Consider the following 111770-nt stretch of genomic DNA (forward strand, 5'->3'; position numbering starts at 1 on the left):
CGATGGTCACGGTGACCGAGAGCCGGTCGCCGGCCCGCACCGGGCGGGTGTAGGCGAACTTCTGGTCGCCGTGCACGACCCGGCTGTAGTCGAGGCCGAGTTCGGGGTCGTTGACCACCTGCGCCGCGGCCCGGAAGGTCAGCATGAAGGGGAAGGTCGGCGGGGCGATCACGTCCGGGTGGCCGAGCGACTTGGCGGCCTCCGCGTCGGTGTACGCCGGGTTGGCGTCACCGATCGCGACGGCGAACTCGCGGATCTTCTCGCGGCCCACCTCGTACGGTTCGGTGGGCGGGTAGGTCCGCCCGATGAACGAGGGGTCGAGCGGCATGGGCAACTCCTCCGGTCGTACGGCCGGCCCGACGTCCGGCCCGTTCATGCGGGGCATGCGGGGCATGCAGAAATGACTCCAGGCCGCTCCCCGTGGTGGGGTGCGGCCTGGAGTCGAGGCAAAGTCAGCGGGTTTCGCGGTGCGCCGTGTGAGAGTTGCAACGCGGGCAGTGCTTCTTCATCTCAAGACGGTCCGGGTCGTTGCGTCGGTTCTTCTTGGTGATGTAGTTCCGCTCCTTGCACTCCACGCAGGCCAGCGTGATCTTCGGGCGGACGTCGGTGGCAGCCACGGGAGTGCCTTCCTGGGACAACGAATAAGAACACAGACAAGAGTAGCCGATCGGGAGTGACCCCCCGATCGACTACGCGGAGTAGCGGTGACCGGACTTGAACCGGTGACACAGCGATTATGAGCCGCTTGCTCTACCAACTGAGCTACACCGCTTTGATGATCGGAACCCCGCCGGGGCGGGGAGCTTCTCACCAGAGCCCCCATGCGGAATCGAACCGCAGACCTTCTCCTTACCATGGAGACGCTCTACCGACTGAGCTATAGGGGCGAACGAGGAAGAGATTACACGGTTCCGGGCCAGAGGTGAAATCCGTATCCGCGGTGGATCTCCGCAGGTCGGCGGGCCCGCACTGACGGGCCGTCACCCGACACCCGTTCGGCCTCCGCCGCAACCGGAGCCCGCCCGGCCCGCCCCGACACGTCCCGACACGGCAGGGCGGCCCGCATCCACCGGTCCCCGCCGGGTCCGGCCTAGGCTCGACCGTCAGTGATCTCTCACGTGGCCCCTCGCGGCCGCACGGGTGCGCCGCGGGTCGGCCGCCCCGCACCGGGCCCCCGAGGCCGCCGAGCGGTCAACGGGACTGGAGGAGCGGGCCGATGAGCGAACAGGGCGAGGAACCCCAGCCGCCCCCGTCCGCCAACCCGCTCGGGCACGGGCCGGTCCTGCTGCTCGCCGGGGCCCGGCTGCTGGACGGGCGGGTGGTCGACGTCCGGATCAGCGGGGACCGGATCCAGGAGGTCGGCGCGACCGGCAGCCTCGGGCCGCTGCCCGCGATGCCCGGGCAGCCGACGGTCACCACCGGCGCCCGGATCGACCTGTCCGGCTACCTGCTGCTGCCCGCCCCCGCCGAGCCGCACGGACACTACGACAGCGCGCTTCACGCCGGGCCGCCCGAACCGGCCGGGGACGGCCCGGCCGAACTGGTCCGCCGGACCACCGAGTCCGCGCTGACCTCGCTCGGCTACGGGGCCACCGCCCAGCGCACCCACGTCCGGATCGGCGGCGGGCACGGGCTGCGCCGGCTGGAGGCCGTACTGACCGCGCGCCAGTCGCTGCGCGGGCTGGCCGAGCTCCAGGCGGTGGCGATGCCCCGGCTGCTCACCGGCCGGGCCGGGGCGGACGGGCGGGCCCTGCTGCGGGACGCCCTCAAGCTCGGCGCGGACGCGGCGGGCGGCTGCCCCGACCTCGACCCGGACCCGGTCGGCTACGCCCGGGTCCTGCTGGACGCCGCGGCCGAGGCGGACTGCCCGGTCGACCTGCACACCGCCGCCGCCGACCCGACCCGACTCGCCCGCCTGGTCGCCGCGCTGGCCCCGCACCTGCCCCGGGTCACGCTCGGCCCGTGCAGCGCGCTGCCGCCCGGCGGCGCGGGCCTGCTGGCCGGCGCCGGCGTCCGGGTGGTCTGCCTGCCGCAGAACGGCGGCTGCACCGGCCTCGACGATCCGCCGACCGGCCTGCGCCCGTCCCTGGTCCGGGAGTTGTCCCAGGCCCGGGTCGCCCTCGCGGCCGGCGCCGGAGCCCTGCGCGACACCTCCAATCCGGTCGGCCGGGCCGACCCGCTGGACGCCGCCCGCCTCCTCGCCGCGAGCGGCGCCCTCTCCCCCGAAGCCGCCTACGACGCCGTCTCCGCCCAGGCCCGCACCACCCTCGGCCTCCCCCCCGTCCGGGTCGACGCCGGCTTCCCCGCCGAACTCCTCGCCGTCCGCGGCGACAACCTGACCAGTGCCCTCACCGCCGGCCACTCCCGCCTGGTCGTCCACTGCGGCCGCATCGTCTCCCGCACCAGCGCCGTCCGCGAGTTCGCCGACACCGTCACCCTCGCCCTCCCCCGCCAGAACCACCCGGGCTGACCCGCCGGGCCTCCCGCCCGGACCCCGGACAGCGAGCGCCGGGCCCCCTGGACAACGAAGAAGCCCCCGGGCTGCGTCTCCGCAGCCCGGGGGCTTCTCCACTATCCGGTGGCTGGTGCAGGGTTCGAACCTGCGTAGCTTGCGCGACAGATTTACAGTCTGCTCCCTTTGGCCGCTCGGGCAACCAGCCAGGGACGGTGTCTTGCGGGGTGGTGCCCCGTTCGACGTCGTAAACGATACCCGATGGTGGGGGGTGGTCCGCCACTCGGTTCCGTCACGTCGCGATCAAGGTCGGCGCGCGGCTGGTGCGGGCGGGGGCGCGGGGCGCTGGATAGGCTGGGGCGTCGCCCGCCGGTGGCGGGTGGCGTGACCGTGCAGCCTGTAGTGCAAGGAGACCAACACCCATGGCCGACTCCAGTTTCGACATCGTCTCGAAGGTCGAGTGGCAGGAGGTCGACAACGCGATCAACCAGACCTCCCGCGAGATCGCCACCCGGTTCGACTTCAAGAACGTGGGCGCCGAGATCAAGCGGTCCGGCGAGAAGATCGAGATGAAGGCCAACGGCGAGGAGCGGGTCCGGGCGATCCTGGACGTGCTGCAGACCAAGTTCGTCAAGCGCGGGCTGTCGCTGAAGGCGCTGGACGCGGCGGAGCCGCAGCTGTCCGGCAAGGAGTACAAGATTTTCGCCGACGTGAAGGAAGGCATCACCACCGAGGACGCCAAGAAGGTGGCGAAGATCATCCGCGACGAGGGCCCGAAGGGCGTCAAGGCGCAGGTCCAGGGCGACGAGCTGCGGGTCAGCTCGAAGTCGCGGGACGACCTGCAGACCGTGCAGACGCTGCTCAAGGGCAAGGACCTGGAGTTCGCGATCCAGTTCGTCAACTATCGCTAGCAGACCCCACTCACCTGCGGAAACATTAGCTTCTCGGCCGGGAGGGCGCATCGAGGGCACAAGCTGAATCAACTCCGATCGGCGCGCCTTGATGCGCCCTCCCCATCATGGGAGGTTTTGGTCTGCCGATGAGGTGGCCCCGCGGCTCTATGCTGCCCGACGAGTCGCTTGTTGGGCAGCACCCTGTTGGACTACAGCCTCACTGGCCAGGTCATGAGGGGGCTCAACCGCAGCATCCACTTCAACCGGGTAGCAGATGGGGCAGCGAGCGCTCGCGGCAGCGGTCGATTGAGAGTGAGTTCACGACCACAAGCTCAGTCCTTCATCGTTGTGCGGCAGTCCGCACCCAAGTACTACGATGAGCGCCGTGCAGCAGTTGCGACCGAGTACCACACCACAGGGCGAAGCTTGGCTGTCGAACTTCCGGCCATCGGATGCTGCGCACGCGCAACTCCTCATCGACAGCCTCCACTTCGTGTCATCCACTTCGTTTCGTCAGCGCCTCTCGGAGCATCTGCACGCCTTACTTGGTGACCCGTCGCGCGTGCCTGGCCCTGCCGCCCTATACAGCATCCACTCCTGTGGGCAGAGCGAAACGATGTTCATCGATGAGGTGGCACCCGTGGTACCGGTCACGGGGGGCAGCGAACTTATCGTCCAGAACATCCTACGCTCGACGGAGCAAGCGTTCGATACGCGGGTGGTGTCGCGTCAGAGCTGGGAGCTGGAGCTCCTGCGGGCTAGGCGCGTGCGCAGTTTGGTGTTCGTGTCTGACTACGCCGGCTCGGGCAATGAGGCCATCAGCTACGCAAAGGCATGGCTCCGGAATCCCACGATCCGCAGTTGGCGCTCACTCAAACTCATCAGGCTCCACCTAGTGCTGTTCGCCGCGTCGACCACTGCACTCAGGCGGCTTACCTCGAGCCGACTGTACGACGCTCTACATGTTCTCCACAGCGGCATGGACTTCGAGTCCTCCTCGTGGGAACCAGCACAGCGCGAAGCGGTCAGATCCATCTGCAAAAAGTATGCGGCTGCCAGCGAGGGCGGACTGGGATGGGACGACAGCGAGGGCCTTCTCGTGTTCGATCACACCACTCCCAATAATCTGCCAGACATCGTACGCCAGACGAAGGGCCGCGCCCAGTCTGGAAAGAAATGGGTCCCTTTCTTCAAGCATCGTTCACCAGCGCTCGACCTAATGGGTGCCCTGGCGGACTACCGGCCGGTCCAAAATCGACAATTGCAGCTCCAGTCCGTCCGACAGCACCGCTTGGCGGCGGCGAGCAGCCTGCGGAGTATGAACCGGCCCGAACTCGAGTTGCTCGTTGATCTGCTAGCTCATGCCGCCGGAAGACGACGCCACCCCGAACAGCTGGCACCTGCACTGCGCGTTCCCATCCCGACAGCTGTGGTGCTCACCCAACTGGCTCAGCGTCTAGGCCTGCTGGACGAGGAGCGGCGGCTCACCGACTTGGGCTGGCAGGAACTGCGCAAAGCGAAGACGAAGCCTCGACAAGTCACTGGCGGTTTGCGAAGCAACAACGAGCCCTACTATCCTCAGGCGCTCAGGGGGAGTCGGTAACGCCTAGAGCATCGGCGAGTTCATCGCCGAGTCAGCGGCCCGCTCAATACGCGGGTCAGGCTGTGGCCCTGGCCGCAGCTGTGATCAAGCTGTCGATCGCCTGGAACTTGGAACGCGGCGTGCCCTACGTGGGACTGGCGCCGCGTCCCAAGGCCCTCGCGGGATACACCGAAGGTAGGCCGTCATCGACTCCCCCGCCACCTATCGAAGGCAGGGCTTGGCCGCCGGCATCGAGCCGGCGGTGCTGGATGAAGCACTGCGGCAGATCAAACGAGCCGAAAGCTACTCGGTCACGCCCGTCCTGACCTTGCGTCACCTCGCACACCTGACGGGCACGGAGTTCCCTTATCTGCGCGGGATCATTCAGCGGCAGTTAGACCCTTATTCCGAGTTCTCGCGACCCAAGCGGGAGCCTGGCAGGGTCCGAATCATCGCCTCACCGAACCCAGTCCTGATGGACATCCAGCGATGGCTCCTCGCTCACATCTTCGAGAACATCCACCCCCACCGGGCCAGCTTCGCCTACCAGCGAGGTCGATCCGCTGTGCAGTGCGCCGAAGCGCACCTCGGTGCCACCTGGCTGTTGAAGTTCGACCTGCACGATTTCTTCCATTCCATCAGCGAGCGGGAGGTATACGGAGTCCTGCGGGCGGTCGGCTACAACAGGCTCGTCGCCTTCGAAATCTCGCGCATCTGTACCCGGCTCCCGCAGCAGTGGGCCCGCGACGCCTGGTGGCGGTACCCGACTATTCGCTCCTACAACGGGAACCGTCCCGGGTTCCTTCCCCAGGGCGCACCGACCAGCGGAGCGGTGGCAAACCTCGTAGCCCGGCCCCTAGATGACCGGCTGTGGGAGGTCGCCGAAAACCACGGCCTGACCTATACCCGATACGCCGACGACCTGACCTTCTCGGCGCTTCACAGCCTCGACCGCACCACGGTGACCCGCTGCGTATCGGACATCACCCAAGCGGTCTACCAGTCTCATTTCCAGGTGCACCGTAAGAAGACCCGCATCGTGCCGCCCGGCCAGCGAAAGCTTGTCTTGGGCCTGCTCGTGGACGGCGACCGGCTGCGGATCCCGATTCCGACCCGGAAGCGAATTGAGGGCCACATCCGCGGTGTCGCCACCTTCGGTCTCGTCGCTCACGTCGAACACGCAGCCTTCAGCTCGCTCGGGGGCTTCGTCAGACACGTCGACGGTCTGCTCCGCTATGCGCGGGGCGTCGACCGAGATTGGTCGGAACCACTGGCCAGGCGCTGGGAGGAGATCCTGTCGGCGGAGGGCATCACCGCTCTCGACCGGCAGCAGTGGTAGTCCCCCACACCCCATCCGGCTAGGGCGCATATTCTGTTGTGATCATTCTGGAAATTTACCCTCTCGGCGCGGCCTGATCCGGTGGACCGTGTTCCGTGACGCGAGTGGAACTTTCCGATGCAGAGCGGGAGTTCATCGAGCCGTACCTGCCGATCGGTGAGTACGGCCCATATCCCGAGCGACTGCGCCGGCAGTTCGAGGGCGTGATCTGGCACTTCAAGACCGGTAGCCAGTGGCGTGAGATGCCCAGGGAGTTCGGTGCCTGGTCGACCGTCCACAACCGGTTCCGGCAGTGGAGGGACGCCGGCGTCTTCGAGTCTCTGCTGGAGGGCGCGATCGCGGAAGCCGCCGAGCGCGGCGAGGTGGACTTGTCCCTGGTCAGTGTGGACTCCACCACCGTCCGGGCCCATCACGACGCTGCCGGGATGCACCTGGAGCCTGACGCCCTGGCCGCCTTGGAGAAAGCCGCCGAGGAGGCGGACAAGGCCCGGCAAAAGGGGGCGGCCTGCAGAAACAGGACGGGCACGACGACCCGGAACGGGAAGAGCGGCGGCGCGTCCGACGCCGGCGCAGGCTCCGCTTGAAGGCAGCCCTACTCGGACGTTCCAGGGGCGGGCAGAGCAGCAAGGTCCACATCGCCGGGGAGCGAAAGTGCCGCCCGCCGGCCTTCGTCCTGACCGGGGGCCAGGCCGCCGACAGCCCGCAGTTCATCACCATGCTGAAGAGGATTCGTGTCCGCTGGCCCGTCGGCCGTCCCCGCACCCGGCCCGAAGCGGTCGCCGGGGACAAGGCCTACTCGTCCCGCGGCAACTGCTCTCACCTGCGTAAACGCCATATCAAGGCCGTCATCCCGGAGAAGGTCGACCAAGCCGCCAACCACAAGAAGAAGGGCCGCAAGGGCGGTCGGCCCGTCAGCCACGACGCCGAGCTCTACAAGGACCGGAACACCGTCGAGCGCCTGATCAACAAGATGAAGGCCTGGCGAGGCATAGCTACGCGCTACGACAAGACCCCGACGAGCTATCTCGCCGGCCTCCACCTTCGAGGCGTGATGATCTGGATCAAGGACCTCACCAGAACCACCACTTGATCACGACCAAATACGCGCCCTAGCCACAATACCGGTGATTTAGGTTGTTTTCCGGCTGGTTGAGGTCGCTCGGGTCGGCCCGACCAGCCGGACCATCGGGATGTCGGGTCGCGGTGAGCTGCGGTGCTCGGTGCGTTTGAGTGCCCAGTTGGACATCTTGCGTTTGATCACGCGGGGGTTGGAGCGCAACCGCCGTGCGGGCAGCAGTCGTTCGGCGATCTCACTCAGGCTCTGGGCGATGGCCCGGGCGAGTCGGGAGGGGGGAAAGCGCCGCCTGCCCGGTGACGTGGCGGCGGACGATGCGAAGGGTACGGGTGAACGAGATCCGGTCCGGGTCGTGTCCGCCCTTGAGGGCGGCCTGGTGCATCAGGTCCCGCAACGCATGGTGGACCAGCAGGAACGCGAAGATCTCCTGCTCGATGCCGGACGGGTGCTGTGAACGGAGCACGAGGCGTGGCCCACCCTGGTGGTTCTTGATCTCGTCCAGGACGTTCTCGATCTCCCATCGCTGGGCATACAGGGCGGCGAGCTCGTCGGCCGGTGCCTGAACAGGGTCGAGGACGGTGGTGATCAGCCGGTAGACGGTGCCGTTGCGGCCGAGACCGTACTCGATCACACGGACCCGTTCGGGGTCCGTGCGGCGGTAGTTGTCCCGTGCGGCGACGATCTCCGACAGGTAGGAACCGTCCGCGAGAGTCTCGATCACGGGCAGCACGACGAAGCTGCGGACCCGCCACAACAGGTCGGCACCGGTCGCCTTCGCGGTCCGCCACAGGTCGAAGCCGCAAAATCCCCGGTCCGCCAGGACGAGCATGCCCTCGGTCAGGGCGGGGAACAGCCGCGTGGCCAAAGCGGTCTCGTGAAGCGCCAGAGGGCCGACCTCGGCCGCGAACACGGCGTGGGTGCCGCACTCGGCCAGGGCCGCCACCCTCACCTGCGGATACGCACTGCGGCCCTGCCCGCGGCTGGTTCCCGGACGCCCGAAGAACTCCGCATTCGCCACCGTGTCCGGCACATCGAAGACGGTGCCGTCCACCGCGATCAGCCGCCAGCGCCGATACCAGGCGCCCTGCGTCCCGGCGACCGCGACCGGCCGGCAGACCCGCCCGAACAGGACCCGCAACGGCTCAGGGCCCAACCGCAGCCGGGCCCGGCCGATCGCCGCCGTCGTCGGTACCCGCCAAGCGGTCGCCCATCGGCCCTCCCGCTCGAGGCCCTGAACGAGGAGCCGGGCCACCTCCTCATAGCCCTGACCGAAGAACAGGCACATCGCCAGGACGAAATAGACCACAACCCGCGCGGGAAGCAGCCGCGTACGCTGCTCGACCCGACCGCACTCGGCGACGACCTCATCGACCAACTCGGGCGGGAAGGCCCGCGTCAGCACCCCCAACGCGATCCGATCCGAGAGCCGGTCACTCGTCGGCGACTTCAACTGTCCAGGCCTTGGCACAACCCACTCAACGACCGAACCACACCAAAGTCACCGGTATTGGCCCTAGCCAGCATCCCTGTCGGACCAGCTTGAGGAGCGCCTCCATGAACAACCGTCACCTCGCCCGTCCTGTCGTGCGCACCCTTCGGGCCATCACCCGTCCTCCGGCCACCGCCACGGTGGTGCATCTGCTATTCACCATCGCCATTCGGGTCATAACGGATGGCCTGACGCGCCGCTGACTTCTCCCGTTCTGCTGCGGCGGGCATGAGGCCACGCGTTCATGGGTGTCATAGCTCGGTTTGTAGCCCGGCACGACAGGACCTGCTGGGGCACATCCAGGGCACATGCGGGCGGAAAACGGCGCTGACCAGTGAAAACTCGTGACATAAGTTTTCCCAGGTCAGCGCGGCGCTCGTGCAGTTCGTCAACTACCGCTGAACCTGCCGAGCGGCGGGACGGGCCACCAGGGAGGGCGTACCGGGGACGGTGCGCCCTCCTGGCGTTCGCGGTGCGCGCAGGAGGCGTCGGGCGGGGCCGGGTCAGTCCTCGGCGGGGCGGCGGCGGTGGGTGTCGAGGGCCGCGGTGATCGCCGGGGCGGTGGTGTCGGTGGCGCCGAGGGCGCGCAGGACGCGGTCGAGCGGGGCGCCGTCGGCGGGGGCGAGCGGGCCGAGGGTGATCCGGCCGTCGTACCAGAGCGCGGCGCGGCGTCCGGCGGGGTGCTCCTCGTCGATCTCGGCGTAGGCGATCGGGGCGGACTTGGACCAGCCGGCGATCCGCAGGGCGAATCCGGAGGGGAACCGCTTGAAGCCGAAGTCCGGTGCGTTGGACGGGTGTTGGAGGGCGTCGTGGAGTTCGTCGGTCATCGGCACCAGCGCGAGGCCGTGCGGCAGGGGCGCGCTGCGCGCGAGCGGGACTTCGGCCGCGACCACCGCGATCAGTTCCGCGGTGGCGACCAACGCGTTCAGTTCGTATGACACCGCCCCATTCTCCGCCAGAGAAGTCATCAGGTCAGGAAAACAATCGAACTGACTATCCATCCGATATGCCGAACCTCGGCCGCACCGGCCCCGACCTGCCGGAACGCCCGTCCCGGAGGTCGGTTCCGAAAACCGTTCGCGGGCGCTCGGCGACGTGCGCGCGCCCGTCGGTACGGCAGAGTGGGTGGGGTGACCCGTACTCCGCCGCAGCGCCCGGCCAACGGCGCCAAGCCCACGCCCGAACAGCTCGCCGCCGCCCAGGACACCAGCATCGAGGACGTGGCCGCGCCCGGCCTGCGGGTGCTGTTCTGCGGGATCAACCCCGGCCTGTGGTCGGGCGCCACCGGCCGGCACTTCGCCCGGCCGGGCAACCGGTTCTGGCCCGCCCTGCACCGCTCCGGCTTCACGCCCCGGCAGCTGCGGCCGGACGAGCAGCAGGAGCTGCTCGGGCTCGGGCTGGGGATCACCAACGTGGTGGCCCGGACCACCGCGAAGGCGGCCGAGCTGACCGCCGAGGAGTACCTGGCGGGCGGACGGGCGCTGGAGGCCCGGGTGCGGCGGCTGCGCCCGCGCGCGCTGGCGGTGCTCGGGATCGGGGCGTACCGGGCGGCGTTCGGCCGGCCGCGGGCGGCGGTCGGGCCGCAGCCGGAGCCGATCGGCGACACCGAGGTGTGGCTGCTGCCGAACCCGAGCGGGCTGAACGCGCACTACACGCTGGACGGGATCGCGGCCGAGTTCCGGGCCCTGCGCGAGCACCTGGAGCGGACCGACGGGCGAACGGACGGGCGAACGGGCGGGTGAACGGACGGGTGATCGGGCGGGTGATCGAGCGGGCCGGCCGCCGGGCCGGACCCCGTCACTCCGCCAGGAGCAGGTCCTCGAAGCGGGCGCGCTCGCGCACCACGTACGCGGCGTCGGAGAGGTACATCAGGTGGTGCCCGTCGGCCAGGTGCGCGGCGAACGCGGCGCTCCCGGCGGCGGCTTCGGCCCGCATGTGCGCCACCAGGGCGTGCAGCCGGGCCTCGATCGCGTCCACCAGGCCCTCCCGGTCGGCCCGGCCGAGGCCGTACGCGTCGCAGAACTCCCGTACCCGGCGGGCCTGTTCGTCCGGGGTTCCGAAGCCGTCGGCGTTGCCGGGCGCGGTGGTGGGCGCCCAGCGGTAGACCGCGTGGGCGACGTCCCACAGCCGGGGGCCGGGGTGGGCGGTGTCGAAGTCGATGACGCCGACCACCCGTTCGCCGTCCAGCACGCAGTTGTGCGGGGCGTAGTCGCCGTGGCAGACCACCTCGACCGGCTCCCGGGCGGGCAGCATCCAGCCCTCGGCGCGGTAGCCCGCCGTGGCGTCGTGGTACCGCCGCAGCAGCCGGGCGGCGTCGAGCAGCGCGGTGCGGGAGGCGGAGGCCGGGGTGGCCGGGTAGTTCGGCACCTCGCCGGGCAGGAAGTCCAGGACCTCCCGCCCGTCCTCGGCGATCCCGTGGAACTCCGGCCCCGCCGTGAACCCGGCCGCCCGCAGGTGCGCCAGCAGCCCGTGCACGGCCGGTGACCACGGCCCGGTCGGCCGCAGCACCCGGTCGCCCCGGCGCTCGACCCGGTTGACCCCGCCCGCCATGATCTCGCCCGGCGCGTTCTCGCCGTCCGCCACGTGCCGCTCCTCGTCCGCCGCCCTGCCCCGACCGGACGGTTCTACCCCGCCGGGCGCCGGGACGCGAACCCTTTCCGACCGGCCGGGGCCGAGCCGCCGCAGCGCAGTCGGCGGAGCACCGGTCAGCGGGCGCCGAAGCCCTGGTCGGTGGAGACGATGTCGCGGCCGAGCGGGGTCAGCGAGACCGGGACCATCTTGAGGTTGGCCCAGCCGAACGGGATGCCGATGATCGACAGGAACAGCGGGATGCTGGTGACGATGTGCCCGAGCGCCAGCCACCAGCCCGCGAGCACCAGCCAGATCACGTTGCCCACGCAGGAGGGGGCCCCGGCGTCGGCGCGGACCACGGTGGTGCGGCCGAAGGGCCAGAGCATGAAGCCCGCGAGGCGGAAGGACGCGATGCCGAACGGGATCGTGACGATCAGGACGAAGCAGACGATCCCGGCGACCGCGTAGCCGATCGCCATCCACAGGCCGCAGAACAACAGCCAGATCACGTTGAGCAGGAAGTTGATCAGCTTCATGCCTCCAGGCTCGCACACCGGGGCCGGAAGGGGCAGGTGGCGGATCGGCCTTGTGGCAGGGGTGTGACGGACGGGGCCCGGGGCGGACCACGAGGCGGGTCGCGGGGCGGCGCGCGGAGCGGCCGGGAACGGCGTGCGGCCCGCCCCGGGGTCGGGACGGGCCGCACGCCGCTGCGCCGAACGGGGGTCAGGTGAGCAGCTTGTCCTTGGCCCGCTGGTACTCCTCTTCGGTCAGCGCGCCGCTGTTCTTGAGGTCGGCCAGCCGCGCCAGGTCCGCCACGTGCCCGCCCGGGGAGCCCGCGGAGGGGGCCGGGCCGCCGCCGGTGCCGGCCGCCTTGCGGACGTACTCCTGGAAGGCGGCGTCGGCCTGCTTGGCCTGGGCGAGGTCGCGTTCGTGCATGGAGCCGCCGCGGACGATCAGGTAGAGCAGCACGCCCAGGAAGGGCAGCAGGATCACCAGGATCGTCCAGGCCGCCTTGGCGCCGCCGCCCATGTCGTGGCTGCGGAAGATGTCCGTGATGATCTTGAACAGCAGGAAGAACCAGAGGATCCAGAGGAACAGCTCCAGCATCGTCCAGAAGATGTTGAGCAGCGGATAGTTGTCCATGACGCTCCGATCCCGCGCGCGGTCAGACCGAACGCCCCCGCCCGTCGGACGGCACGGGGACGAAACGATTCGTACCACCGCGAAACGGACGCCGCACCCGGGGCGGACCGCCGGTGCGACGCCGTGACGACGCCGACGCGGCCCCGACGCGGCCCCGGCGCGGCCCTCGCGGCCCTCGCGGCCCTCGCCGCGGGAGATCAGTGCGGTTCGTTCTGCAGCCGGTCGAACTCGGTGATCTCCGGGTGGTGCAGGTCGAACGCCGGGGACTCGGAGCGGACCCGCGGCAGGGTGGTGAAGTTGTGCCGCGGCGGCGGGCAGGAGGTCGCCCACTCCAGCGAGCGGCCGTAGCCCCACGGGTCGTCGACCTCGACCCTGGGCGCGTACTTGGCGGTCCGCCAGACGTTGTAGAGGAACGGCAGCGTGGAGAGCCCGAGCAGGAAGGCCCCGACGCTGGAGACGGTGTTCAGCGTGGTGAAGCCGTCCGAGGCCAGGTAGTCGGCGTAGCGGCGCGGCATGCCCTCGGCGCCCAGCCAGTGCTGGACCAGGAAGGTGGTGTGGAAGCCGACGAACAGCGTCCAGAAGTGGATCCGCCCGAGGCGCTCGTCCAGCATCCGGCCGGTCATCTTCGGCCACCAGAAGTAGAAGCCCGCGAACATCGCGAAGACCACCGTCCCGAACACCACGTAGTGGAAGTGCGCGACCACGAAGTACGAGTCGGAGACGTGGAAGTCGATCGGCGGGGAGGCCAGCAGCACGCCGGTCAGGCCGCCGAACAGGAAGGTCACCAGGAAGCCGATCGACCAGAGCATCGGGGTCTCGAAGCTGAGCGAACCGCGCCACATGGTGCCGACCCAGTTGAAGAACTTCACGCCGGTCGGCACCGCGATCAGGAAGGTCATGAAGGAGAAGAACGGCAGCAGCACCTGCCCGGTGACGAACATGTGGTGCGCCCAGACGGTGATCGACAGGCCCGCGATGGCGATGGTGGCGGCGATCAGGCCGGAGTAGCCGAAGACCGGCTTGCGGGAGAAGACCGGGAGGATCTCGGTCACGATGCCGAAGAACGGCAGCGCGATGATGTACACCTCCGGGTGCCCGAAGAACCAGAACAGGTGCTGCCAGAGCAGCGGCCCGCCGTTGGCCGGGTCGAAGACGTGCGCGCCGAACTTGCGGTCCGCTTCCAGGCAGAGCAGCGCGCCGGCCAGCACCGGGAAGGCCATCAGCACCAGGATCGAGGTCAGCAGGATGTTCCAGGTGAAGATCGACATCCGGAACAGCGTCATGCCGGGGGCGCGCAGGCAGACGATCGTGGTGACGAAGTTGACCGAGCCGAGGATGGTGCCGAAGCCGGAGAAGCCCAGGCCCATGATCCACAGGTCGGCGCCGACCCCGGGCGAGTGCACCTCGCTGTTCAGCGGCGCGTACGCGAACCAGCCGAAGTCGGCCGCGCCCTGCGGGGTCAGGAAACCGGCCACCGCGATCAGCGAGCCGAACAGGTACATCCAGTAGGCGAAGGCGTTCAGCCGGGGGAAGGCCACGTCGGGGGCACCGATGTGCAGCGGCATGAACCAGTTCGCGAAGCCCGCGAACAGCGGGGTGGCGAACATCAGCAGCATGATCGTGCCGTGCATGGTGAACGCCTGGTTGAACTGCTCGTTCGACAGGATCTGCGTCCCCGGACGGGCCAGCTCGGCCCGCATCACCAGCGCCAGCACCCCGCCGAGCAGGAAGAAGGCGAACGAGGTGGCCAGGTAGAGGGTGCCGATCTGCTTGTGGTCGGTGGTGGTCAGCCACACCACCAGCGCCCGGCCGCGGCGCGGGCGGGAGGCCCGGCCGAAGCGGCGGTGCGGGGGCGGGGGCGGCGGTGGACCGCTCCGGCCCAGTTCTGCATCGCTCGGCAGCATGGTCACCGCACCGCACCTCCGGCCTCGGGTCTGGCAGTGCGTCCAGCCCTACCAGCGGGGCGGCGGCGGCACCGGGACGCTCGCCGGGCGGTCGCCCGAAGGGGTCAGCGCGCGTGAGCAGACAGCGGGAGGAGCGGCCCGGGGAGGAACGGCGGGGCGCGGCGGGTCGGTCAGCGCCCGGCCATCCGCTCCAGGCGGGCGATCCGCTCGCGCATCGGCGGGTGGGTGGAGAACAGCTTCGCGCCGCGCTCGCCGGGGCGGAACGGGTTGGCGATCATCATGTGGCTGGCTGTCTGGAGCTGCGGCTCGGGCGGCAGCGGCAGCCGCTGGGTGCCGGCGTCCAGCTTGCGCAGGGCGTCGGCCAGGGCGAGCGGGTCGCCGGTGATCCGGGCGCCGTCGGCGTCCGCCTGGTACTCGCGGGAGCGGCTGACGGCCAGTTGGATCAGGCCGGCCGCGACCGGGCCCAGGATCATGATCGCCAGCATACCGACCAGGCCCGGGCCGTCGTCGTCGTCCGAGCGGCCGACCGGGATCAGCCAGGCGAAGTTGACCAGGAACATCACCACCGAGGCGAGCGCCCCGGCCACCGAGGAGATCAGGATGTCCCGGTTGTAGACGTGGCTCAGCTCGTGGCCGAGGACGCCGCGCAGCTCGCGCTCGTCGAGCAGTTGCAGGATGCCGTCGGTGCAGCAGACCGCCGCGTTGCGCGGGTTGCGGCCGGTGGCGAAGGCGTTCGGCGCGGGCGTCGGCGAGATGTACAGCCGGGGCATCGGCTGGCGGGCCGAGGTGGAGAGCTCGCGGACGATCCGGTACAGCTGCGGGGCCTCGATCTCGCTGACCGGCCGGGCCCGCATCGCGCGCAGCGCCAGCCGGTCGCTGTTCCAGTACGCGTACGCGTTGGTGCCGACCGCGACCAGCAGGGCCACCAGCAGACCGGTGCGGCCGAAGAAGCTGCCGATCACCAGGATCAGCGCGGACAGGCCGCCCAACAGGACGGCCGTCCGCAATCCGTTGTGGTGGCTGTGCACTGCGGACCCTCCTGTGGTGCCGGTGGAAGCCGTGGAACCGCTTCCCTCTGCCGGGATCAACGCCCCGAACTGGCCGGTTCGTTCCCCTCGGCATTCGACCACAGGTCAGAACAGGCTGCCCGACACCACCTGGAGGACCAGCTGCGGGGCCACCGAGAGCACCGCCGCGCCGCCGGCCGCCAGGCCCAGCGCGGCCCGGAGCGGGGCCGGGGAACGGCGCGGCTCGACCGCCTCGGCGGACGGCGCGAACAGCAGGGCGGTCCACTTCAGGTAGTAGGCGAGCGCGATCACCACGTTCACCGCCATCACCACGGCCAGCCAGCCCAGGCCCGCGTCCACGGCCGCGCGGAACACCACGACCTTGCCGAACAGGCCGACCACGCCGGGCGGCAGGCCGGCCAGGCAGAGCAGGAAGAAGGCCAGGGCGAGCGCCGCCCAGCGGTTGCGCCCGGCCAGGCCGCGGAAGCCGTCCAGCCGGCCGGAGCCGCCGACCAGCGCGACCGCGCCGAACGCGCCCAGGTTCACCAGGCCGTAGATCAGCGCGTACGCCACGGTCGCGCCCAGCGGCTCGGCCGAGTCGGCGTACCCGGCGGCGGCCAGCGGCACCAGCAGGTACCCGGCCTGGCCGACCGAGGACCAGGCCAGCAGCCGGACCGCCCCGTGCGGGGTGTCGGGGCGCTGGCGCAGCGCGGCCGCGTTGCCGGCCGTCATGGTGAGCGCGGCGAGCACCGCCAGCACCAGGCCCCAGGTGTGGCCGTACGGGCGGAAGGCCAGCGTGGTGACCAGGGCGAGGCCGGACAGGCCGGCCGCCTTGCCGACCACCGAGAGGTAGCCGGCCACCGGGAGCGGGGCGCCGACGTAGGTGTCGGGCACCCAGAAGTGGAACGGGACGGCGGCGGTCTTGAAGGCGAAGCCGACCAGGGTGAGCACCGCGCCCGCCTCCGCGAGCGGCTTCAACCGGCCGGGGACGTGCGCCAGTCCGTCGGCGACGCCCTGGAGCTGGAGCGTCCCGGCGGCGGCGTAGACGAAGCTGACGCCGAGCAGCATCACGGCGGTCGCGGTGACCGAGGAGAGGAAGAACTTGAGCGCGCTCTCCGCGCCCCGGCCGTCCCGGCGCAGGGCGACCAGGGCGAACGCGGGCAGGGTGGCCACCTCCAGGGCGATCACCAGGGTGGCGAGGTCCCGGGCGGCGGGCAGCAGGGCGGCGCCGCAGGCCGAGCAGAGCAGCAGGAACCAGTACTCGCCGCCCGGCAGTTTCTCGTCCTCGACGGTGTGCAGCGAGAGCAGCACGGTGAGCAGCGCGCCGCCGAGGGCGAGCAGTTGGAAGGCGAGCGCGAAGTGGTCGGCGGTATAGGAGCAGCCGCCGCTCTTGAAGCAGAACGTCGAGCGGGTGTCGCCGACCAGCGGGATCAGCGCGGCCAGCGCGGCCAGCAGGCCGACGGCGCTCAGCCAGCCCAGCAGGCGCTTGCGGGCCGCGGGCAGGAACAGGTCGGTGACCAGCACGGCGAGGGCGGTGAGCGCGGCGATCAGCGGCGGGGCGACGGCCACCCAGTCGACGGACTGGATCAGGCCGCCCGGGTCGGCGACGGCGAGCGGAGTCATGAGGGGCTGCCCCAGGTCGTGAGCGGTGGTCATCAGCCGCCTCCGAGGAGGTGCTTGACGGCCGGGTCGGAGAGGCCGAGGAGCAGGGCCGGCCACAGGCCCGCGAGCAGGGTGAGCGCGGCGAGCGGCGTCCAGCTGGCGGCTTCGTGGCCCTGGAGGTCGGGCAGGGCGGCGACCGGGGCGGGCTGCTTCGGGTCGCCCATGCAGACCCGCTTGACCACGACCAGCAGGTAGCCGGCGGTGAGCAGGGTGCCGAGGCCGGCCAGCACCATGTAGGTGAGGAAGGCGGGCCGGGAGAGCCCGGCGGCCGGGTCGAACGCGCCGTACATGGCGAGCAGTTCGCCCCAGAACCCGGCCAGTCCGGGCAGGCCGAGGCTGGCCACGGCGGCGAACGCGAGCAGCGCGCCGATCCGGGGGGCGCGGCCGTACAGGGCGGCGCCGGTGGCCCCGGCGAGGGTGTCGAGGTCGGCGGTGCCGTAGCGGTCCTTGAGCGCGCCGACCACGAAGAACAGCAAGCCGGTGATCAGGCCGTGCGCGATGTTGGCGAACAGCGCGCCGTTCAGGCCGGCCGGGGTGAGCGAGGCGATGCCGAGCAGCACGAAGCCCATGTGGCCGACCGAGGAGTAGGCGATCAGCCGCTTGAGGTCGCCCTTGGCGCCCGAATCAAAGGGCGCGGAGCGCTTCCTCAGAAGGGTGGTGGTGGGCGACGGGAGGGCCAGCGCCAGGCAGGCGAGCGAGCCGTAGACGATGCCGACGGCGGCGAACGCGCCCAGGTAGGGGGCGAAGGTCGCGGTGCCGTCCGGGACGATCGGCAGCAGGACGCGGACCAGGCCGTAGGTGCCCATCTTGAGCATCACGCCGGCCAGCAGCACCGAGCCGGCGGTGGGGGCGGCGGTGTGCGCGTCGGGCAGCCAGGAGTGCAGCGGCCAGGCCGGGGCCTTCACGGCGAGGCCGACCAGGACGGCGAGCGCGGCGATCAGCTGGGTGGTGTGCGAGAGCCCGCCGCCGTGCGCGGCGGCGAGCCGCACCATGTCGAACGTCCCGGCCTGGACGCCGATCAGCAGGAAGCCGAGCAGCATCACGGCGGAGCCGAGCAGGGTGTACAGGATGAACCGGTTCGCGGCCGCGACCTTCTGCCCGCTGCCCCAGCGCGCGATCAGGAAGTACATCGGGATCAGCACGATCTCGAAGGCCAGGAAGAACAGCACCAGGTCGAGCACCGCGAAGGTGGCCAGCATGCCGGTCTCCAGCAGGAGCAGCAGGCCGGTGAAGGCCCGGCCGCCGGGGCCCGCGGGGAGCTTCTTCAGCGAGTACAGCGCGCACAGGAAGGTGAGCAGCGCGGTGAGCACCAGCAGCGGCAGCGAGATGCCGTCGGTGCCCAGGTGCAGGCGCACGTCCAGGGCGGGAATCCAGGACACGTCGGTGACGGCCTGCATCCGGCCCGGGTCGCCGTGGTCGAAGCCGGCCGCGAGGGCGATCGCCAGCAGCAGGGTGCCGCCGGTGACGGCGGTGCCGAGGCGCAGGGCCCGCCGGTCGCCGATCGGGGCGAGCGTCAGGGCGGCGCCGAGCAGCGGCAGGGCCAGGAGGGCGATGAGGACCGCGTTCATCGGGGGCTCCAAGGGCGTGCCGGGACGGGGAGGTGAGGACGGGTCATGAGCCGACCGCCACCAGGACGGCGAGCAGCACGGCCCCGGCCAGCAGCGCGTTCAGGTAGCCCTGGGCGTTGCCGGTCTGGGCGAGGCGGACGGCGCGGCCGAGCCAGCCGGGGGCGGCGCCCGCGCCGCGCACGTACGTCTCCACCACGGCCCGGTCCAGGAAGCGGACCAGCCGGGCGGCGGCCCGGGTGGGCCGGACGAACAGGGCGCTGTACAGCCGGTCGACGCCGAAGCCGTGCTGGGCGGGCCCGTACAGCGGGCCGAGCAGCAGGCGTCCGGGGTCGGCGGCGGCCGGGGGTGCGGCGGGGACGGTGAGCGTCTCGGCGGCGGGCGGACCGGCCTGCGGGGGGACCCGGACGGGCGGGGCGGCGGCGGCCCGGGCGGCGGCGGTGCGCCAGGCGGCGTAGCCGATCAGCAGGCCGGCCACCGCGGCGCCGGTGCCGAGCACCATGGTCGCGGTGGCGGGGCGCAGCGGTTCGCCGTCGAGCAGGGCGGGCAGCCAGTCGGTGCGCAGCCCGAGCAGGCCGAAGCCCATGGTGGGGAGGGCCAGCACCCACAGCGGCCAGCGCATCGCGGCCGGTTCGGCGTGCGCCGGGTCGGCCTCGTCGATCTCCGGGGAGTACGGGGCGTCGGCGGGGGCGGCCACCGGCCGGGCGTGGAAGGCGACCAGCCAGAGCCGGGCGGCGTAGGCGGCGGTGAGCAGCGCGGTGAGCAGGCCGGCCACCAGGACCGTCCAGCCGGCGGCGGCGGGGACGGCCGAGGCGGGGCCGAGGGTGCCGGTGAGCGCCTCGCCGTGGGCGGCGTGCTCGGCGGCGGTGAGCACCGATTCCTTGGTGAAGAAGCCGGTGAACGGCGGCAGGCCGACCAGGGCGACCAGCGCGATGCCCATCGTCCAGTAGGCGTCGGGGACGCGGTGGCGCAGGCCCTCGATCCGGGACATGGCGCTGATCGAGTTGGTGTGCGCGGCGTGGATGACCACGCCGGCGGTGAGGAACAGCAGCGCCTTGAACGCGCCGTGGCCGACCAGGTGGAACACCGCGGCCTGCCGGTCGCCGGCGGCCAGCGCGCCGGTCATGTAGCCGAGTTGGCCGACCGTCGAGTAGGCGAGCACCCGCTTGAGGTCGTCCTGGGCGAGCGCGCACAGCGCGGAGCCGACCATGGTGACGGCCGCCATCACGGCGAGCACCAGCAGCGCGGCGGAGGACAGCAGGAACACCGGGAGCAGCCGGGCGACCAGGTAGACGCCGGCCGCGACCATGGTGGCGGCGTGGATCAGCGCGGAGACCGGGGTGGGGCCGGCCATCGCGTCCGGCAGCCAGGTGTGCAGCGGGAACTGGGCGCTCTTGCCGGCCACGCCGCCGAGCAGCAGCAGGGCGATCAGGGTGGGGTGCTGGAGGCCGCCGGTGGCGGCGGTGTGCAGCACGTCGGTGATCCGGAACGTCCCGGCGTCGGCGCCGAGCAGGAACAGGCCGAACAGGAACGGCACGTCGCCGAGCTTGGTGACCAGGAACGCCTTGAGCGAGGCGGTGCGGGCGTCGGCGGTCTCCCAGTGGTGGCCGATCAGGAAGTACGAGCAGATGCCCATCACCTCCCAGCCGACCAGCAGCACGATCAGGTCGCCGGAGTAGACGACCAGGAACATCGCGGCGGTGAACAGCGAGACCAGGGCCGCGTACGAGGGGTAGCGCGGGTCGTCCTTGAGGTAGGCCGTGGAGTAGACCTGCACGCAGGTGGCGACCAGGCCGACCAGCACCGAGATCAGCGAGGAGAAGCCGTCCAGGTGCAGGGCGAGCGAGATGTCGGGGCCGCCGGTGGGGGCGAGCCGGGTGCCGGCGTCCAGGGTGCCCCCGGTGCCCAGTTGCAGGGCGGTGACCAGGGCGAGCACGGCGGACACCGCGACCGGCAGCACCGCCAGCGGGCGGGCCAGTCCGGGGTACCGGCGGCCGGTGGCGAGGCCGGCGGCGGCGCCGAGCGCGGGCAGCACGGGGACGAGGATCGGCAGCGCGAGGTTCATGCGGCGGCCCGCTCCTTCTCTCCGTCGGAGAGTTCGTCCGCCTCGTGGCGGTCGCCGAGCGCGGTGACCCCGTCGACGGCGGCGGTGCGGCGGGTGCGGTAGACCAGCAGCACGATCGCCAGGCCGAGGCCGATCTCGGCGGCGGCGATGGTGATGGTGAACAGGGTGAGCGCCTGGCCGGCGTGCAGGGTGTCGCGCAGCCAGACGTCGAAGGCGACCAGGTTGAGGTTGACGGCGTTGAGCATCAGCTCGACGGACATCAGCACCAGGACGACGTTGCGCCGGGCGAGCACGCCGTACACGCCGACGCTGAACAGCAGCACGGCGAGGACGGCGGGGTAGACGAGGTGCACGTCAGCGCTCCTTCGGCTGGGTCGGGGCGGTGCGCGGCTTCCCGGTGCGCAGCTTCCCGGCCCGGGGCCGGGCCCGGCCGTCCCCGGTGCGGGACAGCACGATCGCGCCGACCAGTGCGGCGAGCAGCAGCACCGACAGCGCCTCGAACGGCAGCACCCAGTGCGAGAACAGGTACTCGCCGGTCAGCCGGGTGGTGCCGACCGCGCCGGACAGGTCGATCCAGGACGAGCGGAACGCGTCCACCACCAGGGTGACCAGGGTCGCGGCGGAGGCCAGGCCGACGGCGAGCGCGGCCGGGCGGTTGCCGGAGTCGGCGTCCGGGGAGCGGCCGATCGGGGCGCGGGTCAGCATCAGGCCGAACAGCACCAGCACGATCACCGAGCCCAGGTACACCAGCACCTGCACCCAGGCCACGAACTCGGCCGTCAGCAGCAGGAACTCGACCGCCAGCCCGCCCAGCGCGACCACCAGCCAGAGCGCGGCGTGCACCAGCCGGCGGGTGGTCACCGAGACCACGGCGGCGCCGAGCACGAGCACACCGACCAGCAGGAAGACGATCTCCTGCCCGGTCGGCGAGAGGTACGAGCGCGCGGCGGGCTCCAGCGGGCCCGCCGCGGCCAGCAGGGTGCTCAACTCTCCCCACCCTCCTCGGCGGAGGCCGCCGCCGCTGCGGCGGCGGCCAGCTTGTCGGCGGCCTTGCGGGCCATGGCGATCTCCTTGGGCTCCTCCGCCGCGGCGTCGTGCGCGGGCGGCGGCGGGACGGTCCACATCCACTCGCGCAGCCGCTCACGCTCGTGGGTGAGCTCGCGGATGTCGGTCTCCGCGTACTCGAACTCCGGGGACCAGAACAGCGCGTCGAACGGGCAGACCTCGACGCAGATCCCGCAGTACATGCAGAGCGAGAAGTCGATCGCGAAGCGGTCCAGCACGTTGCGGGTGCGGGCGCGGGCGTTCGGGTCGGCGGCGGGCAGCGTCTCCTTGTGGGAGTCGATGTAGATGCACCAGTCCGGGCACTCGCGGGCGCACAGCATGCAGACCGTGCAGTTCTCCTCCAGCAGCGCGATCACGCCGCGCGAGCGCGGCGGCAGGTCGGGCTGCACGTCGGGGTACTGCGCGGTGACGGTCTTCCGCACCATCGTGCGCAGGGTGACGGCCAGGCCCTTGGCCAGGCCGGAGCCGGGAATTCCCATTACGAGATCGCCACCTTGATGATGCCGGTCAGGGCGAGCTGGGCCAGCGCCAGCGGGATCAGCACCGTCCACGCGAAGCGCATCAGCTGGTCCTCGCGCAGCCGCGGGTAGGTGACCCGCAGCCAGAGCACCACGAAGGCCAGCGCGAAGGTCTTCACCAGCGTCCACAGCCAGCCGAGGCCGTCCGAGAACGGGCCGTGCCAGCCGCCCAGGAACAGCACCGAGGTCAGGCCGCAGAGCACCACGATGCCCGCGTACTCGGCGAGCAGGAACAGCGCGAAGCGCAGGCCGGTGTACTCGGTGTACGCGCCGAAGATGATCTCCGAGTCGGCCACCGGCATGTCGAACGGCGGACGCTGCAACTCGGCCAACCCGGCCGTGAAGAACACGAACGCGCCGATCAACTGCCACGGCACCCACCACCAGTGGAAGGCGTCCACGATGCCCGGCAGCGAGACGGTGCCCGCCGCCATCGCCACCGAGGCGGCGGCCAGCAGCATCGGCAGCTCGTACGACATCAACTGCGCGGCCGTGCGCAGCGCGCCCAGCAGCGAGAACTTGTTGGCCGACGCCCAACCCGCCATCAGCGAGCCCAGCACGCCGACGCCCATCACGGCCAGCACGAAGAAGATGCCCGCGTCGACCACCTGGCCGACCATCCCGTCCGGCCCGACCGGGATCACCAGCAGCACCAGCAGGTACGGCAGCAGCGCGACGGCCGGAGCCAGTTGGAAGATCCGCCGGTCGGCCCCGGACGGGACGACGTTCTCCTTCTGGACGAACTTCACCCCGTCCGCGACCAGTTGTGCCCACCCGTGGAACCCGCCCGCGTACATCGGCCCGAGCCGGCCCTGCATGTGCGCCATCACCTTGTGCTCGGCCTGACCGACCACCAGCGGCAGCACCAGGAACGCCACCAGCGTGCCGACACAGCGCAGCAGCGTGTCGAGGAGGTTCACGCGCTGTCTCCGTCCTGCTCGATGGGGTGCTCGGGCTGCGACTGTTCCGACTGCGGCTGTTCCGACCGCTCGGGCTGCTCGGACCGCTCCGACTGCGCCGGCCCGGACTCCGGCTGCGCCGACTCGGGCTGCGGCTGTTCGGGCCGCGACTGCTCCGGCTCCGCCGATTGGGCCTGCTCAACCTGCCCCGACTTCGCCCGCCCGGGCTCCGGCTGCGCCGACTCGGGTTGCGACTGCTGCGGCTCCGCCCGCCCGGACCCTGCCGACCTGAGCTGCCCGCTCTCCACCGACCCGGGCTGCTCAGCCTGCGGCTGTTCCGGCTGCGCCGAACCGGGCTGCTCGGCCTGCTCCGGCACGGATTCCGGCTCCGGCCCCGGCCGTTCCGGCTTCGCCGACTCACGCTGCTCGGCCTGCTCGGGCTTCACCGACCCAGCCTGCTCGGCCTGTTCAGGCTTTGCCGACCCGGCCTGCTCAGCCTGCCCGGCCTGCTCGGCCTGCTCGCTTTTCACCGATCCGGCCTGCCCAGCCTGCGGCCGTTCCGGCTTCGCCGACCCGCGCTGCTCAGCCTGCTCGACCTGCTCGGACTTTGCCGACCCGGCCTGCTCAGCCCGCCCGGCCTGCGGCTGTCCCGGCTTCACCGGCCCAGCCTGCTCGGCCTGTTCAGGCTCCGCCCGCCCAGGCTCGGGCTTCTCGTCGTGGGCCGGGACGGGCGCGTGCCACGGGGCGTCGGACGACTGGGTGCGGGCGGCGCGGCGCGGGGGCTCGGGCTGTTCGGCCGGGGTCTCGGGGGTCGCCTGGCTGACGGAGCCCTCGCCGACGCTGCGGGTGCGGCGCGGTCGGTCGGCGCGGACCGGCGGGGTCTCGGGGGCGGCGCCGGCGGCCGGGGCGGCCTGGCTCGCGGAGCCCGTCTCGACGCTGCGGGTGCGGCGCGGTCGGTCGACGCCGGCGGCCGCGCCGGCCCGTGCGCCGCGGGCGGGGCGTTCGGCGACCGGCGGCAGGGTGCCCTTGAGCGGGCCCCACTCGTTCGGGTCGGGGACGCCGGCGGGCTGCATCTTGCGCCGGGCCGGGCCGCCGTGCTCGGCGGACTCGCCGGGCTCCTTGGCGCCGGGCCAGTCCTTGGCGACCCGGGCGGCCAGCACGAAGTCCTTGCGCAGCGGGTGGCCCTCGAAGCCGTCCGGCAGCAGCAGGGTGACGGGGTGCGGGTGGCCCGGGAACTCGATGCCGAACATCTCCAGGGTCTCCCGCTCGTGCCAGGCGGCACCGGCGTACACCCCGACGGCGGTGGGCAGCGCGGCCTTCTCGCGCGGCACCCGGGTGCGCAGCAGCAGCCGGCGCACGCCGCCGGGCTCGCCGACGGCGGCCAGGTGCGCGCAGACCGCGAAGCCCCGGTCGAGGTCGTCGACGGCGCTCAGCCAGTCCAGGAAGGTCAGGCCGAGGGTGTCGCGGGCGGCGGTGAGCGCCTCGATCCAGTGCTCGGCGGGCACGTCGACGGTGAGCAGGTCGTACGCCTCGGCGGCGGTCGCCCAGGGGCCGACGGCCGCGGCGGTGCGCTCGGCGGGGGTCGGCTCCGGTGCCCGCTCGGGCGTCCCGGAGGTGTCCGGGGTGTCCGGGGTGTCGGTCACTGCCCCTCCTCCCCGGGCGCGGTGCGCAGCGGGCGGCCCAGCGCGGCGGCGGGCGCGGTGTAGCGCTGCGGCACGTCCTCGGCGGCGATCTTCTCCTGGAGCTTGAGGATGCCCTGGAGCAGCGCCTCGGGCCGGGGCGGGCAGCCGGGCACGTAGACGTCGACCGGGATGATCTGGTCGACGCCCTTGGTGACGGAGTACGAGTCCCAGTACGGGCCGCCGGAGTTGGCGCAGGCGCCGAAGGAGATGACGTACTTCGGTTCGGGCATCTGCTCGTACAGGCGCTTGACGGCGGGGGCCATCTTGTCGGTGACGGTGCCCGAGACGATCATCAGGTCGGCCTGCCGGGGGCCGGGCGCGAACGGGATGACACCCATCCGGATGAAGTCGTGCTTGGCCATCGACGCGGCGATGAACTCGATCGCGCAGCAGGCCAGTCCGAAGTTGAAGCACCAGAGGCTGTAGCGGCGGCCCCAGTTGAGCACCACCTTGACCGGGTCCGGGGCGAGCCGGGCCAGCGGGCCGAGGCGGCGTTGCTCGACGGCGGCGCCCGGGCGGGCCGGGTCGGGGATGCCGAGCGGGACGGGGCCGGAGCCGGGCGTCCCGTGCGAGTGCGTCACGTCCATTCCAGAACGCCCTTCTTCCAGGCGTAGAGCAGTCCGACCGCGAGGAACCCGATGAAGACGAACATCTCCACCAGCGTGGCCGCCCCGAAGCCGGCGGCGGCGAACACCGTGGCCCACGGGAACAGGTAGATCGCGTCGACCGCGAAGATCACGTAGAGGAAGGCGTAGACGTAGTACCGGATCTGGGTGTGCGCCCAGCCCTCGCCGACCGGGTCGACCCCGCACTCGTAGGCGAGCAGCTTCTCGGGGGTGTCGACCACCGGTCGCAGCAGGCGGTTCGCGGTGAAGGCCACCACGACGAAGAGGACGCCGATGACCGCCAGCAGACCGATCGCCGCGTAGGCGTCGAAGTAGCCGCTGCCGGCGGCGGGGTCGGCAGCGAGCGGCTGCCACTCCATGGGTCACGCCCTTCTTCTTTGCCCGTCCATAACCATCGCTATCGCGGGAGTCTATGTGTACCGCTCGTTTACTCCGCCACCTGCCCGTCCTGCAAGACGGCCGGTGGACACCCCGCGGACACCGGCGGAATTCCGTCCACGACCGTTCCAGAGCCCGTTCCGGGGCCGGTCCGGGGCCGGTCCGGGCCCTGGGTGCAGGTCGGGGGGTGGGGATAACCCCCGGAAGAAGACGGTGTGCAGCACCATGGCGGGGGGCGGTCGCCGAACGGGATGCTGGTGATCGACGAAACACGGCGAGACCACCAGGAGAGGGCGCCGACCATGGAGGACGAGGCGAAGCGCCCGTCGTTGTACGGGGCACGGCTGTGGCGGGAGGTGCGGAACTCGCTGCTGAACCTGCCGATCGGGGTGGTCGGGTTCGCCGTGACGGCGGTGCTGCTGACGGCCGGGCTGGGCCTGGCGGTGACGGTGATCGGGCTGCCGCTGCTGGCCTTCGGGCTGGGCTGTTGCCGCCAGCTCGGGCGGCTGGCCCGGGTCCGGGCGCGGGCCGAGCTGGGCAGTGCGGTCGCCGAGCCGGAGCCGCTGCGCCCGAGCCGGGCCGGGCCGGCCGGCCGAGTGACGGCCTCGCTGGCCGACGGGCTGGGCTGGCGCTCGGCGCTGTACTGCGTGGTGCTGCTGATCTGGGGGATTCTCAGCTTCACGCTGACGCTGGTGCTGCTGGTGGTCGGCTGGCCGGTGCTGCCCTGGGCGATGCGGGCGATCGGCGCGGTCTCCCGGTGGCTGGTGGAGGTGCTGCTGGCGCCGGGCGCGCTGGCCGAGCGGGTCCGCGAGCTGGAGGACGACCGGGGCGTGGTGGTCGACACCGCCGCGGCCGACCTGCGCCGGATCGAACGGGACCTGCACGACGGCGCGCAGGCCCGGCTGGTCGCGCTGGCAATGGACCTGGGCCTGGCCAAGGAGAAGCTGACGGAGGACCCGGCGGCGGCCCGGCAGATGGTCGACGCGGCGCACGGCGAGGTCAAGCTGGCCCTGCGGGAGCTGCGCGACCTGGCCCGCGGCATCCACCCCGCGGTGCTCACCGACCGCGGGCTGGACGCGGCGCTCTCCTCGGTCGCGGCCCGCTGCACGCTGCCCGGCGGCGTCCGGGTGCACGTCGAGCTGGGCGGCGAGCGGCCGGACTCCGCGGTCGAGGGCATCGCCTACTTCACCGTCAGCGAGCTGCTGACCAACGCCTCCAAGCACTCCGGCGCCCGCACCGCCTCGGTGGACGTCTGGCGCCAGGACGACCGGCTGATGCTGACGGTGCGGGACGACGGCCGCGGCGGGGCCCGGGTGCACCCCGGCGGCGGGCTGGCCGGCCTGGTCGAGCGCGCCGAGTCGGTGGACGGCGTGTTCGTGGTGGAGAGCCCGGCGGAGGGCCCGACCTCGGTGACGGTCGAGCTGCCGTGGCACACCCGGGCCGGCCACCGGGGCTGAGCGACGCCGCCCCCGGCCGCGCGGGCCGGGGGCGGACGTGGACGGGCCCGGAGTGCCGCCTCCCTTGCGCGGTACGGCACTCCGGGCCCGGGTCTGTCGGGCGGGCTACAGCGTCCCGAGGGTGACCTCCGCGCTCTTGTCCTGCCCGTCCCGCTGGTAGCCGACGGTGACCTTGGCACCGGGGCTCTGCGAGGCCAGCGCGGTGGTCAGCGCGGAGGGGCTGGTGATCGCGGTGTCGCCGACCTTGGTGATCACGTCGCCCGCCTGGAGGCCGGCCGAGGCGGCCGGGCCGCCGTCGACCACCGAGACCACCGCGGCGCCGGCCGGCTGGAAGTTCGCGTCGAAGTACGGGCGGACGGTCACCCCGAGCGCGGCCCGGCCGGAGTTGCTGACCTTGCCGTCCTTGATCAGCTGGCCGGCGATGCTCGTCACGGTGGCGGCGGGGATGGCGAAGCCGATGCCGGGCGCGGCCGAGCCGTTCAGCTCCGGGTCGACGGCGGTGAGCGTGTTGATCCCGATCACCTGGCTGGAGAGGTTGACCAGCGCGCCGCCGCTGTTGCCGGGGTTGATCGCGGCCGAGGTCTGCACCATGTTGCCGATGGTGGCGCCCGGCGAGTCGGTGGTCTTGGGCTCGCTGACCGTCCGCCCGACCGCCGAGACGATGCCCTGGGTGACGCTGCTGGACAGGCCGAGCGGGCTGCCCATCGCCAGCGTGATCTGCCCGACCGCGACCTTGGCGCTGTCCGCGAAGGCGGCGGGCTTGAGGCCGCCGGGCGGGTTGTTGAGCCTGATCACCGCGAGGTCGGAGTCCGGGTAGCTGCCGACCAGCGCGGCGTCCAGCGGCTTGGTGCTGTTGGCCAGCGTCACGGTGAAGGTGGTGGCGGTGCCGACCACGTGCGCGTTGGTGACGATGTCGCCCTTGTCGTCGAAGACGATCCCGGAGCCGAGGCTGTCCCCGGCGGTGATCTGCACCACCGAGGGCAGCACCTGGGAGATCACCTGCTGGTAGTCCTGCTCCAGCTGGTTGCTGCTGGAGGGGGCGGGCGCGGACGAGGAACTGCTGGCCGCCGCGGTGGAGCTGGAGCCGGAGCCGGAGCTGGAGCAGCCGGTCAGCAGCAGCGCCGCCGAGGCGAGCGCCGCCACGGGCCCGAGCCACAGCTTGGGCCCGGTCGGCCGGGGGCCGGCCGGGATCGGGCGGGTCGGTTCCTTCTTGGGGCGCACGGCGGCCACCTCCGGTCGCTGGACAGAGCTTTGTCACTATTTCACCGATATGTCCGAATGCCCGTGCGGACACACCACGGCACCGGGAAAAGGCCGCGTCCAGTGGCGCGTCAGGCGACCTCTGCCCGGCGAGGAGCGGTGTCCGGTGCGCGTGCTCTCGGCGTGCCGGCCGGAAGCCCTCGTACTGGGTGTACTCGGGTTTTCGGCCGGTGCGGCGAGAGTGCGTGCCGGGCGCCGCGACGGGGCGGAGGTCGTCTGACGCGGCACTAGGATCGGGCCATGACCTGGTTGATCACCGGCGGTGCCGGTTACATCGGCGGACACGTAGTCAAGGAACTGGCCGGGGCGGGCGAGCCGGTAGTCGTCCTGGACGACCTGAGCAGCGGTTCGGCCGACCGCCTGCCCGCCGGGGTCCCCCTGGTGGAGGGCTCCACCCTGGACCGGCCGCTGCTGGACAAGGTGATCGCCGAGCACGGGGTGACCGGCATCCTGCACATCGCCGCCAAGAAGCAGGTCGGCGAGTCGGTCAGCGAGCCGCTGCACTACTACCGGGAGAACGTCGAGGGCCTGCGCCTGGTCCTGGAGGCCGCGGCGGCCGGCGGCGTGCGCCGGATTCTGCTCTCCTCCTCCGCCGCCGTCTACGGCATGCCGGACGTCGACCTGGTCACCGAGTCCACCCCGTGCGCGCCGATCAACCCGTACGGCGAGACCAAGCTGATCGGTGAGTGGCTGCTGAACGCCTCCGCCACCGCCTACGGGATGTCCACCGTGGCGCTGCGCTACTTCAACGTGGCGGGCGCGGCCACCCCGGAGCTGTCCGACGAGGGCGTCACCAACCTGGTCCCGATGGTGTTCGAGCGGCTGGCGGCCGGCCGGGCCCCGCTGGTCTTCGGCGCCGACTACCCGACCCCGGACGGCACCTGCGTCCGGGACTTCATCCACGTCTCGGACATCGCCTCCGCCCACCTGGCGGCGGTCCGCCGGCTGAACGCGGCCGGGCCGGACGAGCGGGTCAACCTGACCCTGAACATCGGCCGCGGCGAGGGCGTCTCGGTGCGGGAGATGCTCGCCGAGATCGCCGAGGTCACCGGCATCGACACGGCCGCCGAGATCGCCCCGCGCCGCCCCGGCGACCCGGCCCGGGTGGTGGCCGCCGCCGACCTGATCCGGCGGGAGCTCGGCTGGAGCGCCCGGTACGACGTGCGCGAGATGGTCGCCTCCGCCTGGGCCGGCTGGCAGCACCGCCACCCGTAGCCCCGGGCCCGCGCGGATCGGCCCCGGACCTCGCCGCGAGGTCCGGGGCCGTACCGTTTCGCCGCGCTACTGCGGGACGGCGGTGCCGTAGAAGGAGTCCAGCGCGTACACGCAGCGGTCCTTGGAGCCGACGAAGACCCGGCCGCCGACCGCGACCGGGGAGCCGGTCAGCTCGCCCTTGGTGCCCAGCTCCCAGCGCAGCCGGCCGGTGGCCAGCTCCAGGGTGTGCAGCGAGTGGTCGCGGCTGCCCAGGTGCACCAGGCCCTCGGCTACCGCCGGGGAGCCGACCAGGTCGCCCCGGGTGGTGTAGCGCCAGCGCTCCCGGCCGCCGGCCGCCTCGAAGGCGAACAGGGTGTCGCCGGAGCCCAGCAGCACCGTCCCGTCCGCGACCACGGCCGGCTCGGCGCCCTGCCGGGCGGCGGTGGCGGCCCGCCAGCGACCGTGCCCGGTGGCGGCGTCCAGCGCGTACAGGGTGCCGAGGTAGTCGGCGACGTACACCGCCCGGCCGTCCACCGCGGGCGGGGTGAACAGCGCCACCGGCGCGTCGAAGCGCCAGTGCTCGGCGCCGGTGGCGGCGTCCAGCGCGTGCACCCGCTGACCGGACGTCACGTACAGCACGCCGCCCTGCTCGACCGGCCGGGAGGGCACCTTGCCGCCCAGCGGCACCGACCAGCGCACCCCGCCGCCGCGCGGGTCGACGCAGTGCAGCCGGCCGCCGCCCTGGTAGTAGGCGGCGCCGCCGACCAGCGCCGGGCCGGACTGCGGGTTCTCGTACTCCTGCTGGGCGTCGTCGGCCCGCCACAGCTCGGCGCCGGTGGCCGCCGCGCGCAGCTGCACGCCGCCGCCGCGCACCCCGCAGCACAGCACGCCGTCGGCGGCGTCCAGCGCGTACACCCAGCCGTCCAGCGAGTGCCGCCAGCGCTCGGTGCCGTCGGCGGCGTCCACCGTGTACAGGTGCGGGCCGTCGGCGGCGTGCACCCGGCCGGCGTCGACGGCCAGCGCCCAGGCCACGTCCCGGGTCTTCCAGCGGCGCTCGCCGGAGCCGATGTCCAGCGCGTGCACCTCGAAGCTGGAGGCGAACAGGACGCCGTCGGCGACCACCGGGGTGCCCCACACGTCGTTCGACATCCGGAACCGCCAGGGCCGCCAGCGCGCGGCGGGCTGCGGCGGGGCGGCGGACGGCGCGGAGCTGCGGCGCACCCAGTCGGTGCCGACCGGGGCGGGCGTCGGCGCGGCCGGTTCGGCCCGCGGCCCGGGCCCTATCGGCACGTGCGCGCCGGGCAGCCGGATCTCGCCGTCGCCACCCGGGTCGCCGACCGGCGGCCGCCGGTGCGGGCGCACCCGCTCGGTGACCACCTCGGCCTCGGAGGCCGGCCCGGCGGCGCCGACCGGGGCCGGGGCGCCCGGCAGCGGCGGCGGCCCGACCGGCTGGGCCGGCAGCGCCAGCTGGGGCTGCTGGGGCTGCGGCCGGGCCGGGGGCTGCTGGGCGCTGACGGGACGTCTGCTGCTGCGCTTAGCCTCGATCAGGTCGAGCGCGGCGGGCGGCAGCCAGTCCCCCGCCTCGCCGGAGGCGTCGGCCCGGGAGAACAGGTGCGGGGCCAGCTCGGCCTGGATCTGGGCGGGCGTGGGCCGGTGCTCGGGCGTGGGCCGCATGCAGGCCCGGACCAGGTCGACCAGCTCGACCGGCAGCCCGGACAGGTCGGGCTGGTCGCGCAGCAGCTGGAACACCGTCTCGACCGGGTTGGAGCCGCGGTAGGGCGGGTGCCCGGTGGCGCAGAACACCACCAGCGAGCCGAGCGAGAACACGTCGCTGGCACCGGTGACGCTGCGGCTGTCCCGGGCCTGCTCGGGCGACATGTAGGCGGGCGTGCCGACCGCGACGTTGGTCATGGTGAGCCGGGTGCTGGAGACCCCGGCGGCGATGCCGAAGTCGATCACCCGGGGTCCGTCCTCGACCACCAGCACGTTGGACGGCTTGAGGTCACGGTGGACCAGGCCCGCGGCGTGGATGGACTGCAGCGCCTCGGCGATGCCCGCGGTCAGCCAGCGCACCGCGTCGGCGGGCAGCGGCCCGCAGTCGGTGACCAGGTCCTCCAGCGAGGGCGCGGGCACGTACGCGGTGGCCAGCCACGGGACGGCCGCGTCGGCGTCGGCGTCCACCACGGCGGCGGTGTAGAAGCCGCCGACCGTCTTGGCGGCGGCGATCTCGCGGGCGAAGCGGACCCGGAACAGGTTGTCCTCGGCCAGCTCGGTGCGGACGGTCTTGATGGCCACCCGGCGTCCCGAGGCCGACCGGGCCAGGTACACCAGGCCCATGCCGCCCGCGCCGAGCCGGGCCAGCACTTCGAAGGGCCCGATCCGCCTCGGATCGTGCGCCGTCAGCTGGTCCACTCCTCAGCCACCTCCCCTTCCGCCAACGCCCCCCGGCGGTGGCGCCCCCCGATTCTCCAATGCCCGCCGCCCGGGAGCCAATCTCCCCCGCCCGGGACACGCCCCCGGGTACCGGAGCCGCCCGCTCCGGGTCCGCCCGCCGGTCCGCCCCGGGCCCGCCCGCGGGACCCCGGCGGACCCCCCTCAGCTGACTTGTCGTCACGCTGTGGGGTCATCAGCACACGGGGGGGCAACAACTCAAGCAGAAATGGCACGGTTTCCCCCCTCACCCGGACTAATAGTCGCACTACCGATTAGCGCCAAGATCTCACCGCTGTAAGCTGACGGCATGACAGGACAAGTTCGCACCGTCGACGGTCGCGTCGCCGGGCGGCGCGGACAGGAGACGCGGCAGAAGCTGCTCGACTGCCTCCGCGAGATGCTCAGCACGTCGCCGTACCGGGACGTCAAGGTCATCGACGTCGCCCGTATGGCGGGTACCTCCCCCGCGACCTTCTACCAGTACTTCCCGGATGTCGAGGGCGCCGTCCTTGAGATCGCCGAGGAAATGGCCGAGGACAGCGGCGGGCTCAAAGAGCTCGTCGATGGAAAGTCCTGGGCGGGAAAGTCCGGCTTCACCACTTCCGAAGAACTGGTGGACGGATTCCTCGCCTTCTGGCGCAAGAATGACGCCATTCTCCGAGTGGTCACGCTCGGTGCTGCCGAAGGGGACAAGCGGTTCTTCAAGATCCGCATGAAGGTCCTCAACTCGGTGGCGGCCCCGCTCGCCGAAGCGGTGCGCAACAACCAGGGCAAGACCGACAAGTCGGTCGAACCGTCGGCGGTCGCCGGCGCCCTGGTGTCGTTGCTGGCCGCGGCGGCCGAGCACGGCAAGGCGTTCACTTCGTGGGGCGTGAAGGTCAAGGACCTCAAGCCCAACCTGGCGCTCCAGGTGTACCTGGGAGTCACCGGAAAGAAGCCGCCGAAGTAAGACTCCAGCCCACTGGCGCTCGGCCCCGGTTCCTGTCCGGGTGTGTCGGATGCGGCCGTGCCTCGGGGGAGGTTCGCCGACGTACCGCGGAGCGCCGTCCTGCAACGGACGCGAGGGGCGGCCGGGAGGATTTCCTCCCGGCCGCCCCTCCGTGCTGTCCGCACCGCCGGGCCCGGCACCGCCGCCCGGAGGCGGACGCACCGCTCAGGCGCGCCACTCAGGCGTCAGCGCGCCACTCAGGCGTCAGCGCACCGCTCAGGCGTCACCGCACCGCTCAGGGGCAGCGCACGACCTGCCCGGCGTAGGCCAGGCCGCCGCCGAAGCCGAACAGCAGCACCGGGTCGCCGGTGTGCAGCTCGCCGCGCTCGACCAGCTTGGAGAGGGCGAGCGGGATGGAGGCGGCGGAGGTGTTGCCGGAGTCGACCACGTCGCGGGCGACCACCGCGTCCTCGGCCAGGCCGAGCTTGCCGGCGATGGCGTCGATGATCCGCAGGTTGGCCTGGTGGGCGACGAAGCCGCGCAGCTCGGACGGCTCGATCCCGGCCTTCTCGCACGCCTTGCGGGCCAGCGGGGCGACCTGGGTGGTGGCCCAGCGGAAGACCGTCTGGCCCTGCTGGCTGATCACCGGCTTCCAGCCGCTGATCGCCACCGCCTCGCCCTTCTCCGGCTCGGAGCCCCAGACCACCGGGCCGACGCCGGCCCGCTCGTCCGGGACGGCCTCCAGCACCGCGGCGCCCGCGCCGTCGCCGAAGATCACGCAGGTGGTGCGGTCGGTCCAGTCGATGATGTCGGACATCCGCTCCACGCCGACCACCAGCGCCCGGGTCGCGGCACCGGCCCGGATCGCGTGGTCGGCGGTGGCCAGCGCGTACGAGAAGCCCGAGCAGGCGGTGTTCAGCTCGTACGCGGCGGGGGCCGGGATGCCCAGCCGGGCGGCGACGGCGGCGGCGGTGTTGGGGCTGCGCTCGACGGCGGTGCAGGTGGCGACGGCGACCAGGTCGATCCGGTCGGCCGTCACGCCCGCGTTGGCCAGCGCCTTCTCGGCGGCGCCCACCGCGAGGTCGACCAGGGTCTCGTCCTCCGCGATGTGCCGGGTGCGGATGCCGACCCGGGAGCGGATCCACTCGTCGTCGGTGTCGACCAGCGCCGAGAGATCGTCGTTGCTCAGGACCTTCGGCGGCTGGTGGTGGCCCAGCGCCATGATGCGGGAGGCGGTCATACAGCCACTCAACCGGGTTACCGGCGAGTCGGGAGGTGACGCCCTGACACAGGATCGGGTGCCGGAAGCTGTAGGTCCCTCACAACCGGCCCGCGGTCAGGCGGCCAGCGACTGGGCGTCACCCATCATGATCATCGGGTGCAGCGCCGGGTCCAGGGTCCTGATCAGCTCGACCATGTGGTCCTCGGTCAGCGAGACGCAGCCGTGGGTGGGGCCGCCGTGGTCGAGGTGCAGCCAGATGCCGCCGCCCTTGGCCGCGCCCTCCGGGTAGGTGGTGTCGAGCGGGGACTTGCCCTCCACCCGGTTGTAGTTGATCGCCACCACGTAGTCGAAGGAGCCGGCCAGCGGTTCGTTGTTGAAGCCGCGTCCGGCCATCACGAAGTTCTTGTTCTCGTCGTAGGGCAGCTTGGAGCCGGGGTCGGCCTTGCGGCCGCCGGCGTCGGTGAGCGAGAACAGGCCGATCGGGCTGCGCAGGTCGCCGGAGCGGTGGTCGGCGGTCCAGCCCTTGTAGGCGTTGTGGGCGGGCCAGGTCTGGCCGGCCTGCCAGCTGCCGTCGTCGCCGCGGGTCCACAGCGTGACGGTGTTGTCCGAGGAGTCCTTGCCCTGGCCGCTGGCGACCAGCAGCTGGCGGGTCTCGGCGGGGACCTTGGCCATCCAGTCGGCGCCGATGCCCGGGATGGCGGTGATCCGCTCCCGGTCGGAGCGGTCCGCGGCGGGGGCCTCGGTGTGCTGCCCGGCGTCGGCGGCCTGCATCGGGACGACCTCGGGCGCGTGGTCGGGGGCGGCGCTGGCGGTCTCGCTCTGGAAGCCCCGGCCCGGGCCGACGCTGAACCAGCCGGCCGCGAGGGCCAGCAGGGTCGCGGTGCCGACGGTGAGCTTGCGGACCCGGCGCTGCTTCGGTTTGCGGCGGCTGCGGCGGGCGGCGGCTCGGCCCTGGGGCTGCTCGGCCTCGTCCCGGCCGGACGGCGCGGCGGCCGGGCGGCGGTGCGAGGAGACGCGATGGGAACCGGACATGCGAACGATCCTCCCAGACCGCGGGGACGAGGTGGAACCCGGGCCGTGTGATGAGCCTGTGAGCATACGCGCCCAGGAAACGTTTCTTCGGCTTCCCGACTGCCCCGGTGGTGCGTCTTCACCCCGTGCGCCGCCCGGAAACGTCCCGCGCCCGGTGGCCGGAAACCGGTCACCGGGCGCGTGGTCCGAACGGGGGTCAGAGGCGCATCGCCTGCGGGGTCTCCCGGCGGGCCAGGTCCGGCCCGTCGTACTCGCGGATGACCTCGTAGCGGGTGTTGCGCTCGACCGGGCGGAAGCCGGCGTCCCGGATCAGCTGGAGCAGGTCGTCGCGGCCCAGTTTGTTGGGGGTGCCGAAGTTGTCCGCGTCGTGGGTGATCTTGTACTCGACCACCGAGCCGTCCATGTCGTCCGCGCCGTGGCTGAGCGCCAGCTGGGCGGTGGTGACGCCGTGCATCACCCAGAACACCTTGACGTGCGGGACGTTGTCGAACAGCAGGCGGGACACCGCGAAGGTCTTCAGCGCCTCGGCGCCGGTGGCCATCTCGGTGCGCGCCATCAGGCGGTTGCGGACCTTGCCGTCCTTGGAGTCGTGGAAGTCGTGCTGGTAGCGCAGCGGGATGAAGACCTGGAAGCCGCCGGTCTCGTCCTGCAGCTCGCGCAGCCGCAGCACGTGGTCGACCCGGTGGCGGGGCTCCTCGATGTGGCCGTAGAGCATGGTGGCCGGGGTCTTGAGGCCCTTCTCGTGCGCCAGGCGGTGGATGCGCGACCAGTCCTCCCAGTGGGTGTCATGGTCGACGATGTGCTGGCGGACCTCCCAGTCGAAGATCTCCGCGCCGCCGCCGGTCAGCGACTCCAGGCCGGCCTCGATCAGCTCGTCCAGGATCTCGCTCGCGCTCAGGCCGCTGATCCGCTCGAACCAGTGGATCTCGGTGGCGGTGAACGCCTTCAGCGAGACGTTCGGCAGCGCGGCCTTCAACTCCCGGAGCGAGCGCGGGTAGTAGCGCCACGGCAGCGTCGGGTGCAGGCCGTTGACGATGTGCAGCTCGGTCAGCGACTCCGACTCCATCGCCTTGGCGAGCCGGACGGCCTCCTCGATCCGCATCGTGTACGCGTCCTTCTCGCCCGGCTTGCGCTGGAACGAGCAGTACGCGCAGGAGGCGCTGCACACGTTGGTCATGTTCAGGTGGCGGTTGACGTTGAAGTGGACGACGTCGCCGTTCTTCCGCGTCCGCACGTGGTGCGCCAGGCCGCCCAGCCAGGCCAGGTCGTCGCTCGCGTAGAGCGCGATCCCGTCCTCGCGGGTCAGCCGCTCACCGGCGTAGACCTTCGCCTCCAGCTCGCGCTTGAGCCCTGCGTCCATGCGGTGCTCCGCCTCCTCTGGACTTCGATTCGTTGCCGGGACCGAGACTACGCCTAGGCGGCGAGCAGTTCGGCCAGCAGGGCGGGGTCGAGGTTGCCGCCGCTGACGACCGCGGCGAACACCCGTCCGCCCAGCTCACCGGCCCGGTGGAAGTAGGCAGCGGGGGCGACCGCGCCGGAGGGCTCGGCGACCAGCCGGCCGCGGCGGGCCAGCAGGGCGACGGTGGCGCGGATCTCGTCCTCGGAGACCGTGACGATGTCGTCCACGTAGGCGGTGAGGTGCTCGAACGGCAGGACGCCCACCGACGGGGTGCGCAGGCCGTCGGCGATGGTGCGGTAGGTGTCGGCGACCGGCCAGGCGGTGCGGACGCCCTCGCGCAGGCTCTGCCGGGCGTCCGCCGCCAGCTCCGGCTCCACGCCGACCACCCGGACGCCCGGGCAGGCCAGCTTGAGCGCGGCGGCCGTCCCGGAGATCAGCCCGCCGCCGGAGACCGGCACCAGCACGGTGTCCAGCTCGTCCGGGGCGTCCTCGGCGATCTCCAGGCCGACCGTGCCCTGGCCCGCGATGATGTACGGGTCGTCGTAGGGCGGCACCCAGACGTAGCCGTGCGCGGCGGCCAGTTCGGCCGGGACGGTGTCGCGCTCCTCGGCGGTCACGACCACCACCTCGGCGCCGAACGCGCGGGTGTTCTCGATCTTCACGGCGGGCGAGGTGTCGGGCATCACGATCACCGCCTTGACGCCGAGCCGCCGGGCCGCGTACGCCACCGCCTGGGCGTGGTTGCCGCTGGACTGGGCGACCACTCCCCTGGCCCGCTCCTCGGCGGTGAGCGCGGCCAGCCGGTTCATCGCCCCGCGGACCTTGAACGCCCCGGTCGGCTGGAGGCTCTCCGGCTTCAGCCAGAGCCGCCGCCCGCCGTCCGCCGCCCACGGGCAGGGCAGCAGCGGGGTGCGCACCGCCGTGCCGGCGATCCGGCGTTGGGCGGCGCGCAGGTCTTCCAGGTCGACCAGGGTCACGGCGGGGGCTCCTCGGCGGCTGACGGCGGGTGGGAGGAGCTTATTCGGCGAGGTGGAGCGGGAGTTCGCTGACCCGGTTCTCCCACTTGGTGGAGAGCACCACCGTGGTCCGGGTGCGCGCCACCCCCTTGGTGCCGGACAGCCGCTTGACCACCGACTCCAGGCCCTCCACGTCCGGCACCCGGACCTTGAGCATGTACGAGTCGTCGCCCGCGATGAACCAGCAGTCCTCGACCTCCGGGAGGTCCTTCAGCCGGTGCGAGACGTCGTCGTGGTCGGCCGCGTCGGTGAGCTGGAGGCCGATCAGGGCCGTCACCCCGTAGCCGAGCGTCGCCGGGTTGACCGTCGCCCGGTAGCCGGTGATCACGCCGGCCTGCTCCAGCCGGTTGATCCGGTCCGTCACGCTCGGACCGGACAGGCCCACCAGGCGGCCCAGCTCGGCGTACGAGGCGCGGCCGTTCTCCCGGAGTGCCTGGATGAGCTGTCTGTCCACAGAGTCCATTGCCTGCCGCGTCCTTCCGAACCTCACCAGAACCACAGATCATTATCCGGAATCCAAGGCGCTGCGCGCCGCTCAACCCGGGTATCCCAGAGAACATACTCTCCCGTCACGTGCCCGCTCACTCACCCCGGCGCGGCCGTGTTCCGGGGCGGTCCTCCGGGGTGCTCGCGGCCTCGCCCAGGGCGCCCGACCAGCGGCGGTACAGCGTGTGCGGGACGGCCACCGCGTCCAGCACCCGGCCGGCCACGAAGTCCACCAGCTCGCGGGCGGTCGAGCCCCCCGCGTAGAAGCCGGGGGACGCCGGGAGGACGACCGCGCCCTGCTCGTCCAGCGCCACCAGGTGGCGCAGCGTGCTGCCGGTCAGCGGGGTCTCGCGCAGGCAGAGCACCAGCGGGCGGCGCTCCTTGAGGGTGACGGACGCGGTGCGCTGGAGCAGGTCCTTGGACAGGCCCAGCGCGATGCCGGCCGCGGCGCCGGTGGTGGCCGGGACGACCAGCATGCCCTTCGCGGGGTACGAGCCGGAGGACGGGCCCGCAGCGAAGTCCCCGGCCGGCCAGTGGCGGACGTCGTGCAGCCGCGACTCGTCGGTGCCGAGCCAGGCGGCCAGGTCGGCGCGCCAGTGCGCGTCGCGGAAGGAGATGCCCGTCTCGTCCAGGATGGTCAGCCGCGCCGCCCGGCTGACGATCAGGTCGACGGGCTCCCCGGCGTCCAGCAGTGCGCGGATCACCGAGGCGGCGTAGGGGGTGCCGCTGGCGCCGGACACGCCGACGACCCAGGGCTTGCGGGTGGGGCTCATGGTTCCCATTGTGGGGCGCGCGGTCCGGGCGGCCGGGGCGCGCGGCGGTCCGGCGAGCCGCCGGTCGGCGGGTTTTCGGGTCAGAATGGCCGCATGGCAGCGGAGTTGGTGGACCTGACGCATCCGGTGGTGTCCGGGATGCCGGTGTACCCGGGGGACCCGGGCGTCGAGTTGCGGGCGGCGTTGACGGTGGCGGACGAGGGGGTGAACGTGCTGGCGGTGCACCTGGGGTCGCAGACCGGGACGCACGTGGACGCGCCGTACCACCTGGACGTGCGGTGGCCGACCCTGGACGGGCTGCCGCTGGAGCTGTTCACCGGGCCCGCGGTGGTGGTGGACCTGCGGGGGCTGTCGGCCCGGGCGGTGGTGACGGCGGAGCACCTCGCGCCGGCGCTCGCGGTCTCGGGGCCGGGGACGGTGTTGCTGCTGGCGACGGGGTGGCCGCGGTACTGGGGGACGGACCGGTACTTCGCGCACCCGTACCTGGCCCGGGAGGCGGCGGAGGCCATCGTCGCGGCGGGGGTCCGGACGGTCGGGATCGACGCGCTGTCGGTGGACCCGACGCCGGACCCGGGGCCGCTGGACCCGGAGATAGCGAGCCTGCTGGCCGAGTTGGCGGACGAGCACGACCCGGAGCCGGAGCAGGCGACGCTGGTGGCGCACCGGGTGCTGCTGGGGCCGGAGGGCGGCGGGGTGATCGCGGAGAACCTGACGGACCTGTCGGCGCTGCTGGCGGCGCAGGAGGCCGGCCGGCCGGTGGAGGTGTCGCTGTTCCCGCTGCGGCTGACGGCGGCGGACGGGGCGCCGGTGCGGGCGGTGGCCCGGATCGGGTGAGCGGGGCGCCAACGGACCACCCGCTTCCGGGACTTGGTCTAGACCATCCCGGGAGCGCCCCGCTAGGCTCCCGCCATGTCTGAGATCGTCGGTGTGGTCGAGCGCCTGTGGCGCTACCCCGTGAAGTCCACGGGCGGCGAACTGCTCGACTCCGTCGAGGTCGAGGAGCGCGGCCTGGTCGGCGACCGGCTGTACGCGGTGCGCGACGGGGCCGGGAAGTTCGGGTCGGGGAAGAACACCCGGCGCTTCCGGCGGATGGACGGCCTGCTGCGGCTGAGCGCCCGGCTGGGCTCGCGGATCGACGGCCCGGAGCTGTTCGACCCGCTGGGGATGGCGGTGCCGGACCCGGACGCCTTCCTGCGCGCCTACCTGGAGCAGGAGGACGTGGCGCTGGCCCGCGAGGACACGGTGTCGCACTTCGACGAGCTGCCGGTGAGCGTGCTGACCACCGCCACCCTGGACTGGGTCGCGCAGGCGGTGCCCTCGGCGGTGGTGGACGAGCGCCGGTTCCGGCCGAACGTGCTGCTGCGCACCCCGCCGGGGACGCCGCCGTTCAGCGAGGACAAGTGGTTCGGCCGGGAGGGCCGGGTGGAGGGCGGGGCGCGGCTGGCGTTCGTCCGGGCCAGCGTGCGGTGCGCGATGGTCGGGGCGGCGCAGCCCGGGCTGCCGCACGCGCCGGAGATCCTGAAGACCATCGCGCACGAGCGGGACACCGAGCTGGCCGCGCTGGCCACGGTGGCGCGGCCGGGCCCGCTGCGGATCGGGGACGTGCTCGCGCTGGTGTGACGGCCGGGGCGGGACCGGGGCCGGGGCCGGGACCGCGCGGGTGGCGGGCTCAGGACGGGTGGCGGGCGACCAGGCAGAACGGGTGGCCGGCCGGGTCGGTGCAGACCGTCCAGCGCTCGTGCCGGTCCTTGGCCTCGGCGCCGAGGGCGACCGCCCCGGCCTCGGCGGCGGCGAGGTCGTCGACCTCGATGTCGAGGTGCAGCTGCTGCGGGTGGGCGGGGTCGGGCCAGATCGGCGGGCGGTAGTCCTCGACCCGCTGGAAGGCGAGCACCCGGCCGTCGGGCAGGTGCACGGTGGACCAGTCCTCGTCCAGCGACCAGCGCGGGTCGGGCCGGTCGGCCTCGCCGCCGAGCAGGGCGGCGTAGAACTGGGCCAGGCCCGCCGGGTAGTGGCAGTCCAGCACCACGCACTGCAGTGTGCCGATCATCGTGTTCCCCGTTCCGCTCGTGGTGGCCCCCGCGTCCCAGCATGGCGCACCGCCGCGGCGGGTGGCGGTTCATCCGGCGGGGGCGGCGTCCGCGCGGGCGGGGGCGGTGCCCACGGGCCGTCAGGTGGCGCGCCGGTGCGGCGACGGAAACCGGCGCGCTGCCGCACGAGGACGTACCGGCAAGGGAGTTCGGGGCGGCGCGGACCCGCCGCTCCCCGGGCCCCTGTTCTCCGTCCTCCGTCCTCTTCCTCCGTCCTCCGCTCCGTCCGGCTCAGAGGCCGAGATCGCCGCCGGGGAGGTAGCGGGTGGGGACGTCGGAGAGGGTGGGGCGGAGCAGGGGGTCGAGCGTCGCGGGGGCGGGCGGGGTGCCGAAGGGCGCGGCGACCACGGGAGGTGCGGCGTCCGCGGGTGGGGGACGCGCGTGCCCACTGCCCCGGGGACGGGGCTCGGGGCTCGGGGCTCGGCCGGCGGATGTGGCCGGACGCACGGCAGGGGCGCGCGGAGTGCCTCCGCGCGCCCCTGCCGGTACGGCCGTCAGACCGTCAGGCCGCGGCTGACCAGGTCGATCAGCGCGAAGACGAACAGCGAGATGCCCACGAAGCCGTTGGTGGAGAAGAACGCCCGGTTCAGCCGGGACAGGTCGTGCGGCTTGACGATGGTGTGCTCGTAGACGAACGCGCCGGCCACCACCGCGAGTCCGCACCAGAAGAACGCGCCCGCGTCGGTCAGCACCGCGTACCAGGCCAGCAGGGCGGTGGTGAGGGCGTGGCAGACCCGGGCGCCGGTGATCGCGGCGGGGACGCCGAACCGGGCCGGGACGGAGCGGACGCCCGTGCCGCGGTCGGCCGCGACGTCCTGGCAGGCGTAGATCAGGTCGAAGCCGCCGATCCAGATGCCGACCGCGAGGCCGAGCACCGCCGCCTCCCAGGACCAGCTGCCGGTGACGGCCAGCCAGGCGCCGATCGGGCCCATCGCCTGGGCCAGGCCCAGGATCGCCTGCGGGAAGTCGGTGAACCGCTTGCCGTACGGGTAGACCACCATCGGGACGACGGCGACCGGCGCCAGCAGCAGGCAGAGCGGGTTGAGCAGCGCCGCCGAGCCGAGGAAGACCACCAGGGCGATCGCCGAGCCGAGGTACGCGGTGCGCAGCGAGACCGCGCCGGTGACGAGTTCGCGGTTGGCGGTGCGCGGGTTCCGGGCGTCGATCTCGCGGTCGATGATCCGGTTGGCGGCCATCGCGAAGGTGCGCAGGCCGACCATGCAGACGGTGACCAGCAGCAGTTCGCCCCAGTGCACCGACTTGTCGGCGAGGAACATCGCGGTCAGCGCGGCGGTGTAGGCGAAGGGCAGCGCGAAGACCGAGTGCTCGATGGCGACCAGGCGCAGGAAGGCCCTGGTCCGGCTCGGCGGGGCCTCGAAGACGTCGGCGGTGGTCACAGTGCGTACTCCGGCTGACCCCCGCGGGCACGGGGAAGGGCTTCCTGCGTCTCGGTCACGTCCGGCAGGCTATCGGTTCTCACAGCCCGTACTCCTTCCAGCGGCGGGTGACCCGGGCGGCGGTCTCCGGGTCGGAGGCGACCATCTCGGGCCAGCCGCCGTCGCGGGTGTAGCCCTCCTCGGGGAGCTTGCGGGTGGCGTCGATGCCCGCCTTGCCGCCCCAGAACTGCTGGTAGGAGGCGTGGTCGAGGTGGTCGACCGGGCCCTCGACGACCGAGAGGTCCCGGCTGTAGTCGACGTTGCCCAGGGCCCGCCAGGCGACCTCCTGGTAGTCGTGGACGTCGCAGTCGGCGTCCACCACGACGATCAGCTTGGTGAGCGACATCATGTGGGCGCCCCAGATGGCGTGCATGACCTTCTGCGCGTGCTTCGGGTACTTCTTGTCGATCGAGACGATCACGCAGTTGTGGAAACCGCCGGCCTCGGGCAGGTCGTAGTCGACGATGTCCGGGATGATCACCTTGAGCAGCGGCAGGAAGAAGCGCTCGGTGAACTTGCCGAGCGGCCCGTCCTCGGTGGGCGGCCGGCCGACCACGATGGACTGGAGGACCGGGCGGCGGCGCATCGTCACACAGTCGACGGTCAGCGCCGGGAACGGCTCCTGCGGGGTGTAGAAGCCGGTGTGGTCGCCGAACGGGCCCTCGGGGAGCAGCTCGCCGGGCTCCAGCCAGCCCTCCAGCACCACCTCGGCGTCGGCCGGGACCTGGAGCGGGACGGTCTTGCAGTCGACCATCCGGACCCGCTCCCCCGCGACGAACCCGGCGAACAGGTACTCGTCGATGTCGCCGGGCAGCGGCGCGGTGGCGGCGTAGGTGACGGCGGGCGGGCAGCCGAAGGCGATCGCCACCGGCAGCTTCTCGCCGCGCCGGGCGGCCACCGCGGCGTGGTTGCGGCTGTCCTTGTGGATCTGCCAGTGCATGCCGATGGTGCGCCGGTCGTGCCGCTGGAGCCGGTACAGGCCGAGGTTGCGGACGCCGGAGTCCGGGTCCTTGGTGTGGGTGAGGCCGAGGTTGAAGAAGGAGCCGCCGTCCAGCGGCCAGGTGAACAGCGCGGGCAGCGCCTCCAGATCGACGTCCTCGCCGGTGAGCACCACCTCGTGGACGGGCGCGTCGGCGGACTTCACGTTCCGCGGCGGGACGTGCGCCATCGAGGCGAGCTTGCCGAACGCCTCCCGGAAGCCGGTGAAGCCCTGCGGCAGCTCGGGCTTGAGCAGGCCGCCGATCTTCTCGGCGATGTCGTCGGGCGACTTCAGGCCGAGCGCCTTGGACAGCCGCCGCTCGGTGCCGAAGACGTTCATGGCCAGCGGCATCGCCGAGCCCTTGACGTTCTCGAAGAGCAGCGCGGGGCCCTTGGCCTTCTGCACCCGGTCGACGATCTCGCCGACCTCCAGGTGCGGGTCGACCTCGACCTTGATCCGTTTCAGGTCGCCTTCCCGCTCCAGCGCCCGGAGGAAGGAACGGAGATCGTCGTATGCCATACCTGTCAGTATCCGGTACGGGCTACCCTGGGCCCGCCGAGGGTCCTGTCCGAACCTGCTCCGGAGTTCTGCGCTGTGCTGAGAGTCGTGCCCGTGGTCGCGCTGCTGGCCCTGTGGGTCTGGGCGTTCATCGACTGCCTGACCACCCCCGAGGACGAGGTCCGCCACCTGCCGAAGGTGGTGTGGGTGATCGTCGTGCTGCTCTTCCCGCTGGTCGGCTCGATCGCCTGGCTGGTGGCCGGCCGCGACCGCGCCCGCCGCCGGGCGTCCTGGCCGTCCGGCCCGGCCGCCGGGTCCCCCTCGTACGGGGGCGCCGGGCGTCCGCTCGCCCCGGACGACGACCCGGAGTTCCTGGCCTCGCTGAAGCGCGGCAACGAGCGGCACGAGGACATGCTCAAGCAGTGGGAGGCGGACCTGCGCCGCCGCGAGGAGGAGCTGCGCCGGGGCGAGGACCGCCCCGAGGACGGCGACCGCCCCCGGCCCTGAACCCGTCTTTTGGCGCATCCCTACCATCCGGACTTGATCCGGAGCCCGAGCACCCGGCCGCCGGCCCCCGTGCGCCCCTGTCGGCGCGCGGCGGACCGGCGGCCTTCGTGCGGCCCCGATCTCGCCGCTGACCTGCCGGTTCGACCCTCCGGCCACCCCCGTCCCCGGACCGGCCCCGGTACCCGTCCCGGACGGTCCGGCGGGAGGCCCGTGCGCCCCCTTCTGTCGGGCCTGTACAGCGATCGGCTCCCGACCTTGTACGGATTCGACGCCGAAAGCCGGGCGCACTGACTCGTACTGTCGTAGCAGTAGAGGTGTTCGCTGCCCCACGCGAGCTTGGAGTGGTTCGAAATGACGGTCCTGCACGATGCGCCGGTCGGCGGCGAGGCCACGGCCGACGCCCGTAGTCGGGTCGCCGAACTGCACGAGCTGCGCGAGCAGGTCCGCCGCGGCCCGAGCGAGAAGGCCACCGAGGCCCAGCACGCCAAGGGCAAGCTGACCGCCCGCGAGCGGATCGAGCTGCTGCTGGACGAGGGCTCCTTCCGCGAGGTGGAGCCGCTGCGCCGGCACCGCGCCCAGGGCTTCGGCCTGGAGGCCCGCAAGCCGCACACCGACGGCGTGATCGTCGGCTGGGGCACCGTCCACGGCCGCACCGTCTTCACCTACGCCCACGACTTCCGGATCTTCGGCGGCGCGCTCGGCGAGGCCCACGCGCAGAAGATCCACAAGATCATGGACATGGCCATCGCGGCCGGCGCCCCGCTGGTCTCGCTCAACGACGGCGCCGGCGCCCGCATCCAGGAGGGCGTCACCGCGCTGGCCGGCTACGGCGGCATCTTCCAGCGCAACACCCGCGCCTCCGGCGTGATCCCGCAGATCTCGGTGATGCTCGGCCCGTGCGCCGGCGGCGCGGCCTACAGCCCGGCGCTGACCGACTTCGTGTTCATGGTCCGCGAGACCTCGCAGATGTTCATCACCGGCCCGGACGTGGTCCAGGCCGTCACCGGCGAGAAGATCACCCAGAACGGCCTCGGCGGCGCCGACGTCCACTCCTCGGTCTCCGGCGTCTCGCACTTCGTCTACGACGACGAGCAGTCCTGCATCGAGGAGGTCCGCTACCTCCTGTCGCTGCTGCCGCAGAACAACCGCGAGATGCCGCCGTCGGTCGCCAACGACGACCCGGTCGAGCGCCGCAACGACTCGCTGCTCGACCTCGTCCCCGCCGACGGCAACCGCCCGTACGACATGCGCAAGGTCATCGAGGAGATCGTCGACCACGGCGAGTACCTGGAGGTCCACGAGCGCTGGGCCACCAACGTGATCTGCGCGCTGGCCCGCGTCGACGGCCACGTGGTCGGCATCATCGCCAACCAGCCGCAGTCGCTGGCCGGCGTCCTGGACATCAACGCCTCCGAGAAGTCCGCGCGCTTCGTCCAGATGTGCGACGCGTTCAACATCCCGCTGGTCACCATGCTCGACGTGCCCGGCTTCCTGCCCGGCGTCGACCAGGAGCACGACGGCATCATCCGGCACGGCGCCAAGCTGCTGTACGCCTACTGCAACGCCACCGTCCCGCGCATCCAGCTGATCCTGCGCAAGGCCTACGGCGGCGCGTACATCGTGATGGACTCCCGCTCCATCGGCGCCGACCTCTCCTTCGCCTGGCCCACCAACGAGATCGCCGTGATGGGCGCCGAGGGCGCCGCCAACGTCATCTTCCGCCGCGACATCAACGGGGCCGAGGACCCGGAGGCGATGCGCGCGCAGAAGATCAAGGAATACAAGAGCGAACTGATGCACCCGTACTACGCGGCCGAGCGCGGCCTCGTCGACGACGTCATCGACCCGGCCGAGACCCGCGCCGTGCTCGCCTCCTCGCTCGCCATGCTCCGCACCAAGCACGCCGACCTGCCCAGCCGCAAGCACGGCAACCCGCCGATGTAACGGGCGGTCAAGCGCGCCGAAACCTTTCAGAATCAAGCTTGGGGGAGAACAGGAACCATGAGCGAACCTCTCGTCCGCATCGTCCGCGGCTCGCTGAACGCCGAGGAACTGGCCGCGCTGACCGCGGTCCTGGCCGCCCGGGCCGCGGTGGCCGCCGCCACCGCCGCCGCCCCGGCCGTCGAGCCGATCGCCACCTGGTCGCGCGTCGAGCGCCGCCCGGCCTACTTCTCCCCGGTCAGCTGGCAGCAGGCCGCCTGAGGCACCACGAGGGGCCCGGAGGACCGGCGGGACGCACCCGCCCGGTCCGCCGGGCCCCTCGTCGTCGCTACGCGGCCACCAGCGCGGGCGGGCGGCCGGCGTGCATGGTGGTCAGGTTGGCCGCCAGCCGCTGCGGGTCCTGGGCGAGCCAGAGTCGGACGGCGGCCCCCAGCATGACGCAGGAGGAGCCGAGCCGGACGCCGGTGGACTGGGCGATCCGGGCGGCGGCGATGGTGAGCAGGTCGGCCAGCTCGGTGGGGAGCCAGACGGTGAGCGCGCAGGGCGCCGGGGTGGTGGTGGCGGCGACCAGCCGGTAGGCGTCCGCCGCGCAGTGCAGCGTGGGCAGGACGTCCAGCAGCCCGTCGGCGACGACTTCGGAGACGTCGCTGTGATGGCCCTGGGCGAGCCGTCGCAGCAGCGTGCGTTCCGCTGCGGTGATTCGGACGGTCATGATGACCTCGTCGCACTCCATGGTGCGGCCCTCCTCGCGGCTTTGTGGTGCGTGGGTTGGGGGGTGGGGCGGAGCGGCGTCAGACGCCGGCGTAGGAGTGCTTGCCGGTGATGAAGATGTTGACGCCGTAGAAGTTGAACAGCCAGCAGGCGAAGGCGAGCAGGGCCAGGTAGGCGGCCTTGCGCCCGCGCCAGCCGGCGGTGGCCCGGGCGTGCAGGTAGGCGGCGTAGGCGACCCAGGTGATGAACGACCAGGTCTCCTTCGGGTCCCACTCCCAGTACTTGCCCCAGGCGGCCTCGGCCCAGATCGCGCCCGCGATGATGGTGAACGTCCAGAGCGGGAAGATCACCGCGTTGATCCGGTAGGAGAGCTTGTCCAGGGTGCCGGAGGCGGGCAGCCGCTCCATCAGGCTGGCGGCGCGGACGGTGAGGCCGGCCGCGACCCGGTGCTCGTAGCGGTCCTTGAGCAGGTAGGTGGCGGTGGCGACGAACGCGGCGAAGAACGCGCCGCCGCAGATCGTCGCGGTGGAGACGTGGATGCCGAGCCAGTAGGAGTGCAGGGCGGGGACGAGCTGCTCGGAGTCGGTGTAGAGCACGCTGACCGCGATGCCCAGGATCAGCAGCGCGACGACGGTCACCGGCAGGCCGAGCCAGCGGACGTTCTTCCCGGCGACGAGCAGGATGACGTACGCGCCGACCATCATCAGGGCGAAGGCGCACGAGAACTCGTACATGTTGCCCCACGGCCAGCGCATCACGGACAGGCCGCGGGTGATCACGCTGCCGGCGTGCAGGAGCAGGCCGAGGACGGTCAGCGAGACCGCGATCCGACCGGCCAGGTCGGCCTTCTCGCTGGTGCCGGCCGGGCCGGTGCCGTCGGCGGGGACGTCGTCGCCGCGGCCGCTGGTGACCGTGGTGGCGCCGGCGTCGGCGAGGGCGGTGCGGGTGAGGGTGGTGGTGCCCCCGCCCTGGGCGGCGACCGTGACGGTGACCTTGCGCACGCCCTTGGCCGCGTCCGCGGCGTCGGCGACCGTCTCGGCGAGGGTGCTCTGCTGCGCGGAGCGGACGGCGACGCCGCCCTTGGCGCCGAACGTCCACTCGAAGATCTGGGCGAACATGGCCAGGGTGTAGACCGTCATCGCCGAGTAGATGAGGTAGTTGGAGAGGTTGGCCAACTGGGTGTCGACCTGCGCGAGCAGCACCGTCTACTCCTTGGTTTCCGGGGCGGTGGGAACGGCAGCGGCCGGGGAGTCGGCTGCGGCGGGTGCGTCGTCTTCGGGGCGGTCGGAGCTGTCGGGACGGTCGGGGCCGTCGGGGCGGTCGGGGCCGTCCGGGCGGTCGGGGCCGTCCGGTTCGGTCGGCCGGGTCGGCTCGTCGGTCGCCGGGGCGTCCTCCTGGAGGTCGACGGCGAGTTCGGCGAGCTCCTCCGCGGTGCGGGCGGACTCGCTGCGGCCCAGCCCGGCGACCTCGACCAGGGTGCGGCCGTCGGCGCCGGCGGTGGCCCGGACCCAGATCCGGCGGCGCTGGATGAACAGCGAGCCGATCAGGCCGAGGATCGCGCCGACCGCGCCGAGCAGCGCGAGCGTGTTGCCGGGGCGGTGTGAGACGGTGAAGTTGGCCCACTGCTGGTAGCCGTCGAAGGTCAGGGTGCCGTAGCCGTCGGGCAGCTCCCAGCCCTCGCCGACCTTGAGGATCGCGGTGGCGGGCGCGCCGTTGACCTGGAGCTGGGTCATCGCCTTGTCGTCGAGCTCGTACACGTTCTGCGGCAGGCCGCTGTCGGTGCGCAGGTCGCCGGCGTAGACGTTGAGCACCAGGCGGGGGTCGGCGGCGGCCGGGAAGACCGAGATCGGACCGGTGCCGGTGAAGTCGGCCGCCGCGGTGGGCAGGAAGAAGCCCTTGAAGGCGAGCTGGGTCTTGTCGCCCCGGGCGTCGGTGCCGTAGTCGTTGACCTTGATCACGCCGGGCGAGGTGACGTTGGAGTCCCGGGGCAGGAACGGCGTCGGGCCGCGGTAGACGACCTCGTTCTTCGCGTTCCGGACGGTGACCACCGGGGCGAAGCCGTGCGCGGTCAGGAAGACCTTGGAACCGCCCACCTCCAGCGGGTGGTTGACCTCGATCCGGGCGTTCTTCTGCTTGCTGGAGTCGGTGCCGTCCCAGTACCGGACGTTGGCGACGAACTCCTTGGCGGTGCCGGCCGCCGGGCCCTGGGTCTGGTAGTCGGCGGTGAAGCCGTCCAGCTTGAAGCCGAAGGCGTCCAGGTCGTCGACGCCGTAGAACGCCGAGCCGGTGAAGTCGTCGAGCTGGGTGGTGGTGTTGGAGTAGCCCTGGCCCTCCAGCACGATCTTGGTGCCGGAGCCGCTGAACAGGCTGGCCCAGGCGAAACCGGCCAGCAGGGCGAACAGCGCGAAGTGGAACAGCAGGTTGCCGACCTCGCGCAGGTAGCCCTTCTCGGCGGCCACCGAGCCGGGGCCGGCGGCGGCCCGGAAGCCGCGCTTGCGCAGCAGCCGGTGGGCGGCGGCGTTGACGGCCGCCGGGGCGGCGTCGGTGTGCCAGGCCGCGTAGACCGGCATCCGGGTCAGGTTGCGCGGGGCGGCGGGCGGCCGGGCCCGCAGCACGCCGACGAACTGCCAGGTGCGCGGCAGGATGCAGCCGGCCAGCGAGACGAACAGCAGGATGTAGATCGCGGAGAACCACACCGAGCTGTACACGTCGAACAGTTGGAGCTTCTCGTAGAGCGGGGTGATGCCCTTGTGGGCGTTCTTCCACTCCGCGACCTTGAACGCGTTGGTGTTCTGCGGCACCAGCGAGCCGGGGATGGCCGCCAGCGAGAGCAGGAACAGCAGCAGCAGGGCGACCCGCATCGAGGTCAGCTGGCGCCAGAACCAGCGCAGCCAGCCGAGCACGCCCATCCCGACCGGGGCGGTGTCGCTCTCCTCGGGCGCGCTGCTGAGCCGTTCGACGTCGGCTTCGTCCGCGGCGTCGGCCGGCTGGGGGCTGGTCTTGGTGTCGCTCACGGTCAGATTCCGATCGAGAAGTCCTGGGTGAGGGACTGGAGCTGGCTGACCAGCGCGTCCCACACCCCTGTCACCAGGGCCAGGCCGACCAGGACGAGCATGCCGCCGCCGATCCGCATCACCCACTGGTAGTGCTGCTTGACCCAGCCGAAGGCGCCCAGCGCCTTGCGGAACGCCAGGGCGGCCAGCACGAACGGTACGCCGAGGCCGAGGCAGTAGACGGCCATCAGCAGCGCGCCGCGCCCGGCGTCGGCGTCGGCCTGGCTGAAGGCCAGCGCCTGGATGGCGCCCATGGTCGGGCCGATGCACGGCGTCCAGCCGAGGCCGAACACCACGCCGAGCAGCGGGGCGCCGGCCAGGCCGATCGCCGGGCGGCGGTGCGAGCGCAGTTCGCGCATGGTGAAGCCGGGCAGCAGGCCCATGAAGGCCAGGCCCATCAGCACGGTGAGCGCGCCCATCACGATCGAGATGACCCGGCGGTGCTCCTGCAGGGTGTGGCCGAAGGAGCCGAACAGCGCGCCGCCGGAGACGAACACCGCGGCGAAGCCGAGCACGAACAGCAGCGAGCCCCCCAGCATCCGGCCGCGCCGGGCGCCCCGGGCGTCGGAGAGGTCGGCGGCGGAGAAGCCGGTGACGTAGCTGAGGTAGCCGGGCACCAGCGGCAGCACGCACGGCGAGAAGAACGAGACCAGCCCGGCGGCCAGCGCGATCGGCAGCGCGAGCACCAGCGCGCCGCTGCCGACCGTCTCGTTGTACCCGACGCCCTCCGCCGCCAGCAGGACGCTCACTTCGACTCCGCCAGCACCGGGTCGACCATCTTCTGCAGGTCCTCGGCGGACATCGCGCGCATCGCCCGGGCGGCCAGCCGCCCGTCCCGGTCGACCACGATGGTGGTCGGGATGGACTGCGGGTTGAGGCTGCCCTTGGGGAACTTGAGGATCTCGGCGCCGTCCGGGTCGTAGATGCTCGGGTAGGTCACCCCGAAGTTCTTCTCGAACGCGACGGCGTTGGCGGGGTCGGTGTCCCGGGTGTTGATGCCGAGGAACTGGACCTGGTCGCCGTACTTCTCGCTGGTCTCCTGGAGGCCCTTGGCCTCGGCCCGGCAGGGGCTGCACCAGGAGCCCCAGATGTTGAGGACGACCACCTTGCCGCGGTAGTCGGAGAGCTTGAGGGCGCCGCCGCCGTCCAGCGGGGTGCCGGTGACGTCGGGCGCGGCGACCCGCTCGGCGGGGGTGGCGGTGGCGATGCCGCCCTTGCCGGTGACGAAGCCGACTCCGCCGCCGCTGCTGCTGCTGCCGGAGCTGGAGCACCCGGCGAGGGCCAGGGCGGTGGCCGCGCCGAGGGCGGCGGTGAGGCGGAGGCGGCGGCTGGACGTCCGTGACATGTGAAAAGTTTCGCATGGCTCTTCGGCCCGTTTTAGGGGGGTCCGGCCTTGTCGGCCGGACCCCCCGTGACCTGCGCGTTTTCCGCTTATGATCGTCTTAATTCGGGCATATCACCGGCCGCCGCCGCTTACCCGCGGGAGGCCGGTGCGGGACGGGTGCGAGACCGGTACGGGACGGGTGCGAGACCGGTGCGGGCTACGCGCCGAAGCTCTTCCCGACCGGCTTGTCGCCCTTCTTGCCCTTGCCCACCAGGTGGGCCGGCAGCAGGTCCCGGGCCGGCTCGCGGTAGCCGATCGAGACGATCCGGTCGCCCTCGTAGGTGAAGCTGGTCAGCGAGGCCAGCGAGCACTGCCGGCGGCGCGGGTCGTGCCACAGCCGGCGGCGCTCCGCGAACGAGCGCAGGATCCAGATCGGCAGCTGGTGGCTGACGCACACCGCCTCGTGCCCGCGCGCGGCGTCCCGGGCCGCCGCGAGGGCGCCCATCATCCGGACCGCCTGGTCGATGTACGGCTCGCCCCAGGACGGCCGGAACGGGTTGGTCAGGTGCTTCCAGTACCCGGGGTTGCGCAGCGAGCCGTCGCCGACGCCGAAGGTCTTGCCCTCGAAGACGTTCTCCGCCTCGATCAGCCGCGGGTCGGCCGCCACCTGGAGGCCGTGCGCCTTGGCGATCGGCTCGGCGGTCTCCTGCGCCCGCTCCAGCGGCGAGGCCACCACGTACGTGACGTCCCGGTCCTTCAGGTGCTCGGCGACCCGCTCGGCCATCTCCCGGCCCAGGTCGGAGAGGTGGTAGTCGGGCAGGCGGCCGTAGAGCACGCCCTCCGGGTTGTGCACCTCGCCGTGCCGCATCACGTGGACGACGGTGATGTCCTTCTGGTCAGTCACTTGGGCTCCTCGGTGGCCTCGGCGGCGGCGCGGGCGGCCGCGGGCAGGGCGGCGGCGATCCGCTCGACCGCGCGCTCGTCGTGCGCGGCCGAGACGAACCAGGACTCGAAGGCCGACGGCGGCAGGTAGACGCCCTGGCTCAGCATCGAGTGGAAGAACGGGTTGAAGCGGAACGCCTGCTGGGCGCGCGCCTCGTCGTAGTTCGTGACCTGCTGCTCGGTGAAGAAGACCGAGAACATGTTGCCCGCGGTCTGCAGCCGGTGCGCCACGCCCTCCTTGGCGAGCGCCGCGGTGACCAGGCCGGAGACCTCGGCGGCGACCGCGTCGACCTTCGCGTACACCTCGTCGGTGCAGTGCCGCAGCTGGGTCAGGCCCGCGGCGGTGGCGACCGGGTTCCCGGAGAGCGTGCCCGCCTGGTAGACCGGGCCGGCCGGGGCGAGGTGCGCCATCACGTCGGCGCGACCGCCGAAGGCCGCGGCGGGGAAGCCGCCGCCCATCACCTTGCCGAAGGTCAGCAGGTCCGGCGCCCAGCCCTCCCGGGCGGCCTCCAGCCCGTACCAGCCGGCCTTGGAGACCCGGAAGCCGGTCATCACCTCGTCGGAGACGAACAGCGCGCCGTCGGCCCGGCAGAGCTCGGCCAGGCCGTGGTTGAAGCCGGGCAGCGGCGGGACGACGCCCATGTTGCCGGGCGAGGCCTCGGTGATCACGCAGGCGATCTCGCCGGGGTGGGCGGCGAACGCGGCGCGCACCGCGTCCAGGTCGTTGTACGGCAGCACGATGGTGTCGCCGGCCTGGGCGCCGGTCACGCCGGGGGTGTCGGGCAGGCCGAAGGTGGCGACGCCGGAGCCGGCCGCGGCCAGCAGGGCGTCCACGTGGCCGTGGTAGCAGCCGGCGAACTTGACCACCTTGGCGCGGCCGGTGAAGCCGCGGGCCAGCCGGATCGCCGACATGGTCGCCTCGGTGCCACTGGAGACCAGCCGGACCTGCTCGACCGGGGCGATCCGGGAGACGATCTCCTCGGCCAGCTCCACCTCGCCCTGCCCGGGCGTCCCGAACGAGGTGCCGAGGGCCACCGCCCGCTGGACCGCCTCGACCACCGCCGGGTGGGCGTGGCCGAGCAGCATCGGGCCCCAGGAGCAGACCAGGTCCACGTACTCGCGGCCGTCGGCGTCGGTCAGGTACGGGCCGGTGCCGGACACCATGAAGCGGGGCGTGCCGCCGACCGCGCGGAAGGCCCGCACCGGCGAGTTGACCCCGCCGGGGGTGACGGCCAGGGCGCGGTCGAACAGCGACTGGGACTGGGGGGCTTCGTACGGGTAGCTCATCTGCTCGCTCATCCGTTGGGTGCTGGGAGCGGCCGGGAACCGCCCTTACCCGCACATGGTCTCAAATCGTGTCCTGGCGTTCTGCATGTCGGGCCCGATCATCTGGAACGATGATCCGTGTGCTGCTCCCCTCACCGGCTGTGCCGAAGGTAAGGTCGAGTGACGCGCGCTCGTGTAGCACGCCAAACAGACGGGTAAGGGGCATGTTCGGAGGGACACCGAGCATGCGGGGGTCTGTCGATTCCGGCGAGTTCCGGTGAGGATGGTCCAGTGTCCGAGAGGCAGGACGGTTTCGACGAGGGCGCGGGCCACGGCCGCAGGCCCGGCGAGACCGGCGGGGGTACGGGTACCGGCAGGGGAAGGAGGGGCGAGGGCAGAGTGGGGGTCACCTACAAGTACTTCGGCGCTCCGGACCGGGCGACCGCCGCCAGGGTTCCCACCGCCCTCGGCCCCGGCGGCCTCGGGCTCGACGCCGGAGAGCTCGGCGCCCTCGGCCGGCTCGGCGACCTGATGGAGACCAGCGGCTCCGTCAACGGCCACCTCTCCACCAAGATCAAGCCGGAGACCATGAGCGCGATGGTCCTCACCGGCATCCAGGGCGTCCCGCTGCACCACGTCCCACCGCTCGAACTCGTCGTCCTGCACCCCGACTACGCGGTGGTCCAACTCCCGCACACCGTCGTGGAACCGCTCCGCAAGGCCGACGAGACCGAGCTCGGCGCCGCCGCCTTCATCTGGTCCACCGTCCCCGACCGCCGCGGCCCGCGGGACGCCTTCGTCATCTACCAGATGCTGCACGAGTGGCAGGACTTCGCCAGCCGCCTGCACGAGGCCGGGCACCAGCTCTACTGCCTGGTCTGGCCCTGACCCTCGGGGCACCGGCCGGTGGCCGACGCCGCGCACCGTCCCGATGACGCGGCGGGCCCGGGCGGCCGGGCCGGGCGCTCCAGGGAGCTGAACTCCGTTGCGGTCAGCCGCAGTCGGGCCTTCCCGATGCCGCACCGCCGGACCGCCACCGTTCGACCGGTGCTGCCGGGCGCCGCAGCGGACCGGTGGACGGGCGCGGTGGTTTTCCACAGACCTGTGGACAACTGTTCGGGTTTTCCACCGGCGGCGGCGGGCGGGCCGTTCAGGCGTCGAAGTCGTACTCCAGGATGTAGGAGGCCGAGTCGAGCACCATCTCGTTGACCTCCACCGCCTGGCCGTCCTCGGCGAAGGCGATCCGGTGCACCAGGAAGACGGGGGTGCCGGGGGCCAGGGCCAGGCGTTCGGCCTCGTCGCCGGCGGGCATTCGGGAGCGGATCTGCTCCTGGAAGTGCACCGGCTTGTGGCCGAGTTCGGCGAGCCGGGCGTAGGTGCCGCCGGGGCCGGTGTCCGGGTCGGTGATCCGGGTGCCGGCGACCAGGGCGGCGGGGAGGTAGGAGTCGGAGACCAGCACCGGCTTGCCGTCCAGGACGAAGCGGCGGCTGCGCACGCAGGCCGGTTCGCCGCCCTTGAGGCCGAGCACGGCGGCGATCTGCTCGGGCGCCTCCCGCTCGGTGACGCTCAGCTGGTCCACCGTCAGTTCGCGGGCCGCTATGTCCGCCGACCAGACCGAGGCGCCGCCGCCCCAGGTGCGGCCGGACAGCCGCTGGATGCCGCGCCGCCTTATCGGCCGGAACTCCCGGACGAAGACGCCGACGCCGCGGCGGGCCTCCGCTATCCCCTCGCCCTGGAGCACCCCGAGCGCCTGACGGGCCGTCATCCTGGCCACGCCGTACGTCGCCATCAGGTCGTTCTCGCCGGGGAGCCGGTCGCCGGGACGGTAGCGGCCGGTGTCGATCTCGCGCTTGAGGTCCTCGGCGATCCGCTGGTACTTGGGCTGCGTGACGCGCGGGTGACTGTTCATGGCGGCGGACTTCCTTCCCCTCTCTAGACATCCTACGCAGGGCCGAGACCCTGACGCATTGACATCTCTAGAGATTTCAGCTTGTCTAGAGATGTTGGGATCTGACATACCCTCATATCGGCTGCCGAGTCTCCGCCCATCGGGCGAAACCGCGTGAGGAGCCCGCCATGTCCGTCCACCGTCGATGGTTCTCACTGCCCCGCGAGCCCGCCACCGTCGCCGCCGGACGCCGCCGGGTCCGCGACCTCCTCACCACCTGGAACACCCCGCTCGACGAGGACACCCGCTTCACCCTCGACCTCGTCACCTCCGAACTCCTCGGCAACGCCGTCCGCCACGCCACCGGCCCCGCCGTCACCGTCGGCGTGCACGCCGACCCGCTGCACCACCGCGCCGTCATAGAGGTCTACGACTCCTCCCCCGTCCTCCCCGGCCTCGCCGCCGGCCGCCCCGCCGACGACGAGGAGTCCGGCCGCGGCCTGCTGCTGATCGCCGAACTCGCCCTCGCCCACGGGGTGGTGCGCAAGCGCGGCGGCAAGTGGGTCTGGGCCGAGATCGCCCTCCCGGGTGCGGCCTCCCGCCCGGCCGGGGGCGCCGCCGACGGCACGCCGCGCCCGGCGCCGTCCGGCAAGATCGCGCCCTGGGCGATGACCTGCCAGTGAACCCGGTGGACGCGGTGAACCCGGCGAGCCCGGTAAGCCCGGTAAGCCCGGTGGACGCGGCGTCAGGCCGTCAGCGCGCGGTGCAGCTCCTCGGTGCCGCGGCCCAGTGACCGCGCCGCCAGCCAGGCCGCCGCGCCCGCGCCGTTCCCGGCGGGGCGGAGCGGGGCGTCCGGCCAGCGGGCGGCGAGCAGCGGGCGGAGCCGGGCGGCCAGCGGGGTCGGGGTGCTGAGCAGCCCGCCGGCCAGCACGATCGGGAGGGCGCAACCGCGGGCGCGGAGCAGGCCGAGCGTGTCGAGCAGGTGGTCGGCGGCCCGGGCGACCAGGGTGAGGGCCGTCGGGTCGCCCGCCCCGGCCCGCTCCAGGACGACGGGGGCGAGCCGGGCCAGCCGGGTCGGGGCCTGCCCGTGGACGGCGGTGATCAGCGCCGAGCGGAGGTCGTCGCCCGAGCCGCCCGAGCCGTCCGGGCCGGTCAGCGCCCCGGCGACCGCCGCGGCCAGGCCGGTGAGCGGCTCGTCCCGGTCGAGGGCGGTCAGGGTGGCGGAGACGGCCTCGCGGCCGAGCCAGACGCCCGAGCCCCGGTCGCCCAGCAGCCAGCCGTGGCCGTCCGCGGTGCGGGTCAGCTCGTGGCCGCGGATCTCGGCGGCCATCCCGCCCGTCCCGCTGAGCACCACGTTCCCGTCCGGCGCGGAGGTGCCCGCGGCGTGCGCCAGCAGGACGTCGCTGACCAGCACGGGGTGCGCGCCCAGCCCGAGCGCGTCCCACAGTCCGCCGAACGCGGGCCGCGCCACCAGGCCGCCCGCCAGCCCGAGCACCCCCGCCGCCACCCGCCCCGGGTCCAGCCCGGCCAGCGCGGCCCGCACGGTGTCACCGATCTCCTTCGCCGCGGCCTCCGCCCCGTGCGCGACCGGGTTCCCCCCGGCCCCGCGGGCGGCCCCCAGCACCCGCCCGTCCAGGTCGGCGACCAGCACCCGGGTGCTGGTGCCCCCGACGTCCAACCCCAACACCAGCCGCGCACCGGCCACCGCGCACCTCCAGGCAGATCGACGGCTCACATGCTCCCACCTGCGGCCCGGCCGCGTTCCCGGTCCCCCGGGGGGCGGGTAATCCAGTTGACCCGGCGGCCAGGATGGCGGGGTGGGAGAGATACCGAAGAGGCAGGTCAGGGCCTGCTACGACGAGGAGACGGTGACGGTCTACCAGGCGTTCCGGCCGGAGATCGCGGAACCCGCCGCCGCCGCGGGGCGGTTCCCGGCGACGTTCGACACCGGGCGGATGACGTGGGTGAAGCCGTCGTTCCGCTGGCTGCTGCACCGCAGCGACTGGGCCCGCGCCGGGGGCCAGGAGCGGGTGCTGGGGGTGGTGATCCGCCGGGAGGGGTTCGACGCCGCGCTGGCGGCAGCGGTGCTGAGCTCGTACCGGCGCGGGGTGCACGCCTCGAAGGCGCAGTGGCAGCGGGAGCTGCGGCGCGGCGCGGCCCGGGTGCAGTGGGACCCGGAGCGGGACCTGCGCCTGCGGCCGCTGGACCACCGCTCGCTCCAGCTCGGGCTGGGCGGGGAGCTGGTGCGGCGCTACGTCGGGGAGTGGCTGGTGCGGATCGAGGACCTGACGCCGCTGGTCCGGGAGTTGCACGCGACGCGGGACGCGGGGCTGCTGCCGCCGGAGCGGCCGTACCCGGTGGCTCCGGGTACGGCCGTCCGGCTGGGCATGCCCTGAGGGGCTTGCTGAGGGGCCTGCTACGGGGCCCGCTGAGGGGCCGTCAGCCGTGCAGGTAGACGATGCCGAGCTTGGTGAGCTGCCAGTGCTGGGCGGCGGAGCCGTTGTCGGCGGCGAGCTGGACCAGGTGGTTGCCCTGGGCGTCGGTCTGGGGGGTGGCGGTGGCGAGCTTGGTCGGGTCCTGGGAGTCGGCGAGCTTGTAGCTGCCGTCGCCGACCGGCTGGAGCAGCCAGTGCTGGTTGCCGCCGCCGTTGCAGCGCCACTGCTCGATCTTGGCGCCGGGCGCGGTGGAGGCGCCGGCCACGTCGAGGCACATGTCGCGGTTGCCGCTGAAGTCGAGTTCGTAGGAGCCGCCGGCCTTGACCTCGAACACGAAGGACTGGTTGAGCCCGCCGGTGGCCGGATAGGTGATGGCGGTGCGGCCGTTGGTGGAGTCGCCGTAGCTGCCGCCGCCGGACAGGTCGAGCGCCCGGCCGTCGGACTGGTTGGTGAGCTGGTACCAGGCGCCGTCCTCGGGGGTGTCGGGGAACGGCTTGCCGGGGGTGAGCGGGGTGATCGAGGTGGTGTTCTGCTGGTTGAGCGAGCAGAACGCCTGGCCGAGCGCGGCCTGCTGGTAGAACTGCCGCAGGCAGGCGGCCTCGGCGGCGTACCCGGCGACCCGCAGGTGGTACGACTGGCGGACGTTGTTCATGCACAGGCCGGGGATGGAGATCGGGCTGTCGCAGCCGTTGCGGGTCTTCTCGGACAGGTCGATCACGTCGCCGTTGGTGTACTCGTACGGCGAGCTGGTCCACTCGGCGCAGACCTCGTGGCCGAAGGCGACCCGGCGCTGGTCGAGGTAGCGCACGCCGGGGACGCCGGCGGCGGCTTCGCGCAGGGCATCGCTGAGGGTGGGGACCACCCAGTTGTGGCCCCAGGCGAGGTCCTCGGGGAAGGCCGGGCAGCCGTCGGCGACCTTGCCGGCGTAGTCGTTGCGCCGGATGTCGGGGGTGATCGGGTTGAAGTACGACTGGTAGACCAGTTGGTAGGAGTCGTCCGGGTAGCCGGCCGCCCGCATCGTGGTGCGGACGCTGGTGAGCGCGGCGGTCACCTTGGGCTTGACGCCGGCGGCGCGGCGGGTGATCTCGGCGCTGCCGATGGTGTCCCGGCAGCCCTGGGACTGCGGGATCGGGAAGTACTGGGCGAGGCAGTCCATCATGATGTTCGCGAACTCGAAGTCGTCGTTCGCGCCGATCGTGACGACCACCATCTTGACGTCGTACTGGCGTGCGGTGGCGGCGAGTTGGACGTCCTGCTTGGGTTCGCCGAAGTCGCCGCTGCCGGGGCCGGTGATCTTCGCCAGCTCCGGGTCGCTGACCAGGTCGCCGGTCTGCGCGCCGGAGCAGGCCAGGTCGACCGGGGTGACGCCGGGCAGTTGGGTCACGAATATCTCGGACCTGGTGGAGCGGTGGCAGTAGTTGGTGGGGGTGTCGGTGCCGGGGACGTAGTCGTCGCCGGTGTCGGTGCCGGCGCCTTCGCCGGAGATCGCGCTGTCGCCGAGCGCGACGATCGCGGCGGGCTTGCCCGGGTTCCCGGACGCGGCACTGGCGTCGGCGGTGCCGAGCCCGGCGCCGAGGCCGAGGGCGGCGAGCAGGGCGGCGGTGGCGAGCAGCGCGGGCGGGCGGCGGCGGGCGGCCCTCCCGAGGGGTGTCCTGGACACTCATGACTCCTTGCGAGGGTGGGGGATCGCCCGGCGGCTGCCGGGCGGCGCGGAGCACGGGGGCCGGGCGGGGGCCCGGCGAACATGAGGCAGGCTCACATGCTAGGTACTGACAGGTAACACAACAAGACTCGCGGCAGCATGACGGAGCGTCAGCGACCGCGCCGGGCACCGCGTCCGGCACCGCGTCCGGCACCGTTCCTGGCCCGGGCACCATTCCGGGCCCGGGCCCGGGCCCGGAAAAGCGGACGAGCCGCCGCCCGCACCCCGCCAGGAGGGTGTGGACGGCGGCTCGGCCGACGGGCCGTGCGTCAGCCGACGTTGGCGCAGGAGTTGCCGAACGCCGGGTTCAGGGCGCCGATGACGTCGATCGAGTTGCCGCACAGGTTGACCGGGATGTGCACCGGCACCTGGATCTCGTTGCCGGAGGCGACACCGGGGGAACCGGCGGCGACACCCTCGGCACCGCTGCTCGCCATGGCGGAGCCCGCACCGGCGGCGACGATGCCCACGACAGCGGCGCCGACGGCGGCGGCCTTCTTGATGCTCATTGAGTCTCCTCGATAAATCAGATCTTCCAATTGCCGCGCCGGGGGCTGCCGAAGGAAGCACACGGGACGTGCACCAGGCCAACGAAGCCGCCCCGGGGCGGTTGCGGACGCCCCCGAACAATCACCCACTCGGCCTAATCCGCGCATTCGGGTGATCGGGGAATCCGCCCGTTTCCCCGGCCGCGCCGGCTCGTTCTTCCTCACGAACACCGCTCCACAGGCAGCCCCCGTGCCGCCCTGGACGCGCCGCCAAACGACCGCCCCCAGCCGTGAGTGGGCAGCCGTCGGCGCACCCCGACGCGGCACGCGTCGCCCAAGCCACGGGCGACACGAGGGTGTTGGGCCGCGTGAGTGACATTCACGGCGCATCCGGAAAACCGCGGGTGATGATGCGATCGCCCGGCACCCGACCATCCACAGTCGGGCAGAACGTGAGGAAGAAAGCTATGCGCAACTTCAAGAAGGCCGCGGTCCTGTCCGTCGCCGCCGCCGGTATGGTCCTCGGCTCGGCCGGTCTGGCCAACGCCTCGGCCGGTGCCGAGGGCGTCGCCGCGGGCTCCCCCGGCGTGCTCTCCGGCAACCTGATCCAGGTCCCGGTCCACGTCCCGGTCAACGTCTGCGGCAACACCGTGAACGTGATCGGCCTGCTGAACCCGGCGTTCGGCAACTCCTGCGCCAACGTCGGCTGAACTGCCTGACGCAGCGCCCGCGCCGCACCGCACGGTCCCGTGCGGTGCGGCGCACCAACTCCCTGTGTGATCTAGGAGATCAACCCCCATGCAGAACGTGAAGAAGGCCGCCGTCCTGTCGGCCGCCGCGGCCGGCCTGGTGCTCGGCTCCGCCGGTCTGGCCAACGCCTCGGCCGGTGCCGAGGGCGTCGCCGCCAACTCCCCCGGCGTGCTCTCCGGCAACGCCGTGCAGGTCCCGGTGCACGTCCCGGTGAACGTCTGCGGCAACTCGATCAACGTGATCGGCCTGCTGAACCCGGCGTTCGGCAACTCCTGCGCCAACGTGGACCTGCCGGCCGAGCACCACGAGCACCACGAGCCGCCGGTCGACGAAGACTGCTGACCAGCCCCGCTGATCGGCAACCCCGTGCAGACCGCCCCTCGGCCCAGTGGCCGGGGGCCGCGCGCGTTTCCCCTGGAGCACCGTTCCACTCACCCCGAAGGATTGGCCGATGACCCGGAAGACCACCGGCGCCGTGGCCGCGCTCGGCGCCGCCGTGCTGCTCGGCGGCGTCACCGCCCAGGCCGCGCACGCCGAGACCGAACCGCTCGGCGGGCTGCCCGCGCCCACCACCCACCTGCAGAACACCGACGCCCAGCAGGCCCTCGGCGGCACCACCGGTGCGCTCGGCTACGCGGTCGCCCCGCTGAAGGAGCTGCGGCTCGACCCGTGGGCCGGGTCCGGCGCGGACGTGCTGAACAACGGCGTCGCGGTCGTCCCCGACAACGGCGTCGCCCCGGTCGGCACCGCCCCGCTCACCGCCCCGCTGTCCGGCGGCGGCGGCGCGAAGGACCTCCCGCTGGCCGGCCCGCTGCTCGGCGTGCTGCCGGGCTGAGCCGGTACGCCGACGGCCCGGGCCCCCGACGGGGCCCGGGCCGTTCGCGTGCCGCCGGGTCAGACCCGGCTCTGGTCCAGCGCGCCGGTGAGGGTGCCCACCGGGTCGGCCTGGTTCATCATCTCGCCGGTGGTGGCGGTGGTGGTGGCGGCCAGGTTCCGCACCGAGTCGGTGACCGAGAGCTGGTCCTGCTCGCCGCCGAGCGAGGCGCTCGCCCCCGGGACGGCCTGCACCGGCGCGGTCACCAGGTGCGGGTCGACCTTGTCCAGGCTCAGCGCGGCGTCGGTGAGCTGCCCGCCCTGCCCCTCGACGAAGGAGACCGGCTGCCCCAGGCCCAGCGCCGGGCCGGCCAGGTTGAGCGGGGCGGCCGGGGCGTCCAGGCCGAGGGTGCCCAGCTCGGCGCCGCGGTCGGCCTCGGGCAGCGGCAGCGCAGCGGCCAGCGAGGGGCCCTCCTTGCCGCCGCCGATCGACGGCAGCACCTGGTCCGGGACCGGGTGGGTGCTGCTCTGGCCGTTGTCGGTGGAGGCCGACAGCGGCGAGGCCGGGATCGTGCCGTGGACCCCGCCGCCGTCCGGCAGCAGCGGGAGCGGGGTGGCGGCCGTGCTGAGCGGGATGCTGAACGGCACCTCCTGGCCGGCCGTGGCGTTCTCGATCGCGGCCACCTCGGCCGGGGTCTTCGGAGCCGCCTGGGCCACGCCCTGCGCCGCCGCCACGCCGGCGCCGACCGCCAGCAGCAGGGCGCCGGTCGCCCGCTTGGAGAGCTTCATGCTGTTCGCCGTTCGTTCGGGGAGTTCGGGAAATCGGTTCGAGTGCCCGGTGGGCACCCTGGCGAACGAGCCAGCTCCCTCGCGGATAGCGGGTGTTGACCGGAACGGCTGAATAGTCCGATCTCCGCATCGTCAACAATCCGACCGGCACGCGGGTAAAACGGCGGCCAATGACGAATTTCCCGCAGACCCCGTAACTTTCCGTGCCGCCATTCTTTGATCCCGACGACGACGGGGCAGCACCCCTCGAACAGCATTTCAGAGAGGTATCTCCACCATGCTCAAGAAGACTTTCGCTACCGTCGGCCTGGCCGCCGCAGCGCTGGCCGCGGTGTCCACCCCCGCCGTCGCCATCGGCAACGCGGACGGTTCGGCCGGCTCGATCCAGGGCAACGGCGGCACCAACGCCACCGGCACCTGGGGCAACCACAGCCCGAACTTCCACTTCGCCGACAACCCGAACATCTGCCTCCCGGAGATCCACAACATCGGTGTCGCCGTGCTCGGCGTGGCCGTCCCGGTCGAGGTCGACGCGCTCAACAACCAGCCCAAGCAGACCTGCGTGGTCGGCCAGGGCACCCTCGGCAGCGGCGACGGCGGCGTCTCCCACCTGGTCGGCTGACCCACCGTCACTGCCCCCGGCGCGGAGCCCCACGCTCCGCGCGGCACGACCCGCCCGGTCCGCTCCCCCGGCCCGGCGGTCAGGACCCGGCGCGAGCCACGCGCCGGTCCGCTGCTCCACTCCATCAGATCCGAAAAGGAATAACCCAATGATCAAGAAGGCTCTCGCCGCCGCCGGCGTCGCCGCCGCCGGTCTCGCCACGATCGCCTCCCCGGCGATGGCCATCGGCGACGCGGACGGCGCCGCCACCTCCATCCAGGGCAGCGGCGGCACCAACGCCACCGGCACCTCGGGCAACCACAGCCCGAACTTCCACACCCTGGACAACCCGAACCTCTGCCTCCCCGAGGTGCACAACATCGCCGTCGCCGTCATCGGCGTCGCGGTGCCGATCGAGGCCGACGTCCTGGACAACAAGCCGACCCAGACCTGCGTCGTCGGCCAGAACACCGTGGGCAGCGGCGACGGTGGCGTCAGCCACCTGATCGGCTGACCTTCCGGTCGCGACCGACCGCCGGGTCCGGGGGAGCGATCCCGCGGGCCCGGCGGTTCCATGTCTCCGGCCGCTCCCGGAAACCCGTTCGTCCGCGGCGCGATCGGGTGATCGGAGCGCCGGTGGGCGCGTGCAGCGCCGCTCCAGCCGCACCGCTGTGTTCCCGTAGAAACCACTCCCCCGACGCAGAGAGGAACCTCCCCATGAAGAGCAAGCTGGGCAAGGTCGTCGTCACCTCAGTCGCCGCCCTGGCGCTGGCCGGTATCGCCGCCCCCGCGTACGCGCACGTCGCCGTCGGCGGCGGCCACGAAGGCGTGGCCAGCGCCGACGAGCCCTTCGTCGCCGGCCACTGGGCGGGCTTCGCCGAGACCTCCCACATCTTCACCGCGGGCGGCGGCTACGGCTGGGCCACCTCCACCGCCGTCGGCGGCGGCGAGGGCGGCATCGTCGCCATCCACTGACCCCGCGTCAGTGCCCCGGGGCGCGGCGGCCGTTCACGGCCGCCGCGCCCTTCGGCGTCCGTGCCGGGCCGATACTCCGTTGTCCCGACCGGCGCCGCGCGGAAGACTGGCCGACCGGTCCGACCGGGCCGGGTGCGGAGGGGGAGGCGGTCATGGAGAAGATTCCGACGCTGTTCGAGCGGGACGGCGCCTTCCGGGTGGTGGACCGCCCGCGCGCCGAGTGCGCCTGGGTGTTCGCCGGGGAGGGCGCGGCGACCGAGAAGCTGGACGGCACGAACGTCCGACTGACCGTCCGCTCGGGGCAGTTGGTGCGGGTGGAGAAGCGCCGCAACCCGAGCGCCGCGCAGAAGCGGGCGGGCGTCGTCGACGGCTGGTACGTCGACACCGCCGAGGACGCCGCCGAGGACCGCTGGATCCTGGCCGCCGCCCGGGGCACCGACGTGCGCGGCTGGCCGGACGGCGAGCACCCGTGCGAGGCGCTCGGCCCGCGAATCCAGGGCAACCCGCTCCAGCTGGACGGACACCTGTGCCTGCCGTTCGACCGGGAGGCGCCGGTGTACGAGGGGGTGCCGCGCGACTACGCGGGGCTGCGGGCGTACCTGGCGGGGCTGGAGAGCCGGTTCGCGCCGGGCGCGCTCGCCGAGGGCATCGTCTTCCACCACCCGGACGGGCGGCGCGCCAAGCTCAAGCGGAAGGACTTCCCGCAGTCCGCCTGAGCCCGGCGCGCCCGGCGCGCGGCCGGAGTCGCGCGGCCGGGTCAGCCCAGCATCCGGGCGGCCTCGACCGCCCAGTAGGTGAGGATCTGCTCGGCACCGGCCCGGCGGATCGAGGTGAGGGTCTCCAGGACGGTCCGCTCGCGGTCGATCCAGCCGTTGGCCGCGGCGGCCTCGACCATCGCGTACTCGCCGGAGACCTGGTAGGCGGAGACCGGCACCGGGGAGGCGTCGGCGACCTGGCGCAGGATGTCCAGGTAGGCCATGGCGGGCTTGACCATCACCAGGTCGGCGCCCTCGGCGATGTCCTGCTCCAGCTCGCGCAGCGCCTCGCGGGCGTTGGCCGGGTCCTGCTGGTAGGTCTTGCGGTCGCCCTTGAGCGAGGAGCCGACGGCCTCCCGGAACGGCCCGAAGAACGCCGAGGCGTACTTGGCGGTGTAGGCGAGGATGCCGGTGTCCCGGTGGCCGGCCGCGTCCAGCGCCCGGCGGATCACCGCGACCTGACCGTCCATCATCCCGGACGGGCCGACCAGGTGGACGCCCGCGTCGGCCTGGACCACGGCCATCTCGGCGTAGCGCTCCAGGGTGGCGTCGTTGTCGACCGAGCCGTCCTCGGCGAGCACGCCGCAGTGGCCGTGGTCGGTGTACTCGTCCAGGCACAGGTCGGACATCACGACCAGCTGGTCGCCGACCTCGGAGACCACGTCGCGGATGGCCAGCTGGAGGATGCCCTCGGGGTTGGTGCCCTCGGAGCCGACCGCGTCCTGCACCTCGGGGACGCCGAACAGCATGAGGCCGCCGATCCCGGCCTCGGCGGCCTCGACGGCGGCCCGGCGCAGGGTGTCCCGGGTGTGCTGGACGACGCCCGGCATCGAGGTGATCGGCTTCGGCTCGGTGATGCCCTCGCGGACGAACGCCGGGAGGATCAGCTCGGCCGGGTGCAGCCGGGTCTCGGCGACCAGGCGGCGCATCGCCGGGGTGGAGCGCAGTCGGCGCGGGCGGACGGACGGGAATTCGGCGGACACTTCGAAGGCTCCCTGAGTCACGGAAGAACGCGGCGGGGGGAGGCCGCGGCCTCCCCCCGCCGGAGGGTCAGCGCGCCTTGCGGCGCGAGCCGGGGCGGCGTTCGCTCGGCCGGTAGACCGGCTCGCCCGCCGCGGTGGCGGCGTCCCGGCGGGTGGCCCCGAAGTCGGCCAGCGCCTGGGCGAGCGCGGACGCGGACGGGGCCGGGGCCATCACGTCGACCCGCAGGCCGTGCTCCTCCGCCGTCTTGGCGGTGGCCGGGCCGATGCAGGCGATGACGGTCACGTTGTGCGGCTTGCCGGCGATGCCGACCAGGTTCCGGACGGTCGAGGACGAGGTGAACAGCACCGCGTCGAAGCCGCCGCCCTTGATCGCCTCCCGGGTCTCGGCCGGCGGCGGCGAGGCGCGCACCGTGCGGTACGCGGTCACGTCGTCGACCTCCCAGCCGAGTTCGACCAGGCCGGCCACCAGGGTCTCGGTGGCGATGTCGGCGCGCGGCAGCAGCACCCGGTCGATCGGGTCGAACACCGGATCGTAGGGCGGCCAGTCCTCCAGCAGTCCGGCCGCGGACTGCTCGCCGGAGGGCACCAGGTCGGGCTTGACGCCGAAGTCGACCAGCGCCTGGGCGGTGGTCTCGCCGACCGCCGCGACCTTGATCCCGGCGAACGCCCGGGCGTCCAGGCCGTACTCCTCGAACTTCTCCCGGACGGCCTTGACGGCGTTGACCGAGGTGAAGGCGATCCACTCGTAGCGGCCGGTCACCAGGCCCTTGATGGCCCGCTCCATCTGCTGCGGGGTGCGCGGCGGCTCGACCGCGATGGTCGGCACCTCCTGCGGCACCGCGCCGTACGAGCGCAGCTGGTCGGACAGGCCGTGGGCCTGCTCCTTGGTGCGCGGGACGAGGACGTTCCAGCCGAACAGCGGCTTGGTCTCGAACCACGAGTGCGAGGCGCGGTGGGCGACCTGCTCGCCCACCACGGCTATCACCGAGGTCGCCGGGTCCACCGGGGCGGAGACCGGCGAGGGCAGCACCCGGGCGGCCTTCAGGTCGGCGGCGATGGCGGCCAGCGTGGAGGTGAAGGTGCGCTGCCGGGTGGTGGTGCCGGAGAGCGTCGCGGAGAGCGCCGCGTCGGGCTTGCGGCCGTGCGCCACCAGGGAGTTGGCGGTGGCGGGCAGCTGGCCCAGGGTGGTGCGCACCACCAGGGTGGTCTCCGGCGAGCCCAGGTCGACGACCTGGCCGGCCAGCAGCGCCTCGGCGTCCACGAAGCGGACGTCCGCGCCCTGGCCGCCGCGCAGCGGCACGCCCGCGTAGGCGGGCACGCCGACCGACTGGGCGACGCCGGGGACGACCTCGAAGGGCACGCCGGCCTGGGCGCAGCGCAGCATCTCCTGGGCGGCGCAGCCGTCCAGGCCGGGGTCGCCGTCGACGGTGCGGACCAGGTGGCGGCCGGCCCGGACCGCGTCGGCGGCCAGGTCGGCGAGCTCCCGGCCGGCGTCGGCCGGGTCGAGGACCTGGACGCCGCTCGGGCAGTGGGTGCGGACCGCGGCGGCGGTCAGCGGGTCGGCGACCAGGACGTCGGCGGTGCCGAGCACGTCGACGGCGCGCAGGGTGAGCAGTCCGGGGTCGCCGGGGCCGGCGCCGAGGAAGGTGCAGCGCCCTGCGGGCGGGTGGAATCCGGCGGCGGTCATCGGGCGCGCTCCCCCATCAGGTCGGCCGCTCCGGTGTCGAGCAGCCTGGTGGCCAGGGCGCGGCCCAGGGCCGCGGCCTGCTCCTCGGCGGTCTCGTCGGGGACGAGGGGGCCGTTGGCGGACATCTTGAGCAGTTCGGTGCCGTCGGTGGTGCCGACCACGCCGTCCAGGCGCAGTTCGGTGCCGGTCCAGCCGGCCAGTGCGGCGACCGGGGCGGAGCAGCCCGCCTCCAGGGTGGCCAGCAGGGCGCGCTCGGCGACCACGGCGGCCCGGGTGGGGCGGTGGTCGAGCCGGGCCAGCACGGCAGCCAGGGTCGGGTCGACGCACTCGACGGCGAGCGCGCCCTGCCCGGGGGCGGGGAGCATCAGCGCGGGGTCGAGGTGCTCGGTGATCTCGGCGGAGCGGCCGAGCCGGTTGAGTCCGGCGGTGGCCAGCACCACGGCGTCGAGTTCGCCGGAGGCGACGTAGCCGATCCGGGTGTCGACGTTGCCGCGGATCGGCACGGTCTCCAGGTCGGCGCCGCGGGCGCGGGCCCAGGCGTTCAGCTGGGCCATCCGGCGCGGGGAGCCGGTGCCGATCCGGACGGTGCGGCCGGCGCTCCCGCCGACCAGCCCGGCCAGGTCCAGGCCGTCGCGGGCGACCAGCGCGTCCCGGACGTCCTCGCGCTCGGGGACGGCGGCCAGCAGCAGCCCGGCGGGGGCGGCGGTGGGCAGGTCCTTGAGCGAGTGGACGGCCAGGTCGATCCGGCCCTCCAGCAGGGCGTCGCGCAGGGCCGAGACGAACACCCCGGTGCCGCCGATCTGGGCCAGCGACTCGCGGGAGACGTCCCCGTAGGTGGTGATCTCGACCAGCTCCACCCGGCGGCCGGTGATCGCGGCCACCTCCTCCGCGACCATGCCCGACTGGGCCATGGCGAGGGCGCTGCGGCGGGTGCCGAGGCGCAGCGGCGTCACTGTCTCTGGACCATTCATGAGGTGATCGTCCTGGTCGTGCTGGGGGGCTGACGGGGTGTTCATCTGGTTGCTCCGGCGGGCGGGGCGGTCGCTCCGGCGGGCGGGGCGAGGGCGGCCTGGGCGGCGGGGATGCCGCCCGGCGGGATCGAGGAACCCGCCTGGGCGCCGATCGGGGTGCCGGAGACAGCGTGCACTGCCGCGGGGTCCAAGTCGAACAGCTCGCGCAGGGCCTCCGCGTAGGAGGCCCCGCCGGGTTCGGCGGCGAGCTGCTTGACCTTGACGGTCGGGGCGTGCAGCAGTTTGTCGACCACCCGGCGGACGGTCTGCGAGATCTCCGCGCTGGAGCGCTCGTCCAGGTCCGGCAGCCGGGAGGTGAGGCGGGCGAGTTCGCCGCGGACCACCTCGGAGGCCATGGCGCGCAGGGCGACCACGGTGGGGGCGATCCGGGCGGCGCGCTGGGCCTGCCCGAAGGCGGTGACCTCGTCCGCGACGATGGTGGCCACGGCGTCCACGTCGCCGGCGCCGGGGGTGGCGGCGTGCGCGTGCGAGAGGCTCTCCAGGTCGACCAGCAGGGCGCCGTCCAGCTCGTGCACGGCGTGGTCGACGTCCCGGGGCATGGCCAGGTCGAGGAAGGCCAGCGGGGAGGCGGCACTGCGGGCGGCCGTGTTTTCTCGACTCGCCTCCGGGCGCTCCGACCCGGCGTCGACGCTCCTCGCTCCGGCACTTCCTCCTTCGTCGGTCGCTTGTCGCTCGTCGCTTTCGACACCGGCGCGCCCTTCGGCTCGCGAGCGCCGTACGGCGATGGCGGCGGTGACCTCGGCGGCGTCGATGACGGTGCCGGCCGCGCCGGTGCAGGAGATCACCAGGTCGACGTCGGCGAGCGCCTGCGGGACCTTCGCGAAGTCCAGGGTGCGGGCGGCGCCGCCGAGGATCTCCACCAGCCGCTCGGCGCGGGCCGGGGTGCGGTTGGCGATCAGCAGGTCGGTGACGCCGGCGCGGACCAGGGTGGCGGCGGCCAGCGAGCTCATCGAGCCCGCGCCGACCACCAGGGCGCGCTTGCCGGCCACCGGGCCGGCCCCGGCGGCGACCTGCTCCAGGCCGAAGGTGACCAGCGACTGCCCGGCCCGGTCGATGCCGGTCTCGCTGTGCGCCCGCTTGCCGACCCGCAGGGCCTGCTGGAACAGCTCGTTCAGGCCGCGGCCCGCGGTGTGCTCCTCCTGCGCCTTGGCCAGCGCGTCGCGCAGCTGGCCGAGGATCTGGCCCTCGCCGACGACCATCGAGTCCAGTCCGCAGGCCACCGAGAACAGGTGGTGGACGGCCCGGTCCTCGTAGTGCACGTACAGGTGGGGGGTGAGTTCGTCGAGGTCGACGCCGCCGTGCCCGGCGAGCAGTTGGGACAGCTCGGCGACGCCCGCGTGGAACTTGTCCACGTCGGCGTACAGCTCGATCCGGTTGCAGGTGTTGACCAGCGCGGCCTCGCCGACGGTCGCCGAGGCGGCGGCCTCGTGCAGCACCCGGGTCGGGCTGTCGCCGGTGAGCGCCGCGCGCTCCAGCACGCCGACCGGCGCGGTCCGGTGGCTCAGACCGACTACCAGAAGACTCATGCCCCCACCTCGTCGTGACGGATGTTCGTGCTCACGCCGGCATCACCGCGGACAGGTCGTCGTCCGGGCCGCCCTTGGCGGCGGGGGCGCCCTTGGCCTGCTCGGCCTTGCCGCCGGCGGCCCGGCGCAGCTTGGCGGCCGCGGCCCGGACCGGACCGGGGGCGCGGTCGAGCACCGAGTCGCCCGCGGACGGCTCGTCGCCGGCCTTGCGCTGCTCGTGGAAGGCGAGGATCTGCAGCTCTATCGACAGGTCGACCTTGCGCACGTCCACCCCGTCCGGCACGGTCAGCACGGTCGGGGCGAAGTTCAGGATGCTGGTCACGCCGGCCTCCACCAGCCGGTCGCAGACCTGCTGGGCGGCGCCGGGCGGGGTGGTGATCACGCCGATGGAGACCTGCTGGGTGGCGACGATCTCCTCCAGCTCGTCCATGTGCCGCACGGGCAGGCCCGCGGCGGTGCTGCCGACCACGTGCGGGTCGGCGTCCAGCAGGGCGGCCACCCGGAACCCGCGGGAGGCGAAACCGCCGTAGTTGGCGAGGGCGTGGCCCAGGTTGCCGATGCCGACGATGACGACCGGCCAGTCCTGGGTGAGGCCCAGCTCGCGGGAGATCTGGTAGACGAGGTACTCCACGTCGTAGCCGACGCCGCGGGTGCCGTAGGAGCCCAGGTAGGAGAAGTCCTTGCGGAGCTTCGCCGAGTTCACCCCGGCGGCGGCGGCCAGCTCCTCGGAGGAGACGGTCGGGACCGAGCGCTCGGAGAGCGCGGTCAGGGCCCGCAGGTAGAGCGGGAGGCGGGCCACGGTCGCCTCCGGGATGCCCCGCGCACGCGAGGGCCTGCGCGCGGCGCCCTGGTCGGGCGTCTGCGAACTGCTGGGTGAGGGTCGGCCGATTGCCACGTTGCTCCTGTGGGTGAAGCTGGGCTTGGACCGCCAGGCTATGCGTTTGTGAACGTGTGCACAAAGATGGTGTCCGATTTGTCCCCGAACAGTGACACGCATCACTCGTCACCCGCCGAACCGATCAGCGCCCGCGGGCCCTCCACCCCGGCCGGCCACGGGCCCAGCGGCGCCACCCGGCGCAGCAGCGGGGCCTCCGCCCGGGAGCGCGCCGAGCCGGCCGGACCCAGCCGCGGCCACGGCACCGCGGGCCCGGCGGGGGCGGCCGGCAGCCGGACGTCCGCGCAGCCCGTCCGGCGGCAGTGCCGCAGCAGCTCGACCGTCGCCCGCGCGTCGCCCAGCGCGGTGTGCGCCGGGAACCAGCCCAGCCCGGCCGCCTCCACGCACGCGGACAGGCCGAACCCGCCCGCCTCCGGCAGCATCCGGCGGGCGATGCGCATCGTGCACAGCAGCGGCACCGGCGGCAGCGCCACCCCGATCCGGGCGAACTCGCGCTCCAGGAACGCCCGGTCGCAGGTCACGTGGTGGCCCACCAGCACCCGGCCGGCCAGCAGCTCCAGCAGCCGCGGCGCGATCTGCCGGAACTTCGGCGCGCCCTCGACGTCGTCCTGCGCTATCCCGTGCACGTGCGTCGGCCCGACCGGACCGGCCGGGTCGAGCAGGGTGGCGAACTCCCGCTCGGTGCGCAGCGCGGCGTCCAGCTGCACCACGGCGACCTCGACCACCCGGTGGCGCCAGGGGCTACGACCGGTGGCCTCGACGTCGACGACGGCATAGCCGTTCATCGCGCCCTCCTCTTGCACGGCCCCCGGCGGACACGGAAACCGTTCGATCGTAAGCCGAGAAGTGAAGGAACTCCTAGGCCGATCTTCATCGAACGTTCACGAAGCACCGGTGCCCCAGGAGGGGCGGGCGAGGGGGCGCGAAGGGGCCGGGCGGCGGGCTAGGCGCCCAGCGCCTTGCGGAGCCGGGCCTCGTCGACCCGCCAGAAGTCGTGCTGGCGGCCGTCGACCAGGGTGACCGGGATCTGCTCGGCGTACTGCTCGTACAGGGCCGGGTCCTGGAGGACGTCCTTCTCCTCGAAGGACGCGCCCAGCTCGGCGGTGACCCTGAGGATCACCGCGCGGGCGTCCTCGCAGAGGTGGCAGCCGGGCTTGCCGATCAGGGTGACGGTGGTGTCGGCGGGGTTCTTCCTCGCGCGTCGCAGCAGGCTCACCGGTTCATTGTGCCGCTCGTCGCGCCGCCGCCCGTTCACTGCTCGGGCACTCCTCGGACACGGGCCCGGACGGCCGCGCTGACTATGCTCGTCGCATGGCCGCGCTACGAAGGCTCACCCAGTCAAGGCGTTCCACCGACGACCGGACCGCCCTGGCGGCCGAGGCCGCCGCCGACGCCGCCAGCGCCCAGCTGGCGCCGGAGCCGTCGAAGGCCCCCGAGGCGCCGGAGGGCGACCACACGCCGGAGCCCGGGGACGTCCGGGCCGCCGCGTTCTTCGACTGCGACAACACGATCCTGCGCGGCGCGGCGATCTTCTACCTCGGGGTCGGGCTGTACCGGCGGCGCTTCTTCTCCCGCCGCGACCTGGCCCGGTTCGCCTGGCAGCAGGCGGCGTTCCGGCTGCGCGGCGCGGAGAACCCGGAGCACATCGCCGACGCCCGGGACAGCGCGCTCGGCCTGGTGGCCGGCAAGCGCACCGCGGACCTGGAGCAGATCTGCGAGGAGATCTTCGAGCCGGTGCTGGCCGAGAAGGTCTGGCCGGGCACCCGGGCGCTGGTGCAGATGCACCTGGACGCCGGGCAGCGGGTGTGGCTGGTGACCGCCGCGCCGCAGGAGGTGGCCCGGCTGATCGCGCGCCGGCTGGGCATGACCGGCGCGCTCGGCACCGTCGCGGAGACCCGGGACGGCGAGTACACCGGCCGGCTGGTCGGCGGGATGCTGCACGGCCCGGCCAAGGCGGCCGCGGTGCAGGCGCTGGCCCGCCGCGAGCACCTGGACCTGGCGCGCTGCGCGGCGTTCAGCGACTCCGCCAACGACATCCCGATGCTGAGCCTGGTCGGCCACCCGTACGTGATCAACCCGGACGGGGAGCTGCGCCGGCACGCCCGGGCGATGGGCTGGCGGGTGCGGGACTTCCGCACCGGGCGGAAGGCGGCCCGGATCGGCGTCCCGGCGGCGGCCGGGCTGGGCGTGCTGGTGGGGGCGGCCGCGGCGGCGGTCGCGGTGCACCGCCGGCAGCGGGCCTGACGCCGCGGCGACCCGGCGCTGCCACCCGGCGTCGACCCGGCACCGCCGCCCGGCGTCAACACGACGCGGCCGCCCGGCGTCAACGCGGTGTCGACGACACGCCCTCCGACGGGTGGTCGTGCACGTCAGCGGGGGTGAACCCGCCCCGGACGGGCGGCGGTTCGGGAACGTCCGGCCCTGACCGGAACTGATCGTTCGGCAGACGGGCAAAGTCATGGGTTGGGGCGGCCGATAGCGGGGAAACCCGGCCTGCACACCGGTGTTCGGTCACCCGACGTGCACAAGTGGTCACATTGAGCCGGATGGATGGCGCCAACTCCGGTCACCGACAGGTGAATATCCGCAAGAAGTGGACCTCAATCGACCACTTCGACCACGCGGTGTAGCTGTCATTGCACAAAGCGTTATTCTCTCCTGGATGCACCCCGCCCGCAGCGTCCCCGTGACGGGCGGTCCGTGCGGCGTGCTCTCCGCACAGGCGGAGGTGATCCGTCCACAGTTCTGCCTCTGGGAGTCCCGTGTACCCACCCGTCCGGAACGACGCGCCAGCCACCTCCCGCCCGCCGACCGCCACTCTGCGCCGCGGTGTGCGCCTGGAACGGCTGTGGGCCGCGATCCGCGAGTTCGAACTGGCCGTCCCGCAGCCCGCGGTGGCCGGCCCCGCGTTCGCCGCGCCCGCCCCGGCCGCGTTCGCCGCGCCGCTGCTGCGCTCGACCACGACCGGCTCCGCCGGCGGCGGAACCTCCGGCAGCGCCCCCGCCACGGGCCCGCGCGGCCGCACCGTGCCCGCCCCCGGCAGCCGCGGCCGCTCCCGCAGCGCGCCCGCCGGGCCCGGCTACGACACCGAGCACAACCCGGTGGTGGAGCTGGTCGAACGGGCCCAGAACGGCGAGAGCGAAGCCTTCGGCCGGCTCTACGACCACTACGCCGACACCGTGTACCGGTACATCTACTACCGGGTCGGCAGCCGGGCCACCGCCGAGGACCTGACCAGCGAGACCTTCCTGCGCGCGCTGCGCCGGATCGGCACCTTCACCTGGCAGGGCCGCGACTTCGGCGCCTGGCTGGTGACCATCGCCCGCAACCTGGTGGCCGACCACTTCAAGTCCAGCCGGTTCCGGCTGGAGGTCACCACCGGCGAGATGCTCGACTCCAACGAGTGCGAGCGCAGCCCCGAGGAGTCGGTGCTGGAGTCGCTCTCCAACGCCGCCCTGCTGGACGCGGTGCGCCGGCTCAACCCGCAACAGCAGGAGTGCGTCACGCTGCGCTTCCTGCAGGGCCTGTCGGTCGCCGAGACGGCCCGGATCATGGGCAAGAACGAGGGCGCCATCAAGACGCTGCAGTACCGCGCGGTGCGCACGCTGGCCCGCCTGCTGCCGCCGGACGCCAGGTGACCCGCCGACCGTGGACGCGATAGCCCACAGACCGTCGCCGCGCCCTCCGGCGCCCGACGGACCGTCAACCCGCTTCGGGCACAGGCACGTCCGGGTGAAGCGGCGGTCATCTGCTCTGCTTAATACGCCAGGGGGGTCGTGCGTAACCGACTCCGGACACCGCTCGTTGGCCAGCGTGCAATCCGCCACCGGGCCCGCGGTCAAGTGGGAACTCGAACTGTCACCCGATGGTGTGGTTTCGGCCTGTCGGGACAACCAACCGGCGGGCCACGGTGTCGAAAACGACGAAGGGAGGTGTGGCCCGTGACGGCAAACGTGCTGGAGCACCGGCGGGCGAAGTCCTTCGCCGAGGCGCTGGAGGCCCACCAGAGTGACCACCGGAGCAGCGGCTCGCACCGGGCAGGCTCCGCCGCCATGACCGAGCTCCTCGCGATGGCCGACGCGCTCGGTGCGGTCCCCGCCCCCGAGCTCAGCGCCGAGACGCGGACGGTCCAACGCGCCCAGCTGATGGCCGCGTTCGAGCAGGAGTGGGCCGGTGGCGCCCCCACCGCGGTCCTCCCCGCCCAGCGCGGCCGACGCGCCCAGCGCACCCGCTGGGGCCGCCGGCTGGCCATCGGCGGCCTGGTCGCCGGCGTCGCGGTCGGCGGGTTCGCCGGGGCCGCCGCCGCCTCCACCAACGCCCTCCCCGGCGACGCCCTGTACGGCATGAAGCGCGGCCTGGAAGGGCTGCGCCTCGACTGGGCGGACAACGACACCGAGCGCGGCGCGCTGCTGCTCCGGCAGGCGTCCACCCGCCTCGACGAGGCGCAGTCGCTGCTCGGCCGCTCCGACAGCCCGACCGCGCTCAGCCCCGCCACGGTCGACCAGGTCCGCCGCGCGCTCGACGACATGCACGCCGAGGCGCTGCGCGGCCGGGACCTGCTGCGCGCCGTCTACCGCACCAACGGCTCGCTCACCCCGATGCGCCAGCTCGCCGGCTTCGCCGGGGAGGACCAGCGCTGGTCGGTCCTGCAGTCCAAGCTCCCGTCCGGGCTGAGCAGCCAGGCCACCAAGGTCGACCAGCTCTTCGACGACATAAGCGAGGACGTCGCGCCGCTCCGGCTGGAGCAGACCCCCGGCCAGGGCGGCAGCGGCGGCAGCGGGAGCACCGCGGGGAGCGGCGGGGACGGCGGCAGCAGCGCCGGTACCGGCACCGGCACGGGGCAGCAGCCGCTGCTGCCCGGCACCGGAGCGCCCGGCGGCGCGAGCGGCGGCCACGAGCCGGGCGCCGTCCCGTCCGTGCGGGTCACGCCGCCGCCCGGCGCGGCCACCTCGGGCGGGCTCGGCGACCTGCTGGGCGGCCTGACCGGCACCGGGGCCTCCCCCGCCGCGACCGGCTCCCCGGCGGCCTCCGGCGGCGCCACCCCGGCGGCCCCCTCGGGCTCCCCGTCCGCGCCCGCCGGGGGCGCGGTGCCGGGCATCACCCTCCCGCCGCTCATCCCGGGCCTGCTGCCGGGGCTGACGCTCAACTGAGGGCGCGGCGGCCGGGGGGCGGGGGGAGCCGGACGGCTCCCCCCGCCCCCCGGTCCGTGCGTCACCCGAAGACGGAGCGCCGCTGCACCAGCAGCTTGTACAGCGTGTGCTGGATGGTCTCCCGGACCTGGTCGGTGAGGTTGAAGACCAGCATCGGGTCCTCCGCCGCGTCCTTCGGGTAGCTGTCGGTGGGGATCGGCTCGCCGAACTGGATGGTCCACTTGGTGGGCAGCGGGATCGCGCCGAGCGGGCCGAGCCAGGGGAAGGTGGGCGTGATCGGGACGTAGGGCAGGCCGAGCAGGCGGGCCAGGGACTTGAAGTTGCCGATCATGGGGTAGGTCTCCTCGGCCCCGACGATCGAGCAGGGCACGATCGGGACGCCGGCCCGCAGCGCGGAGGCGACGAAGCCGCCGCGGCCGAAGCGCTGGAGCTTGTAGCGGTCGGCGAAGGGCTTGCCGATGCCCTTGAAGCCCTCGGGCCAGACGCCGACCACCTCGCCGCGCTCCAGCAGGGTCTGGGCGTCCTCGTTGCAGGCCAGGGTGTGCCCGGCCTTGCGGGCGAGCTCGTTGACCACGGGGAGGACGAAGACCAGGTCGGCGGCGAGCATCCGCAGGTGGCGGTCGGCGTGGTCGTGGACGGCGACCTGGGTCATCAGGGCGTCCAGCGGGACGGTGCCGGAGTGGTTGGCGACGATCAGCACGCCGCCCTCGGCGGGGATGTGCTCGGTGCCGCGGACCTCGATCCGGAAGTACTTCTCGGCGAGCGGCCGCAGCAGGGCGAGGAAGACCTCCTCGGTGAGCTCCCGGTCGAAGCCGAAGTCGTCGACCTCGTAGTCGCCGGTGAGCCGGCGGCGCAGGAAGCCGAGGCCGTGGGCGGCGCGCTCCTCCCAGCCCTTGCCGAGGACCCGGGTGGCGGTGGCGCCGAGCTGTCCGGCGAGGGCCGCGCCGACGCCGTCGGCGATCCGGTCGGCGAGGGCGGGCCGCGGCTCCGGGCCGCTCCAGCTGGGGGCGGACTCGATCGGGATGACCTTGGCCGCCGGGTCGGCGGACTCCCGGGCGGCTGTCATCGCGGCCTCAACTCCTGGGTCTCGGTGGGGTGGTGGTCGCCGAGCAGGCCGGCCAGCCGGTCGGTGACGGCGGTCAGCCGCTCGGGCGGCAGCGGGCCGGGCGGGCAGTGCGCGGCGAAGTCGGCGAAGGTCTCCGGGGTGGTCCGGCGCGGGCTCCAGCCGAGCCGTTCGCGCAGCCGGGCGGTGTCCACCACCCGTCCGTGGGTGAGCAGTTGGAGCTGTTCCTGGGAGAAGGCGCGGTCCGCGGGGGCGGCCAGCCGCCGGGTCAGCCGGGCGACCAGGCCGAGCGCGGGCCGCAGCAGCGGGACGGTGGGACGGCCGAGCCGGCGGGCGCACTGGGAGAGCAGCAGGACGCCGTCCCCGGCGACGTTGTAGGTGCCGGGGGGTGCGCCGAGGACGGCCAGCCGCAGCGCCTCCAGGGCGTCGTCCTCGTGGACGAACTGGAGCCGGGGGTCGTGGCCGAAGGCGGTGGGCAGCACCGGGAGGCGGAAGTACGCGGCGAGCGGGGTGTCGCCGTCCGGGCCGAGGATGTTGGCGAAGCGCAGCACGGTGACCGCGACATCGGGGCGGCGGCGGGCGAAGCCGCGGACGTAGCCCTCGACCTCGGCGGCGTCCCGGGCGAAGCCGTCGGGGGGCAGCGCCTTGGGCTGGGTCAGCTCGCCGAAGACGGCCGGGTCGCGGGGCGCGGAGCCGTAGACGGCGGTGGTGGACTTGACCACCAGCCGGGCCAGCCCGGGGGCCTGCTGGCAGGCGCCGAGCAGCTGCATGGTGCCGATGACGTTGCTCTCCTTCACCGCGGCCCGGCCGCCGTGGCCGAGCGCGGTGACGTTGAGGTGCACGACGGTGTCGACCTCGTGCTCGGCGATCACCCGGGCGACCGCGGGGCGCCGCGGGTCGACCTGGGCGTACCGGACGCCGAGCGGAAGTCCGGGCGGCGGCGGGACGGCGTCCACCCCGACCACCCGGTCCACCTCGGGCCGTTCGGCGATCCGCTCGGCGAAGCGCGCGCCGAGCGGGCGCGCCACGCCGGTGACGAGCACGACCTTGCCCATGCTGCCCCGACCTCCCTGGATGCCCACCCTGCGTCTGCACCGTACCGCGCGGAGGACACCCGGGCTGAAACGCCACTGCCCGCCCCGGAAATCAATCCGGGACGGGCAGGACGGAAACCTGGCGACGCGAGGCGACCGCAGGCGGTGTTACTTCTTGTTGCGACGCTGCACGCGAGTGCGCTTCAGAAGCTTGCGGTGCTTCTTCTTGGCCATACGCTTGCGACGCTTCTTGATGACAGAGCCCACGGAACATTCCTCGCTCACTCGGACCCGCGCCCGTGAGAGAACGGGAGTCCATACGACTGACGGAGGCCCTAGCCTACCGTCCACCTCGCGTTTGCCGTAATCGGTGCCCGTGGTGGTGGTGAGCTACGCGCTTTCGAGCCGCACGTAGGACTCCTGGAGGTACTCGTGCACCTTCTGCTCGGGCACCCGGAAGGAGCGGCCGACCCGGATGGCCGGAAGCTCGCCGCTGTGCACCAGACGGTAGACCGTCATCTTCGACACCCGCATCACCGAGGCGACCTCGGCCACGGTCAGGAAGACGACATCCTGCAGGGGACGCTCGCCGGAACTCATGACCCATCACCGACCCTTACCCGTGTGCAAGGCACCGGCTTCCCCTCCGGTGACTCCACCGGCACACGTGTATCCCCAGAGTAGTTATGCATGGTACGGGTGGGAAGAGGGGGGCCGTCACCTGTTGTACGGTGCGAGATCCGCCCGTTGCAGTACGTAGTCGCTCAGCGGGACGTAGCAGCTCGGCGCGGAGCCGTCCTCCAGCGGGACGACCACCTCCACCAGGCCGTCCGCCTCGGCGGCGAACGGGGCGACGTCGTTGCAGTCCGCGATGCCGCCGGCCGGGATGCCGAGGCGGCCCGCGCCGCAGAGCCAGCCGTGGTCGCCCAGCACCAGGTCGGGCGGGGGGTGCCCGGCGTCGGCGAGGGCGGTCAGGGCGAGCCGGACGGGCAGCGGGGAGTGGGTGTGCGCGAGGTCGCCGGGGCCCGGGCGGCCGGGCCCGTCGGGGCCGTCCAGGGCGCGCACCACCAGGACGCCGTCGAGCACGTCGAGGCGGCGGGGGCGCTCGCCCTCGGGGGTGGGCTCGCGGAAGCGCGCCCCGCGCGCGGGGGTGTGCACGGTGCAGCCGGCCGCTTCGAGCGCCTCGGCCAGCGCGCGGTGGAAGCCGGCCAGCTTGGTGGGGTGGCCGGTGCCGGCCAGCACGCTGCCGCGCCGGCCGGCGGTGCGGCGCAGCAGGGCGGCGAGGCGGTCCAGCGCGTCGAGGGTGCGGTCGGGGTCGATGGAGTCCGGGCCCTGGGTGTGGCGCGGGTCGGGGTTCACCCCGACGCGTTCGGCCATCAGCCGCAGCACGGCGGCCTCGTCGCGGCGGGGCTCCGGCTCCAGCCCCATCAGTGCCTTGGGGTCGCCCTGGGCGAACAGCCGGTAGTGGCGCAGGTTGTTCTGCCGGGGGGTGGGGACCTCGGGGCCGGCCAGGCGGTGCTTGACCAGGTAGGCGCGCAGCTCCGCGCGGGTGGTCCGGGCGGGCCGGGCGGGCCGGGCGGTCACGGGATCAGCCCGTGCTGCGGCAGGACGGCCCGGCGGGCGGCCAGGATCGCCTGGTCGAGCCGGTCTGCCGGGTCGTAGCCGCCGTCCTGGAAGTCGGACCAGTGGGGGTGGCGCCGTCGGTCATCCGCAGCGGGGCGGGGCGGCGGGTGAGCCGGTACACCTCGGCGCGCCACGCCTCGGGCGTCTCGGTGGCCGGGTCGACGGGGTGGCCGGCGGCGGTGGCCACCAGGTGCGTCCAGGTGCGGGGCACCACGTCGACCACCGCGTACCCGCCGCCGCCGGTGGCGATCCAGCGGCCGTCGGCGTGCTCGTGGGCGAGGCGGTGGACGGCCTCGGCGATCAGCCGCTGGGCGTCGACGGTGACGGCGAGGTGGGCCAGCGGGTCCTCGACGTGGGTGTCGGCGCCGTGCTGGCTGACGATCACCTGCGGGCGGAACGCGGCCAGCAGTTCCGGCACCAGCGCGTGGAAGGCGCGCAGCCAGCCGGCGTCGCCCGTCCCGGCGGGCAGCGGGAGGTTGGCGGCGGTGCCCTCGGCGTCCGGCCCGCCGGTCTCGGTGGCCCAGCCGGTCTGCGGGAACAGCGTGGCCGGGCTCTCGTGCAGCGAGACGGTCAGCACCCGGGGGTCGTTCCAGAACGCCTGCTGCACGCCGTCGCCGTGGTGGACGTCCACGTCGACGTAGGCGATCCGCTCGGCGCCGAGTTCGAGCAGCCGGGCGATGGCCAGCGCCGGGTCGTTGTAGACGCAGAACCCGGACGCCCGCCCGGGCATCGCGTGGTGCAGCCCGCCCGCGAAGTTGACGGCGTGCGGGGTCTCCCCGCGCCAGACCGCCTCGGCGGCGGCCACCGACTGGCCGGCGATCAGCGCGGACGCGGTGTGCAGCCCCGGGAACGCCCAGTTGTCGTCCGTCCCCAGCCCGTGCGCGGCGTCGACGGCGGACGGGTCGGCGGCGGCCCGCTTCACCGCCGCCACGTACTCGGCGGTGTGCACCAGCCGCAGCGTCGAGTCCCCCGCGGCCGGTGCCGAGCGCACCGTCACGGACGGCCGCTCCGCCAGCCCCAGCGACTCGACCAGCCGCATCGTCAGCGCCAGGCGCGTCGGGTCCATCGGGTGCCCGGGCCCGAAGTCGTATCCGGTCTCTGCCTCGTCCCAGAACAGGTGCAGGCCGCAGGTGGTTTCCGCCATGACCCCCACCGTATCGGGACCGCCCCCGGCACCCGGTCCGCTCCGGACGGTTTCGCGAGCGGTGCCGCCGTCGCGGGAGGGCGGGGAGGCGGCCACGGCGGCCACCGGCCCTTCCCCGCTCCGCGATCGTCACGCTCTGCGCTCCGGGCGTCGCGCAGCGGCACCGGCCCGGGCCGGGACGGTCGTCGAAGGGGAACGCGAGGTCGCGGCACGCGGGGCGCTCCACGCTCTGCTGAAGGCCCAGGCACGGTCCGAGGCCGGGTCCGAGCAACTGATCAGTGCCGAGGGGGAAGGACCGGCCCCCGATGGCCCATGACGATCCCGAACCGCCCGCCGAGCGCCGCCGGCGCAAGAGCGGCCGCCGCAACTCCGACGGCGGCAGGTGCATCGAGGTGGACGACGCCGCCTTCGGCCACGTCCGCGACTCCAAGGACCCGCACGGCCCCCACCTGGAGTTCACCCCCACCGCCTGAGCGGCCTTCGTCCCCGCCACCGCGACCGGCGGGTTCGGCCCGGCCTGACCGCGCCGCCCGCCGCCCGCCGCCGAGAACACCCCTCCCCGAGAAGGGGCTTCCCGCCGTGCGGCCGGTCAGATCGGTTGGGCGGGGTCGTCGAGCCAGGCGTGCCAGCCGTCCGGGGTGACGGTGAGTCCGAGGCGCCCGATCCCGGGCCGGCCCGCGCCGTGCCACCAGGCAAGGGTCCGCTCGAAGTCGTCCCAGAGGCAGCGGCCGCCGTACTGGCGGACCAGGTGGGTGGTCTCGCCGTCGCGGAAGGTCGCTGCGGCCCAGGCCGGGACGGTGAGGGAGTAGAGCCACAGCGTCCGGGCACCGTTCTCGTGGGACTGGACGGCGTGGACGACGTCGCGCAGGCGCAGGCCGGCAGCGAACGGGAACGGGTCGAACTTGCCGTGCGTGGGCAGCGTGGCGGTGGTGGTGCCCTCGGCGACCGTGCCTCCATCGGCCGGGTTGTTCGGCCACCGCAGACGTTGGGAGCGCATCTTCATGAACTCGACCGGCTGGAGGAACGGCCCGGTCGCGGTGCCGTCGCGGGCCACGGTGAGGCGGACCAGGGCGTCGGCGTTGGAGTAGTGGGTGCCGAAGGGGGCCAGGATCATCCCGCCGGGGCGGGTCTGCTCGATCCAGGTGGGCGGGATCTCCCGCAGCCCGTACGTCGCCGTGATCCGGTCGTACGGGGCTCCGGGCGGATGGCCGAGCGCGCCGTCCCCGCACACGAGGTGCGGGCGGTGACCGGCGGCGTGCAGCGAGGCCCGGGCCCGGGCGGAGACCTGGGGGTCGATCTCGATGGTGGTCACGTTCGCGTCGCCGATCCGGTGGGCGAGCAAGGCGGCGTTCCAGCCCGTGCCGGTGCCCTGCTCCAGCACCCGCATCCCGGACTCGATCCGGAGGTCGTCCAGCATGGCGGCGACCAGGGACGGCTGTGAGGCGGAGCTGGTCGGCACCGTGCCGGGCTCGGTGCCCCGGTGCTCACCGTCGTCCCACTGGGTGACGATCGGGATGTCCGCGGCGGCAGCCGCCAGCCAGGTGCTCTCGTCGGCGGTCCGGTCGAGGGGGCGGCTGGTGCCGGTGGCCATGTCGTGCGCCCAGATGAGGTCCGGCAGGAACAGTGCGCGCGGCACGGCGGCGAAGGCCGGTGCCCATGCGGCGGCGACGGGGAAGGACCGCCCCGGCTCGGGGCGGTCCTGCTGCTCGGGTGCGAGCGTCACTTGCGGTGTCCCCCGTCTCCGGGCGGAGTCGTGCCGTCCGGGGACGGCGGCGTGGGCGGCGGCGTCCACGGCGTGCCGGGGTGCCCGTCTCCCCCGCTTCCGTCGTCGTTCTCCACCTCGGTGTCCATGCCGGCCTCCTTGCCGTTGCTGTCGGGGGTGCGGGACTTCGACGGTAGAGAGCGGTGTGAGCCGTCCTCAACGCGATTGCGGACGATTGCGGGGAATCACCCGAGGGCGTCGATCGCCGCGGTGACCAGCGCCCGGGCGGCGGCACCGTGGACGGCCATCTTCGCGAGCTCGGCGAAGGCCCGGTGGTAGTCGGCGAGTTCGCGGGGCTGGGTCACCGTCACCTCGGCGGTCAGCGTCTCCACCGATGCCTGCGCGGTGTCGAACAGGTAGAACGCCTCCAGCGGCCACATCGTGCGCTGCGCGGTGGAGGGAATGACACCGACCGAGACGGCGGGCAGCGGCATCACGGCCAGGAGGTGGCCGAGTTGGTCGGCCATCGCGGCGGCGTCGCCGATGCGGTAGCGCAGCACGGTCTCCTCGATGAGGACGACGAAGCGGTGGCGCGGATCGTGCAGGAGTCGGCCGCGTTCGAGGCGGGCGGCGACCGCGGCGGCCACGTCGTCGGGGGTCTGCTGGAAGACGGTGATGGCGCGCAGGAGGGCAGTGGCGTAGGCGGCGGTCTGGAGGAAGCCGGGGAAGACGTTGGAGACGTAGGCCCGGCACACCGAGGTCTCCTGGTGGCGCGTCAGCGACTCCTCCTGCGCCCGGCGCATTCCGGCGCGGTGGGCCTGCCGCCACTCCCGGTACATCAGCGCCACCGCGCGCAGCGTGGCGATCAGGTCGTCGGCCTGGCCGTTCGCGCCGCACGCCGCGCACCAGGCGCGCAGGTCGGACTCGGAGGGGACGGACTTGCCGGAGAGGATGCGGGAGGTCTTGGCGGGGTGCCAGCGGCAGCGGGCGGACAGGTCCTTGCCGTCGAGTCCGGCGTCCGACATCAGCTCGCGCAGGCGGACGGCGAGCGCGGCCCGGGCGGCCCGGACGCTGGACGACGGGGAGGCGGGCACGGTGGGGCTCGGCGCGGCGGGTCAGACGGTGTACTGCTCGTGCGGGACGGCGCGCTCCCACACCGCGTCGAACGCGGTGGTGCACAGCTTCACCACGGCCGGGTCCTCGGTGTAGGAGAAGCGCGGGTCGGCCCAGTCGCCGTCGCCGGTGAAGTGGTTGAAGCGCACCCGGCTGCTGTCGACCAGCCAGAAGTCCTCGCCGGGCAGCGCCAGGTCGCAGGTGTCGCGGCGAGCCAGCCAGCGGACCTCCTCACCGGCGGTGACGTTGACCTGGGTCATGGCGTGCAGGTAGCGGGTGTAGAGGGTGACCGGTTCGGAGACGATCCGGGCCCGGCGGATGGCGACTCCCCGATCGGCCGCCTCGCGCACCATCCGGGTCCACTCGCGCCAGTACTCGGAGTCGGGGTCCAGGTCGGAGGCGCCGGTCCGGCGGAAGCGCTCGACGGCGTCGGCCTCGTCCGGGACGCTGTAGGTGTCGCGCAGCTCCAGGTGCACCGCGGTGTGCCGGGCACCGCCGAGGAGTTGGTCAAAGTCCGGCGCGTTCAGCCACATCGCATGCCTCCCTCAAGATCCGCGCCATCCGGGCCGGGACGCGCACCACGGCCTCGCCCTCCGGAATCCCGGGGGTGTGGTCGGGCGCCCACGCGATCCGGGAGATCACGTCCAGCAGGTCCGCACCGGCGGTCCAGCCCTGGATGACGATCTCCCGGTTCTCCCGGTCCACCCACGCGGTCGGTGAGCCCTCTTTGCCCGTCTCCGGGTCGATCCCGATGAAATCCAGCTCCACAACGCCCTCCGTCACCAAACCGGTTGTGGTCACTCGGGGCCCACCGTCCTCTTCCCGGCGACGGGCCGTCAAGGGCGCGCGGTTGCGGGTGGGCGCGCACCTGCGGGGAGGGAGCTTCGCGCGGTCCGGCGGAAGGCCGGGGCTCAGGCCGGTGTCCGGGCCGGGGCAGGCTGTTCGGCCGGGGCGGGGGCGAAGTGGGGGGCGAGCGGGAGGATGGCGAGGACGAGGAGCATGGGGGCGCAGAAGGCCCAGCGGTAGTCGGAGAGTTCGGCGAGGGCGCCGACCAGGAGGGAGCCGATCAGGAAGCCGACGTAGTTGAAGAGGTTGAGGCGGGCGACGGCGGCGTCGCTGGCGTGCGGGAAGAGGCGGCCGCCGGCGGCGAAGACCTGGGGGATGATCGCGCAGATGCCGAAGCCGAGGACGGTGAAGCCGAGGACGCCGGTCCAGGTGCCGGGGGCGAGGACGGCGATCAGGAAGCCCGCGCCGGCCACGGCGGTGCCGGCGCGGACCACGGGGAGGACGGTGAAGCGCTGGACGGCGCGGTCGCCGACGGCGCGGCCGAGCAGCATGGCGACCATGTAGCCGAGGTAGGAGAACTTGGCGAGGTCGTCGGGGCTGTGCAGGCCGTCGGTGAGGTACTTGACGCTGTAGTTGGAGACGGAGGCGTCGGCGATGTAGGCGAAGGCCATCACGGCGCACAGCGGGAGCAGCGGCTTCCAGGGGATGCGGCGGGCGGCGAGCGCGGCGGCCTCGCGGACGGCGTCGCCGAGTTCGGCGGGGCCGGCGAACCAGTGGCCGGCGATCAGCGCGGCGGGGACCAGGACGGCCGCGGCGCCGCCGAACAGCAGGGGCAGGCCGGTGTTCCGGTGCGCGCCGAGGGCGGCGAGGGCGGCGCCGAGGATGCCGCCGAGGCTGAACGCGGCGTGGAAGCCGATCATGATGCTGCGGCCGTAGCGGTGTTGGAGGCCGACGCCGAGCATGTTCATGGAGGCGTCGAGGGCTCCGACCAGCAGGCCGAACAGGCCGAGGGCGAGGGCGAGTTGCCAGAGCCGGGAGCCGAGTCCGGTGAGCGCGAGGGTGAGGCAGAGCGCGGGTTGGACGACCCGCAGGACGCCGCGGGCGGTGGTGCGCTTGACGAGCGTCTCGGAGGTGATCGAGCCGACCCCGGCCAGGATCGGGACGGCGGCCAGGAAGACCGGCAGCAGGCCGTCGCTGAGGCCGTAACGTTTCTGCAAGTCGGTGATGCAGGTGACCAGCAGGGCGAAGGTGGTGCCCTGGAGGAAGAAGGAGACGGCCAGCGCGGCCCGGGCCCGCCGGAGCCGGGGAGTGGGGGCGGCCGTGGCCGTGACCTGCATCGGGACCTCGCTCACCACCGACGCTACCGGCCGGTACGCAACTGTTGGGCAGAGCGTAGGCGGTCGGCGGCGCCGGCGGGAGGGGTGCGGCGGGACCAGTTCGGCGGTGCCGGCCGGCGGGGTGCGCCGGCCGGCGGGGCGCGGCGGGCGCGGCGGGAGGGGCGCGGCAGGAGGGGCGCGGCGGCGGCCGGTCAGCTCCCCAGCAGGCCGATCGCCTCGTCCAGCCCGGTGAGCAGCCCGGTAGCGCCGGCCGAGGTGAGCTTGGCCGGGTCGGTGAGCGCGGCGTACCCGTACACGTCCATGCCGGCCGCGCGGGCGGCCAGCACGCCGTTGCGGCTGTCCTCCAGGACCAGGCAGCGGGCCGGGTCGGCGCCCATGGTGCGGGCGGCGTGCAGGAACAGGTCGGGGGCGGGCTTGCCGACGCCGACGTCCTGGGCGGAGAACAGCAGCTCGTCGGCGAAGTACCCGGACAGGCCGGTGAGGCGGTGCGCGGTGCGGATCCAGGCGTGGTGGGCGGAGGAGGCGACGCAGTAGCGGACGCCGCGCTCCCGGAGGTGGGTGAGCAGCTTCTCGGCCCCGGCCACCGGCCGCAGCTCCTGCTCGAAGGCGGCGAACACCCGGGCGTGGAACAGGTCGTCGAAGCCCTCCGGGAGCCGGGCCCCGTACCGTTCGGCGACCACGTCGTGCACGGTGTGCGCGGCGGTGCCCATGAAGTCCCGGTAGGAGTCCTCCACGGTGGTGGGGTGGCCGAGTTCGGTCAGGTACTCGGCGAGCACCCGGTTGGAGATCGGCTCGCTGTCCACCAGCACGCCGTCGTTGTCCAGGATCAGCAGGTCGTAGCTCACGGGGCCCGAGCCTACTTGCCGCCGCCGGCCAGCTCCCGGGAGCGGTCCCGGGCGGCCTCCAGGGCGCCGAGCAGGGCGGCCCGGACGCCGTGGTTCTCCAGTTCGCGGATGGCGGCGATGGTGGTGCCGGCCGGGGAGGTGACGGCCTCGCGGAGCTTGACCGGGTGCTCGCCGGAGTCGCGGAGCATCACCGAGGCGCCGATCGCGGACTGCACGATCAGCTCGTGCGCGACCTGCCGGGGCAGGCCGAGCAGGATGCCGGCGTCGATCATCGCCTCGACCAGGAAGTAGAAGTAGGCGGGGCCGGAGCCGGACAGCGCGGTGGCCGCGTCCTGCTGGTTCTCCGGGACGCGCAGCGCCTTGCCGACCGAGCGGAAGATCGCCTCGGTGCGGGCCAGGTGCGCCTCGGTGGCGTGCGAGCCGCCGGAGATCACGCTCATGCCCTCGTCCACCAGCACCGGGGTGTTGGGCATCACCCGGACCACGGGGGTGCCGGGGGCGAGGCGCTCCTCGAACCAGGCGGTGGGGATGCCCGCGGCGGCCGAGACGACCAGCTTGTCGGCGGCGACGTGCTCGGCCAGCTCCTCCAGCAGGGTGCCCATGTCCTGCGGCTTGACCGCGAGGATCAGGGTGTCGGCGAGCTTGGCGGCCTCCGCGTTGCCGACGGTGGTGACGCCGTAGCGGTCGGCGAGTTCGGTGGCGCGCTCGGGGCGGCGGGCGGTGACCAGCACGTCGGCGGGCGAGGTGCCGGCCCGCAGCAGTCCGGAGAGCAGGGCCTCGCCGATCTTGCCCGTGCCGAGGAAGGCGATCTTCTGGCCGCCGGTCGTGGTGTCGCTCATGGGCCTCTCCGTACGCTGCGGTTCCGGTTCCTGGCCGCCATCTTGCCCCCGGAGCCGCCCGGCCCGGCGGAGGTGTCCACCCTGCGGGCGCGGGCCGGGCCCGCCCCGGTCAGTCCCCGTCCGGGACGACGCCGAGGGCGAACGCGCCGTCCCGGACCAGCTCCTCGGTGATCCGGACGCCGGTGAGCCGCTCGGCGAGCGCGAAGACCGCCGGCCGCAGGTCGCCGCCGCCCCGGCGGTCGACCTCGGCCAGCAGCGCCCGGGTCGCCGCCGCGTCGGGGCCGTCCGCCGCGTCCGGGTGCGCGAAGGAGACCCGCCGTTCGCCGTCCCGGTAGTGCCGGAAGCGGTCGGCGGAGCCGTCCGCGGCGCTGTCGTGCTGCACGGCGTCGCCGCCGCGGGACAGCGCGGCCAGTTGGGCGGCGTCCAGCCCGGCGCTCCGGTCCAGGGCCAGCAGCAGCGTCCAGTCGCCGCCGTCGCCGGAGACGGGAAGGGCGCCGACGGTGAACGAGGCGTCCGGGCCGCCCCGGACCCAGGCGCGCAGCTCCTCCGCGCAGTCGAACAGGTCGTCCACGCCGTCGGCGAAGCCCTGCGGGACGGCGCCCAGCAGGTCGAGCGCCTCCCGCGGGGGACGGCTGCGGACCAGGGTGAGCGAGTAGCCGGCGTCCAGGCAGTCGGGGAACCAGTCGGAGTCGGCGATCCAGGCGTAGTCGTGCGCGGTCGACGTCATGGCCCCATTGTGGCGGGCCCCTCCGACACCCCGTCACGGCCGCGGCGGGCCCGGGCCCGTAGGGGGAATCTCAGGGGTACCGGCTATGGCTTCCGGGCCCGGCGGGGAGCACCGTGGAGGCATGGGACACGGAGAGTTGTCAGGACGTGAGAACCGCCAGGTCGCCGTCGCCGCCGCGACGCTCGGCCCGTGGCGGACGGCGGCGGCGGTGGGCACGGTGGTCGGCGGGGCCGCGCTCGCGGTGGACGTGGTCACCCTGGACTGGTCATGGGGCATCCTGGCCGGGCCGGTGAGCCTCGGGTTGTTCTTCTTCTTCCTGGTCGGCACCGTGGGCGGGCGGCTGCGCAGCGGCGGCGACCGGCGGCTGCGCCGCTGGGCGGACGCCCACCCGTGGCAGTCGGCGCTGCCCGCCACCGGGGCGCTGCTGGTGCTCAACACCCTGGCGCTGTGGCTGCTGGGCAGCCACGGCCTGTTCGGGGCGCTGTTCACCTCGCTGCTGCCGGCCGGCGTGCTGCTGGCGGTGGCGGGCGTGGTCGGGGCGGTGAAGGCGGCCCGCCGGGGCTGACGGCGCGTCACGTCCGACCCCGTTGTCGGGCGTGTCGGCGGTGGTCGGCATACTTCCGGCCGTGCCGACGACAGATGAGCCGAGGCCGGGCGACGGTGGTCCCGGCAGCTCCGACGACCCCTTCGAGGGGCTGGTGCTGGACGAGGAGTTCGTCCGCGCCGCGACGAACAGGGAAGCCTCCGGGCGGGCCCGGATGCTGACCGAGCGGTGGAAGCGGGAACCGCCGCCGGTGAACGAGCCGTGGCGGCCCACCACCGAGGTGCGGCCCGCCGGGAAGGCCCGGCGGACCGGCCGCGCCGCCGGGCCGAAGCGCGCCCGCCCGGTGCGCGGCGTGCTGCTGTTCGCGCTGGTGGTGGCGGTCGTGCTGGTCGGCCTGCGGCTGACCGGCGCGGGCCGCTCGGACGCCCCGGCGTCCTCCGCGCTGCCCACGGTGGGCGCGGAGACCGCCCCGCCGAGCAGCGCCCCGCCGTCCGTGGACCCGGACCTGCCGACCCCGGAGCGCCCCTGGGCGGGTTCGCCCGCCGAGGCGTGGCCGAACGGCGCGGACGGCATCGGCGGGCCCGACGGCATGCCCGCGACGGGCGTGTTCAGCGCGAAGCAGGTGGCCGCGAACGTGGACGCGGTGAAGGCGTACCTGGTCGCCGCCGACTTGAACCCGCAGGTGCTGTCGGGCGGCAGCGCGCAGCCCGTCCTGGACCTGATGGACGAGCAGGACGCGAAGGACCTGAGCGCGGCGCTGGCCCACCCGAGCGCCGAGAACGACCCGACCACCTGGCTGAGCCGGTTCGACCCGGCCCGGGCGGTGCCGGTCACCGACCAGGTGAAGGTGCAGGGCCGGATCAGCGTCGAGGGCGACGGCGAGCAGGGCATGCTGGTGCACACCGACGTGACCTACGTGTACGCGCTGCGCCCCGGCCCGGACGCCGGGAAGGCCGCCCCGGGCACCGGCGGGAGCGCGCAGCCGGCCGCCTGGGCGGAGGCGGACCACAGCCGGGTGGTGGACCGGGAGATCGTCCGCCGGGTGCAGGACTTCCGGTTCTACGACCCGAAGCACTACCGGGTGACGCCCGGCAAGCCGGTGCTGGACAGGAGCAGCAGCGACTTCGGCAACAACCGGTGCGAGATGGGCTCCGGCTACCTGGAGCCCGTGTTCGACTTCATGGGGGACAGCTCGGCCGACCCGGCGCCGAGCGGCCCGACCACCGACCCGTACGACCGGACCGAGCCGCTCAGGAGCGACGGGGAGTGCGGCACGCTGAGCCGCACCTGACGGGTGCTCAGACCCGCCGCCGGGCCGCCCTGCGGGCCTCGCGCTCCGCCCGGGCGGCGCCGCGGCGGTGCCAGGTGGCGGTCTCCTGGTCGTGGACGGCCCGCCGGAGGCCCTCGCCGGGGGCCTCGACCAGGCTGCGGGCGAAGTAGGCGGCCAGCGCGCCGACCGAGCCGATCAGCCAGACCCCGGCCAGCGACTTCTCCTCCGCCATCCAGCCGGTGAGCGAGTCCCGGCCCTCGGTGAGGATCTTCCAGTTCCGCAGGCCGGCCAGCGCCGAGCAGAGGCCGATGGCGAGCGTCAGCGGCAGCGAGAGCGGGGCGGCTCCGGAGAGCCGGACGCCGGAGACGCCCAGCCGCAGCGCGAGCGCCCCGGCGGCGGTGGCGGCGAGGGCGCCGAGCGAGACCGCGACGCGGCGCAGCCAGTAGTCGGGGCCGCGCCGGACCCAGGTGGTGCCGAACCAGCGGATCGGCCGGGGGGCGGGTGCCCCGTCCGCGGTGGTGGTCGTGGCCGTCGTACGCGTCGTACTCACGGTCCGATTATCACCACGAGCGGGGCCCGCCCCCGGGGCAACGCGCCTCAGCCGAGCTTGGAGACGTCCCGGACGGCGCCCTTGTCGGCGGAGGTGGCCATCGCGGCGTACGCCCTGAGCGCGGCGGAGACCTTCCGGTCGCGGTTCTTCGGGCGGTAGCCGCCCTCGGACTCCAGCTTCAGGCGGCGCTCGTGCAGTTCCTCGAAGGAGACGTCGAGGTTGATGGTGCGGGCCGGGATGTCGATGGTGATCGGGTCGCCGTCCTCGACCAGCGCGATGGCGCCGCCGGAGGCCGCCTCCGGGGAGACGTGGCCGATGGACAGGCCGGAGGTGCCGCCGGAGAACCGGCCGTCGGTGATCAGGGCGCACGCCTTGCCCAGGCCGCGGCCCTTGAGGAAGGAGGTGGGGTAGAGCATCTCCTGCATGCCGGGGCCGCCCTTGGGGCCCTCGTAGCGGATGACCACCACGTCGCCCTCGGTGATCTGCTTGGTCAGGATCTTCTCGACCGCCTCGTCCTGGGACTCGCAGACCACGGCCTTGCCCCGGAAGCGCCAGATCGACTCGTCCACGCCCGCGGTCTTCACCACGCAGCCGTCCTCGGCGATGTTGCCGTACAGGACGGCGAGGCCGCCCTCGACGGAGTAGGCGTGCTCGACGCTGCGGATGCAGCCGCCCGCGTCGTCGGTGTCCAGGGTGTCCCAGCGCTCGGACTGGCTGAACGCCTCGGCGGAGCGGACGCAGCCGGGGGCGGCGTACCAGAGGTCGACGGCCTCGGCGGAGGCCGAGCCGCCGCGCACGTCCCAGGTCTTCATCCACTCGGCGAGCGAGTCGGAGTGCACGGTGTGGATGTCCTCGTGCAGCAGGCCGCCGCGGTACAGCTCGCCCAGGATGGCGGGGATGCCGCCCGCGCGGTGCACGTCCTCCATGTAGTAGGAGCCGTTGGGGGCGACCTTGGACAGGCAGGGCACCTTGCGGGAGATGCTGTCGATGACCCGCATGTCGAAGTCGACCTCGGCCTCCTGGGCGGCGGCCAGCAGGTGCAGGATGGTGTTGGTGGAGCCGCCCATCGCGATGTCCAGCGCCATGGCGTTCTCGAACGCGGCGCGGGTGGCGATGTTGCGCGGCAGGACGGACTCGTCGTCGCCGCCGTAGTAGCGGTTGGTGATCTCCACCACCGTGCGGCCGGCCTGCTCGTACAGGGCGCGGCGGCCGGTGTGGGTGGCCAGCAGCGAGCCGTTGCCGGGCAGCGAGAGGCCGATCGCCTCGGTGAGGCAGTTCATCGAGTTGGCGGTGAACATGCCCGAGCAGGAGCCGCAGGTCGGACAGGCGTTCTCCTCGATGATCGAGATGTCCGCGTCGGAGACGTTCTCGTTCACCGCCTGGGAGATCGCGTCCACCAGGTCCAGCTTGCGCACCGTGCCGTCGACCAGGGTGGCCTTGCCGGCCTCCATCGGGCCGCCGGAGACGAAGACGGTGGGGATGTTCAGGCGCAGCGCGGCCATCAGCATGCCGGGGGTGATCTTGTCGCAGTTGGAGATGCAGATCAGCGCGTCGGCGCAGTGCGCGTTGACCATGTACTCCACCGAGTCGGCGATCAGGTCGCGCGAGGGCAGCGAGTACAGCATGCCGTCGTGGCCCATCGCGATGCCGTCGTCGACCGCGATGGTGTTGAACTCGCGCGGGATGCCGCCCGCCTGCTTGATCGCCTCGGAGACGATCCGGCCGACCGGCTGGAGGTGGGTGTGGCCCGGGACGAACTCGGTGAAGGAGTTGGCGACCGCGATGATCGGCTTGCCGAAGTCCTCGCGGGCTACGCCCGCGGCGCGCAGAAGGGCGCGCGCGCCCGCCATGTTGCGACCCTGGGTGACCGTGTTGGACCTCAGCTGGGGCATCGTTGCCGCTCCTTCAGGAGACTCTCGGGGGCTGTCGAGCCTACGCCCGCGACGGCCGCTCCCGGACCCGGTGTCCGCGATGCGGTCAGCGCGGGCCGGCCACGCGGCCCCGGACGCTACGGCTTCGGCAGCACGAAGGCGTCCAGCCGGTACGGCTCGGTGACCTGCCCGTCCGGGAACTCGGCGAGCAGCGCCGCCCGCTCGGCGGCCAGCACCGGGGCCCGCCGCTCCGGCTCCAGCACCGCGAAGTACGAGCGGGAGGTCAGGTCGTCGATCACCTGCTCCACCGGGACGGTCCGCTCCCAGCGCAGCCGCGCGGAGCGCACCTCCAGGCCCGATCCCGTCAACTTCTCCGGCCTGGCGTTCACCCCGCTGTGGTGGTCGTACGTGGGCAGGGCCGCCGCCAGCCGCTCCTGCTGGGCCGCCAGCCAGGGCACCTCGACGTCCTTGACGTTCCACCACACCGCCAGCGACCCGCCCGGGCGCAGCACCCGCAGCGCCTCCGGGATCGAGCGCGCCGGGTCGGTCCAGTGGAACGCCTGGGCGTACGTCACCAGGTCCACCGAGGCGTCGTGGAACGGGAGTTCGTCACCCACCGCCTTCACCACCGGGACGCCCGGGCTCAGCTCGCGCAGCACCGCGGCCATCCCCTCGCTCGGCTCGACCGCGACCACCCGGGCGCCGCGCCCGGCCAGCAGCCGGGTGGCGATGCCGGTGCCCGCGCCGACGTCCAGTACCTCGGCCCCGGCCAGCGGGCGGCCGGTCAGCCGCTCCAGCGCGTCGAAGAGCGCGTCCGGGTAGGACGGCCGGGCGGCCTGGTACTGGGCGGCCACCGGGCCGAAGGAGTTGGCGTGCGCCGCGGTGTCGTACACCGGCGGGTTCCCCTGTTTCGTCACGGGTCCGACTCTAGGCGCGAACGCCCGGCGCGGCGGCGGAGGTTCGCCGACGGCGAAGGTGTCAGTCGGCCGGCCGCGCCGTCGCCAGGTGCAGCCGGGTGAAGGCCAGCGCCTCGGCCAGGTCGGCCTCCCGCTCGGCCGGGCCGCCCGCCTTGCGGGTGTTGACCTCCAGCACCACGTGGCCGTCGAAGCCGGTGCGGGCCAGGCGCTCCAGCAGCTCCGCGCAGGGCTGCTTGCCGCGTCCGGGGATCAGGTGCTCGTCCTTGCCCGAGCCCGAGCCGTCCGCCAGGTGCACGTGGGCCAGCCGGTCGCCCATCCGGTCGGCCAGTTCGAGGGCGTCCGTGCGGGAGGTCGCGGCGTGCGAGAGGTCGACGGTGAAGTGCCGGTACTCCTCGTCCGTGACGTCCCAGCCCGGCGCGTACGCCAGCACCTCGCGGTCCCGGTAGCGCCACGGGTACATGTTCTCCACCGCGAACCGGACGTCGGTCTCCCCCGCCATCCGGCCGATCCCGGCCACGAAGTCCTTGGCGTACTGCCGCTGCCAGCGGAACGGCGGGTGCACCACCACGGTGTCCGCGCCCAGCCGCTCGGCCGCCTTCCGGGCCCGCACCAGCTTGGTCCACGGGTCGGTGCTCCACACCCGCTGGGTGATCAGCAGGCACGGCGCGTGCACCGCGAGGATCGGCACCCCGTGCCGGTCGGAGAGCCGCCGCAGCGCCTCCACGTCCTGGCTCACCGGGTCGTTCCAGACCATCACCTCGACGCCGTCGTACCCCAGCCGGGCGGCCAGCTCGAAGGCCGTCCCGGTGGTCGACGGGTACACCGACGCGGTCGACAGCGCGACCTTCGTGTCGGGCACGTGCAGCGCCGGGTGCGGGGCCGGCAGCACCGGCCGGTCCAGCTTGCGCCGCGCCGCCCGGGCGGCCCGGGCCGCCTTGGACGGCAGCGGGCCGCGCCTCGTCCTCCGACCGCCCGTTGCATCCGCCACGCAGACCAGGTTAAGCGCAAGCGGGGCGGCGACCGGGCACCGGACGGGTGTGGGACGCAGCACGCGGGCCGCCGGCGCGACTGCGCCGACGGCCCGCCCGTGCCGCTCGCGCGGCGGGTGCTACGCGGTGAAGTACCCGTTCAGGTCGGCGATGACCTGGACGTTCCCCGAGTGGTTGTACAGCGTGACCCGGCCGTCCACGACCGGCACCACGACCAGGTTGGAGACGGTCAGCCCGGGGGTGTAGTTGAGGTTCGACACCCCGGGGCGGTCCGTCCCGTGCGGGTAGGCGATCAGGTGGCTGGCGTCGGTCGGAGCGGTGACCGTGACGTTCAGCACCACCGCGGTGGCCCCGTACGGCACCCCGCCGACGCCGCCGACCTGGAAGCTGACGATCCCGTCCGGACCGACCTGCCCGGCCCGGGCGCCGGTCCCGTAGCGGGTGTCGAGCAGCCGCTGCGGGGCGGTCGGGGCGAAGCCCGCGCCGTCGGCCGCGTAGTAGCCGGTGACGTCGGCGATCAGGTCCACCGAGCCGGAGTTGTTGCGCAGGTCGACCTTGCCGTTGACCACCGGCACGGTCACCAGGTTGGGCACGATCTGCCCGCGGGTGAAGTTGAGGTTCGACACGTTGGGCAGCGGCTTCCCGTCCGGGTAGACGGTGACGTGGCCGTCCTCGCTCGGGTCGACCGCGGTCACGTTCATCACCACGGCGGTGACGCCGCCGGCCGGAACGCCCTTCACCCCGGCGACCTGGAGCGCCACCACGCCACCGCCGCCCACCCGCGCCCGCGGGGCGCCGGTGCCGTCCCGGGTGTCCAGGAAACGGGCCGGGGTGAGCGGGGTGAACGCCGAGCCCTGGTCCGCCGCGCCGGTGTAGTAGCCGGTGACGTCGGCGATCAGGTCCACCGAGCCGGAGTTGTTGCGCAGGTCGACCTTGCCGTTGACCACCGGCACGGTCACCAGGTTGGGCACGGTGCGGTGCGCGCCGAAGTTCACGTTCGACGCGTTCGGCGCCGCCTGCCCGTCCGGGTAGACGGTGACGTGCCCGTCCTCGCTCGGGTCGACCGCGGTCACGTTCATCACCACGGCGGTGACGCCGGTGGCCGGGACGCCCTTCACCCCGGCGACCTGGAGCGCCACCACGCCGCCACCGCTCACCCGCGCCCTCGGGGCGCCGGTGCCGTCCCGGGTGTCCAGGAAACGGGCCGGGGTGACCGGCACGAACCGGGACGCGGCCGGAGCGGCGGCGGCCGTCACCGTGAAGGCGTGCGGCAGGTAGCCCGGCGAGGGCTGGCCGCTGGTGTAGCCGATGCCCTCGTTCACCAGGTCGTAGCTGCCCGGCTCCAGGCCGTTGGTGTCGACCAGCACGTTGAGCGTGCTGCCGTCGGCGCTCGCCGACTGCGGCCGAACCAGCTGCCGGCTGCCGGACGGGGCCGGCACCAGCTGGACCCGGCTGCCCATCGACAGGCCGGTGCCGGTGATCACGGCCGGCACCAGGGTGCCCGCCGGGCCGGTGGCCGGACTGATCGACCGGGGCGTGCCGTACGCGGACGTCGGGTTCCCGGGCAGGCCCACCAGGGTGTACTCGATCGGGGTGGCGAGCTTGTTCGGGCTGAGGATCAGCACGGCCTGACCGGCGGTGGCGCCCGTGTTGGTGCAGGCCGCGCCGAACTGGCCGTAGTTCTGCGTGCACTGGTAGACCAGGCTGGAGTCGCTCCACTCGTCCGGGCCGGAGATCGAGAACCACGGCATGTCGACACCGGTGGCGCTGGAGGTGCCCGCGACGGTGAAGCCCTGGTGCGGCTGGAGGTCGACCACCCCGCAGTAGGCGGGGGCGGACTCGGTGAGCACCCCGCTGCGCTGGGCGAAGCCGTCCGCGGAGAGCTTGTCGGCCGTGCACTCGGGTGCCCAGCCGCCCGCCCCGCCGACCTTCCAGGCGTCGACGTCCGCGTGGATCGTCTTGCCCTGGTAGCCGGACGCGACCACCACGGCCACGTACGAGGTCGAGCCGGTCACCTTGCAGGAGACGCCCCACTGGCGGCACTGGATCTTTCCGTCGGCGTCCACCGCCATCAGCAGCGAGGACGGGTCGTAGCGGCCGCCGACCGTGCGGCTGCTCAGCCAGAACCGGTCGGTCGCCGCGCCGCTGACCCGCACGCAGCGGGCGTCCAGCGCCGAGGTGAAGTCGAACGGGGTGGACGGGGCGCCCACCCGGTTCGAGGTCAGCGGGGTGCACGGCGCGGACGGGGAGATGTCCCGGCGCACCAGGTGGTAGGTGTCCGCCCAGCCGGTGCCGACCAGCATCGCCGTGTAGGCGGTGCCGGGGGTGAACTGGCAGGTGGTGGTGGAGGAGCCGAGGGTCGAGCAGACGGGGTTGCCCGCGCCGTCGACCACGTACACGGCCGCGTTGACGCTGTTGGCGTTGTTCGCGTAGTCCAGCATCTCGGCGGGCGAGTGCTGGGCGGCCGGAACGCTCAGGCAGCGCTGCTGGGTGGCCGCGTCCAGCGCGACCTCGACGCCCCAGGAGCCGCCGTACCCGGACTGCGGCCAGGCGGTGCAGCCCGCCGCCGCGTCGGTCCGGTGGATCACCAGGGCGTACGCCTTGCCCGGGTCGGCGCTGAGCACCGCCCGGAAGGGCGCGCTGCCGGTCAGCTTGCAGACCGCGTAGCCGTAGCCGCCGTTGTCGCACTGCTTGGCGCCGTTCGCGTCGTCGATCTCGACGGCGACCGAACTGCCGTCCACCGGCCTCCGGTTGAGCAGGTAGAGGCCCTTGCCGGAGGCGGTGGGCAGGGTCAGGCAGCGCTGCTGGCCGGCCGCGCCGTAGGTGCCGGTGACCGCGCCGGAGGCGAGGCCGTCGTCGGCGGTGGCGGTGCAGCCCCGGGTCTCCTTCGCGGAGCGGAAGGAGACCCCGAACGCGCCGGCGTCGACGAAGTTGCCGTCCAGCACCCAGGTGTGGTCGCCGGCGGTCAGCGCGCAGTCGCCGCTCTGGCAGTCCGACGGCGAGCCGCCGGACTCGAACAGGCGCCCTGACACGTAGTCGCCGGAGGCGGTCACCGGGGCGTACAGGTACCGCCCGGCCGCGGGCACCCGGAGGGTGCGGCAGCGGGCCGCGGAGGACCGGTCGGGGGCCTCGCCGTACGCCTGCGGGGTGACCGCGGCGCAGCCCTGCGGGGCCGACAGCCGGGCCGCCCGGAAGTCGTACTCCTGGGCGGCGCCGGAGGACTGCTGGACCGTCACCCGGTACGGGGCGGTGCCGGTCAGCGCGCAGTCCAGGCCGCGGGACGGGTCGCTCGCGGTCTGCGAGCTGCAGACCTGCTTGCCGGTGCCGTCGTAGACCACCGTGGTCTCGCGGTAGTCCGGCCCGTAGACCCGCAGCACGTCGCCCGCGGCGAGGTCGGTGCGGTAGCAGTCGCCGACCGCGCCGACCGCCAGCGAGCCGTGGAACGCCTTCGGCGCGCCGAGGTCCAGGTCCGTCCCGGACAGCGTCCGGCAGCCGGTGGTGCTGGTCAGCAGCGGCAGGTACCCGACCGAGAGCGCGTTGTCGGCGTAGGAGCCGTTGCGCACCTGCAGGGTGTAGGTGCCCGCCTGGGTGGTGGCGCAGCGCAGCAGTCCGTTGCCGTAGGCGACGCTCTCGCAGGGGACGGTGCCGCCGTCCGGGGCGAGCAGCGTCGGGTAGGTGGAGTACTGCTGGGCGGCGACCAGCTGGAGCAGGAGCAGGTCCTTCTGCTCGGGCAGCGTCAGCGTCATGGCGGCGGTGGCGTACGCCGGCACCGTGCAGGTGGTGGGCGCCTGCGGGTCGAGCACGGCCGGGCAGGCGCCCGCCGGGTCGGACTCCTGCAGCGCCTTGGCGGCGGCGGCGTGCTCGGCCTGCGGGTCGGCCTTCGGGGCGGCCTGCGGTCCGGCCGCCGGGGTGTGCGGCGCCTCGGCCGCGGGCTTGGCACCGGCACTGGCGCCGGTGCCGGTGCTGGCACTGGCGCCGGGCGACGGGTCGACGGCCGCCGCGAAGGCGGGGCCGGACTGTGCGACCAGTGCGGTGAGGAGCAGGACGCCGGCGGCGATCGAGCCCGCGGAGCGTCTGCGTCTGCCGAGTTCCGGCAGCGGTTTCATCGGTCCCCCCAGGACGTGGGAATGCCCGACGCCGGTGTCGTTCACCGGCGTTCGAAGCAGGCGGATTCTAGCGGGGGGCATACACATCACCGCCACCGGATAACGGTCCTGGGCGGACGGAGCGCCGCCGCGCGGGGGCTTGCGGCGCAGGACGGCGGACCGCGCCGTCCGGTCAGGCCCCGACGGCGATCCGGTGCTCGGGGCCGTCCATCGTGTCCAGCCGCCGCAGGATGATGCCCTCGCGCAGGGCCCACGGGCAGATGTCCAGCTCCTCCAGGCCGAAGAGGTCCATCGCCGCGTCGGCGACCAGCGCGCCGGCCAGCAGCTGGCGGGCCCGGCCGGCCGAGACGCCGGGGATCTGGGCCCGCTCGGCGGGCGTCATCGCGGCGAGCCGGGGCAGCCAGGCGGAGAGGCCGGCGCGGGTGAGCCGGCGCGGGACCCGGACGCCCGCGCCCTCGGGGGCGGCGCCGGTCATCCGGGCGAGCTGCTTGAAGGTCTTGGAGGTGGCCACCGCGTGGTCGGGCGGCCCGAGCCGGGCGATGTCGCCGACCGCGCCGGCGATCTCGGCCCGGATGTGCCGCCGCAGTTCGCGCAGGTCGCCCGGGTCGGCGACCTCGCCGGGCAGCCGGGAGGTGAGGCGGCCGGCGCCGAGCGGCAGGGAGGTGGCGACGGCGGGCTGCTCGTCGATGCCGCAGGCGATCTCCAGCGAGCCGCCGCCGATGTCCAGGTTGAGCAGCCGGCCGGAGGACCAGCCGAACCAGCGGCGGACGGCGAGGAAGGTCAGCCGGGCCTCGTCCTGCCCGGAGAGCACGTTGAGCGCGACGCCGGTCTCGTCCTCGACCCGGCGCAGCACCTCCTCGCCGTTGGCGGCCTCCCGGACCGCCGAGGTGGCGAACGGCAGCAGGTCGACCACGCCCTTGTCCTCGGCCACCCGCAGCGAGGAGGCGACCATGGAGACCAGGCGCTCGACCCCCGTCCCGCTGATCGCCCCGTCCTCCTCCAGCAGCTCGGCGAGGCGGAGTTCGGCCTTGTGGGAGTAGGCGGGCAGCGGGGCCGCGCCGGGGTGGGCGTCCACCACGAGGAAGTGGACGGTGTTGGAGCCTACGTCGAGCACACCGAGTCGCATGACCGCCCAACCTAGCCCAAACCGGTGACCGCCAGGGATACCACCGGGGATACCGCCGGCGGTACCACCGGGGTCACAGCATCCCGTCCCAGAGCTGCTCGACGATGACCGCCCACCAGTTCTCCGGGTCGCGCAGCGCGGTGCGGTCCAGGGCGGCCAGCGCCCACTGGAACTCGGCGACGGCCGGGCCGGCCTGCTCGGGGGGCAGGTCGAGCAGCCGGGGGCGGCGTTCGGCGAGCAGCGCCAGGCAGCGGGTGAAGGCGGTCAGGTCGGCGTTGCAGTAGCGGGCCTCGCAGGTGTCGGGGTCGACGGCGCGGACCCGTCCCTGGGCGGTGTCGACGGTGAGCAGCGCCCAGCCGTCGGTGCCGATCACCCGCTGGCCGAGCAGCGCGGCCCGGGCGGCGGCGGTGGCCCGGCGGCCCCGGCCGCGCGCGGCCAGCAGCTCGGCGAGGTCGGGCAGCGGCGGGGCGGCCTGCCCGGCGATGCCGTCGGCCTCCGGCAGGTACAGGGTGAAGAAGCCGGGGACCTCGCGCGGCAGCCCGGTGCGCCGCAGCGGGCGGCCGACGGCCTCGGGCAGGTCGGCGGCGAGCACCTCGGCCTGCTCGAAGCGGCGGGTGCCGTCCTCGCCGAACAGGGCGGCCAGCCGCTTGCCCAGGCCGGTCTCGTCCTCGGGCTGGGCGGGCGGCACCGCGGGCGGGAACGGCACCCGGTTGTAGCCGCTGCGGGCCCGGGCCACCAGGGCCCGCACGGCCACCGCCCGGTGGTCGTGGCGCGGCCCGTACGGCTGCTCGAACTCCAGCCGGACGCCCGGCAGTTGCTCGGCGACGGCCTGCTCGAAGTAGCCGCCGGGGAGCATCGACAGGCGCAGGTCGGTGCGGAGCGCGACCAGGTTCCCGGCCGGGACGCCCTGCTCGGCGAGCTGCCGGCGGGCGCGCAGCGCGGGGTGCGGGCGGCCGTGCGCGGAGTGGACGGTCAGCGAGCGCAGCTCGTCCCGGTCGTCCCGGTAGGTCAGGGTGGCCCGGGTGCCCGGGCCGGTGACCGGCGGCAGCGCCGGGTCGTGGCTGCCGGCGCCGAGGCGGTCGCGGTGCAGCTGCTCGACCACCGGCACCGGGACGGACGGGTAGACCACGAGTTCGCCGGTGACCCGGTCGACCACGGCGCAGGCGGCGCCGATCTCCTCGGGGGCCCGGCGGGCGCCGGTCAGCGGGTCGGTGAGGACCGGCGCGGGCTCGGGCCAGAGCACCCAGCCGAGGTCGAACTCGTGGCACCTGACAGGCCGTGAACCCTCCTGCGGGAGGTCGCCGTTGACCCAGCGGTGGGCGGTGGCGAGGGCCTGCTCGCGGGTGATCATCGGCTGGTGCTCCCGGTGGTGGTGCGGTGGATGGTGAGCCGGGAGCGCGGCGGGGCGGGCGCGGCGGCGGGGGCGGTACCGTCGGCGGCCCCGTCAGCAGCCCCGGCGGCGGCACCGTCCTCCGCACCGGCCGCACCGGCCGCGCCGACCAGGGCCGGCTCCGGGGCGCGCTCGGGGGCGTGCTCCGGGACGGCGACGGTGGCCGGCAGCGGCGCGGTCAGGTCGATCGGCCGGTCGGCGGCGTCCACCGCGATCGCCCACAGGCCGTGGTCGGCCGGGTAGAGCGGGGTGGGCCCGGCGTAGCCGGTCTGGTGGTCCAGGTAGCTGAGGACGCCCTTGTGGTTGACGGCGTTCCAGGTGTGCGAGCGGCCGAACGCGTCGACGGTGAGCAGCACCGCCCGGGTGCCGGTGCCGTGGGCGAGCAGGGCCCGGCCGAGCTTGCCGTGGGCCTCGGTGCCGTCGCCGAGGTCGAGGAAGCGGGTGCCGAGTTCGAGCTCGGCGCGGTCGCGGCCGCCGCGCTCGCCGGCCGGGCCGTCGGGCAGCCGGGGCGCGGCGCAGGTCGGGACGCCGCCGAGGGTGTCCACGGCGGACAGCGACACGTCCACGCAGTTGTTGGCGCGCCCGCTCTCGGCGGGGCCGCCGCCGTTGAGCACCTCGGTCCACTCGCCGACCATCGGGTCCGGCGCGGGCACCGGGGTGCGGCGCACCGCCTCGGCCTGGTGCGCCGGGTCGACCGGGCCCAGCCCGCCGGGCAGGCCGTACGGGCGGCTGTCGGCGAGGGTCCGCTCGCGCTCGGCGGCCGGTCGCGGGGCGACCGCGCCGGGGTGCCGGCCGTTGGCGATCACCAGCCAGGCCGCGGACGCCTGTCCGGGGTTCACCGGCAGGCCCTGCTCGTCCGTGCCGGTCTGGCGCCGGGTGTCCACCAGCGGCTCGTAGCCGCGGGCCGGGGTGCCGGAGGCGTGCTGGCCGATCCCGCCGCCGCCCGCGGGCGGCACCGGGACGCCGGCCACCGGGCGTCCGCCGACCGGCTGCTGGCCGACGCCGATCACCGCGGCCCCGCCGCCCGCCGCGCCGGGGGCACCGGGGGTGCCGACCGCGCCGACCGGGCCGGGAGCGCCGACCGCGCCGCCCACCGGGCCCGCCGCGGGCGCGCCCGGGACACCGGCCGCGCCGGGGGTCCCCGGGGCACCGGGCACCGCCGCCGCGCCGCCGGGCACCGCGCCGACCGGTCCGCCGATCGGGCCCGCACCGGCCACCGGGCCGGTCGCCACCGGCCCGCCCGTCGGGATGCCGCCGCCGACCGGGGCGGCCGTACCGCCGCCGACCGGGCCGAGCTGGAACGAGGAGCCGCCGGACGGGCCCGACCCGCCGGAGGACGGCCCGGGGTCGGCGAAGCGGTGACCGCCGCCACCGCCGCCGCCGGACGACCAGATGTCGCCGCCGCTCACCACCGGCGGGGCGCTCGGCGCGGGCGGCGCGGCCACCGAGTCGACGTGCACCGACACCGGCAGGTCCGGCAGGCTGTGGCCGCCGCCCCCGTACGAACCACCGCCGTACGAACCACCGCCGTACGAGCCGCCACCGCCGCCGTACGAGCCGCCGCCGGACGGGGCGCTGACGGTCGGTCCGCTGTAGGCGGGCGCCGCGGGGCTGCCGTAGGAGACGTTGTGCGAACCGCCCTGGTAGCCGGTGCTCTGGTGGCCGCGGTAGCCGCCGCTGTCGGCCGGGCCGGACTGCGGGTGGCCGCCCGGGTCGCCGAGCAGCGCGCTCTGGGTCACCGCCGACACCGGTTCGGTGACGGTGCCGGTCAGGTCGGTCAGCAGGCCGCCGTGGCCGGGGCCGAGCGGGCCGCCGTGCCCGGGGCCCGGGCCCGTGCCGGGCCCGGTGCCGTCGCCGGCCCAGGTGCCGTGCCCGTCCGGGCCGCCGTGGCCGTGGGCGTGCGGCAGGTCGTTCTGGAACGGGCCGCCCGGCTGCTGGCCGTCCATCACGCTGACCGGCTGCCCGTCGGGGCCGAGCAGGTCCAGCGGGCGGCCGTCCGCGCCGAACTGGATCACCTGTCCGCCCGGGCCGGCCGCCCGGCCGGAGGCGTCCACGGTGACCGGGTGGCCGTCGTGGCCGGTCAGCAGGTGGCCGTCCGGGTCGGCGACCAGGCCGGCGACCTGGGTGCCGTCGGCGTCCAGCATCACCGGGTGGCCGTCGTCGCCGAGTTGGGGCTTGCCGTTCAGGCCGAGCGCCAGCGTGATGCCGGTGCCGACCAGCGCGCCGCCCAGGCCCACCAGCAGCGGCTTGCCGTTGCCGCCGAGCAGCGGCTTGCCGTCCTCGCCCATCGCCACGCCGGTGACCGGGGTACCGCTGGCGTCGACCAACTGCTGGGTTCCGTCCGGGCCCTGGGTGACCGTCAGGCCGTCCACGCCCTTGACCCGCTGCCCGTCCTCGCCGACCAGCACCGGGTTGCCGTGCCGGTCGGTGCGCACCGTGCCGTCGGCCTTGACCTCGGCGTGCAGGCCCGCGACGGCGGCCACCTCGACCGAGCGGGCCACCCCGGCCCGCGCCAGCGCCCCGGTGACCTTCCCGGAGCGGGCCGCCATCGAGGTCTCGCGCAGTTCGCCGTGCAGGCCCCGGCCGTCGGTCTGGGCGATCCGCTCCAGCGCGACCAGGGGCGGCTCCTTGGCCAGCGACCTGGCGGCCTCGCCCATGTCCCGGCCGAGCCGCTCCAGCAGCTGGCCGATCCTCGACTTGGCGTGCTCGACCGCGGCCAGCTCCTCGGCCTCGGCGGCCAGTTCCTTGACCGCGCCGACGGCCGCGCCGACCGCGCCGGTCACCAGCCCGCCCAGTCCGGTGGCGGCCTCCTTGCCGGCCTGCGCGATGTCCGCCTTGGCCTTGGCCTCGGCCGCGTCGGCCGCCCGGATCTTCTCGGTCAGCTCGGTGAGCACCGCGACGATGTCGGCCTTCACCTGGTCGGCCACCCCGGCCGCCTTGTCCAGCGCGGCGGCCACCAGCCCGGCCGCCGCCGCGGCGTCGTCCAGCTGGCCGCGCCCGCCGCCGCTGAACTGCCGCCAGTGGTCGGCGAAGGCGTCCACCGCGCGGCCCTTGTTCTCCCCCGACACCCGCTGCGCGGAGGCCGTGCCGCGGGCCACCAGGGCGTCCGCGTCCGACCCGAACTCGCGCCACAGGCCGGCCGCCCGGCGCAGCCCGTCCTCGTCCGCCTGCGGCCACGCGTGGCCGGTCCGCGCCAGCGCGGGGGCGAGTTCCTCCGGCAGGTTCCTGGACACGTGCTCCCCCTTCGGGTGGTACGGCTCGGCGCGCGCGGCGGCCCGCCAGGTGGACTGACTCCGGTTCAGGGCCGGCCGGTTGCGGTCGGGTGGTTCAGCGAGGGCGCGTCGAAGTCCGCGCTGATCTCCTGGTCGGTGCGGTCGGTGGTGTCCGCCATCGTGTGCAGCCCGCGCCCGATCCGGCCCAGCCGCTCCGACAGCCCCTGCAGCCCGGCCAGCGCGCCCTCCCGGGCCTCGCCGTACGCGGTGCCGAACGGCTGCCCCGGCTCGTCCTCGCCCCACGGCGCGCCCAGCGCCGCCAGGCCGCTCTCCAGCTGCTTCGCCGCGTTACCGAACTCGTCCGAGATCTTCTCGAACTCACGTCCCTCGCCGTGGAGTTCCCACGACCGGATGACGACCTCGTCGCCCATCTGCACTCCCCCGTGCAAGGGCGCCCGTGCGCCCGACCTATCGGCTGAGCCATCCTAGGACCACACTCCGCCCGCGCCGACCGGCCTGCGGCCCTTTTCACAGCCGTTTCACCTTCCCCGGCCGCCCGAAACCCCCGGAACCACCCCAACTCGGACGAACCCCCGGCAAAGCCGCGCCGCCGCAACCCCGGCCCGTCCCGCCCAGGCCATACCCTTGCCGGGTGGCACCAGCTGACAGCACCAAGAACAAGAAGACCAAGAAGCCCGCCAAGGCGGACAAGCCGGCGAAGACCGCCAAGGCCGACAAGCCGGCCAAGGCCAAGGGCCCCGTCGTCGACCTGGCGATGCCCGCCGTCCGCGAGGTCGCCCTCGACTTCCCGCGCGCCTGGGTCGAGTTCACCGACCCCGCCGACGAGGACCAGGTGTTCCGCTGCGACCTCACCTGGCTCACCTCCCGCTGGGGCTGCATCTTCGGCAAGGGCTGCCACGGCATCCAGCCCGGCCGCGGCGCCTCCGACGGCTGCTGCACCCTCGGCGCCCACTACTCCGACGAGGACGACGAGCAGCGCGTCGCCGGGCACGCCGCCCGGCTCACCCCCGACATCTGGGAGCACCACGCCGAGGGCACCGACGCCAGGGGCCGGGTCCGCCGCGACGGCGGCATCACCATGTTCGACGAGGACGGCGACCGCCAGACCCGCCGGGTCAACGGCGCCTGCCTCTTCCTCAACAGCCCCGGCTTCCCCGGCGGCGCCGGCTGCGCCCTGCACGTCCTGGCCCTGCGCGAGGGCCTCGAACCGCTGGAGACCAAGCCCGACGTCTGCTGGCAGCTGCCGGTGCGCCGCACCTACGACTGGATCGACCGGCCCGACGACACCCGCTACCTCCAGGTCTCCATCGGCGAGTACGACCGCCGCGGCTGGGGCCCCGGCGGCCACGACCTGCACTGGTGGTGCACCGGCTCCCCCGAGGCCCACCACGCGCCCGACCCGGTCTACGTCTCCTACCGCCCCGAGCTCACCGAGCTCATGGGCCGGGCCGCGTACGACCAGCTCGTCGCTCTCTGCCAGGCCCACGACACCCGGCTGGCCCCGCACCCCGCGGACCGGTAGCGCCCGGGAGCGGGCCCCCGCCGGGGCCCGCTCACTTGTCGATGTCGCCGACCACGAAGAACATCGACCCCAGGATCGCCACCATGTCCGCCACCAGCGTCCCCGGCAGCAGCTCGGTCAGCGCCTGGACGTTGTTGAAGGACGCCGAGCGCAGCTTGAGCCGCCACGGCGTCTTCTCGCCGCGCGAGACCAGGTAGTACCCGTTCAGGCCGAGCGGGTTCTCGGTCCAGGCGTACGTCTCGCCCTCCGGCGCCTTGAGCACCTTGGGCAGCCGCAGGTTGACCGGCCCGGCGGGCAGGTCGGCCAGCCGGTCGAGGCACGCGTCGGCGAGGTCGAGGGAGTTGGCGGTCTGCTCCAGCAGGCACTCGAACCGGGCCAGGCAGTCGCCCTCCTCCCGGACGGCCACCTTCAGGACGTCCCGCAGCTCCCCGTACCCGAGGTAGGGCTCGTCGCGGCGCAGGTCGAAGTCGACGCCGCTGGCCCGGGCGATCGGCCCGCTGACGCCGTACGCGTGCACGTGCGCGCGGGAGAGGACGCCGACGCCCGCCGTGCGGCCGCGGAAGATCTCGTTGCCGAGCACCAGGTCCTCGAAGACCGGCAGCTGCCCGCGCACCACGCCGACCGCGCGCCGGACCCGGCCGAGCCAGCCGGCCGGGAGGTCCTCCTTGAGGCCGCCGACCCGGTTGAACATGTAGTGCATCCGGCCGCCGGAGGCCTCCTCCAGGACGTGCTGGAGCTCCTCGCGGCCGTTGAAGGAGTGGAAGATCGGGGTGATGCCGCCCAGTTCCAGCGGGTAGGAGCCGAGGAACATCAGGTGGTTGAGGACGCGGTTGAGCTCGGCCAGCAGCGTCCGCAGCCAGACCGCCCGCTCGGGGACCTCCATGCCGAGCATCCGCTCGACGGCCAGCACCACGCCCAGCTCGTTGGCGAACGCGGAGAGCCAGTCGTGCCGGTTGGCCAGCATGATGATCTGCCGGTAGTCGCGGGCCTCGAAGAGCTTCTCCGCGCCCCGGTGCATGTAGCCGATCACCGGCTCGGCGGAGGTGATCCGCTCCCCGTCGAGCACCAGCTTCAGGCGGAGCACGCCGTGCGTGGACGGGTGCTGCGGGCCGATGTTGAGCACCATGTCGGTGCTGCCGCCGTCGCCGGGGAGCGTCTGCGCGCCCGGGCCGATGCCGACCGTGGTCTCCGTCATGGCCGTCGCCTCCTTCTACGAGGGGAGAGTCTGCCATCCCGGCAGGCCCGCGAGGTCGTCCGGTACCGGCATCCGGACGGCCTGGACCAGCCAGTGGAACGCGCCGAGCCCGCCCGGGTCGGTGAGCTCGGCGGCCTCGCCCGCCCCGCCGAGGGCGCGCAGGTAGGCCGCCGGGTCGCTGCCCGCCAGCGCCAGCGGCGGGCGGGCGCCGCTGACGCCCAGCGCGTGCAGCGCCTCGCGCTGGGTGGTGAGCAGCGCCGGGTGCCCGGCGACCGCCGCCGCGTCGAGCGCGACGTGCGCGGTCAGGTCGCGGGAGCCGTCGGGGACGGGGGCGCACTCGCGGCCGTCCCGGAAGCCGGTCAGGGTGCCGAACGGCGGCCGGGCCGCCCGCAGGTGCCCGTAGTCGACGGCCACCGCCAGGCCCCGCTCCAGGGTGCCGACGGCCGCGGCCCAGGCGGCGTCCCGCGGCCCGCCCAGCTCGACCCGCTCCCCGTCCGGCCACCAGCGCCCGGCCCAGGCCGCGTCCGGCGGGTCCACCGGCCCGCCGGGCCGCTCCGCCCCGTCCGGCGCGACCTCGACGTAGCGCAGCCGCCCGTCCGCGCCGCGCTCGGCGACCTCCAGCGGGACGTTGTCCAGCCACTCGTTGGCGAACAGCAGGCCCCGGACGCCGGCGGGCGGCTCGGCGGACCAGCCGATCTCGGCGGGCAGGCCGGGCGGGCGGTCGGCCAGCTCGACGGCCCGGAGGTCCACCCGTCCGCGCAGCCCGGCGGGGAGCAGGTCGCGCACCGCGAGGGTGAGTTCGCCGCGGCCGGCGCCGACGTCGACGAAGGCCAGCCGCTCCGGCCGGCCGAGCGCCGCGTCGACCCCCGCCAGCAGGCGGGTGACGGCGGCGGCGAAGCGCGCGGAGGCGTGCACCGAGGTGCGGAAGTGCCCGGCCGGGCCCTCCGGGCGGCGGTAGAAGCCGCCGTCGGGCCGGTACAGGGCGTGTTCGATCGCGGGCCGCCACCGCATCCATGTCATGGCGGGCGACGTTACCTGGGCGGGTCCGCCTCCACCCTGGGGAGTAGCCCCGGATCGCCCTCGCGGCGGAGCAGAACGGCCCCGCGGACTCCCTACGCTGGAGACGTGCATCGACTCAACGCCTGGCTCCGCCGACATCCCGTGGTCGTCGACTCCGGCTGGGCGCTGCTCGTCCTGATGCTCGGCGTGCTCGCCGCGGTCGAGTCGAACGGCGTGCCGGACGCCCCGCTGCCCTCCTGGAAGCACTACGCCGGCGTCGCGGTCGCCGTCCTGCTGCCCGCCCTGATGGTGGTGCGCCGCCGCCGGCCGGACGCCACCACCGCGGCGGCCGTCGCGCTCGGCCTCGGCCAGGTCGCGTTCGGGATCGACCCCAACGTGTCGAGCGTCGCCTACCTGGTGTTCGGCTACACCGGCGCCGCGTTCGGCCACGCCTGGACGTCCCGGCTGGCGCTGGCGGCGAGCCTGGCGGCCGGCCCGCTGACGCTGTGGCGGCTGACGCCCGCGGAGCAGCGCCAGAGCGGCTACGGGGCGGTGTTCCTGGCCGTGCTGATGACCACCCCGTTCGTGCTGTGCTGGGCCTGGGGACGGCTCACCCGGGTCCGCCGCGCCTACCTGGTCGAGCTGGAGGACCGGGCCGCCCGGCTGGAGCGCGAGCGCGACGCCCAGGCCCAGGTCGCGGTCGCCGCCGAGCGCGCCCGGATCGCCCGCGAGCTGCACGACGTGGTCGCGCACAACGTCTCGGTGATGATCGTCCAGGCCGACGGCGCCGCCTACGTGATGGACTCCTCCCCGCAGCAGGCCAAGGAGGCGCTCGGCACCATCGCGTCCACCGGTCGCCAGGCCCTCGCCGAGATGCGCCGCCTGCTCGGGGTGCTGCGCACCGCCGACACGGCCGGCGAGTACGTGCCGCAGCCCGGCGTCGAGGAGCTGCCCGACCTGCTGGAGCAGGTCCGCACGGCCGGCCTGCCGGTCGAGTTCGCCACCACCGGCCAGGTCCGCGAACTGCCCCGCGGCCTGGAGCTGACGGTCTACCGGATCGTCCAGGAGGCGCTCACCAACGTCCGCAAGCACGGCGGGCCGGACGCCCGGGCCCGGGTCGCCGTCGACTTCCGGGACGGCGACCTGGAAGTCCTGGTCGAGGACGACGGCCGCGGCTCCACCCGCGAACAGCTCTCCGGCGGCGCCGACGGGCTCGGCCACGGCCTGATCGGCATGCGCGAACGCGTCGGTATGGTCAGCGGCAGCCTGGACGTCGGGCCCCGGCCCGGCGGCGGCTTCCGGATTCGGGCCGTCCTGCCGCTCAGAGCGTCCGCCTGACCCACCCGCCCCCACGTAAGGAGACCCGAGCGATGCCGATCCGCGTCATGCTGGTCGACGACCAGGAACTGCTGCGCACCGGCTTCCGGATGGTCCTGCAGTCACAGGGCGACATCGAGATCGCCGCCGAGGCGGGCGACGGCCAGCAGGCCGTCGACGTGCTGCGCACCGCCGAGGTCGACGTGATCCTGATGGACGTCCGGATGCCCCGGCTCGACGGCGTCCAGGCCACCCGCCGGATCTGCCTGGACGAGCACGGCACCCCGATCGAGGGCGCCCCCCGGGTCCTCATCCTCACCACCTTCGACCTGGACGAGTACGCCTTCGCCGCGCTCAAGGCCGGCGCCTCCGGCTTCCTGCTCAAGGACGTCCCGCCCACCGAGCTGGTCGCCGCGATCCGCTCCGTGCACGGCGGCGACGCGGTGGTCGCCCCCACCACCACCCGCCGCATGATCGACCGCTTCGCCGAGGTCCTCCCCACCCCGCCGGCACCCCCGGCTCCCCCCTCCTCGGCCCGCTCACCGACCGCGAGCGCGAGGTCTTCCTGCTGGTCGCCCAGGGCCTCTCCAACGGCGAGATCGCCGCCCGCCTGGTCCTCTCCGAAGCCACCGTCAAGACCCACGTCGGCCGCATCCTCGCCAAACTCGGCCTCCGCGACCGCGTCCAGGCCGTCGTCCTCGCCTACGAGAACGGCCTCGTCCGAGCCGGCGAGACCCCCTGACGGGGGCCGCCGCCCCGGCCCGCGCACCCCCGGCCCGGACGCACGGGTGGGCGGGCCGGAAACCCCCGTACCATTGACCGGTACGTCTGGTACCCCTAGAGGACTGGAACGGAAGAGTGCTGCCCGACTTCGGAGACCCCTCCGACCCCGGTAACCGCCCCGCCCGACTCACCGTGGGCGTCCTCGGCGCCGGCCGCGTCGGCCCCGCCCTGGGCGCCGCCCTGCAACTCGCCGGTCACCGCGTGGTCGCCGCGTCCGGCGTCTCCGCCGCGTCCCGCCGCCGGGCCGAGGCCCTGCTGCCGGGGGTGCGGCTGGTCGCGCCCCCGCAGGTGACGGCCGCCGCGGACCTGGTGCTGCTGACCGTCCCGGACGACGCCCTGCCCGGTCTCGTGCAGGGCCTGGCCGCGACCGGCGCGGTCCGCCCGGGCCAGCTGCTCGTGCACACCTCGGGCGCGCACGGCGTGGCCGTGCTGGAGCCCGCCGCCCGGGCGGGTGCGCTGCCGCTGGCGCTGCACCCCGCGATGACCTTCACCGGCACCTCGGTGGACGTGGCCCGGCTGGCCGGCTGCCCGTTCGGGGTGACCGCCCCGGAGGAGCTGCGCCCGGTCGCCGAGGCCCTGGTGGTGGAGATGGGCGGCGAGCCGTCCTGGATTCCCGAGGAGGTCCGGCCGCTCTACCACACGGCGCTCGCGCACGGCGCGAACCACCTGGTGACGCTGGTCGCGCAGGCGATGGAGCTGCTGCGCACGGCGGGCGTCCAGGAACCCGGCCAGATGCTCGGCCCGCTGCTGGGCGCGGCCCTGGACAACGCCCTGCGCTCGGGCGACCTCGCGCTGACCGGCCCGGTGGCCCGCGGCGACGTCGGGACGGTGCGCACGCACCTGGACCGACTCGCTACGGTGACCCCGGACATCGGCCAGGCGTACCGGGCGATGGCGCGGGCGACCGCCCAGCGCGCGGTGGCCAACAGCACGTTGAAGCCGGAGCCGGCGGCGGCGCTGCTGGACGTACTGAACGAGGAGAAGCACTGATGGCACGCGACAGGCGCCCGGCGAAGGCCCCGAAGGCGGCGAAGGCCCGCACGGCGGTGCTGACCCGCACCGTGGAGGAGTTCGAGGCCGCGTTCTGGCCGGACGAGCAGCCGGTGGACAACGCCGTGGTGATGACCATGGGCGCGCTGCACGCGGGCCACGCGGCGCTGGTGCGGGAGGCCCGCCGCCGGGTCGGCCGGGACGGCCGGGTCGCGGTGACGGTCTTCGTGAACCCGCTGCAGTTCGGCGCCGGCGAGGACCTGGACCGCTACCCGCGCACCCTGGACGCGGACCTCGCGCTCGCCGAGGAGGCGGGCGCGGACGTGGTGTTCGCCCCGTCCGTGGACGAGGTGTACCCGAACGGCGAGCCGCTGGTGCGGCTCTCGGCCGGCCCGATGGGCGAGGGCTTCGAGGGCGCGTCCCGCCCG

108 protein-coding genes, 3 tRNA genes and 3 pseudogenes (2 of these 114 only partly in view) are annotated in these 111770 nt (G+C 73.7%); 36 read left to right on the plus strand and 78 right to left on the minus strand.

Annotated elements, in window-relative coordinates; all coding sequences use genetic code 11:
* The 4 genes from QMQ26_RS14960 to QMQ26_RS14975 form a co-directional block, all read right to left on the minus strand.
* A protein-coding gene (locus tag QMQ26_RS14960; RefSeq protein WP_100837790.1) for a MaoC family dehydratase N-terminal domain-containing protein crosses the window boundary here: on the minus strand, window positions 1–328 show its 5' portion. It extends 134 nt beyond the left edge of the window; only the first 328 of its 462 coding nucleotides appear in the window; the start codon lies at window positions 326–328; its stop codon lies beyond the left edge, outside the window.
* A gap of 124 nt (window positions 329–452) precedes the next feature.
* Entirely contained in the window at window positions 453–617 is a 165-nt protein-coding gene (gene rpmG / locus QMQ26_RS14965; protein ID WP_006604855.1) for a 50S ribosomal protein L33, read from the minus strand.
* An 82-nt stretch (window positions 618–699) separates the two neighbouring features.
* Window positions 700–772, minus strand: a tRNA-Met gene (locus tag QMQ26_RS14970).
* Window positions 773–814: 42 nt separating this feature from the next.
* Window positions 815–887, minus strand: a tRNA-Thr gene (locus QMQ26_RS14975).
* A gap of 329 nt (window positions 888–1216) precedes the next feature.
* Here QMQ26_RS14975 and QMQ26_RS14980 point away from each other — a divergent pair.
* Entirely contained in the window at window positions 1217–2470 is a 1254-nt protein-coding gene (locus tag QMQ26_RS14980; protein WP_282205993.1) for an amidohydrolase family protein, read from the plus strand.
* A gap of 109 nt (window positions 2471–2579) precedes the next feature.
* On the opposite strand, the gene QMQ26_RS14985 is transcribed toward QMQ26_RS14980, so the two are convergent.
* Window positions 2580–2660 (minus strand) — tRNA-Tyr (locus QMQ26_RS14985).
* 214 nt (window positions 2661–2874) lie between these two features.
* Here QMQ26_RS14985 and QMQ26_RS14990 point away from each other — a divergent pair.
* From QMQ26_RS14990 to QMQ26_RS15005, 4 genes and pseudogenes are all read left to right on the plus strand, one after another.
* Window positions 2875–3363, plus strand: a complete 489-nt coding sequence (locus tag QMQ26_RS14990; RefSeq protein ID WP_100837775.1) for a YajQ family cyclic di-GMP-binding protein — start codon at window positions 2875–2877, stop codon at window positions 3361–3363.
* A gap of 367 nt (window positions 3364–3730) precedes the next feature.
* The gene (locus QMQ26_RS14995) at window positions 3731–4948 is read left to right on the plus strand and encodes a phosphoribosyltransferase-like protein (protein ID WP_282205994.1); all 1218 of its coding nucleotides are present in this window, start codon (window positions 3731–3733) and stop codon (window positions 4946–4948) included.
* Between the two features lie 217 nt (window positions 4949–5165).
* On the plus strand, window positions 5166–6266 hold the full coding sequence (locus tag QMQ26_RS15000) for a reverse transcriptase family protein (protein ID WP_282205995.1): 1101 nt from the start codon (window positions 5166–5168) through the stop codon (window positions 6264–6266).
* A gap of 95 nt (window positions 6267–6361) precedes the next feature.
* Window positions 6362–7356 (plus strand): annotated as a pseudogene (locus tag QMQ26_RS15005) (IS5 family transposase).
* Window positions 7357–7576: 220 nt separating this feature from the next.
* On the opposite strand, the gene QMQ26_RS15010 reads toward QMQ26_RS15005, so the two are convergent.
* Entirely contained in the window at window positions 7577–8809 is a 1233-nt protein-coding gene (locus tag QMQ26_RS15010) for an IS4 family transposase (RefSeq protein ID WP_282204618.1), read from the minus strand.
* Between the two features lie 86 nt (window positions 8810–8895).
* Between QMQ26_RS15010 and QMQ26_RS15015 the strand changes: the two genes are divergently transcribed.
* Window positions 8896–9033 carry a hypothetical protein gene (locus QMQ26_RS15015; protein ID WP_282205996.1) on the plus strand — a complete coding sequence of 46 codons (138 nt, stop codon included), beginning with the start codon at window positions 8896–8898 and terminating at the stop codon, window positions 9031–9033.
* Window positions 9034–9333: 300 nt separating this feature from the next.
* Here the strand turns inward: QMQ26_RS15015 and QMQ26_RS15020 are convergent, their stop codons facing one another.
* Entirely contained in the window at window positions 9334–9771 is a 438-nt protein-coding gene (locus tag QMQ26_RS15020; RefSeq protein WP_111554886.1) for a hypothetical protein, read from the minus strand.
* Window positions 9772–9960: 189 nt separating this feature from the next.
* On the opposite strand from QMQ26_RS15020, the gene mug reads away from it, so the two are divergent.
* Window positions 9961–10572 carry a G/U mismatch-specific DNA glycosylase gene (gene mug / locus QMQ26_RS15025; protein WP_282205997.1) on the plus strand — a complete coding sequence of 204 codons (612 nt, stop codon included), beginning with the start codon at window positions 9961–9963 and terminating at the stop codon, window positions 10570–10572.
* A gap of 55 nt (window positions 10573–10627) precedes the next feature.
* Here the strand turns inward: mug and QMQ26_RS15030 are convergent, their stop codons facing one another.
* The 15 genes from QMQ26_RS15030 to QMQ26_RS15100 form a co-directional block, all read right to left on the minus strand.
* The gene (locus tag QMQ26_RS15030; RefSeq protein ID WP_282205998.1) at window positions 10628–11413 is read right to left on the minus strand and encodes a phosphotransferase enzyme family protein; all 786 of its coding nucleotides are present in this window, start codon (window positions 11411–11413) and stop codon (window positions 10628–10630) included.
* Between the two features lie 122 nt (window positions 11414–11535).
* Complete coding sequence (locus QMQ26_RS15035) at window positions 11536–11937, minus strand: YccF domain-containing protein (protein ID WP_100837772.1); 402 nt, start codon at window positions 11935–11937, stop codon at window positions 11536–11538.
* A gap of 187 nt (window positions 11938–12124) precedes the next feature.
* Complete coding sequence (locus tag QMQ26_RS15040) at window positions 12125–12544, minus strand: SHOCT domain-containing protein (RefSeq protein WP_282205999.1); 420 nt, start codon at window positions 12542–12544, stop codon at window positions 12125–12127.
* Between the two features lie 197 nt (window positions 12545–12741).
* The gene (gene ctaD, locus QMQ26_RS15045; protein WP_282206528.1) at window positions 12742–14448 is read right to left on the minus strand and encodes an aa3-type cytochrome oxidase subunit I; all 1707 of its coding nucleotides are present in this window, start codon (window positions 14446–14448) and stop codon (window positions 12742–12744) included.
* Between the two features lie 170 nt (window positions 14449–14618).
* Entirely contained in the window at window positions 14619–15476 is an 858-nt protein-coding gene (gene htpX, locus QMQ26_RS15050) for a zinc metalloprotease HtpX (protein ID WP_100837770.1), read from the minus strand.
* A 105-nt stretch (window positions 15477–15581) separates the two neighbouring features.
* A complete protein-coding gene (locus tag QMQ26_RS15055) occupies window positions 15582–17078 on the minus strand; it encodes an NADH-quinone oxidoreductase subunit N (protein WP_282206529.1) in 1497 nt (498 codons plus the stop codon).
* Between the two features lie 32 nt (window positions 17079–17110).
* The gene (locus QMQ26_RS15060) at window positions 17111–18685 is read right to left on the minus strand and encodes a complex I subunit 4 family protein (RefSeq protein ID WP_282206000.1); all 1575 of its coding nucleotides are present in this window, start codon (window positions 18683–18685) and stop codon (window positions 17111–17113) included.
* 43 nt (window positions 18686–18728) lie between these two features.
* Window positions 18729–20747 carry an NADH-quinone oxidoreductase subunit 5 family protein gene (locus tag QMQ26_RS15065; RefSeq protein ID WP_282206001.1) on the minus strand — a complete coding sequence of 673 codons (2019 nt, stop codon included), beginning with the start codon at window positions 20745–20747 and terminating at the stop codon, window positions 18729–18731.
* Window positions 20744–21100: an NADH-quinone oxidoreductase subunit NuoK gene (nuoK, locus tag QMQ26_RS15070; protein WP_282206002.1), complete on the minus strand. Its 357-nt coding sequence runs from the start codon at window positions 21098–21100 to the stop codon at window positions 20744–20746. Before nuoK ends, QMQ26_RS15065 begins: the two co-directional genes overlap by 4 nt.
* Before the next feature lies 1 nt (window position 21101).
* Complete coding sequence (locus QMQ26_RS15075; RefSeq protein ID WP_282206003.1) at window positions 21102–21734, minus strand: NADH-quinone oxidoreductase subunit J family protein; 633 nt, start codon at window positions 21732–21734, stop codon at window positions 21102–21104.
* The gene (locus QMQ26_RS15080; protein ID WP_100837765.1) at window positions 21731–22291 is read right to left on the minus strand and encodes a NuoI/complex I 23 kDa subunit family protein; all 561 of its coding nucleotides are present in this window, start codon (window positions 22289–22291) and stop codon (window positions 21731–21733) included. Before QMQ26_RS15080 ends, QMQ26_RS15075 begins: the two co-directional genes overlap by 4 nt.
* Window positions 22291–23250, minus strand: a complete 960-nt coding sequence (gene nuoH, locus QMQ26_RS15085; protein WP_100837764.1) for an NADH-quinone oxidoreductase subunit NuoH — start codon at window positions 23248–23250, stop codon at window positions 22291–22293. Before nuoH ends, QMQ26_RS15080 begins: the two co-directional genes overlap by 1 nt.
* Entirely contained in the window at window positions 23247–24872 is a 1626-nt protein-coding gene (locus tag QMQ26_RS15090) for an NADH-quinone oxidoreductase subunit C (RefSeq protein ID WP_282206004.1), read from the minus strand. The genes nuoH and QMQ26_RS15090 overlap by 4 nt, the downstream gene beginning before the upstream one ends.
* Entirely contained in the window at window positions 24869–25498 is a 630-nt protein-coding gene (locus QMQ26_RS15095) for an NADH-quinone oxidoreductase subunit B (RefSeq protein WP_100837762.1), read from the minus strand. Before QMQ26_RS15095 ends, QMQ26_RS15090 begins: the two co-directional genes overlap by 4 nt.
* The gene (locus QMQ26_RS15100; protein WP_111554876.1) at window positions 25489–25896 is read right to left on the minus strand and encodes an NADH-quinone oxidoreductase subunit A; all 408 of its coding nucleotides are present in this window, start codon (window positions 25894–25896) and stop codon (window positions 25489–25491) included. Before QMQ26_RS15100 ends, QMQ26_RS15095 begins: the two co-directional genes overlap by 10 nt.
* A gap of 321 nt (window positions 25897–26217) precedes the next feature.
* Here QMQ26_RS15100 and QMQ26_RS15105 point away from each other — a divergent pair, with 321 nt between their 5' ends.
* Complete coding sequence (locus QMQ26_RS15105; RefSeq protein ID WP_282206005.1) at window positions 26218–27372, plus strand: sensor histidine kinase; 1155 nt, start codon at window positions 26218–26220, stop codon at window positions 27370–27372.
* A 105-nt stretch (window positions 27373–27477) separates the two neighbouring features.
* On the opposite strand, the gene QMQ26_RS15110 is transcribed toward QMQ26_RS15105, so the two are convergent.
* Complete coding sequence (locus QMQ26_RS15110) at window positions 27478–28563, minus strand: S1C family serine protease (RefSeq protein ID WP_404814180.1); 1086 nt, start codon at window positions 28561–28563, stop codon at window positions 27478–27480.
* 309 nt (window positions 28564–28872) lie between these two features.
* On the opposite strand from QMQ26_RS15110, the gene galE reads away from it, so the two are divergent.
* Window positions 28873–29847, plus strand: coding sequence for a UDP-glucose 4-epimerase GalE (gene galE / locus QMQ26_RS15115; protein WP_100837758.1), 975 nt, complete (start codon window positions 28873–28875; stop codon window positions 29845–29847).
* Window positions 29848–29913: 66 nt separating this feature from the next.
* Here galE and QMQ26_RS15120 read toward each other — a convergent pair whose 3' ends face one another.
* Window positions 29914–32238, minus strand: a complete 2325-nt coding sequence (locus QMQ26_RS15120; protein WP_282206006.1) for a serine/threonine-protein kinase — start codon at window positions 32236–32238, stop codon at window positions 29914–29916.
* Between the two features lie 328 nt (window positions 32239–32566).
* Here QMQ26_RS15120 and QMQ26_RS15125 point away from each other — a divergent pair, with 328 nt between their 5' ends.
* The gene (locus tag QMQ26_RS15125; RefSeq protein ID WP_100837756.1) at window positions 32567–33208 is read left to right on the plus strand and encodes a TetR family transcriptional regulator; all 642 of its coding nucleotides are present in this window, start codon (window positions 32567–32569) and stop codon (window positions 33206–33208) included.
* A gap of 274 nt (window positions 33209–33482) precedes the next feature.
* Here QMQ26_RS15125 and QMQ26_RS15130 read toward each other — a convergent pair whose 3' ends face one another.
* The 6 genes from QMQ26_RS15130 to QMQ26_RS15155 form a co-directional block, all read right to left on the minus strand.
* Window positions 33483–34427 carry a beta-ketoacyl-ACP synthase III gene (locus QMQ26_RS15130; RefSeq protein WP_100837755.1) on the minus strand — a complete coding sequence of 315 codons (945 nt, stop codon included), beginning with the start codon at window positions 34425–34427 and terminating at the stop codon, window positions 33483–33485.
* 96 nt (window positions 34428–34523) lie between these two features.
* Complete coding sequence (locus QMQ26_RS15135) at window positions 34524–35441, minus strand: L,D-transpeptidase family protein (RefSeq protein WP_282206007.1); 918 nt, start codon at window positions 35439–35441, stop codon at window positions 34524–34526.
* 196 nt (window positions 35442–35637) lie between these two features.
* The gene (mqnE, locus tag QMQ26_RS15140) at window positions 35638–36801 is read right to left on the minus strand and encodes an aminofutalosine synthase MqnE (protein WP_282206008.1); all 1164 of its coding nucleotides are present in this window, start codon (window positions 36799–36801) and stop codon (window positions 35638–35640) included.
* A gap of 53 nt (window positions 36802–36854) precedes the next feature.
* On the minus strand, window positions 36855–37817 hold the full coding sequence (locus QMQ26_RS15145) for a threonine ammonia-lyase (protein WP_282206009.1): 963 nt from the start codon (window positions 37815–37817) through the stop codon (window positions 36855–36857).
* 40 nt (window positions 37818–37857) lie between these two features.
* Window positions 37858–38319, minus strand: a complete 462-nt coding sequence (locus QMQ26_RS15150; protein WP_030462120.1) for an Lrp/AsnC family transcriptional regulator — start codon at window positions 38317–38319, stop codon at window positions 37858–37860.
* 118 nt (window positions 38320–38437) lie between these two features.
* The gene (locus QMQ26_RS15155) at window positions 38438–39115 is read right to left on the minus strand and encodes a UbiX family flavin prenyltransferase (protein ID WP_282206010.1); all 678 of its coding nucleotides are present in this window, start codon (window positions 39113–39115) and stop codon (window positions 38438–38440) included.
* 93 nt (window positions 39116–39208) lie between these two features.
* Here QMQ26_RS15155 and QMQ26_RS15160 point away from each other — a divergent pair, with 93 nt between their 5' ends.
* Window positions 39209–39949 (plus strand): cyclase family protein, encoded by a 741-nt coding sequence (locus tag QMQ26_RS15160; protein ID WP_100837750.1) that lies wholly within the window; start codon window positions 39209–39211, stop codon window positions 39947–39949.
* A 75-nt stretch (window positions 39950–40024) separates the two neighbouring features.
* Window positions 40025–40735, plus strand: coding sequence for an MOSC domain-containing protein (locus tag QMQ26_RS15165; protein ID WP_282206011.1), 711 nt, complete (start codon window positions 40025–40027; stop codon window positions 40733–40735).
* 49 nt (window positions 40736–40784) lie between these two features.
* Here the strand turns inward: QMQ26_RS15165 and QMQ26_RS15170 are convergent, their stop codons facing one another.
* The 3 genes from QMQ26_RS15170 to QMQ26_RS15180 form a co-directional block, all read right to left on the minus strand.
* Entirely contained in the window at window positions 40785–41162 is a 378-nt protein-coding gene (locus QMQ26_RS15170) for a VOC family protein (RefSeq protein ID WP_100837748.1), read from the minus strand.
* A gap of 534 nt (window positions 41163–41696) precedes the next feature.
* Entirely contained in the window at window positions 41697–42599 is a 903-nt protein-coding gene (gene mqnP / locus QMQ26_RS15175) for a menaquinone biosynthesis prenyltransferase MqnP (RefSeq protein ID WP_100837747.1), read from the minus strand.
* A 79-nt stretch (window positions 42600–42678) separates the two neighbouring features.
* The gene (locus QMQ26_RS15180; protein ID WP_282206012.1) at window positions 42679–44136 is read right to left on the minus strand and encodes a menaquinone biosynthesis decarboxylase; all 1458 of its coding nucleotides are present in this window, start codon (window positions 44134–44136) and stop codon (window positions 42679–42681) included.
* A 75-nt stretch (window positions 44137–44211) separates the two neighbouring features.
* Between QMQ26_RS15180 and QMQ26_RS15185 the strand changes: the two genes are divergently transcribed.
* The 3 genes from QMQ26_RS15185 (at window position 44212) to QMQ26_RS15195 (ending at window position 46824) form a co-directional block, all read left to right on the plus strand.
* A complete protein-coding gene (locus QMQ26_RS15185) occupies window positions 44212–44622 on the plus strand; it encodes a PLD nuclease N-terminal domain-containing protein (protein WP_100837745.1) in 411 nt (136 codons plus the stop codon).
* Between the two features lie 351 nt (window positions 44623–44973).
* Complete coding sequence (locus QMQ26_RS15190) at window positions 44974–46566, plus strand: acyl-CoA carboxylase subunit beta (RefSeq protein WP_100837744.1); 1593 nt, start codon at window positions 44974–44976, stop codon at window positions 46564–46566.
* A 57-nt stretch (window positions 46567–46623) separates the two neighbouring features.
* The gene (locus QMQ26_RS15195) at window positions 46624–46824 is read left to right on the plus strand and encodes an acyl-CoA carboxylase epsilon subunit (protein ID WP_100837743.1); all 201 of its coding nucleotides are present in this window, start codon (window positions 46624–46626) and stop codon (window positions 46822–46824) included.
* A gap of 67 nt (window positions 46825–46891) precedes the next feature.
* Here QMQ26_RS15195 and QMQ26_RS15200 read toward each other — a convergent pair whose 3' ends face one another.
* The 7 genes from QMQ26_RS15200 to hemL all read right to left on the minus strand — a co-directional run bounded on the left by QMQ26_RS15200 (window position 46892) and on the right by hemL (window position 53892).
* Entirely contained in the window at window positions 46892–47296 is a 405-nt protein-coding gene (locus QMQ26_RS15200; RefSeq protein WP_100837742.1) for a hypothetical protein, read from the minus strand.
* Window positions 47297–47354: 58 nt separating this feature from the next.
* Complete coding sequence (gene ccsB / locus QMQ26_RS15205) at window positions 47355–48476, minus strand: c-type cytochrome biogenesis protein CcsB (protein WP_282206013.1); 1122 nt, start codon at window positions 48474–48476, stop codon at window positions 47355–47357.
* 3 nt (window positions 48477–48479) lie between these two features.
* The gene (locus QMQ26_RS15210; RefSeq protein ID WP_282206014.1) at window positions 48480–50288 is read right to left on the minus strand and encodes a cytochrome c biogenesis protein ResB; all 1809 of its coding nucleotides are present in this window, start codon (window positions 50286–50288) and stop codon (window positions 48480–48482) included.
* Between the two features lie 2 nt (window positions 50289–50290).
* A complete protein-coding gene (locus tag QMQ26_RS15215) occupies window positions 50291–51076 on the minus strand; it encodes a cytochrome c biogenesis CcdA family protein (RefSeq protein ID WP_100837740.1) in 786 nt (261 codons plus the stop codon).
* Complete coding sequence (locus QMQ26_RS15220; RefSeq protein WP_100837739.1) at window positions 51073–51672, minus strand: TlpA family protein disulfide reductase; 600 nt, start codon at window positions 51670–51672, stop codon at window positions 51073–51075. Before QMQ26_RS15220 ends, QMQ26_RS15215 begins: the two co-directional genes overlap by 4 nt.
* A 196-nt stretch (window positions 51673–51868) precedes the next feature.
* Entirely contained in the window at window positions 51869–52519 is a 651-nt protein-coding gene (locus QMQ26_RS15225; protein WP_100838642.1) for a histidine phosphatase family protein, read from the minus strand.
* A gap of 32 nt (window positions 52520–52551) precedes the next feature.
* On the minus strand, window positions 52552–53892 hold the full coding sequence (hemL, locus tag QMQ26_RS15230; protein WP_100837738.1) for a glutamate-1-semialdehyde 2,1-aminomutase: 1341 nt from the start codon (window positions 53890–53892) through the stop codon (window positions 52552–52554).
* A 258-nt stretch (window positions 53893–54150) separates the two neighbouring features.
* On the opposite strand from hemL, the gene QMQ26_RS15235 reads away from it, so the two are divergent.
* Window positions 54151–54747, plus strand: a complete 597-nt coding sequence (locus QMQ26_RS15235) for a hypothetical protein (RefSeq protein WP_282206015.1) — start codon at window positions 54151–54153, stop codon at window positions 54745–54747.
* A gap of 262 nt (window positions 54748–55009) precedes the next feature.
* Here the strand turns inward: QMQ26_RS15235 and QMQ26_RS15240 are convergent, their stop codons facing one another.
* Entirely contained in the window at window positions 55010–55768 is a 759-nt protein-coding gene (locus QMQ26_RS15240) for a GntR family transcriptional regulator (protein ID WP_282206016.1), read from the minus strand.
* Window positions 55769–55935: 167 nt separating this feature from the next.
* Between QMQ26_RS15240 and QMQ26_RS15245 the strand changes: the two genes are divergently transcribed.
* The gene (locus tag QMQ26_RS15245; RefSeq protein WP_100837735.1) at window positions 55936–56430 is read left to right on the plus strand and encodes an ATP-binding protein; all 495 of its coding nucleotides are present in this window, start codon (window positions 55936–55938) and stop codon (window positions 56428–56430) included.
* 62 nt (window positions 56431–56492) lie between these two features.
* On the opposite strand, the gene QMQ26_RS15250 is transcribed toward QMQ26_RS15245, so the two are convergent.
* Window positions 56493–57452, minus strand: coding sequence for an N-acetylglucosamine kinase (locus tag QMQ26_RS15250; protein ID WP_282206017.1), 960 nt, complete (start codon window positions 57450–57452; stop codon window positions 56493–56495).
* Between the two features lie 112 nt (window positions 57453–57564).
* Here QMQ26_RS15250 and QMQ26_RS15255 point away from each other — a divergent pair, with 112 nt between their 5' ends.
* On the plus strand, window positions 57565–58143 hold the full coding sequence (locus QMQ26_RS15255) for a DUF4291 domain-containing protein (protein WP_282206018.1): 579 nt from the start codon (window positions 57565–57567) through the stop codon (window positions 58141–58143).
* Window positions 58144–58186: 43 nt separating this feature from the next.
* On the opposite strand, the gene QMQ26_RS15260 is transcribed toward QMQ26_RS15255, so the two are convergent.
* Window positions 58187–59842 (minus strand): RICIN domain-containing protein, encoded by a 1656-nt coding sequence (locus tag QMQ26_RS15260; protein ID WP_282206019.1) that lies wholly within the window; start codon window positions 59840–59842, stop codon window positions 58187–58189.
* A gap of 311 nt (window positions 59843–60153) precedes the next feature.
* Complete coding sequence (locus tag QMQ26_RS15265) at window positions 60154–60393, minus strand: chaplin (protein ID WP_030457840.1); 240 nt, start codon at window positions 60391–60393, stop codon at window positions 60154–60156.
* Between the two features lie 446 nt (window positions 60394–60839).
* On the opposite strand from QMQ26_RS15265, the gene QMQ26_RS15270 reads away from it, so the two are divergent.
* From QMQ26_RS15270 to QMQ26_RS15280, 3 genes are all read left to right on the plus strand, one after another.
* The gene (locus QMQ26_RS15270) at window positions 60840–61082 is read left to right on the plus strand and encodes a chaplin (protein ID WP_100837733.1); all 243 of its coding nucleotides are present in this window, start codon (window positions 60840–60842) and stop codon (window positions 61080–61082) included.
* 88 nt (window positions 61083–61170) lie between these two features.
* On the plus strand, window positions 61171–61464 hold the full coding sequence (locus QMQ26_RS15275; protein ID WP_111555981.1) for a chaplin: 294 nt from the start codon (window positions 61171–61173) through the stop codon (window positions 61462–61464).
* Between the two features lie 109 nt (window positions 61465–61573).
* On the plus strand, window positions 61574–61957 hold the full coding sequence (locus tag QMQ26_RS15280) for a hypothetical protein (protein WP_100837731.1): 384 nt from the start codon (window positions 61574–61576) through the stop codon (window positions 61955–61957).
* A 59-nt stretch (window positions 61958–62016) separates the two neighbouring features.
* Here QMQ26_RS15280 and QMQ26_RS15285 read toward each other — a convergent pair whose 3' ends face one another.
* Entirely contained in the window at window positions 62017–62724 is a 708-nt protein-coding gene (locus QMQ26_RS15285) for a hypothetical protein (RefSeq protein WP_282206020.1), read from the minus strand.
* Between the two features lie 277 nt (window positions 62725–63001).
* On the opposite strand from QMQ26_RS15285, the gene QMQ26_RS15290 reads away from it, so the two are divergent.
* The 4 genes from QMQ26_RS15290 (at window position 63002) to QMQ26_RS15305 (ending at window position 65016) form a co-directional block, all read left to right on the plus strand.
* Window positions 63002–63346, plus strand: a complete 345-nt coding sequence (locus QMQ26_RS15290) for a rodlet layer protein (protein WP_100837729.1) — start codon at window positions 63002–63004, stop codon at window positions 63344–63346.
* Between the two features lie 148 nt (window positions 63347–63494).
* The gene (locus tag QMQ26_RS15295) at window positions 63495–63839 is read left to right on the plus strand and encodes a rodlet layer protein (RefSeq protein WP_100837728.1); all 345 of its coding nucleotides are present in this window, start codon (window positions 63495–63497) and stop codon (window positions 63837–63839) included.
* A 203-nt stretch (window positions 63840–64042) separates the two neighbouring features.
* Entirely contained in the window at window positions 64043–64300 is a 258-nt protein-coding gene (locus QMQ26_RS15300) for a hypothetical protein (protein ID WP_100837727.1), read from the plus strand.
* Window positions 64301–64452: 152 nt separating this feature from the next.
* The gene (locus tag QMQ26_RS15305; RefSeq protein ID WP_282206021.1) at window positions 64453–65016 is read left to right on the plus strand and encodes a hypothetical protein; all 564 of its coding nucleotides are present in this window, start codon (window positions 64453–64455) and stop codon (window positions 65014–65016) included.
* A 41-nt stretch (window positions 65017–65057) separates the two neighbouring features.
* Here the strand turns inward: QMQ26_RS15305 and hemB are convergent, their stop codons facing one another.
* From hemB to QMQ26_RS15340, 7 genes are all read right to left on the minus strand, one after another.
* On the minus strand, window positions 65058–65984 hold the full coding sequence (gene hemB / locus QMQ26_RS15310; protein ID WP_404814181.1) for a porphobilinogen synthase: 927 nt from the start codon (window positions 65982–65984) through the stop codon (window positions 65058–65060).
* A gap of 121 nt (window positions 65985–66105) precedes the next feature.
* Window positions 66106–67725, minus strand: a complete 1620-nt coding sequence (locus QMQ26_RS15315) for a bifunctional uroporphyrinogen-III C-methyltransferase/uroporphyrinogen-III synthase (protein WP_100837724.1) — start codon at window positions 67723–67725, stop codon at window positions 66106–66108.
* A complete protein-coding gene (hemC, locus tag QMQ26_RS15320) occupies window positions 67722–68696 on the minus strand; it encodes a hydroxymethylbilane synthase (protein ID WP_100838639.1) in 975 nt (324 codons plus the stop codon). The genes QMQ26_RS15315 and hemC overlap by 4 nt, the downstream gene beginning before the upstream one ends.
* Window positions 68697–68737: 41 nt before the next feature.
* Complete coding sequence (locus tag QMQ26_RS15325; protein ID WP_282206022.1) at window positions 68738–70282, minus strand: glutamyl-tRNA reductase; 1545 nt, start codon at window positions 70280–70282, stop codon at window positions 68738–68740.
* A 31-nt stretch (window positions 70283–70313) separates the two neighbouring features.
* The gene (locus tag QMQ26_RS15330) at window positions 70314–71171 is read right to left on the minus strand and encodes a redox-sensing transcriptional repressor Rex (RefSeq protein ID WP_100838638.1); all 858 of its coding nucleotides are present in this window, start codon (window positions 71169–71171) and stop codon (window positions 70314–70316) included.
* A 107-nt stretch (window positions 71172–71278) separates the two neighbouring features.
* Complete coding sequence (locus QMQ26_RS15335) at window positions 71279–71962, minus strand: 3'-5' exonuclease (protein ID WP_100837722.1); 684 nt, start codon at window positions 71960–71962, stop codon at window positions 71279–71281.
* A 158-nt stretch (window positions 71963–72120) separates the two neighbouring features.
* Window positions 72121–72393 carry a glutaredoxin family protein gene (locus QMQ26_RS15340; RefSeq protein WP_100838637.1) on the minus strand — a complete coding sequence of 91 codons (273 nt, stop codon included), beginning with the start codon at window positions 72391–72393 and terminating at the stop codon, window positions 72121–72123.
* A 95-nt stretch (window positions 72394–72488) separates the two neighbouring features.
* On the opposite strand from QMQ26_RS15340, the gene QMQ26_RS15345 reads away from it, so the two are divergent.
* The 3 genes from QMQ26_RS15345 to QMQ26_RS15355 all read left to right on the plus strand — a co-directional run bounded on the left by QMQ26_RS15345 (window position 72489) and on the right by QMQ26_RS15355 (window position 76327).
* Window positions 72489–73421, plus strand: coding sequence for an HAD family hydrolase (locus QMQ26_RS15345; protein ID WP_100837721.1), 933 nt, complete (start codon window positions 72489–72491; stop codon window positions 73419–73421).
* Window positions 73422–73939: 518 nt separating this feature from the next.
* Entirely contained in the window at window positions 73940–74815 is an 876-nt protein-coding gene (locus QMQ26_RS15350) for an ECF subfamily RNA polymerase sigma factor, BldN family (RefSeq protein WP_404814127.1), read from the plus strand.
* A 303-nt stretch (window positions 74816–75118) separates the two neighbouring features.
* Complete coding sequence (locus tag QMQ26_RS15355; RefSeq protein WP_282206024.1) at window positions 75119–76327, plus strand: DUF5667 domain-containing protein; 1209 nt, start codon at window positions 75119–75121, stop codon at window positions 76325–76327.
* A gap of 61 nt (window positions 76328–76388) precedes the next feature.
* Here QMQ26_RS15355 and QMQ26_RS15360 read toward each other — a convergent pair whose 3' ends face one another.
* The 6 genes and pseudogenes from QMQ26_RS15360 to QMQ26_RS15385 all read right to left on the minus strand — a co-directional run bounded on the left by QMQ26_RS15360 (window position 76389) and on the right by QMQ26_RS15385 (window position 81191).
* Window positions 76389–77393: a lysophospholipid acyltransferase family protein gene (locus tag QMQ26_RS15360; protein ID WP_100837718.1), complete on the minus strand. Its 1005-nt coding sequence runs from the start codon at window positions 77391–77393 to the stop codon at window positions 76389–76391.
* On the minus strand, window positions 77390–78445 hold the full coding sequence (locus tag QMQ26_RS15365; RefSeq protein WP_100837717.1) for an NAD-dependent epimerase/dehydratase family protein: 1056 nt from the start codon (window positions 78443–78445) through the stop codon (window positions 77390–77392). The genes QMQ26_RS15360 and QMQ26_RS15365 overlap by 4 nt, the downstream gene beginning before the upstream one ends.
* Before the next feature lie 147 nt (window positions 78446–78592).
* Window positions 78593–78658: a 30S ribosomal protein bS22 gene (locus QMQ26_RS15370; protein WP_435842771.1), complete on the minus strand. Its 66-nt coding sequence runs from the start codon at window positions 78656–78658 to the stop codon at window positions 78593–78595.
* Window positions 78659–78814: 156 nt separating this feature from the next.
* On the minus strand, window positions 78815–79024 hold the full coding sequence (locus tag QMQ26_RS15375; RefSeq protein WP_014136488.1) for a helix-turn-helix domain-containing protein: 210 nt from the start codon (window positions 79022–79024) through the stop codon (window positions 78815–78817).
* Between the two features lie 117 nt (window positions 79025–79141).
* Complete coding sequence (locus tag QMQ26_RS15380; RefSeq protein ID WP_282206025.1) at window positions 79142–80008, minus strand: phosphatase; 867 nt, start codon at window positions 80006–80008, stop codon at window positions 79142–79144.
* Window positions 80005–81191 (minus strand): annotated as a pseudogene (locus tag QMQ26_RS15385) (acetoin utilization protein AcuC). The gene QMQ26_RS15380 and the pseudogene QMQ26_RS15385 overlap by 4 nt, the downstream one beginning before the upstream one ends.
* A 305-nt stretch (window positions 81192–81496) precedes the next feature.
* On the opposite strand from QMQ26_RS15385, the gene QMQ26_RS15390 reads away from it, so the two are divergent.
* Window positions 81497–81664 carry a DUF397 domain-containing protein gene (locus QMQ26_RS15390; protein WP_282206026.1) on the plus strand — a complete coding sequence of 56 codons (168 nt, stop codon included), beginning with the start codon at window positions 81497–81499 and terminating at the stop codon, window positions 81662–81664.
* Between the two features lie 116 nt (window positions 81665–81780).
* On the opposite strand, the gene QMQ26_RS15395 is transcribed toward QMQ26_RS15390, so the two are convergent.
* From QMQ26_RS15395 to QMQ26_RS15435, 9 genes are all read right to left on the minus strand, one after another.
* Window positions 81781–82914, minus strand: coding sequence for a methyltransferase domain-containing protein (locus QMQ26_RS15395; protein ID WP_282206027.1), 1134 nt, complete (start codon window positions 82912–82914; stop codon window positions 81781–81783).
* Window positions 82911–83042 carry a hypothetical protein gene (locus tag QMQ26_RS15400; protein ID WP_282206028.1) on the minus strand — a complete coding sequence of 44 codons (132 nt, stop codon included), beginning with the start codon at window positions 83040–83042 and terminating at the stop codon, window positions 82911–82913. Before QMQ26_RS15400 ends, QMQ26_RS15395 begins: the two co-directional genes overlap by 4 nt.
* 96 nt (window positions 83043–83138) lie before the next feature.
* The gene (locus QMQ26_RS15405) at window positions 83139–83987 is read right to left on the minus strand and encodes a helix-turn-helix domain-containing protein (RefSeq protein ID WP_282206029.1); all 849 of its coding nucleotides are present in this window, start codon (window positions 83985–83987) and stop codon (window positions 83139–83141) included.
* 21 nt (window positions 83988–84008) lie between these two features.
* Window positions 84009–84539: a DUF6879 family protein gene (locus QMQ26_RS15410; protein WP_282206030.1), complete on the minus strand. Its 531-nt coding sequence runs from the start codon at window positions 84537–84539 to the stop codon at window positions 84009–84011.
* A complete protein-coding gene (locus QMQ26_RS15415; protein ID WP_282206031.1) occupies window positions 84514–84774 on the minus strand; it encodes a hypothetical protein in 261 nt (86 codons plus the stop codon). Before QMQ26_RS15415 ends, QMQ26_RS15410 begins: the two co-directional genes overlap by 26 nt.
* A 143-nt stretch (window positions 84775–84917) precedes the next feature.
* Window positions 84918–86129: an MFS transporter gene (locus tag QMQ26_RS15420; protein ID WP_282206531.1), complete on the minus strand. Its 1212-nt coding sequence runs from the start codon at window positions 86127–86129 to the stop codon at window positions 84918–84920.
* Window positions 86130–86320: 191 nt separating this feature from the next.
* Window positions 86321–86974: an HAD family hydrolase gene (locus tag QMQ26_RS15425; protein WP_100837715.1), complete on the minus strand. Its 654-nt coding sequence runs from the start codon at window positions 86972–86974 to the stop codon at window positions 86321–86323.
* Between the two features lie 11 nt (window positions 86975–86985).
* A complete protein-coding gene (proC, locus tag QMQ26_RS15430) occupies window positions 86986–87813 on the minus strand; it encodes a pyrroline-5-carboxylate reductase (protein WP_100837714.1) in 828 nt (275 codons plus the stop codon).
* A 109-nt stretch (window positions 87814–87922) separates the two neighbouring features.
* Entirely contained in the window at window positions 87923–88540 is a 618-nt protein-coding gene (locus QMQ26_RS15435) for a DUF6461 domain-containing protein (protein ID WP_282206032.1), read from the minus strand.
* 136 nt (window positions 88541–88676) lie between these two features.
* Here QMQ26_RS15435 and QMQ26_RS15440 point away from each other — a divergent pair, with 136 nt between their 5' ends.
* Together QMQ26_RS15440 and QMQ26_RS15445 are read left to right on the plus strand one after the other, a co-directional pair.
* Window positions 88677–89105, plus strand: coding sequence for a hypothetical protein (locus QMQ26_RS15440; RefSeq protein WP_282206033.1), 429 nt, complete (start codon window positions 88677–88679; stop codon window positions 89103–89105).
* Between the two features lie 61 nt (window positions 89106–89166).
* Window positions 89167–90375, plus strand: a complete 1209-nt coding sequence (locus QMQ26_RS15445) for an SCO2583/SCO2584 N-terminal domain-containing protein (protein WP_282206034.1) — start codon at window positions 89167–89169, stop codon at window positions 90373–90375.
* A 7-nt stretch (window positions 90376–90382) separates the two neighbouring features.
* On the opposite strand, the gene QMQ26_RS15450 is transcribed toward QMQ26_RS15445, so the two are convergent.
* From QMQ26_RS15450 to QMQ26_RS15490, 9 genes are all read right to left on the minus strand, one after another.
* The gene (locus QMQ26_RS15450) at window positions 90383–90904 is read right to left on the minus strand and encodes a hypothetical protein (RefSeq protein WP_282206035.1); all 522 of its coding nucleotides are present in this window, start codon (window positions 90902–90904) and stop codon (window positions 90383–90385) included.
* Between the two features lie 47 nt (window positions 90905–90951).
* Entirely contained in the window at window positions 90952–92796 is a 1845-nt protein-coding gene (gene ilvD / locus QMQ26_RS15455) for a dihydroxy-acid dehydratase (protein WP_282206036.1), read from the minus strand.
* Window positions 92797–92912: 116 nt separating this feature from the next.
* The gene (locus QMQ26_RS15460) at window positions 92913–93692 is read right to left on the minus strand and encodes a class I SAM-dependent methyltransferase (RefSeq protein ID WP_282206037.1); all 780 of its coding nucleotides are present in this window, start codon (window positions 93690–93692) and stop codon (window positions 92913–92915) included.
* A gap of 61 nt (window positions 93693–93753) precedes the next feature.
* The gene (locus QMQ26_RS15465) at window positions 93754–94581 is read right to left on the minus strand and encodes a sugar phosphate isomerase/epimerase family protein (protein WP_100837707.1); all 828 of its coding nucleotides are present in this window, start codon (window positions 94579–94581) and stop codon (window positions 93754–93756) included.
* Between the two features lie 219 nt (window positions 94582–94800).
* The gene (locus tag QMQ26_RS15470) at window positions 94801–98787 is read right to left on the minus strand and encodes a hypothetical protein (protein ID WP_282206038.1); all 3987 of its coding nucleotides are present in this window, start codon (window positions 98785–98787) and stop codon (window positions 94801–94803) included.
* Between the two features lie 172 nt (window positions 98788–98959).
* Window positions 98960–99913 carry a Ppx/GppA phosphatase family protein gene (locus tag QMQ26_RS15475; RefSeq protein WP_100837704.1) on the minus strand — a complete coding sequence of 318 codons (954 nt, stop codon included), beginning with the start codon at window positions 99911–99913 and terminating at the stop codon, window positions 98960–98962.
* Between the two features lie 73 nt (window positions 99914–99986).
* Window positions 99987–101264 (minus strand): SUKH-4 family immunity protein, encoded by a 1278-nt coding sequence (locus tag QMQ26_RS15480; RefSeq protein ID WP_282206039.1) that lies wholly within the window; start codon window positions 101262–101264, stop codon window positions 99987–99989.
* Entirely contained in the window at window positions 101261–104536 is a 3276-nt protein-coding gene (locus tag QMQ26_RS15485) for a toxin glutamine deamidase domain-containing protein (protein WP_282206040.1), read from the minus strand. Before QMQ26_RS15485 ends, QMQ26_RS15480 begins: the two co-directional genes overlap by 4 nt.
* Window positions 104537–104601: 65 nt before the next feature.
* Complete coding sequence (locus QMQ26_RS15490) at window positions 104602–104946, minus strand: WXG100 family type VII secretion target (RefSeq protein ID WP_100837701.1); 345 nt, start codon at window positions 104944–104946, stop codon at window positions 104602–104604.
* Between the two features lie 221 nt (window positions 104947–105167).
* Between QMQ26_RS15490 and QMQ26_RS15495 the strand changes: the two genes are divergently transcribed.
* Window positions 105168–106058, plus strand: coding sequence for a hypothetical protein (locus tag QMQ26_RS15495; protein ID WP_282206041.1), 891 nt, complete (start codon window positions 105168–105170; stop codon window positions 106056–106058).
* Between the two features lie 31 nt (window positions 106059–106089).
* Here QMQ26_RS15495 and QMQ26_RS15500 read toward each other — a convergent pair whose 3' ends face one another.
* Together QMQ26_RS15500 and QMQ26_RS15505 are read right to left on the minus strand one after the other, a co-directional pair.
* Complete coding sequence (locus QMQ26_RS15500) at window positions 106090–107253, minus strand: NADH-quinone oxidoreductase subunit D (protein ID WP_100837699.1); 1164 nt, start codon at window positions 107251–107253, stop codon at window positions 106090–106092.
* A gap of 15 nt (window positions 107254–107268) precedes the next feature.
* On the minus strand, window positions 107269–108273 hold the full coding sequence (locus QMQ26_RS15505) for an SAM-dependent methyltransferase (protein WP_282206042.1): 1005 nt from the start codon (window positions 108271–108273) through the stop codon (window positions 107269–107271).
* A gap of 105 nt (window positions 108274–108378) precedes the next feature.
* Here QMQ26_RS15505 and QMQ26_RS15510 point away from each other — a divergent pair, with 105 nt between their 5' ends.
* The 4 genes and pseudogenes from QMQ26_RS15510 to panC form a co-directional block, all read left to right on the plus strand.
* Complete coding sequence (locus tag QMQ26_RS15510) at window positions 108379–109590, plus strand: sensor histidine kinase (protein ID WP_282206043.1); 1212 nt, start codon at window positions 108379–108381, stop codon at window positions 109588–109590.
* A 32-nt stretch (window positions 109591–109622) separates the two neighbouring features.
* Window positions 109623–110311 (plus strand): annotated as a pseudogene (locus QMQ26_RS15515) (response regulator).
* A gap of 116 nt (window positions 110312–110427) precedes the next feature.
* Window positions 110428–111342: a Rossmann-like and DUF2520 domain-containing protein gene (locus QMQ26_RS15520; protein WP_282206044.1), complete on the plus strand. Its 915-nt coding sequence runs from the start codon at window positions 110428–110430 to the stop codon at window positions 111340–111342.
* Window positions 111342–111770: the beginning of a pantoate--beta-alanine ligase gene (gene panC / locus QMQ26_RS15525; protein ID WP_282206045.1), read on the plus strand. The gene runs 477 nt beyond the window's last position; 429 of the gene's 906 nt are visible here — the first part of the coding sequence; it begins with the start codon at window positions 111342–111344; its stop codon lies beyond the right edge, outside the window. The genes QMQ26_RS15520 and panC overlap by 1 nt, the downstream gene beginning before the upstream one ends.

The sequence above is a fragment of the Kitasatospora fiedleri genome, from assembly GCF_948472415.1.
In the GTDB taxonomy this organism is placed as follows: Bacteria; Actinomycetota; Actinomycetes; order Streptomycetales; family Streptomycetaceae; genus Kitasatospora; species Kitasatospora fiedleri.

Excerpts from the sequence above, each read along its gene's own strand:
- hemL (WP_100837738.1), bottom strand. The coding sequence starts at position 53,892 with ATGAGCGAGCAGATGAGCTACCCGTACGAAGCCCCCCAGTCCCAGTCG.
- QMQ26_RS15225 (WP_100838642.1), bottom strand. The coding sequence starts at position 52,519 with ATGCGGCACGGCGAGGTGCACAACCCGGAGGGCGTGCTCTACGGCCGC.
- QMQ26_RS15095 (WP_100837762.1), bottom strand. The coding sequence starts at position 25,498 with ATGGACGTGACGCACTCGCACGGGACGCCCGGCTCCGGCCCCGTCCCG.
- QMQ26_RS15170 (WP_100837748.1), bottom strand. The coding sequence starts at position 41,162 with ATGATCGGCACACTGCAGTGCGTGGTGCTGGACTGCCACTACCCGGCG.
- QMQ26_RS15315 (WP_100837724.1), bottom strand. The coding sequence starts at position 67,725 with ATGACCGCCGCCGGATTCCACCCGCCCGCAGGGCGCTGCACCTTCCTC.
- QMQ26_RS15290 (WP_100837729.1), top strand. The coding sequence starts at position 63,002 with ATGCTCAAGAAGACTTTCGCTACCGTCGGCCTGGCCGCCGCAGCGCTG.
- QMQ26_RS15065 (WP_282206001.1), bottom strand. The coding sequence starts at position 20,747 with ATGAACCTCGCGCTGCCGATCCTCGTCCCCGTGCTGCCCGCGCTCGGC.
- ilvD (WP_282206036.1), bottom strand. The coding sequence starts at position 92,796 with ATGCCCCAGCTGAGGTCCAACACGGTCACCCAGGGTCGCAACATGGCG.
- QMQ26_RS15280 (WP_100837731.1), top strand. The coding sequence starts at position 61,574 with ATGACCCGGAAGACCACCGGCGCCGTGGCCGCGCTCGGCGCCGCCGTG.
- QMQ26_RS15105 (WP_282206005.1), top strand. The coding sequence starts at position 26,218 with ATGGAGGACGAGGCGAAGCGCCCGTCGTTGTACGGGGCACGGCTGTGG.
- proC (WP_100837714.1), bottom strand. The coding sequence starts at position 87,813 with ATGAGCGACACCACGACCGGCGGCCAGAAGATCGCCTTCCTCGGCACG.
- QMQ26_RS15055 (WP_282206529.1), bottom strand. The coding sequence starts at position 17,078 with ATGACTCCGCTCGCCGTCGCCGACCCGGGCGGCCTGATCCAGTCCGTC.
- QMQ26_RS15245 (WP_100837735.1), top strand. The coding sequence starts at position 55,936 with ATGTCCGTCCACCGTCGATGGTTCTCACTGCCCCGCGAGCCCGCCACC.
- QMQ26_RS15300 (WP_100837727.1), top strand. The coding sequence starts at position 64,043 with ATGAAGAGCAAGCTGGGCAAGGTCGTCGTCACCTCAGTCGCCGCCCTG.
- QMQ26_RS15305 (WP_282206021.1), top strand. The coding sequence starts at position 64,453 with ATGGAGAAGATTCCGACGCTGTTCGAGCGGGACGGCGCCTTCCGGGTG.
- QMQ26_RS15180 (WP_282206012.1), bottom strand. The coding sequence starts at position 44,136 with ATGGCATACGACGATCTCCGTTCCTTCCTCCGGGCGCTGGAGCGGGAA.
- galE (WP_100837758.1), top strand. The coding sequence starts at position 28,873 with ATGACCTGGTTGATCACCGGCGGTGCCGGTTACATCGGCGGACACGTA.
- QMQ26_RS15505 (WP_282206042.1), bottom strand. The coding sequence starts at position 108,273 with ATGACATGGATGCGGTGGCGGCCCGCGATCGAACACGCCCTGTACCGG.
- QMQ26_RS15275 (WP_111555981.1), top strand. The coding sequence starts at position 61,171 with ATGCAGAACGTGAAGAAGGCCGCCGTCCTGTCGGCCGCCGCGGCCGGC.
- QMQ26_RS15130 (WP_100837755.1), bottom strand. The coding sequence starts at position 34,427 with ATGACCGCCTCCCGCATCATGGCGCTGGGCCACCACCAGCCGCCGAAG.
- QMQ26_RS15360 (WP_100837718.1), bottom strand. The coding sequence starts at position 77,393 with ATGACAGCCGCCCGGGAGTCCGCCGACCCGGCGGCCAAGGTCATCCCG.
- QMQ26_RS15060 (WP_282206000.1), bottom strand. The coding sequence starts at position 18,685 with ATGAACGCGGTCCTCATCGCCCTCCTGGCCCTGCCGCTGCTCGGCGCC.
- QMQ26_RS15475 (WP_100837704.1), bottom strand. The coding sequence starts at position 99,913 with ATGCGACTCGGTGTGCTCGACGTAGGCTCCAACACCGTCCACTTCCTC.
- QMQ26_RS15270 (WP_100837733.1), top strand. The coding sequence starts at position 60,840 with ATGCGCAACTTCAAGAAGGCCGCGGTCCTGTCCGTCGCCGCCGCCGGT.
- QMQ26_RS15295 (WP_100837728.1), top strand. The coding sequence starts at position 63,495 with ATGATCAAGAAGGCTCTCGCCGCCGCCGGCGTCGCCGCCGCCGGTCTC.
- QMQ26_RS15420 (WP_282206531.1), bottom strand. The coding sequence starts at position 86,129 with ATGCAGGTCACGGCCACGGCCGCCCCCACTCCCCGGCTCCGGCGGGCC.
- QMQ26_RS15015 (WP_282205996.1), top strand. The coding sequence starts at position 8,896 with ATGAACAACCGTCACCTCGCCCGTCCTGTCGTGCGCACCCTTCGGGCC.
- hemC (WP_100838639.1), bottom strand. The coding sequence starts at position 68,696 with ATGAATGGTCCAGAGACAGTGACGCCGCTGCGCCTCGGCACCCGCCGC.
- QMQ26_RS15080 (WP_100837765.1), bottom strand. The coding sequence starts at position 22,291 with ATGGGAATTCCCGGCTCCGGCCTGGCCAAGGGCCTGGCCGTCACCCTG.
- QMQ26_RS15165 (WP_282206011.1), top strand. The coding sequence starts at position 40,025 with ATGTCTGAGATCGTCGGTGTGGTCGAGCGCCTGTGGCGCTACCCCGTG.
- QMQ26_RS15325 (WP_282206022.1), bottom strand. The coding sequence starts at position 70,282 with ATGAGTCTTCTGGTAGTCGGTCTGAGCCACCGGACCGCGCCGGTCGGC.
- QMQ26_RS15400 (WP_282206028.1), bottom strand. The coding sequence starts at position 83,042 with ATGGACACCGAGGTGGAGAACGACGACGGAAGCGGGGGAGACGGGCAC.
- QMQ26_RS15285 (WP_282206020.1), bottom strand. The coding sequence starts at position 62,724 with ATGAAGCTCTCCAAGCGGGCGACCGGCGCCCTGCTGCTGGCGGTCGGC.
- QMQ26_RS15160 (WP_100837750.1), top strand. The coding sequence starts at position 39,209 with ATGGCAGCGGAGTTGGTGGACCTGACGCATCCGGTGGTGTCCGGGATG.
- QMQ26_RS15335 (WP_100837722.1), bottom strand. The coding sequence starts at position 71,962 with ATGAACGGCTATGCCGTCGTCGACGTCGAGGCCACCGGTCGTAGCCCC.
- QMQ26_RS15190 (WP_100837744.1), top strand. The coding sequence starts at position 44,974 with ATGACGGTCCTGCACGATGCGCCGGTCGGCGGCGAGGCCACGGCCGAC.
- QMQ26_RS15155 (WP_282206010.1), bottom strand. The coding sequence starts at position 39,115 with ATGAGCCCCACCCGCAAGCCCTGGGTCGTCGGCGTGTCCGGCGCCAGC.
- hemB (WP_404814181.1), bottom strand. The coding sequence starts at position 65,984 with ATGCGCCGCCTGGTCGCCGAGACCCGGCTGCACCCGGCCGAGCTGATC.
- QMQ26_RS15490 (WP_100837701.1), bottom strand. The coding sequence starts at position 104,946 with ATGGGCGACGAGGTCGTCATCCGGTCGTGGGAACTCCACGGCGAGGGA.
- QMQ26_RS15435 (WP_282206032.1), bottom strand. The coding sequence starts at position 88,540 with ATGACGTCGACCGCGCACGACTACGCCTGGATCGCCGACTCCGACTGG.
- QMQ26_RS15195 (WP_100837743.1), top strand. The coding sequence starts at position 46,624 with ATGAGCGAACCTCTCGTCCGCATCGTCCGCGGCTCGCTGAACGCCGAG.
- ctaD (WP_282206528.1), bottom strand. The coding sequence starts at position 14,448 with ATGCTGCCGAGCGATGCAGAACTGGGCCGGAGCGGTCCACCGCCGCCC.
- QMQ26_RS15135 (WP_282206007.1), bottom strand. The coding sequence starts at position 35,441 with ATGTCCGGTTCCCATCGCGTCTCCTCGCACCGCCGCCCGGCCGCCGCG.
- QMQ26_RS15220 (WP_100837739.1), bottom strand. The coding sequence starts at position 51,672 with ATGTCACGGACGTCCAGCCGCCGCCTCCGCCTCACCGCCGCCCTCGGC.
- QMQ26_RS15390 (WP_282206026.1), top strand. The coding sequence starts at position 81,497 with ATGGCCCATGACGATCCCGAACCGCCCGCCGAGCGCCGCCGGCGCAAG.
- QMQ26_RS15500 (WP_100837699.1), bottom strand. The coding sequence starts at position 107,253 with ATGACGGAGACCACGGTCGGCATCGGCCCGGGCGCGCAGACGCTCCCC.
- QMQ26_RS15240 (WP_282206016.1), bottom strand. The coding sequence starts at position 55,768 with ATGAACAGTCACCCGCGCGTCACGCAGCCCAAGTACCAGCGGATCGCC.
- QMQ26_RS15480 (WP_282206039.1), bottom strand. The coding sequence starts at position 101,264 with ATGATCACCCGCGAGCAGGCCCTCGCCACCGCCCACCGCTGGGTCAAC.
- QMQ26_RS15470 (WP_282206038.1), bottom strand. The coding sequence starts at position 98,787 with ATGAAACCGCTGCCGGAACTCGGCAGACGCAGACGCTCCGCGGGCTCG.
- QMQ26_RS15200 (WP_100837742.1), bottom strand. The coding sequence starts at position 47,296 with ATGGAGTGCGACGAGGTCATCATGACCGTCCGAATCACCGCAGCGGAA.
- QMQ26_RS15410 (WP_282206030.1), bottom strand. The coding sequence starts at position 84,539 with ATGTGGCTGAACGCGCCGGACTTTGACCAACTCCTCGGCGGTGCCCGG.
- QMQ26_RS15150 (WP_030462120.1), bottom strand. The coding sequence starts at position 38,319 with ATGGACTCTGTGGACAGACAGCTCATCCAGGCACTCCGGGAGAACGGC.
- QMQ26_RS15125 (WP_100837756.1), top strand. The coding sequence starts at position 32,567 with ATGACAGGACAAGTTCGCACCGTCGACGGTCGCGTCGCCGGGCGGCGC.
- QMQ26_RS15345 (WP_100837721.1), top strand. The coding sequence starts at position 72,489 with ATGGCCGCGCTACGAAGGCTCACCCAGTCAAGGCGTTCCACCGACGAC.
- QMQ26_RS15100 (WP_111554876.1), bottom strand. The coding sequence starts at position 25,896 with ATGGAGTGGCAGCCGCTCGCTGCCGACCCCGCCGCCGGCAGCGGCTAC.
- QMQ26_RS14980 (WP_282205993.1), top strand. The coding sequence starts at position 1,217 with ATGAGCGAACAGGGCGAGGAACCCCAGCCGCCCCCGTCCGCCAACCCG.
- mqnE (WP_282206008.1), bottom strand. The coding sequence starts at position 36,801 with ATGGACGCAGGGCTCAAGCGCGAGCTGGAGGCGAAGGTCTACGCCGGT.
- QMQ26_RS15040 (WP_282205999.1), bottom strand. The coding sequence starts at position 12,544 with ATGGACAACTATCCGCTGCTCAACATCTTCTGGACGATGCTGGAGCTG.
- QMQ26_RS14990 (WP_100837775.1), top strand. The coding sequence starts at position 2,875 with ATGGCCGACTCCAGTTTCGACATCGTCTCGAAGGTCGAGTGGCAGGAG.
- QMQ26_RS15035 (WP_100837772.1), bottom strand. The coding sequence starts at position 11,937 with ATGAAGCTGATCAACTTCCTGCTCAACGTGATCTGGCTGTTGTTCTGC.
- QMQ26_RS15365 (WP_100837717.1), bottom strand. The coding sequence starts at position 78,445 with ATGGGCAAGGTCGTGCTCGTCACCGGCGTGGCGCGCCCGCTCGGCGCG.
- QMQ26_RS15375 (WP_014136488.1), bottom strand. The coding sequence starts at position 79,024 with ATGAGTTCCGGCGAGCGTCCCCTGCAGGATGTCGTCTTCCTGACCGTG.
- QMQ26_RS15265 (WP_030457840.1), bottom strand. The coding sequence starts at position 60,393 with ATGAGCATCAAGAAGGCCGCCGCCGTCGGCGCCGCTGTCGTGGGCATC.